General features: G+C 56.0%; 85 protein-coding genes and 1 pseudogene. 30 read left to right on the forward strand and 56 right to left on the reverse strand.

Annotated elements, in window-relative coordinates; all coding sequences use genetic code 11:
• Positions 1-104 precede the first annotated feature (104 nt).
• From ABLV75_RS26730 to ABLV75_RS26745, 4 genes are all read right to left on the reverse strand, one after another.
• The gene (locus ABLV75_RS26730; protein WP_004104318.1) at positions 105-989 is read right to left on the reverse strand and encodes a LysR family transcriptional regulator; all 885 of its coding nucleotides are present in this window, start codon (positions 987-989) and stop codon (positions 105-107) included.
• Between the two features lie 98 nt (positions 990-1,087).
• Positions 1,088-2,344 carry a nucleoside permease gene (locus ABLV75_RS26735; RefSeq protein ID WP_004104319.1) on the reverse strand — a complete coding sequence of 419 codons (1,257 nt, stop codon included), beginning with the start codon at positions 2,342-2,344 and terminating at the stop codon, positions 1,088-1,090.
• A gap of 59 nt (positions 2,345-2,403) precedes the next feature.
• The gene (xapA, locus tag ABLV75_RS26740; protein ID WP_004104320.1) at positions 2,404-3,237 is read right to left on the reverse strand and encodes a xanthosine phosphorylase; all 834 of its coding nucleotides are present in this window, start codon (positions 3,235-3,237) and stop codon (positions 2,404-2,406) included.
• Between the two features lie 122 nt (positions 3,238-3,359).
• Positions 3,360-4,286 (reverse strand): LysR family transcriptional regulator, encoded by a 927-nt coding sequence (locus ABLV75_RS26745; protein WP_004104329.1) that lies wholly within the window; start codon positions 4,284-4,286, stop codon positions 3,360-3,362.
• A gap of 89 nt (positions 4,287-4,375) precedes the next feature.
• Between ABLV75_RS26745 and ABLV75_RS26750 the strand changes: the two genes are divergently transcribed.
• The gene (locus ABLV75_RS26750; protein ID WP_004104330.1) at positions 4,376-5,374 is read left to right on the forward strand and encodes a bile acid:sodium symporter family protein; all 999 of its coding nucleotides are present in this window, start codon (positions 4,376-4,378) and stop codon (positions 5,372-5,374) included.
• Here the strand turns inward: ABLV75_RS26750 and ABLV75_RS26755 are convergent.
• The 3 genes from ABLV75_RS26755 to zipA form a co-directional block, all read right to left on the reverse strand.
• Entirely contained in the window at positions 5,371-5,589 is a 219-nt protein-coding gene (locus ABLV75_RS26755) for a DUF3820 family protein (RefSeq protein ID WP_004104331.1), read from the reverse strand. The two genes, ABLV75_RS26750 and ABLV75_RS26755, sit on opposite strands and share 4 nt — an antisense overlap.
• Entirely contained in the window at positions 5,582-7,606 is a 2,025-nt protein-coding gene (gene ligA / locus ABLV75_RS26760; protein ID WP_004104332.1) for an NAD-dependent DNA ligase LigA, read from the reverse strand. The genes ABLV75_RS26755 and ligA overlap by 8 nt, the downstream gene beginning before the upstream one ends.
• A 75-nt stretch (positions 7,607-7,681) precedes the next feature.
• A complete protein-coding gene (gene zipA, locus ABLV75_RS26765) occupies positions 7,682-8,755 on the reverse strand; it encodes a cell division protein ZipA (protein ID WP_004104333.1) in 1,074 nt (357 codons plus the stop codon).
• Positions 8,756-8,985: 230 nt separating this feature from the next.
• Here zipA and cysZ point away from each other — a divergent pair, with 230 nt between their 5' ends.
• The 5 genes from cysZ (at position 8,986) to crr (ending at position 13,841) form a co-directional block, all read left to right on the forward strand.
• A complete protein-coding gene (cysZ, locus tag ABLV75_RS26770) occupies positions 8,986-9,747 on the forward strand; it encodes a sulfate transporter CysZ (RefSeq protein WP_004104334.1) in 762 nt (253 codons plus the stop codon).
• 159 nt (positions 9,748-9,906) lie between these two features.
• Complete coding sequence (cysK, locus tag ABLV75_RS26775) at positions 9,907-10,878, forward strand: cysteine synthase A (protein ID WP_004104335.1); 972 nt, start codon at positions 9,907-9,909, stop codon at positions 10,876-10,878.
• A gap of 381 nt (positions 10,879-11,259) precedes the next feature.
• Complete coding sequence (ptsH, locus tag ABLV75_RS26780; RefSeq protein ID WP_002913505.1) at positions 11,260-11,517, forward strand: phosphocarrier protein Hpr; 258 nt, start codon at positions 11,260-11,262, stop codon at positions 11,515-11,517.
• Between the two features lie 44 nt (positions 11,518-11,561).
• Positions 11,562-13,289 (forward strand): phosphoenolpyruvate-protein phosphotransferase PtsI, encoded by a 1,728-nt coding sequence (ptsI, locus tag ABLV75_RS26785; RefSeq protein ID WP_004104336.1) that lies wholly within the window; start codon positions 11,562-11,564, stop codon positions 13,287-13,289.
• Positions 13,290-13,331: 42 nt separating this feature from the next.
• Complete coding sequence (gene crr, locus ABLV75_RS26790; RefSeq protein WP_000522253.1) at positions 13,332-13,841, forward strand: PTS glucose transporter subunit IIA; 510 nt, start codon at positions 13,332-13,334, stop codon at positions 13,839-13,841.
• A 42-nt stretch (positions 13,842-13,883) separates the two neighbouring features.
• Here the strand turns inward: crr and ABLV75_RS26795 are convergent, their stop codons facing one another.
• Complete coding sequence (locus tag ABLV75_RS26795) at positions 13,884-14,123, reverse strand: hypothetical protein (protein WP_004104337.1); 240 nt, start codon at positions 14,121-14,123, stop codon at positions 13,884-13,886.
• Positions 14,120-14,986 (reverse strand): pyridoxine/pyridoxal/pyridoxamine kinase, encoded by an 867-nt coding sequence (gene pdxK / locus ABLV75_RS26800; RefSeq protein WP_023329892.1) that lies wholly within the window; start codon positions 14,984-14,986, stop codon positions 14,120-14,122. The genes ABLV75_RS26795 and pdxK overlap by 4 nt, the downstream gene beginning before the upstream one ends.
• An 82-nt stretch (positions 14,987-15,068) precedes the next feature.
• On the opposite strand from pdxK, the gene ptsJ reads away from it, so the two are divergent.
• From ptsJ to ABLV75_RS26815, 3 genes are read left to right on the forward strand one after another with little or no spacing between them, the layout of a single operon-like run.
• Positions 15,069-16,367 carry a transcriptional regulator PtsJ gene (gene ptsJ / locus ABLV75_RS26805; RefSeq protein WP_004114331.1) on the forward strand — a complete coding sequence of 433 codons (1,299 nt, stop codon included), beginning with the start codon at positions 15,069-15,071 and terminating at the stop codon, positions 16,365-16,367.
• A 14-nt stretch (positions 16,368-16,381) separates the two neighbouring features.
• Entirely contained in the window at positions 16,382-17,089 is a 708-nt protein-coding gene (locus tag ABLV75_RS26810) for a type 1 glutamine amidotransferase (RefSeq protein WP_004104342.1), read from the forward strand.
• 45 nt (positions 17,090-17,134) lie between these two features.
• Positions 17,135-17,542, forward strand: coding sequence for a nuclear transport factor 2 family protein (locus tag ABLV75_RS26815; RefSeq protein WP_070585075.1), 408 nt, complete (start codon positions 17,135-17,137; stop codon positions 17,540-17,542).
• On the opposite strand, the gene cysM is transcribed toward ABLV75_RS26815, so the two are convergent.
• The 9 genes from cysM to ABLV75_RS26860 form a co-directional block, all read right to left on the reverse strand.
• Positions 17,539-18,450 carry a cysteine synthase CysM gene (gene cysM / locus ABLV75_RS26820; RefSeq protein WP_348855221.1) on the reverse strand — a complete coding sequence of 304 codons (912 nt, stop codon included), beginning with the start codon at positions 18,448-18,450 and terminating at the stop codon, positions 17,539-17,541. The genes ABLV75_RS26815 and cysM overlap by 4 nt on opposite strands.
• A gap of 133 nt (positions 18,451-18,583) precedes the next feature.
• Positions 18,584-19,678, reverse strand: coding sequence for a sulfate/thiosulfate ABC transporter ATP-binding protein CysA (gene cysA / locus ABLV75_RS26825; protein WP_163530710.1), 1,095 nt, complete (start codon positions 19,676-19,678; stop codon positions 18,584-18,586).
• Positions 19,668-20,543: a sulfate/thiosulfate ABC transporter permease CysW gene (gene cysW / locus ABLV75_RS26830; RefSeq protein ID WP_004104348.1), complete on the reverse strand. Its 876-nt coding sequence runs from the start codon at positions 20,541-20,543 to the stop codon at positions 19,668-19,670. The genes cysA and cysW overlap by 11 nt, the downstream gene beginning before the upstream one ends.
• Positions 20,543-21,376 (reverse strand): sulfate/thiosulfate ABC transporter permease CysT, encoded by an 834-nt coding sequence (gene cysT, locus ABLV75_RS26835; protein WP_004104350.1) that lies wholly within the window; start codon positions 21,374-21,376, stop codon positions 20,543-20,545. The genes cysW and cysT overlap by 1 nt, the downstream gene beginning before the upstream one ends.
• Positions 21,376-22,392: a thiosulfate/sulfate ABC transporter substrate-binding protein CysP gene (cysP, locus tag ABLV75_RS26840; RefSeq protein WP_004104352.1), complete on the reverse strand. Its 1,017-nt coding sequence runs from the start codon at positions 22,390-22,392 to the stop codon at positions 21,376-21,378. The genes cysT and cysP overlap by 1 nt, the downstream gene beginning before the upstream one ends.
• Positions 22,393-22,618: 226 nt before the next feature.
• The gene (locus ABLV75_RS26845; RefSeq protein ID WP_070555679.1) at positions 22,619-23,518 is read right to left on the reverse strand and encodes a Dyp-type peroxidase; all 900 of its coding nucleotides are present in this window, start codon (positions 23,516-23,518) and stop codon (positions 22,619-22,621) included.
• Between the two features lie 92 nt (positions 23,519-23,610).
• Positions 23,611-24,186 (reverse strand): RpoE-regulated lipoprotein, encoded by a 576-nt coding sequence (locus tag ABLV75_RS26850; protein WP_032728609.1) that lies wholly within the window; start codon positions 24,184-24,186, stop codon positions 23,611-23,613.
• Positions 24,187-24,247: 61 nt separating this feature from the next.
• Positions 24,248-24,697 carry a DUF2919 domain-containing protein gene (locus tag ABLV75_RS26855; protein WP_016809551.1) on the reverse strand — a complete coding sequence of 150 codons (450 nt, stop codon included), beginning with the start codon at positions 24,695-24,697 and terminating at the stop codon, positions 24,248-24,250.
• Positions 24,684-25,109, reverse strand: coding sequence for a GNAT family acetyltransferase (locus ABLV75_RS26860; protein ID WP_348855223.1), 426 nt, complete (start codon positions 25,107-25,109; stop codon positions 24,684-24,686). Before ABLV75_RS26860 ends, ABLV75_RS26855 begins: the two co-directional genes overlap by 14 nt.
• A gap of 211 nt (positions 25,110-25,320) precedes the next feature.
• Here ABLV75_RS26860 and amiA point away from each other — a divergent pair, with 211 nt between their 5' ends.
• Positions 25,321-26,196, forward strand: a complete 876-nt coding sequence (gene amiA, locus ABLV75_RS26865) for an N-acetylmuramoyl-L-alanine amidase AmiA (RefSeq protein ID WP_004104362.1) — start codon at positions 25,321-25,323, stop codon at positions 26,194-26,196.
• On the forward strand, positions 26,196-27,095 hold the full coding sequence (gene hemF / locus ABLV75_RS26870; RefSeq protein WP_348855224.1) for an oxygen-dependent coproporphyrinogen oxidase: 900 nt from the start codon (positions 26,196-26,198) through the stop codon (positions 27,093-27,095). The genes amiA and hemF overlap by 1 nt, the downstream gene beginning before the upstream one ends.
• A gap of 114 nt (positions 27,096-27,209) precedes the next feature.
• Here the strand turns inward: hemF and eutR are convergent, their stop codons facing one another.
• From eutR to maeB, 18 genes are all read right to left on the reverse strand, one after another.
• Positions 27,210-28,262, reverse strand: coding sequence for an HTH-type transcriptional regulator EutR (gene eutR / locus ABLV75_RS26875; RefSeq protein WP_004104364.1), 1,053 nt, complete (start codon positions 28,260-28,262; stop codon positions 27,210-27,212).
• A 48-nt stretch (positions 28,263-28,310) separates the two neighbouring features.
• Positions 28,311-28,793, reverse strand: coding sequence for an ethanolamine utilization microcompartment protein EutK (gene eutK, locus ABLV75_RS26880; protein ID WP_016809547.1), 483 nt, complete (start codon positions 28,791-28,793; stop codon positions 28,311-28,313).
• A gap of 10 nt (positions 28,794-28,803) precedes the next feature.
• Complete coding sequence (gene eutL, locus ABLV75_RS26885) at positions 28,804-29,463, reverse strand: ethanolamine utilization microcompartment protein EutL (RefSeq protein ID WP_348855225.1); 660 nt, start codon at positions 29,461-29,463, stop codon at positions 28,804-28,806.
• A 9-nt stretch (positions 29,464-29,472) separates the two neighbouring features.
• Entirely contained in the window at positions 29,473-30,366 is an 894-nt protein-coding gene (gene eutC / locus ABLV75_RS26890) for an ethanolamine ammonia-lyase subunit EutC (RefSeq protein WP_026056014.1), read from the reverse strand.
• A gap of 20 nt (positions 30,367-30,386) precedes the next feature.
• The gene (gene eutB / locus ABLV75_RS26895) at positions 30,387-31,748 is read right to left on the reverse strand and encodes an ethanolamine ammonia-lyase subunit alpha (RefSeq protein ID WP_348855226.1); all 1,362 of its coding nucleotides are present in this window, start codon (positions 31,746-31,748) and stop codon (positions 30,387-30,389) included.
• Positions 31,749-31,759: 11 nt separating this feature from the next.
• A complete protein-coding gene (eutA, locus tag ABLV75_RS26900) occupies positions 31,760-33,163 on the reverse strand; it encodes an ethanolamine ammonia-lyase reactivating factor EutA (protein WP_004104375.1) in 1,404 nt (467 codons plus the stop codon).
• On the reverse strand, positions 33,160-34,392 hold the full coding sequence (eutH, locus tag ABLV75_RS26905; RefSeq protein WP_004104378.1) for an ethanolamine utilization protein EutH: 1,233 nt from the start codon (positions 34,390-34,392) through the stop codon (positions 33,160-33,162). The genes eutA and eutH overlap by 4 nt, the downstream gene beginning before the upstream one ends.
• A gap of 215 nt (positions 34,393-34,607) precedes the next feature.
• Positions 34,608-35,795 carry an ethanolamine utilization ethanol dehydrogenase EutG gene (gene eutG / locus ABLV75_RS26910; protein WP_049591730.1) on the reverse strand — a complete coding sequence of 396 codons (1,188 nt, stop codon included), beginning with the start codon at positions 35,793-35,795 and terminating at the stop codon, positions 34,608-34,610.
• A complete protein-coding gene (gene eutJ, locus ABLV75_RS26915; RefSeq protein ID WP_004104382.1) occupies positions 35,785-36,624 on the reverse strand; it encodes an ethanolamine utilization protein EutJ in 840 nt (279 codons plus the stop codon). The genes eutG and eutJ overlap by 11 nt, the downstream gene beginning before the upstream one ends.
• Positions 36,625-36,636: 12 nt before the next feature.
• Positions 36,637-38,040: an aldehyde dehydrogenase family protein gene (locus ABLV75_RS26920; protein ID WP_016809543.1), complete on the reverse strand. Its 1,404-nt coding sequence runs from the start codon at positions 38,038-38,040 to the stop codon at positions 36,637-36,639.
• Positions 38,041-38,051: 11 nt separating this feature from the next.
• On the reverse strand, positions 38,052-38,339 hold the full coding sequence (eutN, locus tag ABLV75_RS26925; protein WP_004104386.1) for an ethanolamine utilization microcompartment protein EutN: 288 nt from the start codon (positions 38,337-38,339) through the stop codon (positions 38,052-38,054).
• Between the two features lie 114 nt (positions 38,340-38,453).
• Complete coding sequence (eutM, locus tag ABLV75_RS26930; RefSeq protein WP_000387720.1) at positions 38,454-38,744, reverse strand: ethanolamine utilization microcompartment protein EutM; 291 nt, start codon at positions 38,742-38,744, stop codon at positions 38,454-38,456.
• A gap of 41 nt (positions 38,745-38,785) precedes the next feature.
• Positions 38,786-39,802 (reverse strand): phosphate acetyltransferase, encoded by a 1,017-nt coding sequence (pta, locus tag ABLV75_RS26935; protein WP_004104391.1) that lies wholly within the window; start codon positions 39,800-39,802, stop codon positions 38,786-38,788.
• Positions 39,799-40,602 (reverse strand): ethanolamine utilization cob(I)yrinic acid a,c-diamide adenosyltransferase EutT, encoded by an 804-nt coding sequence (eutT, locus tag ABLV75_RS26940; RefSeq protein ID WP_016809541.1) that lies wholly within the window; start codon positions 40,600-40,602, stop codon positions 39,799-39,801. The genes pta and eutT overlap by 4 nt, the downstream gene beginning before the upstream one ends.
• Positions 40,599-41,291, reverse strand: a complete 693-nt coding sequence (gene eutQ, locus ABLV75_RS26945) for an ethanolamine utilization acetate kinase EutQ (RefSeq protein ID WP_023321405.1) — start codon at positions 41,289-41,291, stop codon at positions 40,599-40,601. Before eutQ ends, eutT begins: the two co-directional genes overlap by 4 nt.
• Entirely contained in the window at positions 41,269-41,748 is a 480-nt protein-coding gene (eutP, locus tag ABLV75_RS26950; protein ID WP_004114369.1) for an ethanolamine utilization acetate kinase EutP, read from the reverse strand. The genes eutQ and eutP overlap by 23 nt, the downstream gene beginning before the upstream one ends.
• Before the next feature lie 12 nt (positions 41,749-41,760).
• The gene (gene eutS, locus ABLV75_RS26955; RefSeq protein ID WP_004104395.1) at positions 41,761-42,096 is read right to left on the reverse strand and encodes an ethanolamine utilization microcompartment protein EutS; all 336 of its coding nucleotides are present in this window, start codon (positions 42,094-42,096) and stop codon (positions 41,761-41,763) included.
• A gap of 159 nt (positions 42,097-42,255) precedes the next feature.
• The gene (gene maeB / locus ABLV75_RS26960) at positions 42,256-44,535 is read right to left on the reverse strand and encodes an NADP-dependent oxaloacetate-decarboxylating malate dehydrogenase (RefSeq protein ID WP_004104396.1); all 2,280 of its coding nucleotides are present in this window, start codon (positions 44,533-44,535) and stop codon (positions 42,256-42,258) included.
• Positions 44,536-44,824: 289 nt separating this feature from the next.
• On the opposite strand from maeB, the gene tkt reads away from it, so the two are divergent.
• Positions 44,825-46,819, forward strand: coding sequence for a transketolase (gene tkt, locus ABLV75_RS26965; protein WP_004104397.1), 1,995 nt, complete (start codon positions 44,825-44,827; stop codon positions 46,817-46,819).
• On the opposite strand, the gene ABLV75_RS26970 is transcribed toward tkt, so the two are convergent.
• The 3 genes and pseudogenes from ABLV75_RS26970 to aegA form a co-directional block, all read right to left on the reverse strand.
• Positions 46,788-47,855, reverse strand: a complete 1,068-nt coding sequence (locus ABLV75_RS26970; RefSeq protein WP_004104398.1) for a DUF1176 domain-containing protein — start codon at positions 47,853-47,855, stop codon at positions 46,788-46,790. The two genes, tkt and ABLV75_RS26970, sit on opposite strands and share 32 nt — an antisense overlap.
• A gap of 65 nt (positions 47,856-47,920) precedes the next feature.
• Positions 47,921-48,518, reverse strand: a pseudogene (gene nudK, locus ABLV75_RS26975) (GDP-mannose pyrophosphatase NudK).
• A gap of 58 nt (positions 48,519-48,576) precedes the next feature.
• On the reverse strand, positions 48,577-50,541 hold the full coding sequence (aegA, locus tag ABLV75_RS26980) for a formate-dependent uric acid utilization protein AegA (protein ID WP_049591726.1): 1,965 nt from the start codon (positions 50,539-50,541) through the stop codon (positions 48,577-48,579).
• A gap of 373 nt (positions 50,542-50,914) precedes the next feature.
• On the opposite strand from aegA, the gene acrD reads away from it, so the two are divergent.
• A complete protein-coding gene (acrD, locus tag ABLV75_RS26985; protein ID WP_004104401.1) occupies positions 50,915-54,028 on the forward strand; it encodes a multidrug efflux RND transporter permease AcrD in 3,114 nt (1,037 codons plus the stop codon).
• Between the two features lie 136 nt (positions 54,029-54,164).
• Here acrD and ypfM read toward each other — a convergent pair whose 3' ends face one another.
• Positions 54,165-54,224: a protein YpfM gene (gene ypfM / locus ABLV75_RS26990; protein WP_100181659.1), complete on the reverse strand. Its 60-nt coding sequence runs from the start codon at positions 54,222-54,224 to the stop codon at positions 54,165-54,167.
• A 384-nt stretch (positions 54,225-54,608) separates the two neighbouring features.
• On the opposite strand from ypfM, the gene ABLV75_RS26995 reads away from it, so the two are divergent.
• The 3 genes from ABLV75_RS26995 to ABLV75_RS27005 are packed head-to-tail and all read left to right on the forward strand — an operon-like array spanning position 54,609 to position 56,324.
• Positions 54,609-54,962: an ArsC family reductase gene (locus tag ABLV75_RS26995; protein ID WP_004104403.1), complete on the forward strand. Its 354-nt coding sequence runs from the start codon at positions 54,609-54,611 to the stop codon at positions 54,960-54,962.
• Positions 54,963-54,965: 3 nt separating this feature from the next.
• A complete protein-coding gene (dapE, locus tag ABLV75_RS27000; protein WP_004104405.1) occupies positions 54,966-56,093 on the forward strand; it encodes a succinyl-diaminopimelate desuccinylase in 1,128 nt (375 codons plus the stop codon).
• A gap of 27 nt (positions 56,094-56,120) precedes the next feature.
• The gene (locus ABLV75_RS27005) at positions 56,121-56,324 is read left to right on the forward strand and encodes a YpfN family protein (protein WP_004104407.1); all 204 of its coding nucleotides are present in this window, start codon (positions 56,121-56,123) and stop codon (positions 56,322-56,324) included.
• 239 nt (positions 56,325-56,563) lie between these two features.
• Here the strand turns inward: ABLV75_RS27005 and ypfH are convergent, their stop codons facing one another.
• The 6 genes from ypfH to dapA form a co-directional block, all read right to left on the reverse strand.
• The gene (ypfH, locus tag ABLV75_RS27010) at positions 56,564-57,262 is read right to left on the reverse strand and encodes an esterase (RefSeq protein WP_348855228.1); all 699 of its coding nucleotides are present in this window, start codon (positions 57,260-57,262) and stop codon (positions 56,564-56,566) included.
• Positions 57,263-57,335: 73 nt separating this feature from the next.
• Positions 57,336-59,339: a GNAT family N-acetyltransferase gene (locus ABLV75_RS27015; RefSeq protein WP_004104415.1), complete on the reverse strand. Its 2,004-nt coding sequence runs from the start codon at positions 59,337-59,339 to the stop codon at positions 57,336-57,338.
• Between the two features lie 12 nt (positions 59,340-59,351).
• A complete protein-coding gene (locus tag ABLV75_RS27020; RefSeq protein ID WP_004104416.1) occupies positions 59,352-60,221 on the reverse strand; it encodes a neutral zinc metallopeptidase in 870 nt (289 codons plus the stop codon).
• A gap of 119 nt (positions 60,222-60,340) precedes the next feature.
• Positions 60,341-61,054, reverse strand: a complete 714-nt coding sequence (gene purC, locus ABLV75_RS27025; protein WP_004104417.1) for a phosphoribosylaminoimidazolesuccinocarboxamide synthase — start codon at positions 61,052-61,054, stop codon at positions 60,341-60,343.
• Positions 61,055-61,162: 108 nt separating this feature from the next.
• Complete coding sequence (gene bamC, locus ABLV75_RS27030; protein WP_004104418.1) at positions 61,163-62,197, reverse strand: outer membrane protein assembly factor BamC; 1,035 nt, start codon at positions 62,195-62,197, stop codon at positions 61,163-61,165.
• A gap of 16 nt (positions 62,198-62,213) precedes the next feature.
• Entirely contained in the window at positions 62,214-63,092 is an 879-nt protein-coding gene (gene dapA, locus ABLV75_RS27035; protein WP_004104419.1) for a 4-hydroxy-tetrahydrodipicolinate synthase, read from the reverse strand.
• Between the two features lie 153 nt (positions 63,093-63,245).
• Here dapA and ABLV75_RS27040 point away from each other — a divergent pair, with 153 nt between their 5' ends.
• Both ABLV75_RS27040 and bcp read left to right on the forward strand, forming a co-directional pair.
• A complete protein-coding gene (locus tag ABLV75_RS27040) occupies positions 63,246-63,815 on the forward strand; it encodes a glycine cleavage system transcriptional repressor (protein WP_004104421.1) in 570 nt (189 codons plus the stop codon).
• 3 nt (positions 63,816-63,818) lie between these two features.
• Complete coding sequence (bcp, locus tag ABLV75_RS27045; protein WP_004104423.1) at positions 63,819-64,289, forward strand: thioredoxin-dependent thiol peroxidase; 471 nt, start codon at positions 63,819-63,821, stop codon at positions 64,287-64,289.
• Between the two features lie 71 nt (positions 64,290-64,360).
• Here bcp and ABLV75_RS27050 read toward each other — a convergent pair whose 3' ends face one another.
• Positions 64,361-65,428 carry an AI-2E family transporter gene (locus ABLV75_RS27050; protein WP_004104424.1) on the reverse strand — a complete coding sequence of 356 codons (1,068 nt, stop codon included), beginning with the start codon at positions 65,426-65,428 and terminating at the stop codon, positions 64,361-64,363.
• Between the two features lie 229 nt (positions 65,429-65,657).
• Here ABLV75_RS27050 and bepA point away from each other — a divergent pair, with 229 nt between their 5' ends.
• Positions 65,658-67,121, forward strand: coding sequence for a beta-barrel assembly-enhancing protease (gene bepA / locus ABLV75_RS27055; protein WP_004104425.1), 1,464 nt, complete (start codon positions 65,658-65,660; stop codon positions 67,119-67,121).
• Positions 67,122-67,130: 9 nt separating this feature from the next.
• Positions 67,131-67,490, forward strand: a complete 360-nt coding sequence (gene arsC, locus ABLV75_RS27060; RefSeq protein WP_004104426.1) for an arsenate reductase (glutaredoxin) — start codon at positions 67,131-67,133, stop codon at positions 67,488-67,490.
• A gap of 39 nt (positions 67,491-67,529) precedes the next feature.
• Here the strand turns inward: arsC and ABLV75_RS27065 are convergent, their stop codons facing one another.
• The 3 genes from ABLV75_RS27065 to upp all read right to left on the reverse strand — a co-directional run bounded on the left by ABLV75_RS27065 (position 67,530) and on the right by upp (position 70,338).
• Complete coding sequence (locus tag ABLV75_RS27065) at positions 67,530-68,231, reverse strand: DnaA inactivator Hda (RefSeq protein WP_213799324.1); 702 nt, start codon at positions 68,229-68,231, stop codon at positions 67,530-67,532.
• 95 nt (positions 68,232-68,326) lie between these two features.
• Positions 68,327-69,616 carry a uracil permease gene (gene uraA, locus ABLV75_RS27070; protein ID WP_004104428.1) on the reverse strand — a complete coding sequence of 430 codons (1,290 nt, stop codon included), beginning with the start codon at positions 69,614-69,616 and terminating at the stop codon, positions 68,327-68,329.
• A gap of 95 nt (positions 69,617-69,711) precedes the next feature.
• On the reverse strand, positions 69,712-70,338 hold the full coding sequence (gene upp / locus ABLV75_RS27075; protein WP_004104429.1) for a uracil phosphoribosyltransferase: 627 nt from the start codon (positions 70,336-70,338) through the stop codon (positions 69,712-69,714).
• 139 nt (positions 70,339-70,477) lie between these two features.
• Here upp and ABLV75_RS27080 point away from each other — a divergent pair, with 139 nt between their 5' ends.
• Positions 70,478-71,146 (forward strand): hypothetical protein, encoded by a 669-nt coding sequence (locus ABLV75_RS27080; RefSeq protein WP_004104430.1) that lies wholly within the window; start codon positions 70,478-70,480, stop codon positions 71,144-71,146.
• Here ABLV75_RS27080 and ABLV75_RS27085 read toward each other — a convergent pair.
• Positions 71,127-72,557 carry a 6-phospho-beta-glucosidase gene (locus ABLV75_RS27085; RefSeq protein WP_004104431.1) on the reverse strand — a complete coding sequence of 477 codons (1,431 nt, stop codon included), beginning with the start codon at positions 72,555-72,557 and terminating at the stop codon, positions 71,127-71,129. The genes ABLV75_RS27080 and ABLV75_RS27085 overlap by 20 nt on opposite strands.
• Positions 72,558-72,566: 9 nt before the next feature.
• Complete coding sequence (bglK, locus tag ABLV75_RS27090; protein ID WP_004104432.1) at positions 72,567-73,460, reverse strand: beta-glucoside kinase BglK; 894 nt, start codon at positions 73,458-73,460, stop codon at positions 72,567-72,569.
• 265 nt (positions 73,461-73,725) lie between these two features.
• Here bglK and purM point away from each other — a divergent pair, with 265 nt between their 5' ends.
• From purM to ppx, 4 genes are all read left to right on the forward strand, one after another.
• Complete coding sequence (gene purM, locus ABLV75_RS27095; protein WP_004104433.1) at positions 73,726-74,763, forward strand: phosphoribosylformylglycinamidine cyclo-ligase; 1,038 nt, start codon at positions 73,726-73,728, stop codon at positions 74,761-74,763.
• Positions 74,760-75,401, forward strand: coding sequence for a phosphoribosylglycinamide formyltransferase (gene purN / locus ABLV75_RS27100; protein ID WP_004114390.1), 642 nt, complete (start codon positions 74,760-74,762; stop codon positions 75,399-75,401). The genes purM and purN overlap by 4 nt, the downstream gene beginning before the upstream one ends.
• 178 nt (positions 75,402-75,579) lie before the next feature.
• Entirely contained in the window at positions 75,580-77,640 is a 2,061-nt protein-coding gene (ppk1, locus tag ABLV75_RS27105; protein WP_004104435.1) for a polyphosphate kinase 1, read from the forward strand.
• A gap of 3 nt (positions 77,641-77,643) precedes the next feature.
• The gene (ppx, locus tag ABLV75_RS27110; RefSeq protein ID WP_004104437.1) at positions 77,644-79,185 is read left to right on the forward strand and encodes an exopolyphosphatase; all 1,542 of its coding nucleotides are present in this window, start codon (positions 77,644-77,646) and stop codon (positions 79,183-79,185) included.
• Positions 79,186-79,224: 39 nt separating this feature from the next.
• Here ppx and ABLV75_RS27115 read toward each other — a convergent pair whose 3' ends face one another.
• On the reverse strand, positions 79,225-81,444 hold the full coding sequence (locus ABLV75_RS27115) for an EAL domain-containing protein (protein WP_004104439.1): 2,220 nt from the start codon (positions 81,442-81,444) through the stop codon (positions 79,225-79,227).
• Between the two features lie 370 nt (positions 81,445-81,814).
• Between ABLV75_RS27115 and ABLV75_RS27120 the strand changes: the two genes are divergently transcribed.
• Entirely contained in the window at positions 81,815-82,006 is a 192-nt protein-coding gene (locus ABLV75_RS27120) for a YfgG family protein (RefSeq protein WP_004104447.1), read from the forward strand.
• A 13-nt stretch (positions 82,007-82,019) separates the two neighbouring features.
• Here the strand turns inward: ABLV75_RS27120 and ABLV75_RS27125 are convergent, their stop codons facing one another.
• Positions 82,020-82,916, reverse strand: a complete 897-nt coding sequence (locus ABLV75_RS27125; RefSeq protein ID WP_004104448.1) for a DMT family transporter — start codon at positions 82,914-82,916, stop codon at positions 82,020-82,022.
• Positions 82,913-83,728, reverse strand: a complete 816-nt coding sequence (locus tag ABLV75_RS27130; RefSeq protein ID WP_224226339.1) for an alpha/beta hydrolase — start codon at positions 83,726-83,728, stop codon at positions 82,913-82,915. The genes ABLV75_RS27125 and ABLV75_RS27130 overlap by 4 nt, the downstream gene beginning before the upstream one ends.
• A gap of 108 nt (positions 83,729-83,836) precedes the next feature.
• Between ABLV75_RS27130 and ABLV75_RS27135 the strand changes: the two genes are divergently transcribed.
• Positions 83,837-84,739, forward strand: a complete 903-nt coding sequence (locus ABLV75_RS27135; RefSeq protein ID WP_004104450.1) for a LysR substrate-binding domain-containing protein — start codon at positions 83,837-83,839, stop codon at positions 84,737-84,739.
• On the opposite strand, the gene ABLV75_RS27140 is transcribed toward ABLV75_RS27135, so the two are convergent.
• On the reverse strand, positions 84,730-85,626 hold the full coding sequence (locus ABLV75_RS27140) for a LysR family transcriptional regulator (RefSeq protein WP_016809528.1): 897 nt from the start codon (positions 85,624-85,626) through the stop codon (positions 84,730-84,732). The genes ABLV75_RS27135 and ABLV75_RS27140 overlap by 10 nt on opposite strands.
• Positions 85,627-85,724: 98 nt before the next feature.
• On the opposite strand from ABLV75_RS27140, the gene ABLV75_RS27145 reads away from it, so the two are divergent.
• The 3 genes from ABLV75_RS27145 to ABLV75_RS27155 all read left to right on the forward strand — a co-directional run.
• Positions 85,725-86,909, forward strand: a complete 1,185-nt coding sequence (locus ABLV75_RS27145) for an MFS transporter (protein WP_004104452.1) — start codon at positions 85,725-85,727, stop codon at positions 86,907-86,909.
• A 471-nt stretch (positions 86,910-87,380) separates the two neighbouring features.
• On the forward strand, positions 87,381-87,758 hold the full coding sequence (locus ABLV75_RS27150; RefSeq protein WP_049094944.1) for a hypothetical protein: 378 nt from the start codon (positions 87,381-87,383) through the stop codon (positions 87,756-87,758).
• A gap of 22 nt (positions 87,759-87,780) precedes the next feature.
• Positions 87,781-88,320, forward strand: a 540-nt coding sequence (locus tag ABLV75_RS27155; RefSeq protein WP_348855231.1) for a hypothetical protein, incomplete at its 3' end; no start/stop codon positions are given.

An 88,320-nucleotide genomic window follows, 5' to 3' on the forward strand; every position in this document is an offset into this window, starting at 1 on the left:
CTGCACGACCCACCAATGTAAAAAAGCGCCCTAAAGGCGCTTTTTTGCTATCTGCAATATACGAAACCGGCACAGGCCTTCATCTTGCTATCCGGCACTGACCATCAATTCACCAGCGCCGCTACCAGCTTCTCCAGCGCGGGCGTCGCCTGTTGTTGGTCATAGACAATATACAAGTCAGCGGGTATGCGCTCTTCCAGCGGACGAAACACAACGCCCGGCCAGGTCATTTGCGCATAGCTATCGGCGATGAGCGTAATACCAATTCCCATGCTGACCATAGCCAGTACCGTTTGCGGCTCCATCACTTCACGGATAATCATCGGCAAGAATCCGGCACTCTGACAGACGCGCTGCAAAAACGTCCAGTCGGTATGTATTGAAGGCATCGTAACAAAATATTCGTTACGCAGCGCCGCAAGCGGGATCGCCTCAAGCATCGCCAGCGGATGCTCCTCCGGCATGGCCACCAGAAAAGAGGACTCGTGCAAACGCAGGCTGGTAAATCCTGGCGTAGGCGCTGTCGCCATCCGCCACACGCCGGCATCCAGCTCCCGTCGCTCCAGCATCGCCATCTGCATGGCGGGCATGTTCTCGCGGAAAAGCACCTCTACGTTAGGGTTCTCTTTCAAAAAACGCCGCATTACCGGGCGCATTTTCCCCCACATCGCCGTACCTATCACGCCCAGTTCTACCCTCCCCGCCTCACCCCGGCCAATCTGCTCAACTCGCGCCAGCGCCTGATTGGCGCTGGAAAGTAGGCGGCGGGACTCCTCCATCAGAATTTTTCCAGCATGGGTCAACGCCACGCTACGAGAGTGGCGAACAAACAGCAGCGTACCGAGCTGCTGCTCCAGCTCCTTGATGTGGATACTAAGCGGCGGTTGCGACATGTTCAGACGGGCAGCCGCACGACCAAAATGCAGCTCTTCTGCGACAGCCAGAAAATAGCGCAATAATTTCAGATCGATACGATGCGTGCGTTCCATGGGACATGCGCTCCTGAGGCGAAGGATAATGCGCAAAGTTACCACACTGCATCCTGGAAAATGAAACGGCAGAGTATAAACTCCGCCGCTGAAGAAGATTAATGCGTCAGCGCTTTGTTGATAAGTTTCTCAGGCTCATGTTGATAGCGGAAGAACAGGGCAAAAATAACCGCCAGCAGTAATGAATAGGCGGCGAACACCAGCCAGATAGTCTGCCAGTCTTTTACGCCATCAATAGAGAAGTAATCGACGGCCATACCGCTCAGAACTGAACCAACCCATGCTCCAATGCCGTTCACCATGGTCATAAACAGGCCCTGGGCGCTGGCGCGAATATTGGCACTGACCTCCTGCTCAACAAATACCGATCCAGAAATATTAAAGAAGTCGAATGCGCAGCCGTAAACAATCATCGACATCAACAGCAACACAAAACCGAACGGAGAGGGATCGCCAAAAGCGAAAAGGCCAAAGCGCAGCGTCCATGCCAGCATACTCATCAGCATGACTGTTTTGATGCCAAAGCGTTTAAGAAAGAACGGTATGGTGAGGATGAAAGCGACCTCCGCCATCTGCGACACCGAAAGCAAAATTGAGGGATAACGTACGACAAAGCTGTCGGCAAACTCCGGATTGCGGGCAAAATCATGCAGGAAAGGATTACCGAAGACGTTAGTTATTTGCAGTACCGCTCCCAGCATCATCGCAAAAAAGAAGAAAATGGCCATCCGCGGATTTTTAAATAACACAAAGGCATCCAGCCCCAGCCGGCTGGCCAGGGTGGTTCCGGCTTTCTTCTCGACGACAGGAATTTTCGGTAACGTAAATGCATAAATCGCCAGTAATAGCGACGCGGCAGAGGCGATATATAGCTGTGCGCTGCTTAACTCCAGCCCCATCAGGCTCACCGTCCACATTGCGGCAATAAAACCGAGAGTGCCAAAAACGCGAATGGGAGGAAACGCGGTCGCCGGATCCTGGCCGGACTGCGACAGACATGAATAGCAGACGCTGTTAGACAAGGAGATAGTGGGCATGTAGACCATCGCGTTAATGAGCATCACCCAGAACATCGTATCCGGATCGGTCACGGTCGTCGCATAAAGAAGCACTCCCGCGCCAACCAAATGGCAGAACATATAGGCCCGTTCTGCACGAAGCCATTTATCAGCAATGATCCCCATGATGCCGGGCATGATAATGGCCGCCAGCCCCTTAGAGCTATACACCATGCCGACGTTTGCGCCGGTGAAATGCAGCGTATTGATCATGTAAGAACCCAGGGTGACCAGCCAGCTTCCCCAGATAAAATATTGCAAAAACGACATGAGCTTTAAGCGAGAAGCGATACCCATTTTTTCCGTTCCTTGCCATTAAAGTAAGACCCCGCAAGCGGGGTCAATATTTATTATTTTCAGGCCAGTTTGCGTAAGAAGCCGCAGATCAGGTTGATAAAGTTCTGCCGGGAAAGTTCGGCCGCTGCCAGGGTTTGCGCGTGGGATAACTTCACATCGCCCAGACCTTCAGCCAGATTAGTAATCGCTGCAACAGCCACCACTTTCAACCCGCAATGGCGGGCGCTTATCACCTCCGGCACCACGGACATCCCCACCACATCGCCGCCGATAATTTGCATCATGCGGATCTCAGCCGCCGTTTCAAAATTCGGCCCGGGATAGGAGACAAATACGCCTTCAGTCAGCGGAAAACCCTCCTCTGCCGCAACGCGCTGCAGAACGGCGCGATAATCCGCATCATAGGCATTTGCCAGCGAGAAAAAGCGCTCGCCGAAGCGTTCATCATTCAGGCCCACCATCGGCGTACCCGGCATAGTATTAATATGATCGCTCAGCGCCACCAGACTTCCCGGCCCCACTTCCGGACGAAGAGAACCGGCTGCGTTAGTACAAAACAGCAGTTCACATCCCAGAAGCTTTAGCGTACGGATGGCATCGGTCATGACCGTCATGCCGCGCCCTTCGTAGAAGTGCCCGCGCCCCTTCATGCAGGCAACCGGTACGCCAGCCAGGTTTCCCAACACCAGCTCGCCGGCATGGCCGTGAACGGTACTCACCGGGAATCCAGGCAGCTTCTCGTATGAAATTGCCACTGCATCTTCAATTTGCTCCGCTAGCGCCCCAAGACCCGAACCAAGAATAAAAGCCACCCGCGGCATAAAGTCCGGCTTATGTCCGCGAATGATGTCTGCGCTATACCATGGGTTCTGTGAAAAAAGCGTGTCGCTCATAAGCTGTCCTTAGAAACTGAAGAATCGATAAGTTAATTGGCTACCATGATGTTATAACGAGGGTACGCAATCGATTACCAATACAGTTTTCCCGGACGTTCGATATCAAAAAGCTATTGATTTCATTTCTGATACAAGGGGTCATTCTCGCGCAAAGCGGTCAGCTGGCCAGCCTGATGCCGCACCACCTCCCACAGCGCTTCTGCGGCAGTTGAAAGCGAGCGATTTTTACGCCGCGCCAGCATCAGCTGACGCTCCACCACCGGAGTGAGTCGTTTCACCTGCAAATGGCTGCCCTGAGGAAGCGGCAGCGCTAATGCGGGTAAAATACTGATACCTATCCCCGACTCAACCATCGGAAATAGCGTGGCCGGATGACCGATTTCCTGCACAATATTCGCTTTAACGGCAAATCCCGAGAGCGCGGCGTCAATCAGCGGACGACTACCAGAAGCATAATCCTGCAGAACCAGCCGCTGCTGCTGGAGGTCTGGCCAGTTCACCGCGCTCCGTCCGGCAAAAGGGTGATCGCTACGGCAAAGCAACAGAAAAGGTTCGGCGAGCACCGTCTCACACTGTAAATCGGTAGCAGCGCCAGGATCGATCACAATGCCAAAATCCACTTCCCCCTGGCGGATACTCTCCAGCACCCACTGCTGGGGGCGGTCGTGTAGTACGAAATCGATTTCCGGATAACGGCGGTTGCTGTCGGCAATGCACTGCGGGATAAGATGGGCGGAAATAGTCTGGCTGGCCGCCACCCGGACGGTTCCCATCAGCTGCTGCCCGACGCGTCCGGCCTCTCGCAGCGTGCCGTTTAGTTCATCCAACAGACGCTCAAGCCGGGCCGCGAGCTGCTGACCAGCCTCCGTAAGCACCACTTCGCGCGTCGTTCGGTCAAGCAAGCGTACCCCGGTCTGATGCTCCAGCTCTTTCACGCTATGGCTTACCGCTGACTGGCTAAGGCCAATACTCTCCCCTGCCCGGCTAAAGCTTTTGACGCGAGCAACGGTCACAAAAACCTTCAACTGTCGTAGCGAGTAATTCATCTCTTTTTTTCATGAATAGATGCAATAAATCGATTTTATTTCTCAAACTAAAGAAAGCACAATAGCGACATCGATTTTCAGGAGCGTTTATGAAATTTTTCCGCATTCTTGATCCATTCACCCTAACGTTAGTCACCGTCGTCCTGCTGGCCTCTTTTTTTCCTGCTCGCGGCGGATTTGTCCCCTTCTTTGAGCATTTAACTACCGCCGCCATCGCGCTGCTGTTTTTTATGCACGGCGCCAAACTCTCGCGTGAGGCGATCGTTGCCGGAGGAAGCCACTGGCGTTTACATCTCTGGGTCATGTGCAGCACGTTTATCGTTTTTCCCGTGCTTGGCGTGCTGTTTGCCTGGTGGGCGCCTGTCAACGTCGATCCGGCGCTATACACCGGGTTTATTTATCTCTGCATTCTGCCAGCCACCGTCCAGTCGGCCATCGCGTTTACTTCCCTGGCGGGCGGTAACGTGGCGGCAGCGGTATGCTCGGCCTCGGCCTCAAGCCTGCTGGGGATCTTCATTTCGCCTTTGCTGGTCGGCCTGCTGATGAATCTGCACGGCGCGGGCGGGAGTCTGGAGCAGGTCGGTAAAATCATGCTGCAGCTGCTGCTGCCGTTTGTGCTGGGGCATCTTTCTCGCCCATGGATTGGCAACTGGGTGACAAAACATAAAAAGTGGATCTCAAAAACCGATCAGACCTCTATCCTGCTGGTCGTTTATTCGGCATTCAGCGAGGCAGTCGTGAACGGTATCTGGCACAAAGTGGGTATCGGATCGCTGCTGTTCATCGTTATTGTCAGCATCGTGCTGCTGGCAATTGTGATAGCTATTAACGTGTTTGTAGCGCGCAGGTGTGGGTTTAATAAAGCGGATGAAATTACGATTGTCTTCTGCGGGTCGAAAAAGAGCCTGGCGAACGGCATTCCAATGGCCAATATTCTCTTCCCGACCTCAATCCTGGGGATCATGGTGCTGCCGCTGATGATCTTCCATCAGATTCAGCTCATGGTGTGCGCAGTGCTGGCGAGGCGCTATAAGCGCCAGGCCGAAGCATTGCAGGCGCAGGAAAAAAACCGCGCCTCCGAAGCTTAACGCGGACGCTTAAGGGGCTGGACCAGACCGGTCAGCCCCTCTGTTTTAATCAACAGGGTTAATGCCATCAGTTCGCCGAGATGCCCGGCAGGAAATTGATCCTTACGGGCAAACCACAGCAGATACTCTTCCGGCACATCAATTAATCGACGGCCTTTGTACTTGCCAAACGGCATTTCCGTATTGGCAATTTCAATAAGCTGCTCTTTATCCACGCGACTCTCCGAGCAGGCGCAGCATTTCGTCTTCATCGATTACCGCAATTCCCAGCTCCTGCGCTTTAGCGAGCTTAGAACCCGCGGCCTCCCCGGCGATAACCAGGTCGGTTTTCTTCGACACGCTGCCCGCAACCTTCGCGCCCAGCGCAACCAGCTGCGCTTTCGCATCGTCACGAGAGAGCTGGCTCAGGCTACCGGTCAGAACAATCGTTTTTCCGGCGAACGGGCTATCAATCTCTTCAGCATTGACCACCACCGGCGCAGGCCAGCGGACGCCCTCTTTACGCAGCTGAGCGATAACTTCGCGGTTGCTCTCTTCGGCAAAGAAATTACGCACGTGCGTGGCGACGACAATCCCGACATCCGGCACTTTTTGCAGATCGTCAATCGAGGCCTGCTCAAGCGCCTCAATAGTGCCAAAGTGGGCCGCTAAACCGGCTGCCGTCGCCTCACCCACTTCACGGATCCCCAGCGCATAAAGAAAACGAGCGAAGGTGGTCTCTTTTGACTTATCCAGGGCATCCACGATGTTCTGCGCTGATTTTGGCCCCATGCGATCGAGCCCGGTGAGTTTACCCGGCGTCAGCTGAAAGAGATCGGCTGGCGTGTGCACATACTCTTTTTCTACCAGCTGATCGATGATTTTATCGCCCATACCATCGACGTCCAGAGCGCGACGGGAGACAAAATGCTTGAGCGACTCTTTGCGCTGCGCGCCGCAGATCAATCCGCCGGTACAGCGCGTTACCACTTCGCCTTCAACGCGTTCGACGTCGGAGTGGCATACCGGACAATGGGTTGGGAACACGATTTCCCGCGTCTCTTCCGGGCGTTCTGAGAGCACAACGTTCACGACCTGGGGAATCACATCTCCGGCACGACGAATAACTACCTTATCGCCGATGCGCAGTCCCAGGCGCTCGATTTCATCGGCATTATGGAGGGTCGCGTTGCTGACCAGTACTCCGGCGACGTGTACCGGCTCAAGACGCGCAACCGGCGTGATGGCGCCGGTTCGCCCGACCTGAAACTCAACGTCGCGCACGAAAGTCATCTGCTCCTGCGCCGGAAACTTAAACGCCACCGCCCAGCGCGGCGCGCGGGCTACGAAGCCAAGCTGTTCCTGTAACGCAAGCGAATCGACTTTGATCACCACTCCGTCGATATCAAATCCCAGATTCGGTCGATCTTCTTCCACCTTGCGATAGTAAGTAAGCACTTCCTCTGGCGTATGGCAGAGTTTTACGCGCTCGCTGACCGGCAGCCCCCAGAACTTAAACTGCTGCAAGCGTGCCGAGTGGCTGGCCGGCAGCTCGCCGCCTTCCAGCACGCCCACGCCATAGCAAAAGAAAGTGAGCGGACGCTTCGCGGTAATCCGCGGATCGAGCTGACGTAAAGAACCTGCTGCGGCGTTACGCGGGTTAGCAAAGACTTTCCCCCCGGTTCGCCGGGCCTCTTCATTAATTTTTTCGAACCCTGCCTGCGGCAGAAACACCTCTCCGCGAACCTCAAGCCGCTGCGGAATATTGTCGCCGCGTAGCTTCAGGGGGATCGCGCGGATGGTACGCACGTTGGAGGTAATATCTTCACCGGTCGTTCCATCTCCGCGGGTCGCCGCCTGTACCAGCAAGCCGTTCTCATAGAGGATACTGACCGCCAGGCCATCCAGCTTGAGCTCGCAGCAGTAGGTAAGATCATCACTATTTTTCAGACGGTCCTGCACCCGCTTGTTAAACGCGAGGAAACTCTCCTCATCAAAGACGTTATCGAGCGACAGCATCGGAACTTCATGGCGGATCTGGCTAAAGGAGGCTAGCGGTGCGGCGCCGACGCGCTGGGTGGGCGAGTCTGGGGTGATCAGCTCCGGGTGCTGAGCTTCCAGCTCGCGCAGTTCACGCATTAACCGGTCGTATTCCGCATCAGGAATTTCCGGCGTATCCATGACGTGGTAGAGATATTCATGATGGCGAAGCGTGGTTCGCAGTTCAGTCAGTTTTTGTTCGTTCGATTCCATATCACACCATCAATGATAAAAAACCCCCGACGGGGCGGGGGTTCAGGATAAGTAGATTAAACGCAAAAAGCGGGATCAGGCGTTCGCCTCTTTTACTTCACGAATGCGATCCTGATATTCACGCAGTTTTTGCGGCGTCATCATACGACGCTGGTCGTCCAGCACCACGCCACCGACTTCATCGGCAATGTACTGCGCGGACTGCAGCATCAGCTTAAAGTTTTGCAGTTCATCGCCAAAGGACGGAACCTGCATAAAGATAGTCACCCCAGGGGTCATCATATCCGCCATGCTGTCCGGATTAAAGGTGCCAGGTTTGACCATATTCGCCAGACTGAAAAGCACCTGGCCGCTACCGTCCGGGCTCAGGTGACGATGGAAAATATTCATATCGCCAAATTTGAAGCCCGCCTGCTGGATACTGTTGATGAGCAGCTCGCCGTTAAGCTGCGCGCCATGATGCGCGGCGACGTTCATCACGATGACCGTCTCCTTGCGCTCTTTAGGCTGCGGCGCTGCCGGCTGCGGCTCAGGGGCCGGAGGTTCAGGCGTCGGCTGCGGCTGCGGAGCGGCAACAGGCTGCTGTTGAACCGGCTGCTGCACATGCTGAACGGGTTGCTGCACATGCTGCTGTGGCTGCGGCGATTGCTGTGGCTGCGTTTGCGGCGGCTGCTGGGGCTGCACGGGCTGTGTCACCGGCTGCTGGGGCTGCACGGGCTGTGTCACCGGCTGCTGCGTCGGCGCGGCATAATGCGGTTGCTGAACCGGAGCCTGAGAGTGAACTGGCTGCTGATGCGGCTGCTGCGCTGCACGGGCAGGCTCTTCCGGGCGCACAGGCTGCTGCGCCTGACGCTCATAAGGAGGCTGATACTGGTGCTGCGGCGGCTGACGAGGTGCTTCATGCTCCCCATGAACGCCGTTCGGCGCATGACTCGCCCGATGAACCCGGACTTCACCAACGCCTTCAACATCGTCATCAAAGTCGTCGCCTTCCGACTCTTCATCGTCGCGAGACTTCATACGTTTCAGTGGGCGATCGCGAAACATCGAGGAACGTTCTTTACGGCTGGTCCAAAAACCGTGCACCAGTAAAGCGATTATGGCGATCGCGCCAACAATGATTAATATCAGACGCAAATCCTGCATCATTATATTCTCTGTTGTTCTAACACCTTGCCACCACGGCAAACATTTACTCACTAAGAGTATTTGCCGATTACATCAAGTGCAAGTGCGTCTGGGGCTTTCACTACATAAAGATGAACTAAATCGTGCTTTTTGCTGTTTTTTCGAACATTTCCTAACTGGTTATTGTCGGCTAACCCGATAAAATAGCCCGACATTCAGCCTGGATGTTAAAAAAGGAGTATCACCTGACTATGGTTTCATCATCCGTAACGACCCCGCGCAGTGGCGTCTACTATTTTTCGCAGGGTTGGAAGCTGATCGGGCTGCCGGGGATCCGTCGATACGTCTTCCTCCCTCTACTCGTCAACATCGTGCTGATGGGTGGCGCATTCTGGTGGTTGTTCACGCGACTGGATAGCTGGATCCCTTCTTTGATGAGCCATGTTCCTGAATGGCTGCAATGGCTTAACTATCTGCTGTGGCCCATCGTCGTCATTTCTATTCTGCTGGTGTTCGGCTACTTCTTCTCGACTATCGCCAACTGGATTGCCGCGCCCTTTAGCGGCCTGCTGGCCGAGCAGCTTGAGGCGCGTCTGACTGGCGCGACGCCGCCGGACGTCGGAATTTTCGGTATCCTGAAAGATGTGCCGCGCATCATGAAGCGCGAGTGGCAGAAGTTTGCCTGGTATCTGCCGCGGGCGATCGTCCTTTTGCTTCTCTATTTTATTCCCGGTTTCGGCCAGACCGTCGCCCCGGTGCTGTGGTTCCTGTTCAGCGCCTGGATGCTGGCGATTCAATACTGCGATTATCCTTTTGATAACCATAAAGTGCCGTTTAAAACCATGCGCCAGGCGCTACGCACCCGCAAAGTCACCAACATGCAGTTTGGCGCTCTGACCAGCCTGTTTACCATGATCCCGGTGCTCAACCTCGTGATCCTGCCCGTCGCAATTTGCGGCGCGACGGCGATGTGGGTTGATTGCTACCGTGACAAACACGCGATGTGGAAATAGCGCTATCTTGTTCGGAGCGGCTTATGCCGCTCCTTATTACTTCTGGCTTGCCATTATTTCCCTTCCGAATATAGATATGCTAAATCCTTACTTCCGCATATTCTTTAAGCGGGTATGCTGAAGCCGTACTCCCAAATTTCATACAGTTAAGGACAGGCCATGAGTAAGATTTTTGAAGACAACTCCCTGACTATCGGCCATACGCCGCTGGTACGACTGAACCGCATCGGTAACGGGCGCATCCTGGCAAAGGTAGAATCACGTAACCCGAGCTTTAGCGTAAAATGCCGTATCGGTGCCAATATGATTTGGGATGCCGAAAAACGCGGCGTGCTGAAACCCGGCGTTGAGCTGGTAGAACCTACCAGCGGTAATACTGGTATCGCGCTGGCCTACGTGGCGGCGGCGCGCGGTTACAAATTGACGCTGACGATGCCCGAGACGATGAGCATCGAACGTCGTAAACTGCTGAAGGCGCTGGGCGCCAATCTGGTCCTGACCGAAGGCGCAAAAGGCATGAAGGGCGCCATCCAGAAGGCCGAAGAGATCGTCGCCAGCAATCCGGAGAAATTCCTGCTGCTGCAGCAGTTTAGCAACCCGGCCAACCCGGAAATTCACGAAAAAACCACCGGCCCGGAAATCTGGGAAGATACTGATGGTCAGGTCGACGTCTTCATCTCCGGCGTCGGTACCGGCGGTACGCTGACCGGCGTGAGCCGCTATATCAAAGGCACCAAAGGTAAAAAAGATCTGATTACCGTTGCCGTAGAACCTACCGATTCCCCGGTTATCGCCCAGGCGCTGGCAGGCGAAGAGCTTAAGCCCGGCCCGCATAAAATTCAGGGTATTGGCGCAGGATTCATTCCCGGCAACCTGGATTTGAAACTGGTTGATAAAGTGGTAGCGATCACCAACGAGGAGGCGATTTCCACCGCACGCCGTCTGATGGAAGAGGAAGGCATTCTGGCTGGTATCTCTTCCGGCGCCGCCGTTGCCGCTGCGCTGAAGCTGCAGGAGGATGAATCCTTTACCAACAAGAATATTGTGGTTATCCTACCCTCTTCAGGTGAGCGCTATTTAAGCACTGCATTGTTTGCGGATCTGTTCACAGAGAAAGAACTGCAACAGTAATGCCAGCTTGTTAATATCGTGTAAAAAAGCACCTTTTCAGGTGCTTTTTTGTGGCGCACATCAAACTTTTACCCCTCCTGGCATTGATTCACTTCGTTGGGTCTGGTATTTAACCAGCACATTTATTTCGATGCGCGAAATTATTCCGATTGGGATTTCCATAAGCTGAATCGATTTTATGATTTGGTTCAAGTCTTCCTTTAGCGGCATAATGTTTAATGACGTGGTAGACGTTAACGGCCTGAAGGTTTCCACAGCGATTCTCAGCTGCTGGTGCCGAAGCCGGACACGTAATGCCGGCGCTAACGATACAGGCTAAAGTTTGGCCGTTAGGCTAAACTTTAGGTCCACAACACTAAACCTATAAGTTGGGGAAATATAATGTTCCAGCAAGAAGTTACTATTACCGCTCCGAACGGTCTGCACACCCGCCCTGCTGCTCAGTTTGTTAAAGAAGCAAAAGGCTTCACTTCTGAGATCACTGTAACCTCCAACGGCAAAAGCGCCAGCGCCAAAAGCCTGTTCAAACTGCAGACTCTGGGCCTGACCCAGGGTACCGTTGTAACTCTCTCTGCCGAAGGCGAAGATGAGCAAAAAGCAGTTGAGCATCTGGTTAAACTGATGGCTGAACTCGAGTAAGTTCACGGGTTCTTTTTAATATCAGTCACAAGTAAGGTAGGGTTATGATTTCAGGCATTTTAGCATCCCCGGGTATCGCTTTCGGCAAGGCTCTTCTGCTGAAAGAAGATGAAATTGTCATCGACCGGAAGAAAATTTCTGCCGATAAGGTTGATCAGGAAGTTGAACGTTTTCTGAACGGCCGCACCAAGGCCTCCGCCCAGCTGGAGGTCATCAAAACCAAAGCTGGTGAAACTTTCGGTGAAGAAAAAGAAGCCATCTTCGAAGGGCACATCATGCTGCTGGAAGATGAGGAGCTTGAGCAGGAAATCATAGCCCTGATTAAAGATAAGCACATGACTGCCGATGCGGCAGCCAATGAAGTTATCGAAGGTCAGGCTACTGCCCTGGAAGAACTGGACGATGAATACCTGAAAGAGCGTGCTGCTGACGTACGCGACATCGGTAAGCGCCTGCTGCGCAACATTCTCGGCCTGGCCATCATCGATCTTAGCGCAATTCAGGATGAAGTTATCCTGGTTGCCGCAGACCTCACCCCGTCTGAAACCGCACAGCTGAACCTGAACAAGGTGCTGGGCTTTATCACCGACGCGGGCGGCCGTACTTCCCACACCTCCATCATGGCGCGTTCTCTGGAACTGCCGGCCATCGTGGGCACCGGTAGCGTCACAAGCCAGGTGAAAAACGGCGATTATCTGATTCTCGACGCTGTAAATAACCAGGTTCTGGTTAACCCGAGCGACCAGCAGATCGAAGAGCTGCGTAACCTGCAGGCTCAGGTCGCTGAAGAGAAAGCGGAATTGGCTAAGCTGAAAGACCTGCCGGCAATTACGCTGGACGGCCATCAGGTTGAAGTTTGCGCCAATATCGGTACCGTACGCGACGTTGAAGGTGCCGAGCGTAACGGCGCAGAAGGCGTTGGTTTATATCGTACTGAATTCCTGTTCATGGACCGTGATTCGCTGCCAACTGAAGAAGAACAGTTCGCGGCTTATAAAGCGGTTGCCGAAGCATGCGGCTCTCAGGCCGTTATTGTTCGTACCATGGACATCGGCGGCGACAAAGAGCTGCCGTACATGAACTTCCCGAAAGAAGAGAACCCGTTCCTCGGCTGGCGCGCAGTGCGTATCGCCATGGATCGCAAAGAAATTCTGCGCGACCAGGTACGTGCCATCCTGCGCGCTTCCGCTTTCGGTAAACTGCGCATCATGTTCCCGATGATCATCTCTGTTGAAGAAGTGCGTGCACTGAAAAAAGAGATCGAAATCTACAAGCAGGAACTGCGCGACGAAGGTAAAGCATTTGACGAAGCAATCGAGATTGGCGTAATGGTGGAAACCCCTGCCGCTGCGACTATTGCACGTCACTTAGCCAAAGAAGTTGATTTCTTTAGTATCGGTACCAATGATTTAACGCAGTATACTCTGGCAGTTGACCGTGGTAATGATATGATTTCACATCTTTACCAGCCAATGTCCCCGTCTGTGCTGACGCTGATTAAGCAAGTTATTGATGCTTCTCATGCTGAAGGCAAATGGACCGGCATGTGCGGTGAGCTTGCGGGCGATGAACGTGCTACACTTCTGTTGCTGGGTATGGGTCTGGACGAGTTCTCTATGAGCGCCATTTCCATCCCGCGCATTAAGAAGATTATTCGTAACACGAACTTCGAAGATGCGAAGGTATTAGCAGAGCAGGCTCTTGCTCAACCGACAACGGACGAGTTAATGACGCTGGTTAACAAGTTCATTGAAGAAAAAACAATCTGCTAATTCACGAGATGCGCGGCCCAAATTACTGCTTAGGAGAAGATCATGGGTTTGTTCGATAAATTGAAATCTCTGGTTTCTGATGACAAAAAAGACACCGGAACTATTGAGATTGTTGCCCCGCTCTCTGGCGAGATCGTCAACATCGAAGACGTGCCGGATGTAGTGTTTGCGGAAAAAATTGTGGGTGATGGCATTGCTATCAAACCTACTGGCAACAAAATGGTTGCGCCGGTAGATGGTACCATCGGTAAAATTTTTGAAACCAACCATGCGTTTTCAATCGAATCTGATAGCGGCATCGAGCTGTTCGTTCACTTCGGTATTGATACCGTTGAACTGAAAGGCGAAGGCTTCAAACGTATCGCTGAAGAAGGCCAGCGTGTGAAAGTCGGCGACCCGGTTATCGAATTCGATCTGCCGCTGCTGGAAGAGAAAGCCAAGTCTACCCTGACTCCGGTTGTTATCTCTAACATGGACGAGATCAAAGAGCTGATCAAACTGTCCGGTAGCGTAACCGTGGGTGAAACTCCGGTTATCCGCATCAAGAAGTAATTCTTGCCGCAGAAGAATGGCGCCTCTCAGGGCGCCATTTTTTTATCTCGCCGCTTTGAATGGCCGATAGCACTTCTCCCGTGAAAGTATTTTCATCCCCTCAGGGCCGCTTTCCAGAATCCGCTTCTCGCTATCAGAAACCTGTAAATCACACTGATATCCGCCAACGGCGCCAAATAGCGACCCCACTTCGCAAACATCTTCCAGCGCTTCGCTGCCGGTCGTCTCAAAATGGCCGACGACTCTTCCCTGCTGACGAACCACTAAACGATAGCTCTTCATATCCCCTCTCCTGACGGCGGAAGAATAAGCTCGTCGCAGCCCTGTTCATCGGTCCAGGTCATTACCGCCAGCACCCGCTGCGCGGCGGCATGAGCGGCATCACCCAGCGGTATTCCGCACACCAGGCCGCTCGCCAGCTCGGCGCAAAAAAGATCGCCCGTTCCCTTAAGGTCGGTTTCTACGCGCGGATGTTCGATCACCTCGACCGACTCTGCGCTAACCACCAGCACGTTGATCGTGGCGCTATCCGCTCCCGGCGCGCTGGTAATAACGACCCATTTCAACGAATCCGAGAGCAGGCTGCGGGCGGCGACAATCGCCTCCTGCTGATTATGGCAAGGCAGTCCGCTTAGCGTCTCCAGCTCAAACAGATTGGGCGTGATTCCCTGTGCCAGCGGGAGCAAATGAGTACGATAGGCTTCCGGAATCTCGGCCTTAACATAAATACCGCTATCCACATCGCCAATGACGGGATCAACGAGAATACACAGCTCGGGATGATGCTCGCGAATGCGCTGCAGCCATTGCGCAAGGCGCTTAATCTGCACCGCGCTTCCCATATAGCCGGTCGTGACCGCCCGCAACTCGCGCAGGGCGTCACGCTCCTCCAGCGCCTTTAAATAACCGGCAAACCACTCTTCCGGGATGACGCCGCCATAGTAGGTGTCATAGTGCGGAGTATTGCTGAACAGCACCGTCGGCACCGCGATAACCCGCAGGCCGTGCTGCTTTATCGCCGGTATCGCAATACTGTTTCCTACGCTGCCGTAGACCACCTGCGACTGCACGGCCACGATATCGACCTGTAGTGCCCGACTTTTATCGTTGAAGAGCACCGATTGTATTTCATCCTGCTGGCCCATCCTTTCTCCCCCCGCTGGACAGCGAGTCATACTCTGATTATCATTCGTCCTATGCTAAATTTCATTTTGTCATAGGTCAATAATGATCGTTGGAAAAACTGCCAGTGAGATCTTCGATAATATCCGCCATTTGGTGCAAAGCGGCGTACTCAAACCTGGCGATGTTTTGCCGCCGGTACGCGAACTGGCTGGCAAGCTGTCGGTTAACCGCAATACGGTCGCCGCCGCCTATAAGCGACTGGTAACCTCCGGTCTGGCCATTAGCCAGGGGCGTAACGGTACGGCCATTAAGACGCATAATACGCTTCCCGCCCTTGAAGGTGGCGATCCCTCTTCGCCGCTAAAAGATATCTCCAGCGGCAACCCCGATCCCACGCGTCTGGCGAACGTCAAAAACTACCTCAGCGCTATCGCCGCCGCTCCACGCCTGTACGGCGATGCGGCGGTTGACCCACGGCTGGCCGCGTGGGCCCATGCCTGGATGAGCAAAGATTCAGGCGTGGACGCGGAGATTAACCTCGCCAGCGGCGCTATCGATGCGCTCGAACGTCTGCTGTGCGCCCTGCTGCTGCCGGGCGATAGCGTGGCTATCGAAGATCCCTGCTTTCTCAGCAGCATTAATATGCTGCGCTATGCCGGCTTCACCCCCTCGCCGGTACCGGTCGACGCTGAAGGCATGCAGCCTGATGCCCTTGAGGAGGCGCTGCGCAACGGCGCCCGGGCGGTGATCATCACCCCGCGAGCACATAATCCGACGGGCTGTAGCCTTAGCGAGCCCCGCGCCCGGGCGATACGCGATATCCTGGCCCGCTATCCGCAGGTTCTGGTGATTATTGATGACCATTTCGCCCTGCTCTCCTCAACGCCCTGGCACTCTCCGCTGGCCGCCGAAAGCCGGCGCTGGGCGCTGGTACGCTCGCTGTCGAAAACCCTTGGGCCGGACATGCGTCTGGCTATCGTTGCCAGCGATTGCGAAACGTCGGCGGCGCTGCGCCTGAGGCTTAATTCCGGTAGCCAGTGGGTCAGCCATCTGCTGCAGGATCTGGTCATCGCTTGTCTTAATGATGACGCATTTATGGCATCGCTGACGGAGAGTCGCCGCCACTATCGTCGACAACATGAAAAGCTGATCGCCGCGCTCGCTCGCTGCGGGATAACCCACCTGACGCCAGGAGACGGCCTGAACTTTTGGTTTCCGCTGGAGGAACCAAGCCAGCCGGTAGCGCTTCGCCTGGCGCATGCTGGCTGGCTGGTCCGCGAAGGCGAAACGTTCGGAATTCGCGCCCCTTCACACGGGCTGCGGCTGTCACTTGCTACGCTCAGCGATGAAGAAATTAATAAGCTCGCCAGTGACTTATGTCAGATATTACAACAACAGTGACGGGAGTTAACGCTATGCAGATCCACTTTATCGTCCATGAAGTCTTTGAAGCGCCGGGAGCTTATCTGCACTGGGCGCAGGCGCGCGGTTACGATACCAGCTGGTCGCGGGTTTATGCCGGGGATGCGCTACCGGAAAATGCTAACGCCTTTGATATGCTGGTAGTGCTGGGCGGCCCGCAATCGCCGCGTACCACCCTAGCCGAATGCCCATATTTTGATACCCACGCCGAGCAGCGTTTGATTGCGCAGGCCATTGCCGCCGGGCGGATCGTGGTGGGGATTTGTCTCGGTTCGCAGCTTATCGGCGAAGCGCTGGGCGCGCCGGTCATGCAAAGTCCGGAAAAAGAGATTGGCCACTTTCCGATAACGCTCACCACCGCCGGCCTGCAGGACGGCAAACTGGCCCATTTTGGCCCGTCGCTGGTCGTGGGCCACTGGCATAACGATATGCCTGGCCTGACGCCGGAAGCGGAGGTGCTGGCCTCCAGCGAAGGCTGCCCGCGGCAAATTGTGAAATATCGCGATCGGGTTTATGGCTTCCAGTGCCATATGGAATTTGACGCTGAGGTCATCGAACTGCTGATCGCCCATTCACAGCAGGAGCTCAGCGCCGCCAGAGGCAGACGCTTCATCCGCAGCGAACAGGAGATGCGCGCCTGGGATTACCGCGAAATGAATCAGAAGCTGTGGACATTTCTTGATAAGCTGACGGAAAAGTAAGCAAAATGCTTTTATTAAAGCCCGATAATTTAAGGATCGCCTGAAATGCACAATCCCAATCCGCAGCTTAAAGCCGCCATTGAAGCCTGCGATCGCGCTATCTCGCAGGAAGATTACGCGACGTTGATGGAGTATTACGCCGACGACGCCGCGCTGGTGGTCAAACCGGGCATGGTCGTCAAGGGCAAAGAAAATATCCGTAAAGCGTTTATCGCCATTGCCGACTATTTCCAGCACCGGCTGGTGGTAACGCAGGGGAAAATGGAGATTATTGAAGGCGGCGGCAATGCGCTGGTGATCATGGAAACCCGGCTGGATATACCGACAGCGGAAGCCGGGATAACTCAGGTTACGCGCCGCGCAACCTACGTCTTTCAGCAGCAGGGCGAGCGCTGGCTGTGTACCGTTGATAACTCTTACGGTACGGATCTGCTTGACGCGCCCGAAGTTTAAATTCCCGCGCCCTGGGTAAAGTGCTCTTCGCCAAATACGCCGGTCGAAAGGTAGCGATCGCCGCGATCGCAAACGATCGCTACCACTACCGCGCCAGGATTTTCACGGGCAATGCGTAGCGCGCCCGCCACCGCGCCGCCTGAACTCACGCCGCAGAAAATCCCTTCCTGCACCGCCAGCATCCGCATGGTGTTTTCCGCGTCCTGTTGATGAATATCCAGCACCGCATCCACCAGCTGCGCGTTAAAAATCCCCGGCATATATTCGGCAGGCCAGCGGCGAATGCCGGGAATACTGCTGCCCTCTTCCGGCTGCAGCCCCACGATGCTCACCGCTTTAGCCTGTTCGCGCAGAAAGCGGGAAACGCCGGTAATGGTGCCGGTGGTGCCCATGCTGGAGACAAAATGGGTAATCCGCCCTTCTGTCTGCCGCCAGATTTCCGGCCCGGTACTGGTGTAGTGGGCATAGGGATTATCCGGATTGTTGAACTGGTCCAGCAGCTTGCCTTCACCACGCTGGGCCATCGCCAGCGCCAGATCGCGAGCCCCTTCCATCCCCTGCTCTTTGGTGACCAGAATCAGTTCCGCCCCGTAGGCGCGCATGGCCGCACGACGCTCCTGGCTCATATTATCTGGCATCAGCAGCTTCATCTGATAGCCTTTAAGCGCGGCGATCATCGCCAGCGCAATGCCGGTATTGCCGCTGGTTGCTTCAATCAATACATCGCCGGGCTTAATTTCGCCGCGCTTTTCCGCTTCGACAATCATCGAAAGCGCGGCGCGATCTTTTACCGAACCGGCCGGGTTATTCCCTTCCAGTTTGACCCAGATTTCGCTGCCGTTATCTGGTCCCAGACGCTGTAGCTTCACCAGAGGCGTGTTGCCGATTGTTTGTTCTAATGTATTCACGGTTTTGCCCAATAAAAAGGCCGGGAAGCGTTTACCCGGCCTGCAAACATCCCCGGATGGCGACGCAGGCGTCTTATCCGGGCTACCCAATCCTGCCGTTGCGAAAACGGCGATAAACATGCGGATTAAGCTATCAGGCCGATTCAGCCAGAGCAAGCTCCTCGCGCGGCTCAATACGCTCACTACCGTTGTACAGGCGGGCATTCTGCAAGCCAACAAACAGGCGTTCCCCGCGATACGGCGCCTCTTCGCCCTGATACACCACGGTGAGCGATTCGTCATACCACCCGAGAGGCTGCACAACTAATTGGGTGTAGTGGCCTTTCGGGCTCGCTTCCAGCACCTGTACCGGCAGCGGTGAATCCAGGCTGGTGCGCCGGCTGATATCCACTTCCCACGGCCGCAGGAACAGATCCACCGGCCCCTGATACGCCGGGGTATAGCCTAACGGCCAGCGATGCGCGCCCACGTGAAACTGGCCGCCGCGAATGGTGCCTTTCAGGCGGTTCACTTCGCCCATAAATTCCAGTACAAAGCGGGTTGCCGGCTCGCGCCATACCCGATCGGGCGCATCCGCCTGTTCAATATTGCCCTGGCTCATCACCACCACGCGATCCGCGACTTCGGTCGCCTCTTCCTGATCGTGGGTAACGAATACGCTGGTAAACTTTAGCTCTTCATGCAGCTGACGCAGCCAGCGTCTCAGTTCTTTACGTACCTGGGCATCCAGCGCGCCGAAAGGCTCATCCAGCAGCAGAATTTGCGGTTCGACCGCCAGCGCGCGCGCTAACGCGACGCGCTGCTTCTGTCCGCCGGAAAGCTGGGCCGGATAGCGATCGGCCAGATGCGCCAGCTGAACCATCTCCAGCAGTTTGGTAACTTTCGCTTTGATCCCGGCGGCATTTGGCCGTTCACGCTTAGGCAGCACCGTCAGACCGAAGGCAATGTTGTCGAACACCGTCATATGACGAAACAGCGCGTAGTGCTGAAACACAAAGCCAACTTTACGGTCGCGAGCGTGCACCCGGCTGACGTCGGTACCGTGAAAACGAATGTGCCCGCTGGACTGATTCTCCAGCCCGGCAATGATGCGCAGCAGCGTGGTTTTCCCGGAGCCTGACGGCCCCAACAGCGCGACCATCTGTCCGGAAGGGATATCCAGCGAGATATCATTCAGCACCTGGGTGCGACCAAAAGACTTCTTAATATTGGCAATCTCAATGCTCATGATTTCCCTCCAGTTGCGCGCGTTTTTCCTGATTGGCCAAACGCCATTGCACCATACTCTTCAAAAACAGGGTCAAAATAGCCATTAACGTCAGCAGAGCCGCGGCGGTAAACGAACCAACGGTATTGTAGTCCTGCTCCAGTAGTTCTATTTGCAGCGGTAGCGACAAGGTTTCGCCGCGGATAGAGCCGGAAACAACCGATACGGCGCCGAATTCGCCGATCGCGCGGGCGTTAGTCAGCACCACGCCATACAGCAGCGCCCAGCGGATGTTTGGCAGCGTCACCCGACGGAACATCTGCCAGCCCGAAGCGCCGAGCAGAATCGCCGCTTCATCCTCATTACTGCCCTGGCTCATCATCACCGGCACCAGCTCGCGAACCACAAACGGACAGGTCACAAAAATGGTCGCCAGCACCATACCGGGCCAGGCAAACATAATCTGTAGGTTATGCTCATCCAGCCAGCCGCCAAGCGGGCCATTAGAGCCATAAAACAGCAGATAAACCAGCCCCGCCACCACCGGCGAGACGGCAAACGGAATATCCAGCAACGTCAGCAGCAGCTGGCGGCCGGGAAAGTTAAAACGCGTCACCAGCCATGCCAGCAGCGTGCCAAACACCAGATTCACCGGCACGGTAATTAAGGCGATCATCACCGTCAGCCAGATGGCGTGCAGCATGTCCGGATCGGCCAGGTTATGCAGCACCGGCATCAGACCTTTGCTGAAAGCCTGCACGAAGATATAGACCATCGGTACAATCAGGATAAAGGCGGAAACCAGCATCCCGATACCGATCAAAAACCATTTCCCCCAGTTAATGCGGGGGGCGTCATAACGCTTTAATTGAGCAACGATCGCCATTAATGACCTACCACGCGTCGACCAAAGCGACTTTGCAGGGTGTTGATTGAGAACAGCAGCAGTAACGATGCCGCGAGGATCACCGAAGCAATCGCGCTGGCGGCAGGGTAATCAAACTCCTGCAAACGAATAAAAATCATCAGCGAGGTCACTTCCGTTTTCCACGCGATGTTACCGGCGATAAAAATAACCGCGCCGAACTCTCCCAGGCTGCGGGTAAACGACAGCGCGACGCCGGCCATCAGCGCAGGTGAAAGCTCCGGCAGCACCACTTTGCGAAAGCTCTGCCAGCGCGTCGCGCCCAGGGTTTCCGCCGCCTCTTCATATTCCGGCCCCAGCTCTTCCAGTACCGGCTGCACCGTACGAACCACAAACGGAATACTGGTAAAGGCCATCGCCACGGCGATACCCAGCCAGGTATAGGTCACTTTAATATCAAGCTTCGCCAGCCATTCACCGTAAAAGCCGTTGACGGAGAACAGCGAGGCCAGCGTCAGGCCCGCCACCGCCGTCGGTAGCGCAAACGGCAGATCCATCAGCGCGTCCAGCAACGTGCGCCCCGGAAAGCGGTAGCGCGTGAGGATCCACGCCATCAGCAGGCCAAATACGCCGTTAAAGATCGACGCCACAAAGGCCGACAGCAGGGTGACTTTATAAGCGGCTACCACCTGCGGGTTACTGATCACATCCCAGTATTGACTCCAGGTCATTTCCGCGAGCTGCATTACCAGCGCGCTCAGCGGCAGCAGCAGAATTAAGCACACGAACAGCAGGCTGGTGCCGAGGCTCAGGGTAAAGCCCGGCAGCACGCGCTTTGAGGCAACAGCAAACATTACTTACGCCCCGCCGCCAGCAGTTTGTCCAGCTCACCGCCGCTGGCAAAGTGGGTTTTCATCACTTCCGGCCAGGAGCCAAACTGGTCCTCCACGCGGAACAGCTCGGTCTGCGGGAATTTATCTTTCAGGGAATCCATCACCTTCGGGTTGTTCACGCGATAGTAATAGTCGGTGATGATCGTCTGCGCCTGCGGGCTGTAGAGCCAGTTCAGATAGGCTTTCGCCGCTTTCTCCGTTCCGTTGGCCTGAACGTTTTTATCTACCCAGGCCACCGGGAATTCGGCCAGGATATTGGTCTTCGGGATAACCACTTCAAATCCCTGATCTTCGTACTGTTTACGGATGTTGTTCACTTCCGATTCGAAGCTGATCAGCACATCGCCCAGGCCGCGCTCGGCGAAGGTCGTGGTAGCCCCGCGACCGCCGGTATCAAATACTTCGACGTTTTTCAGGAACTGGGTCATGAACTGCTCGGTTTTCGCTTTATCGCCACCGTCAGCCTTGTCCGCCGCGCCCCACGCCGCTAAATAAGTGTAACGCGCGTTGCCGGAGGTTTTTGGGTTCGGGAAAATCAGCTTCACGTCGGAACGCACGAGGTCATTCCAGTCGTGGATATTCTTCGGGTTGCCTTTACGCACCAGGAAGCCCATGGTGGAGTAAAACGGCGAGCTGTTATTCGGCAGACGGCTTTGCCAGTCGGCGGGAATCAGTTTGCCTTTGTCGTGCAGAATCTGTACGTCGGTCACCTGATTGTAGGTCACCACGTCGGCCTTAAGCCCCTGCAGAATCGCCAGCGCCTGTTTTGATGACCCGGCATGAGATTGTTTAATCGTCAGCTTATCGCCGCCGTTATCTTTCGCCCACTGCTGTTCAAACTGCGGGTTAAGGGCGGCAAACAGCTCGCGGGAAACATCGTAGGAGCTGTTCAGCAGTTCCGTCGCCTGCGCCTGCGCAACCAGCAGCACAGAAGCAGCCAGCGCCAGATATCCTTTTTTCAGTGATTTAACGGCCATTGCGCACCCTTATCAATATGATGATTTTCTGCTGATCATCATATTTATAACGGCTATGAAAGGAGTAACGGTTTTATATACCGTTTGGCGATTTGGAAGTCGAAAAGAGAATAAGAGAATGGCAAAGCTTATCTGAATCACGCATCCATAACCGGAAAACGGGCGACGCTTGCCGACCGCGCCGAACGGTTCCCTCTCCCTGCGGGGAGAGGGTGAGGAGGAGATCTTACAGCGCCAGCAGCCTATCCAGGGACGGCGCGAAGTAGTATCCGCCGGTCACCGGTTTGGTAAAACGCAGCATCGCGTCGCGCTTACCGTCGGTATCACCGAACATACTCAGCAGCTGCTGTTCAATATTGTGCAGACGCGCGCAGTAGGCGCAAAAGTAGAGGCCGTGAGTACCGCTGGCGGTACCGTAAGGCAGGCTCTGACGCACAATCTTCAACCCTTTCCCTTCTTCTTTTAAATCCACGCGGCTCAGGTGAGAGGTTTCCGGTCGAGCATCGCCGTCAATCTCTTCGTTGGCCTCTTTGGTACGGCCGATCATCATCTCCTGCTCGGGAACGCTCATGCGGTTAAGCTGCTTGAGGTTGTGCTCCCAGCGTTGCACGAATACGTAGCTGCCGCCCGCATCCACGCCATCCTGAATCACCGCCACTTCACGACGGGTCTCTTCCCCCGCCGGATTTTCGGTACCGTCAACAAAACCGCTGAGGTCGCGCTCTTCAATCCAGCGGAAGCCGTGAATCTCCTCTTTGACCTCAATCGCGGCGCCAAAAGCGGACATGGCCGCCTGAGCGACAGAGAAGTTCAGCTCATGCTGCGCGGACAGGATATGAATCAGCACATCATATTGGGTCGACGGAGCCAGACCTTTACCGTAGCCCGGGAACGCTTTTAACTCTTCGGCCCCTACGCCGCCGCTCAGATGGCGCCAGACGTGATGACCGAAAGCGACGACAGCTCCCAGCTTAGCTTCCGGATATTTTGTCTGAAAGGTGGCTAACTTATCGGCAAACACTCTGCTGGCTTCGCGCAGTGCGTCCACATCGCCTTTGACATTCGCTTCAATCCAAATCGCCGCACGGCAATGTTCCGGCAAAATGCCGCTCTGAACCTGAGACATCGCTCCTCCTGAAATAGTACAGCCACAACGCTGTGGCTTTTAAGGCGCTATTGTACCCGCTTTTTCAGGACGTCGAATCACTTCAGATCAAATTAGCGACGCCAGATAATTTTGCTCACCTTCCAGTTTTTCAGCGTGTCATCGGAAGGCATTAACTCCTCAGGGCCGCTCCAGTTACCGGTAAAGGCATAGCTAATATGCTGGCTGCCCTCGGCCTTACACTCCACCACCGCACCGTTATCGTTGCTGCCTTTCTGACAGTTGCCAAACGCTTTGCTGTAAATATCGCTAAACGGGGTCCCGATTTTCACGCCGCTGGCGGCTTTGATGTTGCTATCCCGCACGTCGATACGGCTAATAGTCCCGCTCTCGCCGTTAATGGTCAGCGCAATCTTGTCATCTTTTAACGCTTCGAAGTAGCGCACAATATTGCCGTTAGCCGTTTTCATGCCGCTGCGCAGGCGGTAGCTGCTGCCGAGCGCATCGCCGATCGCCTGCTCGTTCAGCGGCGTTGTCGCCGTCAGGTTGCCTACGCCCTGTTCGGTCACTTGCGTAGAGGAACCAAACCAGTTCCACGGATAAGCCGACGACCAGTTAACCGAGCTCATCGTCGAGCAGCCGGTTAACGCCAGCGGTAATGCGCAGAGAAGTAAACGTCGCGATTTCATGACTCAGTCCTTTCTGATTAATTCAACGCAAGTTGGAGTACGCGATCGGCAAAAAGTGCCGTTAAACCTGCTCTTCGCGAAAACAGGCTTTCAACCGACGGTTGCTTAACAGCCACCAGAGCGCATAAAGATCCGCCGCCAGCAGGGAGATGGTCACCGCCGAGGGCGATTCTCCGCTCAGCCACAGCAGCGGCTGCCAGACCAGCAGCAGGCTCTGAGAAAGCACCAGCAGCCAGCGCATCATCGGCCAGAGGCGAGGAAAACGCTGACGATGTCCGCTGATGAGAAACGCCAGTACCGCCGGGATGCCGGGCAGCAATCCCAGCCAAAAATTATCGTGATCCGGATAAAACAGATTCAGCAGCGCGTCACCCTGCTGCCGCGACGCGCCGGCCATCAGAAACAGCACCCACGTCCGCGCCTGAAGCAGCAGCACGCACCAAAAAAGGAACGGCAATCGCAGGCGACCGTGGGCATCAAAATCGGCGGGGATAAACTCAGTATTCTTCATCTTCAATTAAGCGTTTGCCGAGGCACAGCACGTCCGAATGCTCATAGCTCAGGCGTTCGTACATCCCCTGAACCACATCATTATCTTCGCGGATCATAATGTTTATTTTCGGGCAGCCGCGGGCAATCAGCTTTTTCTCCAGTCGATTAAGCAGCGCGTTAGCAATACCGCGACCGCGATATTCCGGATGCACGCCGAGATAATAAGCAGAGCCGCGGTGACCGTCGTAACCGCCCATCACCGTACCAACCACTTCACCGTTAACTTCGGCCACCAGAAACAGGCTGGCGTCGTGGTTCAGTTTACGCTCAATATCCATTTCCGGATCGTTCCATGGCCGCAGGAGATCGCAGCGCTCCCACAGGGTAATAACCTCTTCGAAATCTTGTTGGCGAAAAACGCGTATCTCCATGGTATTGCCCACCATTAACGGTTAAAAACAGAGATTATGGCGCGATTGTGCCCGCTAGCCAATATCAGGCGCAATGAGCCGCAAAAAATGGCATAATATGACTTTGTCATGTATTGAAATGAAAAGTAAAACAATTCTTATTTTGAATGGTCGTATCAAAAAACACGATACGATATAACATTAGTCACCACTTGTTTGCAATTCAGGCCGAATGAGCACTTTTAAACCATTAAAAATACTTGCTTCGCGCCGCCAGGTGCTGAAAGCCGGGCTGGCAGCAATGACGCTTTCAGGGATCGCCTCTCAGGCCAGCGCGAAAGAACAACAGCCATTGAAAACATCCAATGGGCACAGCAAACCCGTAGCGAAGAAAAAAGGCGCCAGGCGCGTCGTGATGCTCGACCCGGGCCATGGCGGTATTGATACCGGCGCTATCGGCCATAACGGTTCAAAAGAGAAGCACGTCGTGCTGGCTATCGCCAAAAACGTGCGCAGCATCCTGCGCAATAACGGTATCGATGCGCGTCTTACGCGCAGCGGCGATACCTTTATTCCACTCTATGACCGCGTGGAGATCGCCCATAAGCACGGCGCCGATCTCTTTATGTCGATTCACGCCGATGGCTTCACCAACCCGAGCGCCGCCGGCGCCTCCGTTTTCGCCCTCTCCAACCGCGGCGCCAGTAGCGCCATGGCGAAGTATCTCTCGGATCGCGAAAACCGGGCGGATGAAGTGGCCGGCAAGAAAACGACCGATAAAGACCATCTGTTGCAGCAAGTGCTGTTCGATCTGGTGCAAACGGACACCATCAAGAACAGCCTGACGCTCGGCTCGCACATCCTGAAAAAGATTAAGCCGGTGCATAAGCTGCACAGCCGCAATACCGAACAGGCTGCGTTCGTCGTGCTGAAGTCGCCATCAATTCCGTCGGTGCTGGTGGAGACGTCGTTTATTACCAACCCGAACGAAGAAAAACTGCTGGGCACCACCGCGTTCCGGCAGAAAATCGCCACGGCAATAGCCAACGGCATTATCAGCTATTTCCACTGGTTCGATAACCAGAAAGCCCACTCGAAGAGACGTTAATGAAACCCGACGCGCACCAGGTAAAAGCTTTCCTTCTTCAGCTCCAGGATGACATCTGCCAAAAGCTTAGCGCCGTTGACGGTAGCGAATTTATCGAGGATAGCTGGCAGCGGGAAGGCGGCGGCGGCGGACGCAGCCGGGTGCTGCGCAATGGCGGTATCTTTGAGCAGGCTGGCGTGAATTTTTCCCACGTGCACGGTGATGCAATGCCGACTTCCGCAACCGCGCATCGTCCTGAACTGGCAGGCCGCAGCTTCGAAGCGATGGGCGTCTCGCTGGTCGTACACCCACGCAGCCCGTACATCCCTACCAGCCACGCCAACGTGCGTTTTTTTATCGCGGAAAAAGCGGGTGCCGATCCGGTATGGTGGTTCGGCGGAGGCTTTGATTTAACCCCCTACTACGGTTTTGAAGAAGATGCCGTTCACTGGCATCGTACCGCCCGCGATCTGTGCCAGCCCTTCGGTGAAGAGGTTTATCCGCGCTATAAAAAGTGGTGTGACGACTACTTTTTCCTCAAGCATCGTAACGAGCAGCGCGGCATCGGCGGTCTGTTTTTCGATGATTTGAATACCCCGAACTTTGACCATTGTTTCGACTTTATGCAGGCGGTGGGCAACGGCTTCACCGAGGCGTATCTGCCGATTGTCGAGCGGCGTAAAGAGAGAGTCTGGGGCGAGCGCGAGCGCGATTTCCAGCTCTACCGTCGCGGGCGCTACGTGGAGTTCAACCTGGTGTGGGATCGCGGTACCCTGTTTGGTCTGCAAACCGGCGGCCGTACCGAGTCCATTCTGATGTCGATGCCGCCGCTGGTGCGCTGGGAATACGACTACCAGCCGGAAGCGGGCAGCCCGGAGGCCGCGCTAAGCGAGTTTATTCAGGTACGTGATTGGGTTTAAAGTTGCCAGATGGTGCGATCCGTAGGCCAGATACGGCGCTGTTTTGCCTGATGGCGCTACGCTTATCAGGCCTACGATGACGGCACGATTCGCCAGCCGGTAAATAACGCGTAATCAAACCCACTGCCGCATCCGCTGATGCAGCGTCAACGACGGTTTCTCGGCGAACAGCTGTTGATAATCGGTGGCGAACTGGCCCAGATGCCAAAAGCCCCACTGCATCGCGGCATCTTTCACCGTTGCGCTCTGCGACCACGGGCTAATCAGCTCCCGGCGCACCGCGTTCAAACGAATGCGCTTCAGCCAGGCGTTCGGCCCGATCCCCAGAATCGCGTGAAAGGCATTTTGCAGCGTGCGGCGGCTAACGTGCAGCTGCTGACACAGATCGAGAACCGTCAGCGGCTCCGACATATTCTCCAGCACGAACTCCCGCGCCCGGGAAAGCAGCCGCCGGTAGCTCTGATGGCTGATGCTCTCGGCGGTGACCATCGGCTGCGCCTCCTCCAGCATCGCCCCCATCGCCAGCAGGAGATTATCGCCCAATACCTTGCGCACAGCGGGCTGATGAAGGTTTTCCGGATTCTCGCTAAACGTCGCCAGCGCCTGCTGCACAAAGCCCCATAGCGCTGCCTTGTGCTCCTCTTTGACCTCCAGCGCCGACTGGTTACGCAGCATATGCAGCACCCGCTCCGGGTGATGCAGGAAGCTGGCCTGACGGGAAATGACATCCTCTGAGATAACCACTCCCAGAATGGTGTAATCATCCGGCGTGCTGAGTTCGAACTCGGTGCCGCCGGGTCGGGTGGCGATCTCGGCGCTGCCGAGACACTGCGATCCTATAAACCCCTGCTCGCCGCGGGTTGTCGGGATACCGAACCAAAAAGAGTTCGGCCACACCAGGCAGGATTGACGCAGCGCCAGACCGGTATACTCGCGAAAAACCTGAATATCATCGAGCAGGATTTCGGTAAATTCACCGTGAAATTTCCCCGGATGCAGCTGATCGTAAATCTGCTGCCAGGCGGTAATCGTCAGGGCATGTTCATAGACATCGGTGGTCCGTCGCTGGTGGACGTTATCCACCTCGACCATCGGCGTCAATTTAACGTCTTCGGGTAATGCTTCATGATAAAGATGGTGCAGGCTGGCCGGTGTTTTCTTTTTCATGATCTTATCAACCGGGAGCGCTCTCGCGTTCCCGGCACCTCCGACTGGTTAATTTTTTAGACGATAGCGACTACTGCGTTTACGCAACGATCCGGTAGAAAACAGCTGTTCCAGCGCCTTTCTGGCTTCGTCAAGCGACCAGCCAAAATGGGCGGCCACCTCCCCTGCCGTCATTCCCTGACGCGTCGATGCCAGCAGCGCCAGTAAAGGCTCAGAGGACTCCGCTATCACCGGTGGCTGCGGGGCTTCCGGCTGCGGCTGAAAGCCGCCGATCAGCCGCTGGGTGTCCTCTTCCGGGCGCCCTATCTCCCGACGGCTAACAACGCGCCCCGTACGCTGCGCCGCAGCGCTTCCGGCATCCAGCGCCGCCCGGCACGCCGCCAGGTCGCCTTCCACCACGAGGGTTAACCTGCCGGGATCGAGAACCTCATGGCTGAGCAGCCGCACGTTGGCCGCCTTCAGCATCGCATCCGCCGCATCAACGGCGGCGACCATGCCGTCAACTTCCAGTAATCCCAGGGCGTTGATCATCGCTTCCCCCTTACGCGCGCTGGATTGGATGACGGGCAATATCCAGAACGGCATCGGTAAAGGCATTGCAGGCTGCCTTACAGGCGGCCTGGCTCCCCGTCAAGAAGGCGGCCGAATAGTTGGTTTCCGACGGCGGCGGCACGTAGGTGACCAGCTGCACGTCGGCCGATTTCATCGCCGCGTCAATGCCGAAAGTGGCCTCCAGCGGCGGTGCCACCAGATAGGCGATCGGATCGCCCAGCGCGATGCCTGAGGAAGACGAGAGATAAGAGCCGGTACGCGAAATCACGTGCGCCAGGAACGCCGTATCTTCGGCATCGTTGGCCCACTGAAACGCCGCTCCGCTTTCGATATGCGCCATCATCGCGTCCAGGCCAGCGCGAACTTCCGCCGGGTTCGGGCCGCCCAGCATAATCAGCACTTCCCCTGCGGTTGGCGACGGGCCGTGAGCTGCGCCAGCGTAGAGGGAGCGCCCGTAAACCACTTCAACCATCGCCTGTTTTGTCGCTTCGTCAGCGGCAATATAGGTCACATCATCCGAATCCGCCGTGATGAGTCCGAGGCTACGTATATGCGGCGGTAATTTAAGCTCGCGGGCAAAGCCGTCATTTACCGAAGCAATCACGCGCATGGCCGTCACCGAAGGGCGAATTAAATCTAATGCAGGCATGATGCCTCCTTAACGAGTCATATTGATGCCGGAAGCTTTCTGCTCCAGCATGCGTTTGGCCAAATCGACGATCACCGCAGCGGCTTCTACCGGCGGCGTGCCGCCTTGGTGAATATTGGAAATACAGGTCCGGTCCGCTTCAACGGTGGTTGCCACGCGCGGCGAATACACGGCGTAACAGGAGAGGCTTTCCGACTGCCCCAGCCCGGGACGCTCGCCTACCAGCAGGATGACCACCTTCGCGCCGAGGATTTCGCCAATCTGATCTTCAATTTTGACCCGTCCGTAGCGGACGAAGAACGGCGTACCGACCTTCAGCCCGGCCTGCTTCAGCCCCGACAGCAGCGGCGGCAGGATCTCTTCATAGTTGACGGTAATCGCGTCCGTAGAGAGGCCATCGGATACCACCACCTGAACGTCAGGATTCGCCACGCACTGCGCCTTCAGCGCGTCAATCGCTTCCGGACTCAGGCGACGGCCCATATCCGGGCGCGTCAGGTAGAGGTTCTTGTCGCTAATCTCGGAACGCACCTCGAGCAATCCCTGGTTTTTCACCCACTCTTCCGGAACCTCTTTCAGCACCGTATCCTTGGAGCGCGAATGGTCGGCGAGGAAGCGCAGCAGCGCGAGGGTGCGCGGACGCGGGCCGGCGCGGCCGGTGCAAACGCGCGCCGCCGTGCTGCGTTTCAGTTCGGCCAGCACTTCCGCGCGATGCGGCTGCTGCACGCCAATCCAGCCTTTAGCCTCTGGCGATCCTAAATCCAGCGCGCAGCTCTCCGCCGCGACCTCACACTGGCTCGCGCACTTCGTCGCCGCAGCCTGAGGCGCCGCTGCGGCCGTCTGCGGTTGTCCCATTGACGCCATCACGCTACGTACAATTTCTTCAATCTGCTTTTGATCCATCATGTGTCATCCCCGCGTCATCAAAAGAACAGTGACGGATCGCCCGCCCGTTGGGTCAGACGACCGTTTGCCATAATGCCCATGGTTTCCAGCCAGCGTTCGAACTCCGGCGACGGCCGTAGATTCAGCAGCTGACGGACGGTGGCGGTATCGTGAAACGCGGTGGTCTGATAGTTGAGCATGATGTCGTCGCCGAGCGGCATGCCCATGATGTAGTTGCAACCGGCGGTGGCGAGCAGAATCATCAGGTTTTCATTGAGATTCTGATCGGCGTCAGCATGGTTGGTGTAGCAGCAGTCGCAGCCCATCGAGATGCCGCTCAGCTTGCCCATAAAGTGATCTTCGAGACCGGCGCGAATAATCTGCCGGTCGTTATAGAGGTACTCCGGCCCGATAAAGCCCACCACCGTATTGACGAGGAACGGATCGTAGTGCCGCGCCAGGCCATAGTTGCGCGCCTCCATCGTCACCTGATCGGCGCCGAAGTTCGCGCCAGCCGACAGCGCCGAGCCCTGCCCGGTTTCAAAGTAGAGGCAGTTTTCTCCGGCGATACGGTTGAACTCGGCGCCGACCGCCCGCGCTTCATCGAGCATCGCCAGCTCCACGCCGAACTCTTTTAACCCCTTTTCGCTGCCGCAGATGCTCTGGAAAATAAGCCCTCCCGGCGCGCCGCGGCGGATCGCTTCAATCTGGGTAGTAACGTGCGCCAGCACGCAGCCCTGAGTCGGGATATTAAACTTGTCGATAACGCCGTAGACGGTATCGAGGACGCGGGTCAGGTTCTCCACGTCATCGGTCACCGGGTTAACGCCGATCACCGCATCGCCCGCGCCGAACGAGAGCCCTTCGTAGATTTGCGCCGCAATGCTCTGCACGTCATCGCGGGTATCGTTCGGCTGCAGGCGACAGCTAAAGGTGCCCGGCAGGCCGATGGTGGTGTTGGCTTTTTTAATCACCGGCATTTTCTTTGCGCCGTAGATCAGGTCGGCGTTGGAACAGACCTTCGCCACCGCCGCCACCACTTCTGAGGTTAGCCCTTTGCGCACAAACGCAATATCGTCGCTGGTGACTTCATCGTTGAGCACGTATTCGCGCAGGTCGCTGATGGTCCAGTTTTTAATCCGCTGATAAGCGGTTTCGTTGACATCGTCCTGAATCAGGCGCGTCACGCAGTCCTCTTCATAAGGGATCACCGGGTTATTACGAATATTGGCGACCGTCATATCGGAGAGCACCTGCTTCGCCGCTACGCGCTGCTGCGAACTTTCTGCCGCCACGCCCGCCAGCACATCCCCCGAACGCAGTTCGTTGGCTTTAGCCAGCACCTCTTTTACATCCTTAAACTGATAAACATTGCCGAACAATGTGGTCTTTAATTTCATAAGTCGTTCCCTCAGGAAGGAAATGCGAGTGATTTCACCGTCACCGGCACAACCGATCCGCCAAAAAGAGGCGTACCAATGTCGATATAGTCCCCCGCCCGTACGCTCACCTCATCGATGACCGCCAGCGGGAGTTGTTGCAGCTGCGGGCGCAGCAGCATGCCCAGCGCTTTGCCAAAGTCCTGCTCGGCCACCACCAGCAGGGGATGCGGATTGGGAAAGCGCGCGACAAAAGCCAGTAGCGCGTCAATCACCACCAGTAGGGCGGCGTAGCGCACCGGCAACGAAGCAGGAAGCGCCAGCACGTAAGCATCCGATCCCGGATCCAGATCGAGCTGCAGCAGCGCCTGCTGCCAGGCGCTCAGCAGATCGGATTCGTCAAGCGGGATCGCCACCGGCAGATTGCGCAGCGGGAGCTGAACCCCTTCCAGCCAGATAGTGCTGCCGGAAAGCGAGAGCGTATGCGCGCCGGCGCCAATCACCGTGGCGCGCACGGTTTGCGCCGGAAACTGCACGTTCATCTCCCGCAGCCGCGGATGCTCGTGCAGCGCCGTGGCCAGCAGCGGTCCGATATCCGCAAAACAGAACGGGTCGGCAGGCTGGTTGCGGTAGCACTCGCCCACTCCGCCGGAAAGGGTAATCACCTCGGGTACCGCGCCTGCGGGCAGCAGGCCGGTTTGCATCAGCCGTTGCGCCAGCGGAGAGAGCGTGCCGTCGATAACTTCGACGATCAGATCCGCCATCCGACGCGCTACCTGCGCTAACTGCGAAGCACTCAACGCGCGCGCATCGACGCCTGCGCCAAAAACCTCATCGACGATCATTTGCCCCGGCTGATGGGCATAAACCACCCGTCCCTGGCCGTCGGTCTCCAGCAGGCGTCCGCCAACGTTCAGGCAGGCGGTGGCGCTGACTTTTCCCGCTTCAAATAGCGCGTAATTTGAGGTACCGCCGCCGATATCAATGTTCAGCACCCGGCACATCCGCTGTTCAGAAAGGGTTTGCGCCCCGGCGCCGTGACCGGCAATCACCGATTCCAGATGCGGCCCGGCGCTGGCTACCACAAAGTCACCCAGCGACTGCGAGAGCGCCATCACCGCCGCCCTTGCGTTGCGGGTTTTTGCGCTTTCGCCGGTGATAATGATCGCCCCGGAGTCCACCGATTCTGGGGCAACCTCTGCGGCCTGATACTGCGCCAGAATCAGCGCCTTGAGTTCGTCCTCCTTCAGACCGCCCTGTTTATCAACCGGGGTAAAGAAGACCGGGCTTTGCCAGCTAATTTCGCGTTTGATGAATTCGTAGCGCGGCACCTGCGACACCGCCGCACGGTTAACCAGCTCAAGGCGGGAGAAGATCACCTGAGTGGTGGTGGTGCCGATATCGATGCCGACGCTCAGCAGCTGGCGAGTTTTCACGATTGCGTCTCCGCTTCGGTTGTCGCCGCCGCCGGTGCGTTTTCATCTTTCGGCACCAGCAGCATCGCCACGCCAATGGCGGTAACGCCGCCGATCAGCTTGCCGACGATCATCGGGAAGATCATGGCGTTCATGTTGGCGGCGGCGAAGCCTAAATGGTCGCCCAGCGCGAAAGCGGCGGAGACGGAGAACGCGCAGTTAATGACTTTGCCGCGAGTATCCATCTGTTTCATCATGCCGAACATCGGGATGTTGTTGGCCAGCGTCGCCACCATGCCTCCGGCGGCCATATTATTGATTTTCAGCAGATTACCGACGCGCATCAGCGGCTTTTCAAACCAGCGGGTCAGCAGCAGCACCATCGGATAAGCGCCGAGCAGCACGCAGGATATCGATCCAATGACTTCAATGGCGCGCATCACCTCGCCGGGCTGGTCGCCGGGAGCCATAAAGATCGGATCAAGTCCCGGGATCAGATCCCAGCCCAGCAGGAACTTGATGACCGCTGCCGCCAGGCCGATGGTGATCAGCGCCACCAGAAATTTGGCGAAGATCTGGAAGCCGTTGATCATTTTTTCCGGAATAAACTTCAGCCCCAGCGCGACCAGCACCGCGACGATAAGCACCGGGATCATATTCATCAGGATCAGCGCGAAGGTAAACTCTACCGGCTGACCGTTAATCTCCACGCCGGAGTACATGGCCACCAGACCGCCGGCGATACAGCCGATCGGAATCGTAACGATCCCGGCCAGCACGCCCAGCGCCAGGTAGCGGCGGTCAGAGGGTTCGATGATGCCGAGCGCGACCGGAATGGAGAACACCAGCGTCGGCCCCATCATCGCCCCGAGGATCAGGCCGGAATAGAGCCACGCCGCCACGTCGCCGCCCGCCAGCTCTTTGGCGAGGAAGAAACCGCCCATATCGCAGGCCAGCAGCGTGCCGGCAAACATCGACGGGTTGGCACCGAGCATTTCATACAGCGGAATAATCACCGGCCCGAGCAGGTGCGCCAGTACCGGCGCCAGCGCGGTCATCCCGACCATCGCCAGGCCCAGCGCCCCCATCGCCATAAACCCCTCTTCGAACTGGCCGCCGGAGCCCTCAATGCTTTTACCAAACTTGCCGAGAAAGCGCGCCGAGCCGCCAAACTGCGACAGGATCCTGTCCACGGCGGCAATCAGCATAAAGAACATCATGATGTACATGATGATTTCGTTAATTCCCATAGCCCTTACTCCCTGTCATTCGTTATGTGTAAAGACGTCCCATGGGCATACAACCAACGCCAGGACGGTAGCCCGGCATCGCCTCCGGGAAATTCTGTAACGTTTTGCGCACTTCTCCCGGGGGCGGCGCTTTGCGCTTTGCCGGGCTACGGGCTGGTAGCCCGGACAGACGCGCAGCGTCGCCTCCGGGATAATCAGCCGGGGTTAACGCCGCATCAGTGCGCCGCCGCGTACAGATCGATAATCTGCTCCCGGCTGGCGGTGCGTGGATTAGTGCGCAGACAAATGTCCTCCTGCGCCGCCTGCGCCCATGCGCTGAAATGTTCGGCCATCGCGCCGGCATCCGAGAGTCGTTTGCTCAGGCCCACTTCAGCAATCAGCTCGCGTACGGCGGCGATAGCCTCCCGATCGTCGGTTTTCTTACCGGTTAACGCCCGGCCGATTTGGCTGAAACGCTCGCGGCGCACCATGCGGTTAAACTCCATCACCGTCGGCAGCAGCATGGCGTTGGCCTGGCCGTGCGGAATATGCAGCGCTGCGCCAGGCTGATGCGCCATCGCATGACATAAGCCCAGACCCGCGCTGGAAAAGGCCATCCCCGCCATACAGGAAGCCAGCAGCATACTTTCGCGCGCGGCAAGATCCTGGCCGTAGCCAACTGCCTTCGGCAACGACTGGCCGATCATCGCTATCGCGCCAATCGCCAGGCTGTCGGTGAAGGGCGTCGCGTTGAGCGCGCTGTATGCCTCAACGGCGTGGGTCAGCGCGTCAATCCCGGTCATTGCCGTCACCTGTGGCGGAACGCCTTCGGTCAGGGCGGCGTCGAGAATCGCCACGTCCGGCATGAGCGAGGCATGGGCCAGCACTTGCTTACGCCCGCTGACTGCATCGATAATCACCGTCACGTTGGTGGTTTCCGAGCCGGTTCCGGCGGTGGTCGGCACCGCAATCAGCGGCAGACGCGGGCGCAGTACGCTGCTTTCCGTCATCGCGCTTAACGTCTGCTCCGGGTTGGTGACTAACAGCGCGACCGCTTTCGCCGCGTCCAGCACCGAACCGCCGCCAAAGGCCACCACGCCGTCGCACTTCGACTCGCGCAGCTGCGCCACCGCCGCGCAGACGTCGGTAATGCACGGTTCTCCCGGCGGACAGGGCCAGACGGTCATCGTCACCCCTTTCATTGCCAGGCTGCGAGCAAGCCCGGCGGTCATTCCCGCCTGATGCAGGAAACTATCAACCATCACCAGCAGATGGCTTAGGCCCCGCGCTTGCGCCTCCTGTCCGCAGGCGCTCAGCGCGCCGAGGCCGCACAGCGTTACCGGCGGCACGCTGAAGGTTTTCACCCGCTGCAGATTCAGGGTATCGAACGCCTGAAAGAGCGCCGTCTGCAGTTCAGCTTGCATAGATTCCCTCCGCTTTCTCTCTCCCGCTGCTGGCTATCGCCAGCGGGGTCATAAACAGGCTGTGCTGCGGTAAATGCACCCGTAATTCCGGGAAGCGTTTGCGAAACAACGCGTCCACGCCCGGCTGCATACAGGAGCCGCCCGCCAGCCATAAATCGGCAATGCCATGTCCTTCAATATGGTGAGCAACGATCTCCGCCATTTTTTCGTACACCGGCTTCACCACCGGCCAGATCTCCTGCGCGTTGCTGCGCTTGTACTGCTCCGCCTCTTCCAGCGGGATGCGACGATTTCCGGCGAGGGTCAGGGAGATATGGTGGCCGCCGGTCGCTTCATCGGCGGAGTAGGTCACCAGCCCCTGCTTAACGATGGCGATGCCGGTGGTACCGCCGCCAATATCCACCACGCCGGCGTTATCAAGCTGCAGCAGATCCGCCACCGCGGTCGGTTCATCCAGCACGTGGCTAACTTCCAGGCCGGCAGATTCGAGTACGTTGATCGAAATACGCGGGTCGGTACCCGGCGGAAAAGAGGTCGCCGCATGGGTGAAGCGGCAGCCGAGCTGCTGTTCAAGAACGTCGAGATGGCGGCGCACGAGGGTGACGGCGCCGAAAAAATCCCAGACGATGCCGTCGCGCACCACGTCAGCCCAGTCCAGGCACACTGCAACCGGCTGGCCATCGCCATCGACCACCATCGACACGACATCGCAGGTGCCTAAATCCACGCCCAGCCACAGCGGCGAACCGCTGTTCGCAGGCGTCTGGTTACACAGGGCCGCGGCTTTTTGTAGCCTGGGAGTGAGCCAACGTTGTTCGTCGTGCGCCATCTCTTTCACTCCTTATACGATGCGGAACGCATCCACCAGCACGCAGCGACGCAGACGGACAAAGGTACGTGCGCTGGTTACCCCCTCCCCGGTCGGCGTAGTGATGGTCATGGTGGTCCAGCCCTCTCCGCCCAGCCCGAGCCCGGCAATGCACGGCCCGTTTTTGACGAAAATGCTGGTATCAATGGCGTTGGCCATCTGATTCATGTTGTCGATATTGCGCGAGTGCATCGCCGCCGTATGGTGGCAGCCGCCTTCCAGCTGTACCGCCAGCGCGATAGCGTCATTGACGCTGGCCACCCGTACGACAGGGAGTACCGGCATCATCAGTTCAGTCACGGCAAACGGATGGCTGGCCGGCGTTTCAACAAACAGCAGGCGCGTCTGCGGCGGAACGCTCAGGCCAATAGCGGCGGCAATCTTGCTCGCGTCACGTCCCACCCAGTCACGGCTGACCGTACCTTTGCCGCGCTCATCGATATTCTTCAGCAGCACCGGCTGAAGCTGCTCGGCCTGGGCCGCGCTGAGCTTCACCGCCTGCTGGCCTTCCATCAGGCGCATCAGCTCGTCGGCGACGCTATCGACGACAATCAGCACCTTTTCGTCAGCGCAGATAATGTTGTTATCAAACGAGGCGCCTTTGACGATGGACTGCGCGGCGCGCGCCAGATCGGCCGTTTCGTCGACCACTACCGGCGGGTTACCGGCCCCGGCGGCAATCAGACGTTTATTGGTATGCTTGCGTGCGGACTCCACCACCGCTTCGCCGCCGGTGACCACCAGCAGACCAATGCCGGGGTACTTAAACAGCCGCTGGGCCGTTTCGATATCCGGGTTCGCCACGGTGACCAGCAGATTGGCCGGACCGCCCGCGGCAATTACCGCCTGGTTGAGCAGCATAATCGCCCGTTGAGAGACTCTTTTCGCCGCCGGATGCGGGGCGAACACCACGCTGTTGCCCGCGGCAATCAGGCTGATAGCGTTATTAATCACCGTCGCCGCCGGGTTGGTGGAGGGGGTGACCGAGGCCACCACGCCCCACGGCGCGTTTTCAATCAGCGTCAGGCCGTTATCGCCGGTCAGCACCTGCGGGGAGAGACATTCGACGCCCGGCGTGCCGCGCGCCTGGGCCACGTTTTTGGCAAATTTATCTTCAACGCGTCCCATGCCGGTTTCGCTGACGGCAAGCTCCGCTAATTCTCTGGCATGTTTTTCGCCTGCCTCACGAATGGCGTGAATCGCCAGCTGGCGCATCGCCACGCTTTTCAGCCCCTGCTGAGCCACCTTTGCCGCCGCGACGGCGTCATCAAGGGAGGCAAAGACGCCCATCTCATGAACGGCGCTGTCCGGCTGGCTGCTGTCCTTCATTTTCAGCAGTACGGCTTTCACCACCTGTTCAATATCCTGTTGGTTCATGATGTTCAGTCCTATTTATGGAAAATCACCTGGCCGCCGGCCACCGCTTCATCGACGATACCGATGACGCACAAATCCACAGGAGACGCGTCGCTGCGGTGTGCCTGTCGCGCCGAGCTGCCGCTGACCAGCAGCACCCATTCGCCGGGCCCTGCGCCGATGCTGTCGATGGCGACGGCGCACTGTCCGTCGGGCTTGCCCGCAGCATCAATCATCTCCACCATCAGCAGCTTGTCGTGCGCCAGCCCCTGATGGCGCACGGTGCAGACAATTTGTCCCGTGACGACTGCCAGTTTCATACCCGCCTCCCTGGATTGCGTGGTGAGTCATGGGCCGGATAAGCGCAGCGCCATCAGGCAATGGCGCGCGTTAATGCCGAAGGACAACCCCGGCGCGCCTTATCCGGCTAACCATCAGATGTTGCTGTCGCCTTTGAAACTGATGGGGAACACCTCCTCCAGATCGCCGTGCGGACGCGGAATCACGTGCACTGAGACCAGCTCGCCGATACGCTGCGCCGCAGCGGCGCCGGCATCGGTAGCGGCCTTGCACGCCGCCACGTCGCCGCGCACCATCGCGGTGACCAGTCCGCCGCCAATCTGCTTCACGCCAACCAGCTTCACGCGCGCGGCTTTTACCATCGCATCAGAGGCCTCAATCAGCGCAACCAGGCCCCGGGTTTCAATCATTCCTAATGCTTCCATTGTGTTTTCCTCTTGCGTAAGGGGGTCCAGAACGGGACCGTTCATTCAACCTGCATGGGTAAGCGGCAATCGCTGCTTACGTCACTCCGGCGCGGCACGGCTGCCACTAACGCCAGTTCGATAATTTCCTGCACGCTACAGCCTCGGGAGAGGTCATGGAGCGGTGCGGCCAGCCCCTGAATCAGCGGCCCGATCGCACGATAGCCGCCCAGACGCTGGGCGATTTTGTAGCCGATGTTGCCCGCCTCCAGCGATGGAAAAACCATCACATTGGCCCGTCCCTGCAGCGGACTGTCGGGCGCTTTTTGCGCGGCGACCTCCGGCACGAAGGCGGCGTCAAACTGCAGTTCGCCATCCACCATCAGCTGCGGAGCGCGCTGACGCACGATCTCTGTGGCCTGCTGTACGTTGGCGACGTTGGGGTGGCGGGCGCTGCCGTTGCTGGAAAACGACAGCATCGCCACCCGCGGCTCCTCGCCGGTAATCGCCTGCCATGTCTCAGCGCTGGCGATAGCGATATCCGCCAGTTGCGCCGCCGTCGGCTGCGGCACCACGCTGCAGTCGGCAAATCCCAGCGCCGGTCCGACGTACTGCGGCAGCATCAGAAAGATCGACGACAGCGTTTTGCAGCCAGGCTGAAGGCCAATAATGCGCAATCCGGCGCGCAGTACGTTCGCCGTCGAGGAGAGATTGCCGGCAATACACACGTCGGCCTTTCCGGCGCTGACCATGGCGGCGGCGAACATCAGCGGGTCGTTGAGTTTTTCCTCCGCGTCCGGCGGCGTTTTTTCCCCGGCCCGATCCAGCCAGCGCCGGGCAAAGGCGGCGCGCATTTGCCGGTTGCTGTACGGATCGACAATCTGCATTCCGTCCATCGGCAACCGGTGGCTGAGGGCGAACTGGCGCAGAGCAAAAGGGCTGGCGATCAAAATCGGCTTTGCCAGCCCCTGCTGCTGCAGGTAGTGCGCCGCTTTAAGAACGCGAATGTCCAGGGCATCCGGAAACACCACCCGGGCGGGCGACCGCAAAGCCAGTTGACGCGCGCGTTGAATAATCATTGCTCCCCTCCCAGGCGTTGTTGGATCTGGCTGACGGTTAGCGGATGGTTTGCCACGCATAAAATCATCATCACGTAGACGGTGCTGGAGAGGCGGTTGAGCGCCTGCAGAATGTCCGGACGTAAGACCTCAAAGCTGCGGGTAATAAAGACCTGGGCGGCGATCGTTTCCGTCTCCCGAACCCGGGTGCGCAGCAGATTGAGCAAGGCGGCATCGCGGCCGTGAGAGGCTTCAGGCACCAGATGATCGTGGCCGAGATAGCGCAGCGGCTGGTGGGAAAGGCGATGCAGTTCATCCTCGTTCAGGCCGACGATGGACTGTGCCGCCAGCGGTTCATCCATAGCGTCGGCGCGCATAATATTGCCCAGACGCGAGCGGATATCCGCCAGCCAGGGCTGCCATGGCTCCGCCAGTTCAATTTGCAGCCATACCGCCAGGGCGATGGTGGCGTCGAGCGCGGCGCGAAAGCCCAGGCGCGGATCGCTTTTAGCGACCATTTTGTCCGCCGTCAGATGGGTCAGGGTGTCCGGTTTTTTTTCGACCGGCTGGCGGCACAGTTCGCAGCAGGCCTGCGGATGTGTGTCGCTGCTGGTTAAACCGTGTACCGGCTGCGGCTGCTGCGCGTCGTCATCGACAAACAGGCTTCCCTGCTCATCAAGAAACTTAATGCGCAGACGGCGGCTCTCCAGTAGTTCCCGGGCCGAAGGCGTCAGACGAGCGTCGGCGGGCAGATGAATTTCTGCCCCTTCGCTGAGCGTATGGTTCGCTCTGAGCCAGGCTTCGGTAATAAAATCTTTCATAGCGATTGCCAGTTCGCAGGCCAGGCGACGTACAGGAAGCGCACGGTCGATGGCGTGCCGAATTCAATGCTGGAGCCTTTCGGGATAAACATCACATCGCCGGCTTTGGCCACCATGGTTTCACCTTCATGGCGTACGTGGAGTTCTCCCTCCAGCACCATGTCGACTTCGTCATAGTTCAGCGTCCATGGGAAAAAGGCGTTTTCCCACTGCATAAATCCGGCGGCCATACTGCTACCGTCCTGCTCGGTGACTAAATCCGTTAAGCCGACGCAGTGCGGTTCCGCGCCGTCGAAGCGGCCAAATTTCACGCTGCTGCCGTCAATGACTTTGACGCCGCCTTTACCGGTGACAGCCTTAAAGCTGGGCTGCATATCGCCCAGCGCCAGCGACTGTTTTTCTTGCATCACCTTGTCCATCAGTTGCGCGACCAGGCTTTCGGTAAACTGCCCTTCCGGCAGCTGGGCAATAATGGTTTCGCGAATGCGCTGGCTTTCGGTTTTGCCCTCCTCCACCGGTACCGCCGCTTCTGGCGCGGACTCATCGCACTCTTTGATGGCGACGCCCAGCAGCTCCGCGACTTCGCGAGCTTCCGGGGTGATGATGCTGGCGCGCAGCACAACCGATATTTCCTCTTCACCTCGCGCGTGGGCCGCACGAATATCGTTAGCTGTGATTAGTTTCTTCACCTGCCCCTTCCTCCTTTTGGCTGAGCTCACTCAAGTAATTCACCAGCTGCTCTACGCTTTGCGGGTCGTGAGCGTTGAGCGCGAAAATTGGCTCCTGAAACCCCATCTCGTACAGCAGTTGCCGCACCGCGGCGACGTTAGCGTCCGGCATGTCCGTTTTGCTAATCGCGGCGATATGGCGTTTATTCGCCCCAATATCCAGTAACCCGGCGGGTAGACGACTTTCGGTATCATTTGCCGCGTGGACATAAATCAGCGTATCGACATCCTGCAGCGTGGTAATTAATGCGTGATACCAGCGAGGATGACTAAAATATTCTCCTGGGGTGTCGATATCGCCTTTTTCATTAAATTCCACGGCCTGCGTTTTTCTCGCGAGGGAATAATTCCCGTGCAGCGCATTAAATAGCGTTGTTTTTCCCGCGCCCACCGTACCGACAAATGCAATACGCTTCATCGCAGCCTCTAATTAGCTTTTAGTTAACTCGCAGAGGGTGTAATTTAATAATCGACCAAGCCCGCTAACCGTCTGAATCAGCGCCTCTTCAACCGCTCCCACTGAGCCGTAAATCACCAGCGCGCCGCTAAACCTGTCGAGAAAACCGATATGCACATCGGCGGCTTTCATCGCTAAATCACCGGCGATCATGGCGGTTTCGCCAGGGGTTAAGGTCATAATGCCGATAGCGCCGGATTCGGGAACGCCGATCTTTTTCGCCAGTTCTGCCCCAGGGTGCGCAATCAGGTGCGCCAGCGTCACCTGCTTGCCGGGGACAAACTCCTGAATGATGCGTTCTTTATCCATAACTCACCGCTCCGCTAAAACTTGCGCTTATCGTGACAAGTTTCCGCTGGAGTAAATAACAAAATTCGGCAAGTTGATTTGAAAGGTGAGATAGATCACTTATAAAAAGAAATAAAAAAGCGCGGGAGAATTCCCGCGCCTGAATTAATTAAATGATAATTACAGCGGCTGAGTTTGCGCTTCAACAACCGCCAGCGCGACCATATTCACGATACGCCGTACCGACGCAATTGGCGTCAGGATATGTACCGGCTTTGCGACACCCATTAGCACAGGCCCCACGGTCACGCCTTCCGAGCTGGAAACGCGAAGTAAGTTGTAACTAATACGGGCCGCTTCCATATTCGGCATCACCAGGATATTGGCTGAACCTTTCAGCGGACTGTCCGGCATCCGCTCATTGCGAATGCTTTCCACCAGCGCGGCATCGCCGTGCATTTCGCCATCGATCATCAAATCCGGCGCCTGCGTCTTCACCAGCTCCAGCGCCTGGCGCATTTTGCTGGCGGACGGGCAGTCCGAAGAACCAAAGTTCGAGTGCGAAAGCAGCGCTACCCTCGGCTCAATCCCGAATCGACGAACGGTTTCTGCCGCCATCAGGGTGATTTCGGCAATTTGCTCCGGCGACGGATCGTGGTTAACGTAGGTGTCAGCGATAAAGGTGTTGCCGCTCGGCAGCAGCAGCGCATTCATCGCCCCTGCCGCATGAACCCCTTCGCGGTAGCCAAACAGCGGCTGTATTACGCTGTAGTGCTCGTGATAGTCGCCAATGGTGCCGCAGATCAACGCATCGGCTTCGCCGCGCTGCACCATGATCGCGCCGATGACCGTGGTATTGCTGATCACCGCCCGCTGCGCCTGCTCCTGGGTGATCCCGCGGCGCTTCATCAGGTTGTAATATTCGTTCCAGTACTCTTTAAAGCGCGGATCGGATTCGTTATTCACGATCTCAAAATCAACTCCGGCTTTGATCTGCAGCCCCAGCTTCTGAATACGCATCTCAATGACGCCGGGCCGGCCGATAAGGATCGGTTTCGCCAGCCCCAGGGAGACCAGTTCCTGAGTCGCGTGCAGCACGCGGGTATCTTCGCCTTCCGCCAGCACCACCCGCTTCGGCTCTTTGCGCGCCTGCGAGAAAATCGGCTTCATGAACAGATTCGTTTTGTAGACAAACTCGCTGAGCTTCTCGATATAGGCATCAAAATCGGCGATTGGTCGCGTCGCGACGCCGGAGTCCATCGCCGCTTTCGCCACCGCCGGAGCAATCTTGACGATCAGCCGCGGGTCGAACGGCTTCGGAATGATATATTCCGCGCCGAAGCTCAGGTCCTGATCGCCGTAGGCGGAGGCCACCACTTCGCTCTGTTCTGCGTGAGCCAGTTCGGCAATCGCATGCACCGCCGCCAGTTTCATCTCTTCGTTAATCGCCGTTGCGCCGACGTCCAGCGCGCCGCGGAAGATGAACGGGAAGCACAGCACGTTGTTCACCTGGTTCGGATAGTCGGAGCGGCCGGTGCAGATAATGGCGTCGGAGCGCACCTCTTTCGCCAGCGGCGGCAGAATTTCCGGCTCAGGGTTAGCCAGCGCCAGAATCATCGGCGCGCGGGCCATCTTTTTAACCATTTCCTGGGTCAGCACTTTCGGGCCCGAGCAGCCGAGGAAAATATCCGCCCCGTCAATCACATCATCCAGCGTACGTTTGCCGCTGTCTTCTACCGCATAGGCCGCTTTCGTCTCCGCCATATTCGGCTCACGGCCCTTATAGATAACCCCTTTCGAGTCGCAGACCACAATGTTGTGTTTCTGCATTCCCAGCGCCACCAGAAGGTTCATACAGGCAATCGCCGCCGCGCCCGCGCCTGATACGACCATCCGCACGTCGGAGATATTTTTCTCCACCACCCGCAGACCGTTCAGAATCGCCGCGGTACTGATAATCGCCGTCCCGTGCTGATCGTCATGGAAGACCGGAATATTCATGCGCTCGCGCAGCTTCTGCTCAATGTAGAAGCACTCCGGCGCTTTGATATCTTCGAGGTTGATACCGCCGAAGGTCGGCTCCAGCGCTGCAACGACGTTGATAAATTTGTCCGGGTCAAGCTCATCGACTTCAATATCGAATACATCGATACCGGCGAATTTTTTAAACAGAACGCCTTTACCTTCCATTACCGGCTTACCGGCCAGCGCGCCGATATTGCCCAGTCCCAGCACCGCCGTGCCGTTGGACACCACCGCCACAAGGTTGCCGCGGGCGGTATATTTATAGGCTGCCAGCGGATCCTTCTCGATTTCCAGACAGGGGGCGGCGACACCCGGCGAGTAGGCCAGAGCCAGATCGCGTTGGGTAGCAAGCGGTTTTGTCGGGGAGACCTGGATTTTTCCGGGGACCGGGAATTCGTGGAAATCAAGGGCGCTTTGTTTTAACTGCTCATCCATTTTATCGTTCCTTTCACGTATCGATCGTAGGGGGTGAAACGTAATGGCGTACCTGGTGTTCACCCTAAAGGGCTACCTAGTATCTCGCCTGACGGCTTCGTAAACTTTGAACACCGCCATACTCTCGCCATAACAAAGTTATGTTTGTTATCGATTTATAATGTTTATGTAACTTAGATTCGGAGGCAATGATAGCCCCGTCTGCTATGCTTTTTAGTTATGCAACTCATCACCCTCTCTATCCTAAACCAATAAAAACTCATGCAACTCATTGTTTCAGGAGCACATTATGTCCCGTAGAGAACTAGCCAACGCCATCCGCGCCCTGAGTATGGATGCAGTACAGAAAGCCAACTCCGGCCACCCTGGCGCGCCAATGGGTATGGCCGATATCGCCGAGGTGCTGTGGAACGATTTCCTTAAGCACAATCCTGAAGACCCAAAATGGTACGACCGCGACCGTTTTATTCTCTCCAACGGTCACGCATCAATGCTGCTCTACAGCCTGCTGCATCTGACGGGTTACGATCTGCCCATCGAAGAGATAAAAAACTTCCGTCAGCTGCATTCAAAAACCCCGGGTCACCCGGAGATTGGCTATACGCCGGGGGTGGAAACCACCACCGGTCCGCTGGGGCAAGGACTGGCAAATGCCGTGGGTCTGGCTATCGCCGAGCGCACGCTGGCGGCGCAGTTTAACCAGCCGGAACACGAAATTGTCGATCACTTCACCTACGTGTTTATGGGCGATGGCTGCCTGATGGAGGGGATTTCTCATGAAGTGTGTTCCCTGGCGGGGACGTTAGGACTGGGCAAGCTGATCGGTTTCTACGACCACAACGGCATTTCCATCGATGGTGAAACGAAGGGTTGGTTTACCGATGACACGGCAAAACGCTTTGAGGCCTATCACTGGCATGTGGTGCATGAAATTGACGGCCACGACCCCGAAGCCGTGAAGAAAGCGATTCTGGAAGCCCAGAGCGTGAAGGACAAACCCTCGCTGATTATCTGCCGTACGGTGATAGGCTTCGGTTCGCCGAATAAAGCCGGGAAAGAAGAGGCCCACGGCGCCGCGCTGGGGGAACAGGAAGTGGCGCTGGCGCGTCAGAAACTCGGCTGGCATCACCCGGCGTTTGAGATCCCGAAAGAGATTTACCGTGCCTGGGATGCGCGTGAAAAAGGGCAAAAGGCGCAGAAAAGCTGGCAGGAGAAGTTTGCTGCGTATCAGCAGGCCCATCCGCAGCTGGCGGCGGAGTTTACGCGGCGCATGAGCGGCGGACTGCCTGAGTCGTGGGATGAAACGACGCAGAAGTATATCGCCGATCTGCAGGCTAACCCTGCGAAAATCGCCACCCGTAAGGCTTCGCAAAATGCCCTCGATGCCTACGGCCCGCACCTGCCGGAACTGCTGGGCGGCTCCGCCGACCTCGCGCCCAGCAACCTGACCATCTGGAAAGGGTCAACTTCGCTGAAAGAGGATCCGGCGGGTAACTATATCCACTACGGCGTTCGTGAATTCGGGATGACGGCCATCGCCAACGGCATCGCGCATCACGGCGGGTTTGTGCCCTATACCGCCACTTTCCTCATGTTCGTCGAATATGCCCGCAACGCGGCGCGTATGGCGGCGTTGATGAAAGCGCGGCAAATCATGGTCTATACCCACGACTCCATAGGTCTCGGCGAAGATGGCCCGACGCACCAGGCGGTCGAACAGCTGGCCAGCCTGCGCCTGACGCCAAATTTCAGCACCTGGCGACCGTGCGATCAGGTAGAAGCCGCGGTGGCGTGGAAGCTGGCGGTAGAGCGCCATAGCGGACCGACGGCGCTGATCCTCTCCAGGCAAAATCTGGCGCAAATGGCGCGCACGCCGGAGCAGGTACAGAATATCGCCCGCGGCGGCTACGTGCTGAAGGACGCAGGCGGCAAGCCGGACCTGATCCTGATAGCCACCGGTTCGGAAGTCGAGATAACCGTGCTGGCGGCGGAGAAGCTGCTGGCCAAAGGGGTGAACGTGCGCGTGGTTTCCCTGCCATCGACCGATGTCTTTGATGCGCAGGATGAGGCGTATCGGGAATCCGTCCTGCCCTCGGACGTCAGCGCCCGCGTCGCCGTCGAAGCCGGTATCGCCGACTACTGGTATAAATACGTGGGGCTAAAAGGAAAAATCGTCGGTATGACCGGCTATGGCGAATCCGCGCCGGCCGATAAGCTCTTCCCTTACTTCGGCTTTACCGTTGAGCATATCGTCAGCGTAGCGGATGAGCTACAGAACGGGTAACCCATAGCGTGGGCCAGGCGTCTGGCCCCTGCCAGTTATCGCACTGCGGCTGCTGCGCGTAGCGTACCAGGCTAAACCGCTGGCCGTCATAGCGCCAGCGCGTTTGGATACCGCAATCGCCGGGTGCGCGCCCTTTATCGAGGGTCACCAGTTCCTGATGCCGATCGTCGTAGCTGGCGTTCACCAGCTCGACGTCACGCGGCGCATCGCCGGGTGGCTGGAAGGGCAGCGTGAGTCGTACCGGGTGAGCAATATATGGCCGCTGGCGCGAAACCAGCCAGGCCAGCCAAATGGTATTGTAGGCTCCCGCTTCGCAGCTGGTCATCAGCAGGACCTTCTCGTCGGTCAGCGCGGACACCCGTACCTCGCGGCGAAACGGATCCAGCGAACAGGCGCTGCTGTTCATGCGCTCATTGCCATAATCCATCAGATCGTTAAGTTCATCGCGGCTCAGGGGCGACTGCGCCCCCTCCATTTTCACCACCGATCGCAGCGCCGGCGCAGGCGGTACGCTGAGCGGCGGCTCTTCCCCCTTGCCGACCCATGCGGTCTCGCTCCCCACCCGCTTTTGCCGGCTATCAATAAACAGCAGGGCGGCTTTGAGCCCCTGCAGAGAAATAGTCTGGAGACCCTTTTCAAGCGTGATGGTCTGCGCGTTTTGCACTTGCTGCAGGAATGCGTCAATGGTGACGTTATCGTCAGTTTTCAGCAGTTTGTCGGCAATCTGCCAGTGTGTATCGCTCAAGGCCAGGGGTTTGCCATCGAGCTGAAGCCGGGGCGCTATCGGCGCCAGCGCCGCCACCGGGTTACCCACGCCTCCCAGCTCAATACGCAGGCTGGCGCTGGTTGCCGCTCCGGCGCTGCGGGTAAGGGTCATCACCAGGCCGTGGTGTAGCCCGACGTTGCGGGCTACGCAGAAGTTCTGATTGTTGCAGGTCACCTGCCAGTCGCTGAAGAGCTGTTGCGCCGGCGCCGCCCGCACCAGCGATGCCGGCAGCAAACCGCAAAGCAGAAACAAAATAACCCGATACCACATGAGCGGCACAACCCCGATGAACACGCCATAAACAGCGGCTATGTTCGCCAGCGGCGAGGTTTTACTCAATCGGATTTATCAGAGATCCCCGTTCATCAGCCCGGAGTTTTGCAAATATTGCAGCAGGATCACCGCTTTGCCGTCGCGGATTTCCCCGTTGGCCATCATCTCCAGCGCCCGATGATAAGGGAGCTCCAGCACCTCGATCTCTTCATCATCAACGCCGCCACCGTCGTTGGCCCGCTGGGTATCGTTATATTCGGCAATAAAGAAATGGATAAGCTCGGTGACGCCGCCGGGCGACATAAACAGTTCAAACAGTTTGCGCACTTCGCCGACTTCGAAGCCGGTCTCTTCAATGGCTTCTTTACGCACGCACGCCTCCGGCTCGTCGCTGTCCAGCAGCCCGGCGCAGGTTTCGATCAACATCCCGTCTTCGTTGCCGTTTACCCAGGTCGCGATGCGGAACTGGCGAACCAGCACGACGGTCTGCTTATGGCGGTTATACAGCAAGATGGTCGCACCGTTGCCGCGATCGTAGACTTCGCGTTTATGGCGAACCACGTTGCCGTCGCTGCGCGTCAGCTCATAGGTCATGTTGCGCAAAACGAACCAGTTTTCGGAGAGGATTTTATCTTTGATAATGTTGATATTGAGTGACATACGGGCCCCACAGCGTGAAATAACGATGTCATACTACGCTGCGGAACCCGCTTTGTCGTTAGTGAAGCGAAATCGGTTTAACCTCGAGGAAGTCCATGATCCCCTGCGCCGCGTGGCGGCCTTCCGCCATTGCAGTTACCACCAGATCGGCGCCGCGCACCGCATCGCCGCCGGCAAACACCTTACGATGAGTGGTCTGGTAACGATAGCGACTTTCCACATTGGCCTTAATTCGGCCGCGGCTGTCGAGCTTCACGCCCACCGATTCCAGCCACGGCATACCGTGCGGATGGAAACCGAAGGCCATAATCACCGCATCGGCGGGCATCACGAACTCGCTTCCGGGGATTGGCGAAGGGCTGCGGCGTCCCTGTGCATCCGGCGCGCCAAGCTGGGTTCGCAGGAAGCGCACGCCGTTGACGTGCCCCTCTTCGTTCAGCTCCAGGGTGACCGGCTGGACGTTAAATTCAAATAATGCCCCCTCTTCGCGCGCGTTTTTCACCTCTTTCTTCGAACCGGGCATGTTGGCTTCATCGCGACGATAGGCGCAGGTGACCTGCTTTGCGCCGTGGCGCAGCGCGGTGCGCACGCAGTCCATCGCCGTATCGCCGCCGCCGAGTACCACGACGTTCAGCCCCTCGGTATTGACGTAAGGCTCTTCCGGCAGCTCCAGCAGCCCCATAACCTGTTTAGTATTCGCGATCAGAAACGGCAGCGCATCGTAAACGCCGGGCGCGTCTTCATTCGGCAGATCCGCTTTCATGGAGCGATAGGTACCTGCGCCAATAAATACCGCATCATATTCATCAAGCAGCGTCGTCAGCGGAATATCCTTGCCTATTTCGCAGTTCAGCTCAAAGCGCACGCCCATCCGGGTGAAGATTTCACGCCGCCGGGCAAGCAGGGATTTATCCAGCTTGAAGGCCGGAATGCCAAAGGTCAGCAGGCCGCCGATTTCCGGATGGCGGTCAAACACCACCGGGCTTACGCCGTTGCGCACCAGCCGGTCGGCGCAGGCGAGACCGGCTGGACCGGCGCCGATAATCGCCACCCGCTTACCGCTGTTCACGACCTGCGAAAGATCCGGCCGCCAGCCGTTGGCCAGCGCCTGGTCGGAGATATAGCGTTCAATGTTGCCGATAGTCACCGAACCGTGCTCATCGCGCAGCGTGCAGGCCCCTTCGCACAGGCGGTCCTGCGGGCAGACGCGACCGGTTATTTCCGGCAGGCAGTTGGTCTGATGAGAAAGCTCAACGGCGGCGGCGATATCCCCCTCTTTCACCCGCTCAATCCACTGCGGAATATGGTTGTGCAGCGGGCAGGTCCATTCACAAATGCTGTTTTCGCCGCATTTCAGGCAGCGTTCCGCCTCGCGATTGGCCTGTCCGGCGCTGAACGGAAGATAAATTTCGGCAAAATTGGCCTTACGCGCTGCGGCGGATAGCTTGTCGGGCTCGCCGCGCGGCGGCGTCGCGGCCATCTGTGCGACTTTCCCGGCGGAGCAAGATGCCATCGGGGCGCCGGGGTGACCCAGACGCGCCGCGCGCTGACGCCGCTGTTTCGCCAGATTCATCAGCGTGCTGTCCGTCGCCAGCTCCAGCGCCCCGGCCGGGCAGTTTTGCACGCAGGCAGGCCCCTCTTCGCGACCGTTACACAAATCGCACTTATGCGCCGTCGCTTTGACTCTGCCTTCCTGTACCGGCGTCAGGACGATTTGCATCACGCCAAACGGGCAGGCAACCATACAGGATTTACAGCCGATGCATTTTTCCTGATTCACCTGGACGCTGCCGTTAAGCTGGCTGATGGCGTCATTTGGACAACTGCGGGCGCACGGCGCGCCTTCACAGTGGTGACAGGTTACTGCGTTACGCTTTTGCTCATTTTTGATAACCGTAATGCGCGGCAAAAAACGCTGCGGGGTCAATACATGCTGCTCATCGTTATGCGCCATGACGCAGGCAACTTCACAAGCCTTGCATCCGATGCACTTATGACTATCGCTTAAAATAAAGTGGTTCATGACATCCTTCAGTCTTATTGGTGAATAACCCCTCAATTCGCATGACTATCTATTACCCGACAAGGCGGGGCTGGAACAATGTGCAATTGCACAGGTCGCCGATTTTTTGGTAATAACCCGAGTTGGATCAATTTTTTTGACTTAAATGAAATTACGTTTTATTTAGCTAAGTGATAATAGGCCGCGTCTGCGGCGACGGGCAGAAAGGATGACGTCGGTAGAGGGAGAAGGACGGTTCTTTACGCTGCCATAAAAGGCACACGATAAATTACACTATCTCCTTATTTTCTCCACGATTGCCTGCGCCCTTGCCGCTAGAGTGTCACAGGCTCTGCAATAACAAAAAAATGTGCAAAATGAGGTCCTAATTCTGATGGCGAATTTTTTTATCGATCGCCCCATTTTTGCGTGGGTTCTGGCAATCCTGTTATGCCTGACCGGTACGCTCGCAATTTTGTCGCTTCCCGTTGAGCAATATCCCGAACTTGCCCCTCCTAACGTCAGGATCGCAGCAAACTATCCCGGGGCCTCGGCACAAACGCTGGAAAATACCGTTACCCAGGTTATCGAGCAGAATATGACCGGCCTCGACAACCTGATGTACATGTCATCCCAGAGCAGCGGCACCGGGCAAGCCACCGTGACGCTAAGCTTTACCGCCGGTACCGATCCGGACGAAGCCGTCCAGCAGGTGCAGAACCAGCTGCAGTCGGCGATGCGTAAACTCCCGCAGGCCGTCCAGAACCAGGGCGTGACGGTGCGTAAAACCGGGGACACCAACATCCTGACGATTGCGTTCGTCTCTACCGATGGCAGCATGGATAAACAGGATATCGCCGACTACGTCGCCAGTAACATTCAGGACCCGCTCAGCCGGGTAAACGGCGTCGGCGACATTGACGCCTATGGTTCCCAGTATTCGATGCGTATCTGGCTCGATCCGGCCAAACTCAACAGTTTTCAGATGACGGCAAAAGACGTCACCGATGCCATCTCTTCACAGAACGCGCAGATTGCCGTCGGCCAGCTGGGCGGTACGCCTTCGGTAGATAAACAGGCGCTCAACGCGACAATTAATTCGCAATCGCTGTTACAAACCCCGGAACAGTTCCGCAATATCACCCTTCGGGTTAATCAGGACGGCTCGGAAGTTACCCTTGGCGACGTCGCGACCGTGGAAATGGGAGCGGAGAAATACGATTACCTCAGCCGCTACAACCGCCAGGCGGCTTCCGGGCTGGGGGTTAAGCTGGCCTCTGGCGCAAACGAAATGGCGACCGCCGAACGCGTCATCAGCCGTCTGAACGAGCTGTCGCAATACTTCCCGCATGGTCTGGAATATAAAGTCGCTTACGAAACCACCTCATTCGTTAAGGCGTCGATTACCGACGTGGTGAAAACGCTGCTCGAAGCCATCGCGCTGGTGTTCCTCGTCATGTATCTGTTCTTGCAGAACTTCCGCGCGACATTGATCCCAACCATCGCCGTTCCGGTGGTGCTAATGGGGACTTTCGCCGTCCTCTACGCCTGCGGCTACAGCATCAACACCTTGACCATGTTTGCGGTGGTGCTGGCGATAGGCCTGCTGGTGGACGACGCCATCGTGGTGGTGGAAAACGTCGAGCGTATCATGAGCGAGGAGGGCCTCTCGCCGCGTGAAGCGACGCGAAAATCGATGGGGCAAATTCAGGGTGCGCTGGTCGGTATCGCCATGGTCCTATCGGCAGTATTCGTGCCAATGGCCTTCTTCGGCGGCACCACCGGCGCGATCTATCGTCAGTTCTCGATCACCATCGTCTCGGCAATGGTGCTGTCGGTTCTGGTGGCGATGATCCTTACCCCGGCGCTGTGCGCCACGCTGCTCAAACCGGTGCATAAAGGCGAAACCCACGGGCAACGGGGTTTCTTTGGCTGGTTTAACCGCACGTTTAACCGCAACGCCAGCCGCTATGAAACCGCCGTCGGCAAAATTCTTCACCGTTCGCTGCGCTGGATAATGATCTACGTCCTGCTGCTGGGGGGGATGGTGTTTCTGTTCCTGCATCTGCCAACGTCATTCCTGCCGCTGGAAGACCGCGGCATGTTTACCACGTCGGTGCAATTGCCCAGCGGTTCGACCCAGCAGCAAACCCTGAAGGTGGTCCAGCAGGCGGAAGACTATTTCCTGAAAAACGAAAAACAAAACGTCGAATCGGTGTTCGCCACCATCGGCTCCGGCCCCGGCGGCAACGGACAGAACGTAGCGCGTATGTTCGTTCGCCTGAAGGACTGGGACCAACGCGATCCGACAACCGGTTCCTCTTTCGCTATCATCGAACGCGCGACCAAAGCGTTTAACAAAATAAAAGAAGCTCGCGTCTTTGCCAGCAGCCCGCCGGCCATCAGCGGCCTGGGCAGTTCCGCCGGTTTCGATATGGAACTGGAAGACCATGCGGGCAACGGACACGAAGCGCTGATGGCCGCTCGCGATACCCTACTGGAGCTGGCCGCTAAAAATAACCAGCTGACCCGCGTTCGCCACAACGGCCTTGACGATAGCCCGCAGCTACAGGTGGATATCGATCAGCGCAAAGCCCAGGCGCTGGGCGTCTCCATCGATGATATCAACGACACCCTCCAGACCGCGTGGGGGTCAAGCTACGTCAACGACTTTATGGACCGCGGCCGCGTGAAGAAGGTCTATGTTCAGGCGGCCGCGCCGTATCGCATGCTGCCGGACGACATTAATCTATGGTACGTACGCAACAGCAGCGGCACGATGGTGCCCTTCTCCGCTTTCGCCACCTCCCGCTGGGAGACCGGTTCGCCGCGTCTGGAGCGCTACAACGGCTATTCAGCGGTAGAAATCGTCGGTGAAGCCGCGCCGGGCGTCAGTACCGGTACCGCGATGACAATTATGGAAGAGCTGGCCCGCCAGCTGCCAAACGGCTTTGGCCTTGAATGGACGGCGATGTCGTATCAGGAGCGCCTCTCCGGCGCGCAGGCTCCGGCGCTGTACGCCATTTCGCTGCTGGTCGTGTTCCTGTGCCTGGCGGCGCTGTACGAAAGCTGGTCGGTGCCGTTCTCGGTGATGCTGGTGGTGCCGCTGGGGGTCATCGGCGCCCTGCTGGCGACCTGGATGCGCGGTCTGGAAAACGATGTCTACTTCCAGGTGGGACTGCTGACGGTGATCGGTCTGTCGGCGAAGAACGCCATTCTCATCGTCGAGTTTGCCAATGAGCTGAATCAGAAAGGCGAGGACCTGCTTACCGCCACGCTCTCCGCCTGTCGCCAGCGTCTGCGGCCGATCCTGATGACCTCGCTGGCGTTTATCTTCGGCGTGCTGCCGATGGCCACCAGTACCGGTGCGGGTTCCGGCAGTCAGCATGCCGTTGGCACCGGGGTCATGGGCGGGATGATTTCAGCCACGGTGCTGGCAATCTTCTTCGTACCGCTGTTTTTCGTGCTGGTGCGTCGTCGCTTCCCGCTCAAGGAACGGCCGCAATAATCAGGATGCGCCCTGGCGATATGTCGCCGGGGCCAAATAACAGAAAAGGCGACCGGATGTGTCGCCTTTTTGATGTGGTCGCTTCAACTGCATTATTATTCTGCCTGTGAAATCGCCATGCTTTTATTGCGGAAATCTATTTACGAAGCATGCCTTCGATAAAGTCTTTCCAGTTCCCCAGTTCATGTTCAATCATAATAGCCTCTCTTATTATTATGGATGATTTTATGCAAATTCATTGATGGTTAAAAGCGCGTTTGCGCTATCGTTCTGATAACTCTAATTACCCCCTGCGGAATGATTTCTTTCGTTCGTAAGTACTATGAACCGATTCCGGGCATTTTAATGTGACCAACAGCAACAATTAGCAACATTTGTTCATCAGCCAGAAGCGCCTGGCGCCGCCTTATGGCCAACACTGGTCGCGCCCGTCGCTCAAAAAACAGCCAGAATGTAACGTTAAATATCTCTGGCGGGGAAAAACGATATTTATTAATGTAATTCACGTATTATTTATTCAGGGTTTATATATTCGGAAGATTCTTAGCTAATCATTTAATTCAACGGAAAAGGTTTAATCATGCTCACCATGTACGGGATAAAAAACTGCGACACCATTAAAAAGGCCCGCCGCTGGCTGGAAGCCCATCAGATAGAATATCGCTTTCATGATTATCGTGTCGATGGCCTGGATCGCAATTTATTAGACACCTTTATTGCCGAGCTCGGCTGGGAAGCGCTGCTCAACACTCGCGGTACGACCTGGCGCAAGCTGGACGAAACGGTTCGCACCGGTATCAATAACGCCGACGCCGCGGCGAAACTGATGCTGGAAATGCCGGCAATCATCAAACGCCCATTGCTCTGCGCGCCCGGTCAGCCTATGCTGCTGGGTTTCAGTGAATCAAGTTATCAGCAGTTTAACGAGGTGTAGTCTATGTCTTGCCCGGTCATTGAGCTGGCTCAGCAGCTTATTCGCCGCCCTTCCCTCAGCCCCGATGATGCGGGATGCCAGGCGTTAATGATTGAACGTCTGCGTGCGATTGGCTTTACCGTTGAACCGATGGATTTCGGAGATACCCAAAACTTCTGGGCCTGGCGCGGGCGCGGGGAAACGCTGGCGTTTGCCGGCCATACCGATGTCGTACCGTCGGGCGACGCCGATCGCTGGATTAATCCCCCCTTTGAACCCACCATTCGCGACGGCATGCTGTTTGGCCGCGGCGCCGCAGATATGAAAGGCTCGCTCGCGGCGATGGTGGTCGCGGCAGAACGCTTTGTGGCTCAGTATCCGAATCATAAAGGTCGTCTGGCCTTCCTGATTACTTCAGATGAAGAGGCCAGCGCCAAAAACGGTACCGTAAAGGTTGTTGAAGCGCTGATGGCGCGCAATGAGCGCCTGGATTATTGCCTGGTCGGCGAACCGTCCAGCACCGAAGTCGTCGGCGATGTCGTCAAAAACGGCCGTCGCGGCTCGCTGACCTGCAACCTGACCATTCACGGCGTACAGGGGCACGTGGCCTATCCGCATCTCGCCGATAACCCGGTTCACCGCGCCGCCCCGATGCTGGCGGAACTGGTGAACATCGAATGGGATAAGGGCAACGAATTCTTTCCGCCGACCAGTATGCAAATCGCTAACGTGCAGTCCGGGACCGGCAGCAACAACGTCATTCCCGGCGACATGTTCGTCCAGTTCAACTTCCGCTTTAGCACCGAGCTGACCGATGAAATGATTAAAGCGCGCGTCGTGGCGCTGCTGGAGAAATACGAACTGCGCTACAGCGTGGACTGGTGGCTCTCGGGGCAGCCGTTCCTGACCAGCCGCGGTAAGCTGGTTGATGCGGTGGTTAACGCTATTGAGCACTATAATGAAATAAAACCGCAGCTGCTGACTAACGGCGGCACGTCCGACGGGCGCTTTATCGCGCGTATGGGCGCGCAGGTGGTTGAACTGGGGCCAGTGAATGCCACCATTCATAAAATAAACGAGTGTGTGAATGCCGCCGACCTCCAGCTACTGGCGCGGATGTATCAACGCATTATGGAGCAGCTGGTCGCCTGACGGCATCAATAGAGAAGAGGTAAGCGCATGGATTGGCTATCGAAGTACTGGTGGGTCCTGGTGTTGGTATTTTTGGTGGGCGTGATGATCAACGTGATTAAAGATCTTACCCGCGTTGATCATAAAAAGTTTCTCAACAATAAACCGGATCTGCCGCCGCACCGCGACTTCAATGATAAGTGGGATGACGATGACGACTGGCCGAAGAACGACCCGTCAAAGAAGAAGTAACATCTTTTTTTGTTAGGTTTTCCCGGTAGCGCATCGCTGAGGAGGCAACGGGCTTACAGTCAGTCTGTGGGTCAAGTAGCCCGGACAGATACGCAGCATCGCCTCCGGCGAAATGATTCCACTCTGCTCCCTTTCCCCGGGGGCGGCGCTTAACGCGCCTTGCCCGGGCTACGGGTTTACAGCCCGTCTGCGGGCCGGTAGCCCGGACAGGCGCATCGCGCCGCCTCCGGATTTATTATTTATAGCGGTTCAATAATATCGCTGTCTTTCGGCGTGCTGCCGCTGAGCGCTTCGTCGAAATAGTGCTTCGGTACGGTAAAGCGCAGATGATCGAGAGCAAACTGCATGCTGCGATCGTCAATCGCGTGCCCCAGATCCTCAACGATATCCAGCGTCACATCCCCGCCGGCCTGCTGCAACGCCTCCTGCCCCGCAACCGCCCACGCCAGATCGATAACCCGATCTTCACCGCCGTGGATCAGGTGAATCGTGGTCGCGGTCGTCGCCGTCTCGGGCAGAGTCGCATAGCGGCCGTTGAAGGCAATCACCCGCGATGCCAGACCCGGTTCGGCTTTAATGCTTTCCAGCGACATAATCGCCCCCTGCGAGAAGCCGATCAGCGCCGTCGCCTGCGGGCTGACGCCGCTCTGTTGTTGCCAGTAGCGCACCGTTTCAATAAAGGTCGGCATAATCGCATCTACGCGCTGCTGGCGATTTTCTTCGCTGACGCCCTGGAGAGAAAACCACTGGCGTCCCGGAGCCGGGCCGCACGGCTCCGCGCCGCCGATGCTGACGATAAGCGCATCGGGAAAGAGCGGCGCAAACCAGCTACCGATTTGCCCCATGGCCACCGGGTTATCGCCGACGCCATGAAACAGCAGCAGCAGTTGCTGTGCAGGTGTTGCGGGGCTTTGAACAATAAAATGATCGTGTTTCATGGCTTTCTCCTTAATGTCTGCAAGGAAGTTTACGCCGCGGAGGGAATATGACCATGCCATTTAACTGATGAAGTTAGTTAAAAAATTGCAACATCTGAACCTGCCGGCGCAGGTCGTTGGCGCGGTTTTCATCCAGGCTAAGCAGCGCCTGCGCCGCCTCTTCGCGCAGCCTGGCCAGCAGCGCTTTCCGTCCGGATAAACCTAACGTTCGGCAAAGCGCGGTCTCATCCTGCTGCTGCAGGCGGGCCCGCAGCGCCGGAAGCGGCAGCGCCACCAGCATAAGCAGGCGATTGAGGCTACCCGCCGAGGTCAGCAGCGGACGATGGGCAAAAGCAAAACCCGCTACCTCCAGCCAGTCTTCTTCAGTAAGAATAGTCGCTTTCAGCGCCGTCAGCGGCACAGGTTCATCTCGCCACTCGCGCAGCCAGAATTCGTCGCGCTGCAGCCGTTGGGCTTCTTCGCTTGCCAGGAAATGTCCCGCTTCGCTGAGAGGATAGAGCGCCATCGCGGTGTAACAGCCGCTGCTGGCTTCCCGATGCGTGCCCAGCCGCACCAGCGTAAAACCGCAGCTTTGCCAGAAACGCCAAAGTTCGGGAGTATAGCCAAAACTGACTGAGAGATAATCCCGGTCCGCAGCCTGAGCCGCCGCCCGGGCCACCAGCCGCTGCCCCAGCCCCTCGCGCTGGCGAGCCGGATGCACGGCAATACGGCTGATGCGCAGGCCCGTCAACGTGGCCGCCAATGGGCTACCGCCATGCGCCGCCAGCGACTGCGCCACCAGATTTCCGCGCGGACGCCGATAGCCGGCCCATACCGCCCGGCTAAGCGACGGCTCAAGACCGCCCTCCTCCACCAGCCACAACGCCCCGGCGATGCGCTCGCCGCTATGGGCGCAGGTAAAATGCTGTCCTGGCGCATCCAGCATGCGCCGGAGATCCAGCGGCGACGTGCGATAGTGGGCCCCGGAGAGCAGCTGATACATCGCTTCCGGTAACGCAGGCTGCCGCCGCCAGCACTGCTGGCTGACGTTCTCCAGCGTGATATCGCCGCCTGGCGCATGCTGGAAGGTCTCATCATTGAACAGCAGCAGCTGTGCAATTGCCGCTTCCAGCGGACAGCCGCTAGCCCAGCGGATGGGCGTCGTGAGGCTAAACTGCCGTAGGTGCGCGAAGCTGGCGCAAAATTTAAGTAAAAAACCGCGTCCGGTCCCTTCATATCCCTGAACGGTGGTGATCAGCAGCGTTCTCGGGAAACGGGAAACAAGCTGGCGCAGCAGCGGCCCGGGGATGGCGGCAGCCTCGTCGACTATCAGCCATCCCGCTCGACGTCCGGACGCCAGTAATGCATCGGGCGCCATAAAGTTAACGCTCTCCCCGGCGAAAGCCGCCATCACCTCCGTCGCTCCGCGCGCCGGCGCGGTAACGATGGCGTCACCTTTTAACTGGCGGAGAAGCATTCCCGCGAGAGCGGACTTCCCTCGCCCGCGTTCGGCGGTCAACGCGGCAATACCGGGGGGGAAATCGGCCAGTTCGGCAAGAACGGCGGCCTGCTCCGCCTGCGGATGACCATCGGCGAAATGCCATCGCGGGCGCTCGGGAAATACGGGTACGACCCGTTCATGGCCCTGCCGCCAGAGAATGGACGCTTTATCCGCAACAATCTGTTGGCAAAAACGATAAACAAAGTTCGGCGTGGGAATGGGATCGGGAGCGTCGCTCCAGCGCCGGGAATCCGCATCAGGACGGGCCGGCCATTGGGCGAAGTCGGGGGTGAGCAATACCAGCCAGCTACCGGCGCGTAGCGTACCGGCTAACGCGGCGAAAGCGGCAACATCAAAGCCCGCGCGGGCATCGAAAAAGGCGTGCTGGTATTCGCGGCCAAGCAGCGATCTCAGATCTGCAGGCGGGACGTACGGCGCAGGCATCGGCTGTGGGCCAACCCACAGTCCGTCTCCGGCCAGCGCTGTGCGTATTTGTTGCGCCTGAAGCTGAGTCCAGGCATCGTCGCCGCTGAGAACCAGCAGACGACGAATGCCTTCGCGCGCCATCTGCGCCGTCAGACGACGCAGTTCATCCATGACAAAAGAGCATTACAGCGCATTGCCGAAGGTGTTGCACTGCGCCGGGTCGCCGCTATCGAAGCCGCGTTTAAACCAGGTATAGCGCTGCTGCGACGTTCCGTGGGTAAAGCTGTCCGGCACCACCCGCCCCTGGCTCTGCTGCTGCAGGCGATCGTCGCCAATCGCCTCTGCGGCATTCAGCGCTTCCTGGAGGTCGCCGGTCTCCATGTAGTCCTGCTTCTGCATGTTGTAGCCCCAGACGCCAGCGAAGCAGTCCGCCTGTAGTTCCATTTTCACCGACAGGCGATTCGCTTCCGCCTGCGAAGCGTTTTGCTGTAGCTGACGCACTTTCGATTCAATACCCAGCAGCTTTTGTACGTGGTGGCCAACCTCGTGGGCGATAACGTAGCCCTGTGCGAAATCGCCGCCGGCGCCAAGCTTGTTTCTCATCTCATCGTAAAATGACAGGTCGATATACACCGTGCTGTCCGCCGGGCAGTAAAAAGGCCCCATAACGGATTGACCGGTACCGCAGGCGGTCCGCGTCGCGCCGCGGTACATCACCAGTTTGGGCTGCGGATACTGGCGGCCCATATCTTTAAATATTGCTCCCCAGGTATCTTCCGTGTCCGCCAGAATCACCTTAGTGAATTTTGCGGCTTCTTCATCCTGCGGGCTGATGGAGCGTTGGGTGGTGGTTTGCTGCGGAGATACCGGCTCGCCGGTCAGCATGCCGGTTAAATCGACGCCGTAATAGCCCGCCACCAGAACAATAATCAGCAGCACAATGCCGCCTTTGCCGCTGGGGAGACGAAAACCGCCCCCGCCGCCCATTGGCGAACCAGATTGACTACGACGATCTTCAACATTGTCGCTCTCGCGACGTCCTTGCCAGCGCATAAGCACCTCAATTCATCATATTAACCAATGAATAAGATCGTAGGCGGTTCAGCGAAGGATTACCACAGGAAACAGCAAGAAGAGCGCCAGAAGAAGAAAACTTCTCCTGGCGTAGGGGATTAGTCGAGCTTCACGCCCAGGCGATGAGCGACTTCTTCGTAGGCTTCAATCAGGCCGCCGAGGCTCTGGCGGAAACGGTCTTTGTCCATTTTATCCATGGTCTTTTTATCCCACAGACGGCTGCCGTCCGGAGAAAATTCATCCCCCAGCACCACTTCGCCTTTGAACAGACCAAATTCCAGCTTGAAGTCCACCAGGATCAGGCCCGCATCGTCAAACAGCTTTTTCAGCACATCGTTAGCTTTGTAGGTCAGCTCCTGCATACGCGCCAGGTTCTCTTTGCTCACCCAGCCAAAGGTTTCGCAGTAGGATTCGTTGACCATCGGATCGTGCATGGCGTCGTTCTTCAGGAACAGGTCGAACAGCGGCGGGTTCAGCTCGATGCCCTCTTCAATCCCTAAGCGTTTCACCAGCGAACCGGCAGCGCGGTTACGCACCACGCACTCCACCGGCACCATATCCAGCTTTTTAACCAGACACTCGGTATCGGACAACAGCGCTTCCATCTGGGTCGGGATACCCGCTTCCGCCAGCTTGCTCATAATGAAATGGTTGAACTTGTTGTTCACCATGCCTTTACGATCGAACTGCTCAATGCGAGCGCCGTCCCCTGCTGACGTATCGTTACGGAATTCGAGTATCAACAGATCCGGGTTTTCGGTGCTGTATACCGTCTTCGCCTTACCACGATACAACTCAGCTTGCTTTTGCATCTTTGTCACTCCAGTGATGATTAACGATAAAAATTTGTGCTTTTCTGCCGACGCACACGTTTGCGTCACTATACATTAAAAAGGGCCGGATTGCTCCAGCCCTGTTAATTACTTACTTAATGCGGCCTGGAATACGGCAACCAGGGCATCATTTTGCGACTGCGTCAGAGTATGGCCTTTCGGGTCGATGAACTGCAGACTGCTGCGGTTATCGAGGTCCCCGACCTGCAATTTATAATCGCCGGACACCAGCTGTGGGTCGCGAGCACCCAGATCGGTCCAGCCGCTGTCGGAAAGCGGTTTATAGGTCACGGACAAGTTACCCTGAGAGCGAGAACTATCAGTTACCTTCATACCCACTTTTTCCAGCGCGCCCGGCAGGCGTTGCCATACCAGATTAAACGGTGCGCGAACGATCAGCATCGGCAGGCCGGTATCATCAGCCCCGCTCTGCACGTCGAAGGTTGCCCCGGCATTTTTCTGCGCGGCGTTCTGCGCGCTGGTCGCGTTCAGATCCAGACCTTCGGAAATGACGTTCAGCATGGCGGTACTGTAGCGCTGCAGCGAAGCCGGATCGGCAACAGGTTTACCTGCCTGCTCCAGATTCACCAGCTTCACGATCACCGCCTGCTGGTAGCCCTGCTGTTTAACTGAGATTTGATAGCGACCACGATACTGCTGGTCTTCATCGAGGCGATTCCATTCGACCCAGTCGGTATTCAGCGTCTGGCTGGCATCGTCGCGTTTAGCGATAGTGTAGTTTTTCGACTGCACGATGCTTGCCACCTGCGCCCACAGCGAACCGCTGCGCCCGTTTTCCACCATCAGCGTTGCGGTATCACCGTTAAACTGCGTGCGTGCGCCGCTGACCAGCGCCAGAGGCTGGGCTGGCGGACGAATATCCAGCGCTTTGCCTGTGTTACCGGTGCTGGTCGCAACCGGAATATTATAATCACCCACCTGAACCGGCAGAATCATACCTGCTGGCGCGTGAAGTTCACTAAGCGGCGTAGCCTGCAAATAGGCCTCGTCGCCGCTCACCTGACGCTTATAGCGCGAGTCAGAACTACAGGCCGCGAGGAGTAGAACCAGCGAAACACCCGCAACCTTCGCCAGGCGCGACTTCTGTACTGAGTAAGCCATCAAATCTCCCTAAACTTTACAGCAAACCGGCATGCTTCAGCGCTGCGGTAACAACCTTCGTACCGTTTTCGGTAATCGGGGTCATCGGCAGGCGTAGCGTATCGGTCGCCACAAGACCCAACGCCTTACAGGCCCACTTGACCGGGATAGGGTTGGGTTCGACAAATAATTTGGTATGCAATGGCATCAGACGCTGGTTAATCGCACGAGCTTCGGCAAATTGACCTGCTAGCGCCAGTCGGCACATCTCGGCCATTTCACGCGCCGCAACGTTTGTCGTTACGGAAATCACGCCATGGCCGCCTAGCTGCATAAAGTCCATTCCGGTCGCGTCATCGCCGCTCAGCAGAATAAAGTCATCTGAAACCAGCTCTTTGATCTGATGAACCCGGCTTAAGTTCCCCGTCGCTTCCTTAATACCGATAATATTTTTGATTTCCGCCAGACGACCAACGGTTTCAGGCAGCATATCGCAACCGGTACGGGAGGGCACATTATACAGAATTTGCGGCAGGTCAGTATGTTCTGCGATAGCTTTAAAGTGTTGGAAGAGTCCTTCCTGAGTCGGACGGTTGTAATAAGGCGTTACCGTCAGGCAGCCAACCACGCCGCTATCGTTAAATCTTTTAGTCAGGCTAATCGCCTCTGCGGTTGCATTGGCACCGGTACCGGCAATGACCGGGATACGCCCGTCGGCCAGTTCCAGCGTCTGCATGACCACGTCACCATGCTCTTCATGGCTCAATGTTGCGGACTCTCCGGTAGTGCCTACCGAAACAATCGCCGAGGTTCCGTTGGCGACATGGTAATCAATCAGTTTTTTCAGGCTTGACCGGCAAACGTTGCCGTTTTCATCCATCGGCGTGACAAGCGCTACAATACTTCCCGTAAACATGGGCCATCCTCAGAGCATAAGTGGGACAAGATTCTCAATGTTACGTTTGGTGCCGCAATAAAAGCAAGAGAGCCGATGCCATCAGGGATGTTGTATGCCGGTTTTTTTTATGCTTTCCTAACGTTACCTCACCTTTTTAAAGGAAGAACAGGTTTGACAGCCTCATTACAACACTATCTGGTTATTACCGCGTTGGGTGCTGACCGCCCAGGCATCGTGAATACGATCACTCGTCACGTCAGCAGCTGCGGCTGTAATATCGAAGACAGTCGGCTGGCCATGCTTGGCGATGAGTTTACGTTTATCATGCTGCTTTCCGGTTCGTGGAATGCGATTAACCTGATTGAATCAACTCTGCCGCTGAAAGGCGCCGAGCTGGATCTGCTTATCGTGATGAAGCGTACAACCGCAAGGCCGCCGCAGGCGATGCAGAATAGCGTCTGGGTTCAGGTTGAGGTGCCGGATTCACCGCACATCATTGAGCGATTCACGGCTCTGTGCGATACGTGGAAAATGAACATTGCCGAACTGGTTTCCCGTACTCAGCCGGGAGCGAACGATGATTCAGCACAGCTTTTTATTCAAATCACCGCCCACAGCCCGACTACGCAAAATGCATCAAATATCGAACAAGCGTTCAAAGCCCTATGTACAGAACTGAATGCACAAGGCAGTATTAACATCGTTAATTATTCACAGCATGATGAACAGGATGGAGTTTGAGTGATGAACCCACTGAAAGCCGGTGATATTGCACCGAAATTTAGCTTACCGGACCAGGACGGCGAGGAAGTAAATTTGACCGACTTCCAGGGACAGCGTGTTCTGGTTTATTTTTATCCCAAAGCCATGACCCCGGGCTGCACCGTACAGGCGTGCGGTTTACGCGATAATATGGACGACCTGAAAAAAGCAGGCGTTGAAGTTCTGGGAATCAGTACGGATAAACCAGAAAAACTCTCCCGTTTCGCCGAAAAAGAGCTGCTGAACTTCACTCTGCTGTCTGATGAAGATCATCAGGTGTGCGAGCAGTTCGGTATCTGGGGTGAAAAAACCTTTATGGGGAAAACCTACGACGGTATTCATCGTATTAGCTTCCTCATCGATGCCAATGGCAAAATCGAACATGTTTTTGATGACTTCAAAACCAGCAATCACCACGACGTGGTGCTGAACTGGCTGAAAGAAAACGCCTGACGCACGAGTAAACGCAAGACGCCGGGTCATCGCCCGGCGTCTTTTTTTAGGCCATTCTTTGCGGCTTCGCGCTAATGCTCGTCTTCCACTATCAGGCCATCCGGCCAGGCATGCACCACCGCTTTGATGAGCGTCGCCAGCGGGATCGCGAAGAACACTCCCCAGAATCCCCACAGACCACCGAAAATCACCACCGACAGAATAATGACCAGCGGATGCAGGTTAACGGCTTCCGAGAACAGTACCGGCACCAGCAGGTTGCCGTCCAGCCCCTGAATAATCAGGTAAACCGCAAACAGGCTCCAGAACTCGGTGCCCGCGCCAAACTGGAACAACGCCACGCCCACCACCGGAATAGTGACCACAAAGGCGCCGATATAGGGAATTAATACCGAGAATCCGACCAGTACCGCCAGCAGCAGCGAATAGTTAAGGCCAAAAAGGATAAAGCCAATCCACGTCGCCACGCCGACGACGATCATCTCCAGCACCTTACCGCGGATATAGTTGGTAATTTGCTGGTTCATCTCTTTCCACACCTGCCCGGCCAGGCCGCGGTTGCGCGGCAGCACCCGGCGCACGGCGTTAAGCATCTGCTCTTTATCTTTCAGCAGAAAGAAAACCATCAGCGGAACCAACACCAGGTAGACCGCCAGCGTCAGCAGCCCGACCAGGGAGGCCAGCGAATATTTCACCACCGAATCGCCGACGGTTAACATCCGGCTGCGCATGTTCTCCGCCATCGCGTCGATAATCCCGGCATCCATTAAGGCCGGATAACGGCGCGGCACCGTGGCGGCGAAATCGGAAAGCTTATTCAGCATTCCCGGCATATCGCGAATCAGATAAATACCCTGCTGCCAGGCAACAGGCATCACCACGAACGCCATCAGGAGCAGAATACCGACGAACAGAATCAGCACAACCGACGTGGCCCAGGTACGTGAAAAACCGATACGCTCCAGTCTGACGGTAGGCCACTCCAGCAAATAGGCCAGAACAATCGACACTAACAAAGGCGCCAGCAGGCCGCTGAAGAAAAACATAATGCCGAACCCGGCCAGCAAAATGACCAGCAGCGCTATCGCCTCCGGATCGCTGAACCGTCGACGGTACCACTGCATTAACATCTGAAGCATAAAACCCTTCCCTGAAGAGCAAAGCTGTAACAATCTCAGGAATTGTATCGAAATGTCACAAAAAAGACTTCGCTTTTTATGGGTAAAACCACAAACATTAATGACCGGGTGAATATCATATTTGCAACGCCGCGAACGACGGCTAAACTCGCTGAACCTGCTTGCGGTCAGGGAACATTACGCCGCACAATCGGTCAAACTGGCACACCTACATTACAGGACAGAGGTTATGTTCAGGCAGTTGAAGAAAACGCTGGTGGCGACCGTCATAGCGTCGCTGACGCTGGGTTCAATATTACCTGCTTTTGCCGACACCGCAGACACCCTGCCGGACATGGGCACCTCCGCAGGAAGCACGCTCTCCATCGGCCAGGAAATGCAGATGGGAGACTACTATGTACGCCAGCTGCGCGGCAGTGCGCCGTTAATTAATGACCCGCTGCTGGTGCAATATATTAACGGTTTAGGCATGCGCCTGGTCTCGCACGCCAATTCCGTGCGCACCCCGTTCCACTTTTATTTAATCAATAACGATCAGATTAACGCCTTTGCTTTCTTCGGCGGCAACGTGGTGCTGCACTCGGCCCTGTTCCGCTACTCGGATAACGAAAGCGAGCTGGCATCGGTCATGGCGCACGAAATTTCTCACGTTACCCAGCGCCACCTTGCCCGCGCCATGGAAGACCAAAAGCGTAACGCTCCGCTCACCTGGGTCGGTGCGCTGGGTTCAATTCTTCTGGCGATGGCCAGCCCGCAGGCCGGTATGGCCGCGCTGACCGGTACCCTGGCGGGTAGCCAGCAGGGAATGATCAGCTTTACCCGTCAAAACGAAGAAGAGGCCGACCGCATTGGTATTCAGGTCCTTCAGCGCTCTGGGTTCGACCCGCAGGCGATGCCGGCGTTTATGGGAAAACTGCTCGACGAGTCGCGCTACTCCACCCGTCCGCCGGAAATGCTGCTGACGCACCCGCTGCCGGAAAGCCGGCTTGCCGACGCCCGCAACCGCGCGAATCAAATGCGCCCGGTTGTCGCACAGTCCTCAGCTGACTTCTATCTGGCGAAAGCCAGAACGCTCGGTATGTACACTTCCGGCGATAATAAGCTGGGCAATGACCTGCTGAGCAGCTGGGAAAAAGGCAATATTCGCGAACAGCACGCCGCCCAGTACGGTCGCGCTCTGTTGGCAATGGGCAACAACAACTACGATCTGGCGCGCAAAACGCTACAGCCGTTGCTGACCGCAGAACCGCAGAACGCCTGGTATCTCGACCTGGCCACCGATATCGACCTCGGGCAAAAAAGAGCGACAGACGCGATTAACCGCCTGAAAAGCGCTCGCGAACTGCGCACCAACCCGGTGCTGCAGCTCAACCTCGCCAACGCCCTGCTGGAAGGAGGACAACCGGCGGAAGCCGCGAATATCCTTAACCGCTACACCTTTAATAATAAAGACGACATCAACGGTTGGGAGCTGCTGGCGCAGGCGGAAGCCAAACTGGGCAATCGCGATCAGGAGCTGGCTGCCAGAGCAGAAGGGATGGCGCTGGTAGGCCGCCTCGATCAGGCGATTACCCTGCTCAGCAGCGCCAGCTCGCAGGTGAAATTAGGCAGCTTACAGCAGGCCCGCTACGATGCGCGTATCGATCAGCTGCGCCAGCTGCAGCAACGCTTTAAACCGTACCAGAAAATGTAAGGAGATCTCATGTCCGATACGGTCAAAATCTATCACAACCCGCGCTGCTCCAAGAGCCGCGACACGTTGAGCCTGCTGAAGGCTAACGGTATCGACCCTGAAGTGGTGCTCTATCTGGAGACGCCGCCGGATGCCGCCACGCTGCGCCAGCTGCTGAAGATGTTAGGGATGGCCAGCGCGCGCGAGTTAATGCGCCAGAAAGAAGATCTCTATAAATCGCTGGATCTCGCTAATCCGCAGCTCAGCGAAGATGCGCTGATCCAGGCAATGATCGATAATCCAAAACTGATTGAGCGCCCTATTGTCGTCAGCCACGGCGAGGCCCGTATCGGCCGCCCGCCGGAGCAGGTACTGGAGATCGTTAACTAGCATCATTCTGCCGCGGTTGGCTTCGGAAACCGCGGCCCGCTACAGCTTGAGGATCTCTTTGACGAAAGGAATGGTCAGCTTGCGCTGGGCGGTTATAGAAGCGCGATCGAGCTGATCGAGCGTCATAAACAGCGAGCGCATTTCACGATCCAGGCGCTTGAGGAGGAACCGGCAGACGTCTTCCGGCATTTCAAAGCCGCGCAGCCTCGCCCGCAGCTGAAGCGCCTGGAGCTTATCTTCATCCGATAGCGGCTGCAGCTTGTAGATTTGTCCCCAGTCGAGGCGCGAGGCAAGATCCGGCAGGCCCAGCTTGAGCTGGCGCGGCGGTCGATCGCCGGTGATCAGCAGCCGGGTTTTACCGGATTCGAGGATGCGGTTGTAGAGGTCGAAAATCGCCATTTCCCACAGCTCATCGCCCGCCACGCATTCAATATTGTCGATGCAAACCAGCGATAGCTGCTCCATTCCGTCCAGCACTTCAGGAACAAACCACGTCCGTTTATCCAGCGGCACATAGCCCACCGCATCCCCGCGCTGGGAAAGTTCCGCGCATGCTGCGTGCAGGAGATGGCTGCGCCCCGCCCCTTCGCGTGACCAGATATAGATGTATCCGCTATGCTCCTGCCGCAGCACATTTTGCAGGGCGGCAAGAAGAGAAGGGTTATCACCCGGCCAGAAACTTGCGAAAGTTTCATCATCGGGAAGATACAGTGGCAAAGAGAGCTGTGCCGGTGCGTTCAGATGGACCTCAACATAGGCTTTCAGAAAAACGCGGAGAGTTTAGCACAGAAATACGCAAGGAGAGAACCGGGCAGGATTGCCGCCCGGTATAAGGATCAATGTTTTGCTTCTTCGCTATCGGCAGCGTCGAGAACGACCTCTTCCGGACGCAAGACGCCGATCAGTTTAAAGATCAGACTCAGGCCGACGCCAACAATCGTCGCCAGCGCCATGCCTTTCAGTTCGGCGGCGCCGATATGCACTTTTGCACCGCTCACGCCGATAATCAGGATGACGGAGGTCAGAATCAGGTTCTGCGCCTTGTTGTAATCGACTTTTGATTCGATCAGCACGCGAATACCCGATGCGCCAATCACTCCGTACAGCAGCAGAGAGACGCCGCCCATTACCGGCAGCGGGATAATCTGGATCGCCGCCGCCAGCTTGCCGACGCAGGAGAGCAGAATCGCGATGATCGCCGCGCCGCCGATAACCCAGGTACTGTAAACGCGGGTAATCGCCATCACGCCAATGTTCTCGCCGTAGGTGGTGTTCGGCGTGGAGCCAAAGAAGCCGGAGATCACCGTGGAGAGACCGTTGGCAAACATTGAACGATGCAGGCCCGGATCGCGGATCAGATCTTTTTTGACGATATTGGCCGTTACCACCAGATGCCCAACGTGCTCGGCGATCACCACCAGCGCGGCTGGAAGAATGGTGAAAATCGCAAACCATTCAAAGCGCGGGGTGTAGAAGGTCGGCAGCGCGAACCAGTGAGCCTCGGCGATGGGCGTCGTATCGACAACGCCCATTACGAAGGAGAGCGCGTAGCCAACCAGGACGCCGATTAAAATCGGGATAATCGCCAGGAAACCGCGGAACAGCACCGAACCGAAGACCGTCACCGCCAGCGTCACCATCGAAATGATGATGGTTTTGCTGTCCGGCGATTGTCCCTCTGCGGGCAGCAGACCGGCCATATTCGCCGCGACGCCCGCCAGCTCCAGCCCGATAACCGCAACAATCGCGCCCATCGCCGCCGGGGGGAACATCACATCAAGCCAGCCGGTGCCGGCTTTTTTGACAATAAAGGAGACGATGCAAAACAGCACGCCGCACATGATAAAGCCGCCGAGAGCGACTTCGTAGCCCAACGGTAGCAAAAGCAGTACCGGAGAAATAAACGCAAAGCTCGATCCCAGATAAGCCGGGATTTTGCCTTTGCAGATGAAAAGGTATAACAGCGTTCCGATGCCGTTAAACAGCAGTACCGTGGCCGGATTGATGTGAAACAGAACGGGCACCAGTACCGTTGCGCCAAACATGGCGAACAGATGTTGCAAACTAAGCGGGATTGTCTGTAAAAGCGGCGGTCTTTCACTCACCCCGATAGCACGGCGCGTCATGGCATTTTCCTCTGAGAGTCGTTTGTTGATTGCTGTTGGTGTGTTTTATTCAAAAAAAAGCCGACTCTTAAAGTCGGCTTTTTCTACTTCATCGTTTATTTCGTACCAAAAATCTTATCGCCGGCATCGCCGAGCCCCGGAATAATGTATCCGTGCTCGTTCAGGCCCTGGTCGATGGACGCGGTATACAGCTCAACGTCCGGATGCGCTTTCTCCAGCGCGGCGATACCTTCCGGCGCGGCCACCAGAACCAGCACCTTAATGCTGGAGCAGCCGGCTTTTTTCAGCAGGTCGATGGTGGCGATCATCGAGCCGCCGGTTGCCAGCATCGGGTCAACCACCAGCGCCATGCGTTCGTCGATATTGGATACCAGCTTCTGGAAGTAAGGAACCGGCTCAAGGGTCTCTTCGTTACGATAGATGCCTACCACGCTGATGCGCGCGCTTGGCACGTGCTCAAGCACGCCTTCCATCATCCCCAGACCCGCGCGCAGAATCGGCACAACGGTAATTTTTTTACCCTTGATCTGCTCAACTTCTACCGGGCCGTTCCAGCCTTCGATGGTCACTTTTTCAGTCGCCAGATCGGCGGTGGCTTCATAAGTCAGTAAGCTGCCAACTTCTGAGGCGAGTTCACGGAAGCGTTTGGTGCTGATGTCGTGCTCACGCATCAGGCCCAGCTTGTGTTTGACGAGTGGGTGTTTCACTTCCACGATCTTCATTCTCTTTCTCCTCTGAGGGGCAGCCACAAAAAAAATCGACGGATTATACCGCTATTCGTTTAACGGACAATATTTTTTTGTTTGATATTGATCAAGCTATCCTCTCTCAATTAACAGGATACTTCAAATTCAAGTGGTTATGGATAACGACTCATCAATACCGAATATGAAACTCTCCTTCGAAGATGTCCTGGTCGGCGGCTATAAGATATGCCTGATGATTTTTACGCTGTGGCTGGGTTGGGTAATTTTTGATGAAGTCAAAATGCAGCGGGATGCAGTAACAACTTTAGCACAAGTGGCCAAAGCATCCAGCGCCAGCGCCTATGAAAGCGCGTTTGAAGGCGAGTGTTATTTGCACGGTCGTTCGGCGAATTGCCGGGATAGAAATTCTCTGGTCATTAACTACCAGGCAGGCGGTAACAATTACCAGGCAGAATTGAGCAATATTCTCTCTCCCCCCGGTGAGCATCCATCAATATGTATTAATTATGTAAAAAACAGTCCTGACATTGTAAAATGCTGCGAGAGTCGTTGGTTCAACCAGCATAAAGATTATGTCATTGCGCCGCTTATTTTCTGGTCGTTTAACCTTATTGGCGCATTTTTCATCGCCGTATTCTACGCCGGGGAAAAAATTAAACGGCAGTTTGCTGATAATAAAAGCGGAAACATGGAACTGGTCGCGCCTGAGCACAATACAGATATCGTCCCCAGTCAGCCCGCCGTGGCTAAAAATAAGAACAAAAAAAGAAGCGGTCGGCGCAAACCGACCGCCAAAAGCGGATTTAAAGCTCGCGTCCGTTAGATGCAATCACCTTTTGATACCAGGCAAAAGATTTCTTGCGGCTACGCGCCAGGGTGCCCTTACCTTCATTGTCTTTATCTACATAGATAAACCCGTAGCGTTTTTTCATCTCGCCGGTACCTGCGGAGACCAGATCGATACAGCCCCACGGGGTGTAGCCCATCAGGTCGACGCCATCCTCAACAACCGCTTTTTTCATCTCGGCGATATGGGCGGAGAGATAGTCGATACGATACTGGTCATCTACCGAACCGTCCGCTTCGCGCACGTCAATGGCGCCAAAGCCGTTCTCCACAATAAACAGCGGCAACTGATAATGGTCCCAGAACCAGTTCAGGGAGTAGCGCAGCCCGACCGGATCAATCTGCCAGCCCCAGTCTGACTTCTGCACGTACGGATTGGAAACCAGGCTGGTGGTTTCGTCATAATCCAGCAGCGGATTGTCATCCGTTGCTTTCGTGGCAAACGACATATAGTAGCTAAAGCCAATATAATCGACGCAGCCCTGAGTCAGCGCCGCGCGGTCTTCTTCGGTGATATCCAGTTTAAAACCGCGGCGCTCGAAGTAGTTCAGCAGGTGCTGCGGATATTTGCCGCGCACGTGAACGTCGGTAAACCAGTAGCGGCGATGCATGGCGTTCATCGCCATCATCATATCGTTGGGCGCGCAGCTCAGCGGGTAAATAGGACACATGGCGATCATGCAGCCCACCTGCAACGACGGGTTAATTTCGCGGGCGGCCTTAACCGCCAGCGCGCTGGCGACCAGCTCATAGTGCGCTGCCTGATACATCACCGGCTCACGGTCTTCACCCGGCAGATACTTCAGTCCGGAGTTAGTAAACGGGGCAAAATCTTCGTGGAAATTGGCCTGGTTATTGATCTCATTAAAGGTCATCCAGTACTTCACTTTATGCTGGTAGCGGGTAAACACCACCCGGGCAAAGCGGACGAAGAAATCAATCAGCTTACGGTTACGCCAGCCGCCGTACTCCGTCACCAGATGGTACGGCATTTCGAAGTGGGAGAGCGTAATCACCGGCTCAATGCCGTGCTTCAGGCACTCGTCGAACAGGTCATCGTAAAACTGCAGGCCGGCTTCGTTAGGTTCTTGCTCATCGCCCTGCGGGAAGATCCTCGTCCAGGCAATGGAGGTGCGGAAACACTTGAAGCCCATTTCGGCAAACAGCTGAACGTCGTCTTTATAACGATGGTAGAAATCAATCGCCTCGTGGTTGGGATAGTTTTTCCCTGGCAGGACGCCATCAGTGATTTCGCGCGGTACGCCGTGCGCGCCTGCGGTCATCACATCGGCGACGCTCACCCCTTTACCGCCCTCTTTCCAGCCGCCTTCCAGCTGATGCGCCGCTACCGCACCGCCCCACAGAAAACCTTCTTTAAATCCAGACATGTTCTCTCCCTATGCGCAGTCGCCGCTCTGCGACCGGTGTTGCTGATTGAAATGGTAAACCGCGCCTACCAGCCCGGCATCGTTGCCGTGGCTGACGGTGTCGAGATACTCCGCAATGCCAAACCAGGCCAGATGCTCGCGCAGCAGCGCCAGAAATCCCGGTCGTTCCACAATTCCACCGCCGATCAAAATCGTTTGCGGATCGAATAAGTTAACGAGGTTGTAAAGCCCGGTACCCAGGCCGTTAAAGAACTCAGCGACCAGCCGTCGACAGGTCGCGTCGCCCGCATCGTAGCGGTCAAAAATCTCTTCGCCGGTGACGTCATCCAGCGCTTTGCCGAGATGCTCAGCGTAGCGATGGCGCAGCACGCGCAGCGTGCAGTTTTCGTTCATCGAATAGCGCCGCACATCGCGGGTGCCCGGACGCGCGGTTTGCATATAACCGAATTCGCCGGCGCGGAAACGTGCGCCGTGGACCAACTGGTTATTACAGAAAATCGCCCCGCCGATGCCGGTGCCGATGGTCAGGACCAGGAAGTTGCTCATGTCGGCGGCTTTACCCCGCCAGCGCTCGGCCAGCAGCACGCAGTTAGCATCATTTTCAATGGCGACGGGCAATCGCACCTGCTGCTCAAGCCAGGCCTTGATAGCGAAGTTATCGAACTTACGGATGGCGCCGCCCATTTCGATAAAGCCGGTGTGCGGATTAACGTAGCCGGGAGCGCTGATCGCCACTCCTTTACATTCCGGGTGAGCGGCGATCCACGCCAGCATCGCCTGCAGGATCTGGTCGCCATCGCTGTCGATAAGGGTCTGCTTTCCTTTATCCAGCAGCTCGCCTTCGCGCGTCATTACCCCCATTTTTAACGCCGTGCCACCGATATCGAATGCGGCAATTTTCATCCTCAGCTTTCCTCCAGAATCCATCAAATTCTCGGTTTATCTCGCGTAGCAGCAGGAAAGAAACCGGTTTCAGTGGCATGATGATTATTCCTGAGAACGCTGGCAAGCAGAAGAATGTACCCGGTTTCATTTTCGTGAACGGTATCAAATTTGCGCACTTATCGGCCGTTTTACATCGACTGCAAAGCAGGCTCGCAAACGTTTGCTTTCCCTGTTAGAATTGCGCCGTTTTTTATTGCTACCGCAAACGCGTGGAGACTTCGCAGTGACCGATAAAACCTCTCTCAGCTATAAAGATGCCGGCGTGGATATTGATGCAGGCAACGCTCTCGTCGACCGTATTAAGGGCGTGGTGAAGAAAACTCGCCGCCCGGAAGTGATGGGTGGACTGGGCGGATTCGGCGCGCTGTGCGCGCTGCCGCAGAAGTATCGCGAGCCGGTTCTGGTCTCCGGCACCGACGGCGTCGGCACCAAGCTGCGTCTGGCGATGGACCTGAAGCGCCACGACACTATCGGTATCGACCTGGTCGCCATGTGCGTAAACGACCTCGTGGTTCAGGGCGCCGAGCCGCTGTTCTTCCTTGATTACTACGCGACCGGCAAACTGGATGTTGATACTGCGGCGAGCGTAATCAGCGGCATTGCCGAAGGTTGTCTGCAGTCAGGCTGCGCGCTGGTGGGCGGCGAGACGGCGGAAATGCCGGGCATGTATCACGGAGAAGATTATGACGTGGCTGGTTTCTGCGTCGGCGTGGTAGAAAAGTCAGAAATTATCGACGGCAGCAAAGTAGCCGATGGCGATGTGCTGGTGGCGCTGGCCTCCAGCGGACCGCACTCTAACGGCTACTCTCTGGTACGCAAAATTATCGAAGTCAGCGGCGTTGACCCGCAAACCACCGATCTCAACGGCAAACCGCTGGCTGACCACCTGCTGGCCCCGACCCGCATTTATGTGAAGTCCGTGCTCGACCTGATTGCCAACGTAGACGTGCACGCTATCGCCCACCTGACCGGCGGCGGCTTCTGGGAAAATATCCCGCGCGTCCTGCCGGACAACACCCAGGCGGTCATTGATGAATCTTCCTGGCAGTGGCCGGAAGTGTTCAACTGGCTGCAAACCGCGGGTAACGTCAGCAGCCACGAAATGTATCGCACCTTTAACTGCGGCGTCGGCATGGTAATCGCGCTGCCGGCAGACGCGGCGGATAAGGCGATTGCCTTCCTGAACGACAAAGGTGAAAACGCGTGGAAAATAGGGTATATCAAAGCCTCTGATTCCGAACAGCGTGTGGTCATTGAATGAAAAACATCGTGGTGCTGATTTCCGGCAACGGTAGCAACCTGCAGGCGATTATCGACGCCTGCGCCCGGAAAAAAATCAACGGCACCCTGCGTGCAGTCTTCAGCAACAAGGCCGACGCGTTCGGCCTTGAGCGCGCGCGCGCGGCGAATATTCCGGCTCACGCTCTCGCCGCCAGCCAGTTTGCCAACCGGGAAGCCTTCGATCGCGAGCTGATGCACGAGATCGACGCCTATGCGCCGGATCTGGTGGTACTGGCCGGCTATATGCGTATTCTTAGTCCGGCTTTTGTCGCCCACTATCAGGGGCGGATGCTGAATATCCACCCTTCCCTGCTGCCAAAATATCCGGGGCTGCATACCCATCGCCAGGCTCTGGAAAATGGCGATGAGGAGCACGGGACGTCGGTGCATTTCGTGACCGATGAGCTGGACGGCGGTCCGGTGGTATTGCAGGCAAAGGTGCCGGTTTTCGCTGAAGATACCGAAGACGACATTACCGCCCGCGTACAGGCGCAGGAACACGATATCTATCCCCTGGCTATTAGCTGGTTTGTCGACGGCCGCCTGCGCGCGGAGGGCAACGAAGCCTGGCTTGATGAAGTGAAGCTACCGCCGCAAGGCTACGCTGCCGAAGAGTAACCTCCCGCCCTGCGTTTATCCACGCGGGGCTTTTTTTTGATTAAAATCGTTTAACAATCAAATATATTGGAGAAATAATTCTTCTTACTGTCATATTGTTGTGACAGAGTGAATCGCTATGCGGAAAATTTCGTCATAATAGTCTATGTCCTGTGAGTAAAACGGAGTGTGAGCTGTAATGGGCCAGGAAAAGCTATACATCGAAAAAGAACTCAGCTGGTTATCCTTCAACGAGCGCGTACTTCAGGAAGCGGCGGACAAAAGCAATCCGCTGATCGAGCGCATGCGTTTTTTGGGGATTTACTCCAACAACCTCGATGAATTTTACAAGGTGCGCTTTGCCGAACTGAAGCGCCGCATCATCATTAGCGAAGAACAAGGCAGTACCGCACACTCTCGCCATCTGCTGGGAAAAATCCAGGCTCGCGTGCTCAAGGCCGATCAGGAGTTTGACGGTTTATACAATGAGCTGCTGCTGGAGATGGCGCGTAACCAGATTTTCCTGATTAACGAACGCCAGCTCTCCGTCAACCAGCAGTCCTGGCTGCGCAACTACTTCAAGCTGTATCTTCGTCAGCACATTACGCCGATCCTGATTAACCGCGAAACGGATCTGGTGCAGTTTCTGAAGGATGATTACACCTATCTGGCCGTCGAGATTATTCGCGGGGATAGCATCAATTACGCGCTTCTCGAGATTCCATCAGACAAGGTGCCGCGTTTTGTGAATCTGCCGCCGGAAGCGCCGCGCCGTCGCAAGCCAATGATTCTGTTAGACAACATTCTGCGCTATTGTCTGGATGATATCTTCAAGGGCTTTTTCGATTACGATGCGCTGAATGCCTACTCGATGAAAATGACGCGTGATGCCGAATACGATCTGGTGCATGAGATGGAATCGAGCCTGATGGAACTGATGTCCTCCAGCCTGAAGCAGCGTCTGACCGCCGAGCCGGTGCGCTTCGTTTATCAGCGCGATATGCCGGACGCGATGGTCGAAATGCTGCGCGACAAGCTCTCCATCTCTAACTACGACTCTATGCTGCCGGGCGGTCGTTACCACAATTTTAAAGACTTTATCGGCTTCCCCAACGTCGGCAAAGCCAATCTGGTGAATAAACCGATGCCGCGTCTGCGCCATCTGTGGTTCGATAAATTCCGTAACGGCTTTGATGCAATTCGCGAACGCGACGTGCTGCTTTATTATCCGTACCACACTTTCGAACACGTGCTTGAGCTGCTGCGCCAGGCCTCTTTCGACCCGAGCGTGCTGGCCATCAAAATCAACATCTACCGCGTAGCGAAAGATTCACGAATCATCGACTCGATGATTCACGCCGCCCACAACGGTAAGAAAGTAACCGTGGTCGTGGAGCTACAGGCGCGTTTCGATGAAGAAGCCAATATTCACTGGGCTAAACGCCTGACCGAAGCTGGCGTGCACGTCATTTTCTCCGCCCCGGGTCTCAAAATTCACGCCAAGCTGTTCCTGGTTTCGCGTAAAGAGGGTGATGAAGTCGTGCGCTATGCGCACATCGGTACCGGCAACTTCAACGAAAAAACCGCGCGTCTGTACACCGACTATTCGCTGCTGACCGCCGATGCGCGCATCACCAATGAAGTCCGCCGGGTATTTAACTTTATCGAAAACCCCTATCGTCCGGTCAGCTTCGATTACCTGCTGGTATCGCCGCAAAACTCGCGCCGACTGCTTTATGAGATGATCGATCGCGAGATCGCCAACGCGCAAAATAGTCAGCCATCAGGAATCACCCTGAAGCTGAACAATCTGGTCGATAAAGGCCTGGTAGACCGCCTTTACGCCGCCTCCAGCTCAGGCGTTCCGGTTAATTTGCTTATTCGCGGCATGTGCTCGCTGATCCCTGGCCTCGAAGGAATCAGCGAAAATATACGCGTCATCAGCATTGTTGACCGTTTCCTTGAGCATGACCGCGTTTATTGCTTTGAAAACGGCGGCGATAAGCAGGTTTGGCTATCGTCCGCGGACTGGATGACGCGCAATATTGACTATCGTATCGAAGTGGCCGCGCCGCTGCTGGATCCGCGTCTGAAACAGCGCGTACTCGATATTTTCGATCTCCTCTTCAACGATACGGTCAAAGCACGCTATCTTGATAAAGAACTGAGTAATCGCTACGTGCCGCGCGGCAATCGCCGCAAAGTGCGCGCACAGATGGCGATATACGACTACCTCAAATCACTTGAACAGCCCGATTAACCTATGCCAATAAACGAAAATGCCCCTCGGCCGCAGGAGTTCGCTGCGGTCGACCTCGGTTCGAACAGTTTTCATATGGTGATCGCCCGTGTCGTTGACGGAGCAATGCAGATCATCGGTCGTCTGAAACAGCGCGTACATCTGGCCGACGGCCTGGATGAAAACTCTGTACTGAGCGAAGAGGCTATTGCGCGCGGGCTGAACTGCCTGTCGCTATTCGCCGAGCGCCTGCAGGGTTTTGACCCATCCAGCGTCTGCATCGTCGGCACGCACACGCTGCGCCAGGCGACAAACGCCGCAGAATTCCTCAAGCGCGCGGAGCAGGTCATCCCCTACCCGATTGAAATCATCCCCGGCAATGAAGAAGCGCGTCTGATTTTTATGGGCGTTGAGCATACGCAGCCGGAACGAGGCCGTAAGCTGGTCATCGATATCGGCGGCGGCTCTACCGAGCTGGTTATCGGCGAGGATTTCGAACCTCGCCTGGTGGAAAGCCGCCGTATGGGCTGCGTGAGCTTCTCTCAGGCCTATTTTGCTGGCGGCGTCATCAATAAAGAGAATTTCCAGCGCGCGAGACTTTCAGCCGTGCAGAAGCTGGAAACGCTGGCCTGGCAGTTCCGCATCCAGGGGTGGAACGTAGCCCTGGGCGCGTCCGGCACCATTAAAGCCGCTCACGAAGTGCTGGTGGCGATGGGCGAGAAAGACGGGTTCATCACTCCCGAGCGCCTCGAGATGCTGGTCGAAGAGCTGTTGAAGTATAAAAACTTCGACTCGCTGAGCCTGCCCGGGCTGTCTGAAGATCGAAAAGCCGTTTTTGCGCCCGGTCTGGCTATCCTGTGCGGGGTATTTGACGCGCTGGCGATTAAAGAGCTGCGCTTGTCCGACGGCGCGCTGCGCGAGGGCGTCCTGTACGAGATGGAAGGACGTTTCCGTCATCAGGATATCCGTAGCCGCACCGCGCAAAGCCTGGCGAACCAGTACAACATCGACCGTGAGCAGGCGCGACGCGTCCTGGAGACCACCACGCATATTTATGAGCAATGGCAGGAGCAGAATCCCAAGCTTGCCAATCCGCATCTGGCGGCGCTGCTGAAATGGGCAACCATGCTCCATGAAGTTGGCTTAAACATTAACCACAGCGGCATGCACCGTCATTCGGCTTATATTCTGCAACATAGCGATCTGCCGGGCTTTAATCAGGAACAGCAAATGCTGATGGCCACCCTGGTTCGCTATCACCGTAAAGCGATTAAGCTGGATGATTTGCCGCGTTTTACGCTGTTTAAGAAAAAGCAGTTTCTGCCGTTGATTCAGCTGCTGCGCCTTGGCGTGCTGTTGAATAACCAGCGCCAGGCGACGACCACGCCGCCGACCCTCACGCTGAAAACCGAGGCCAACCACTGGACGCTGACCTTCCCGCACGACTGGTTTAGCCAGAATGCGCTGGTACTGCTCGATCTGGAAAAAGAGCAGGAGTACTGGGAAGGCGTACCTGACTGGTGGCTAAAAATCAGCGAGGAAGAGAAGCCTGGCGCGGCCAGCTAGTTTATCTCACGCGGGCCGGACTTCCGGCCCGTTGTTCTATCAAGCCATAACCAGCGCCTCAAGCGGCGCTGGTCTGCCAATCTCGTAGCCCTGCATATAGTCAATCCCCAGCGAAATCACCGCCTGGCGAATCTCCGGCGTTTCGACATATTCGGCCACTACCTGCATGTTTCTCATCCGGGCCAGCAGGCAAATGGAAGCAACGGCTTGATAGTCCAGACTGCTGGAGACCAGATTACGAATAAAACTGCCGTCAATTTTCAGCAAATCCGCATTCATCGTTTTCAGCCGCGCGTAGCTGGCATAACCGGTGCCAAAATCATCAATTGCCACCCGGCATCCCAGCTCCTGAAGCTGCGCCAGGGTTTTACGCGCCTGTTCCGGATTTGTCAGTGAATGGTTTTCAGTCAGCTCAAAAATAATCTGCCAGGGCTCAATGTCGTAATGCTCCAGCAGCGCTTGCACCTGTTGATGAAAATGGCTGTTGCTCACTGAAAAAGGTGAGATATTTATCGCCAGACGCATTCCCGGCAGCTTCTTGCGCTGCTTGTCCATAAACATAAGCGTATGTTCGAGTACCCAGCTATCAATACGCGCCGAGAAGCCAAACTCGTGTGCTACCGGTAAAAAGATATCCGGCATGACGATTTCATCATTGTCGTTCAACATCCTGAGCAGGACTTCGTGGTAGCTATCCCCGCGGATGCCGACAATCGGCTGCGCCATCAGGAGGAACCGATCCTGATCAAGCGCCTTCACCAGCTGATTCATTATCGCGACTTTGTCTTTCAGCTCTTGCTGCAGATTGATGGCGCCGCGGCGCTGTAAGTTTTCAGGGCTTCCGGTCGCCAGAGAAAGGTCGGCCGCGCTGTTGAGTTCGCCAAGCAGCAAATGCAGATGCATCACCGGCGAGCGAACGTTGCAATAGCTGAATCCCACGGGCGGCTGCAGCGGCATACCATTCCAGACAAAACGAAATTTTTTGAGGTGCTCATAGAGCTGGGGAATGCGCTGCTGATGGCCTTCACTGTTCAGATGAACCACCAGCTCATGCCCTGCCATCTGGTAGATATCCTCCCCAGGGCGCAGTAACTCGCTGAGCGACTCGGCCAGCAGCTGCTTGTACTGAATACGCAACAGAACACCGTAGTGGCGGCCCAATATTTCCAGTTCAGGAATGCGCAGGAAACACAGCACGGACCAGGAGGATTTATTTAACGCCCGACTCAGCGCCCGGATATTAGGCAAGCGAACGACCGGATCGATGAAGGCCATCCGACGCATGCGCGAGTAAAAAACTCGCTGCTGCGTCGCCAGCATTGCCATATAGGCGATAATAAATGAAAACACCAGATAGCTGGAGGAGGTGATCGCCAGCTGATTGTTATAAATCGGGGAATGCGGGAGATATTGATAGTGAAAGTGAATAATAATAATTAAAACAAGTGACCAGACTAATGAAATAAAGCGATAGCCAAAGCGCATCGCCCCCCATAACATCACCGGCATCAGCAAGGATAACGTATAATTTGTACTGAATATGGTGCTCGTACTATTCAGCGGCATCAATAGAAGGAATAATAGAATTATCAGCACCACTGCCCATATAACAAATTCAAAGCGCTTTATTTTTGGGTCGATCTGTAAGCGAATTTGCGATATAAACCCGCGGATATAAAGCGGATTGCGGATAGTTCGAATAACGAAGTAGCACAACGGCACGCCGGTTAAACATCCCGCCATCAGGGCCTGAAAGGTGATAAGCGAACGCAAACTTAAGGGATTGACCCCTATCAACCCGGTAGCGCGTGGATGAATGCCCAGATACTCGGCCAGCTGCGACAGGATAAGAAAGATCAGGGACGGCAACAGCATCTGCCAGAACAATCGCTGAGGCATCAGACTTACGTTGCCATGCGAGATTTGCTGCCTTCGCGGGACAAAAACGCGATAACCGCCCCAGCATAAAACGGTCGGAATAAGAAAATGGAAAATGACGCCGATAGTATCTTCCAGCGACATGCCGCGCGTAATGGAAAGCAACAACCCGAGAACGATCCCCGGTAATGCGGCCCAGCCGAAAAACAGCATCAGGCTCAGTACTAGCGCCAGGGGTAAATAGTAAAGAGAGACTTCATTACCATCCAGCAACGCAACGGTATTAGCCCATCGTGACACGGGAAGCAAACATACAGGTAAGATAAGCGGTAGCGCCCACCATTTATCCCGATATTGCCTGTAAAGTTTAATTAAGTTCATAGATGCTCTACGGATAACCCTAAATCCTGCAGGGTGTATTCAGGCAGGCATCCAACCAACCGTCATAATCGCGCCAGGAATAACAACGCGGAACTGGCTGGTGATTTTAGTTATCGCTGCGAACAGACGATTGATATAAATCAAGAAATCACGTAGCTGATATTAATAATACCGTTTTTTTAACATTCATCCGCCATAAGCAGAAAGCATGTAAATACGAGGATTATCTTATATAACATTAATTAATGTTTTGCCTGCGGGATTTTTACATCCTCATCAATTGACCCTTCCGCTTTCCTGTGCCTTAATACGCACATCGCCCAGCCTTTGGGTATACTTTAAGGAACCTTTTGTGAGTCAGGCACCCAGTATGCGTAAACGACATCGATTTAACCGTCGCATGACCCGTATCGTACTGCTTATCAGCTTTATCTTCTTCTTTGGACGCTTTGTCTACTCCTCCATTGGTGCCTGGTACCATCATCAGGACAAAAAGCAATCGCAGCAATCCACTATCACCGTTGAGCCTTCGGATTCAGCAAAAGCGCCTGAGCAAAAATAAACGCTCAAAAAGACTAATGCCGAAGCACAACCAGCACACCAGCCATCACTAACAATGTGCCCGCTATTTGTGCCAGCGAAATGGGTTCTCCCAGTAACCACCAGCTAAAGAATACGGTTAGCATTGGTCCCAGAAGGCCGATCAGCACGGCGCGTTCCGCACCAATGCGCTGCACGGCCGCCGACTGCCAGAAGATCGGTAATACGGTTGAGAAGAGCGCCATCGCGCCACACCATAGATATACCTGCCACGGCAGGTTAAGCGCGGATAACGGTTGAGCAAGATAAAAATGGGTTTGCGTGGCAAGAGATGAAACCAGCAGGGCAAGAACCGAGAACTTCATCGACCCCATACGCCGGATTGCCACCTCTGACCCGGCATTATAAATGGCATACAGTAAGGCCGCAGCGGCGATCAGACCACCACCGAGCACCAGGCTGTGCATATCACCGCTAATCTGCAGATCGTGGACAAACGCCAGCAGAATTCCCGACCAGGAGAGCGCTAAGGCCAGGAGTACCTTTTTTTCGAAACGCTTACCCAAAAACAAGACGCCAATCAGAATAGTGAGCGCCGGGTAGGTAAATAAGATCAGCCGCTCAAGCCCGGCGGTAATATAGCGCAGGCCCATAAAATCCAGGATCGCCGAACCGTAATACCCCACTATTCCCAGCAGCAGTAGCAGCAGATAATCACGACGCTGCAGTGGTACACCGCTACGCAGCACCCGTAGAGCAACCAGGATAACGAAAGGTAACGACAGGGTCATCCGCAGCATGAGTAAAGTAATGGCATCTACCGTTGCCTGCTCGTAGGCAAGCTTGACGAATATTGCCTTAAACGAGAAACCAAAAGCCGCGCAGACGGAAAATAGCACGCCGATCAGCTGTGAAGATGACGCTTTATTCATCGTGAGGCCTGCTGCAATAAAGCTATCTGTCGCCACATCTCCGGCGAGTTTGAATACATAGGGAAATGCCCGCAATGCGGAATTTCCGCCAACTTTACACCACGGCGGGCAATAGAAGATAAATAGCTTAGCCCGGCATTCTGGTCGCCGTACATAAACATTTTTGGACACGGTAAATTAAGGAATTTCGCCATTAACTCACCGTGGTCAGAATAATCCACCATCGAAGAGAAAATCCCCGGCACCGCTTCAGCGCGAACCTTTTGCGGCAGGCTGCTGGCATAGAGCGCGCTGGCCCAGGCTGGCGATTGGCGAGTGCGTTCAATAAAGCGCGCGAAGAAACGTTCCGCGTCCGGCTCAGCATATTGCACAATTTGCCGGCTCAAAAAGCAGTCTTCCGGCGCGATATTGCCCTCAATATTCACAAAACTTAGCACTCGCTCGGGGAAAGCGTGCGCCAGCAGAAGCGATGTTAATCCTCCCATTGAATGCCCGACCAGGTGAAAGCGCGTAAACCCCGCGTGGGAAATCACCTTCAGCGCCGTCTCAAGCAGAAAGGGTAACCCCATCTTGCTGTAATCAGCGCATTGGCTCTCACCACAACCCGGTGCATCCCAGGCAATAAACGGCTGCCCCTCAAAGGCTCGATGGCGCACGAAATCAGCGTAATCCTCTTTGCTGGAGCCAAAACCGTGAAGAAAGACGACCGGCTCCCCCGTTCCTTCACGGCTAATGGACGCGATATCAAGCCCGATGCCCTGCACCGTCATTGGCAAGCGCTGCCATGTCAACTCCGGCTGTATTTTCATCATATCCTCATTGCTTATCATTCCTGGGCTGGAATCATAACCAGCTATGTTGATATGTAAATTCTTATAAAATAAACTCTGTGATACTAAATAAGTAACAGAATATCTCTCATGAGCAATATTGATTTTCGTCGTATTAAGCAGCTGTGGATGTTTCTCGCAGTAGCGGAAGAGGAACACTTTGGCCGCGCGGCGCTGCGCCTCGGGATGTCACAACCGCCGCTAACGGAACAAATCAAGCTCCTGGAGCACGGGCTGAAACTCCAGCTGTTCGAGCGTTCGCGGCGCGGGACCCGCCTGAGTCCGGCCGGAGCCGCACTCCTGCCCGCGGTACGCCAGTTCGCCGACCAGCTCAGCCAGTTGGGCAGAACCGTCGATGAAATCGCCGCAGGCCACTCGGCGGTATTGAATATCGGGGCGATAACCTCGGCCATGCTGGAGACCTTACCCCCACTGCTTGAGGAGCTTAAGCGCGCTACGCCCGGGCTAACAATATTTATCCGGGAAATCGATAGTGTCGATGCGATCCCCGCACTGGAGAACGGTGAACTGGATCTGGCTTTTGTGCGCCTGGAAGGTGAGACCGAAGGCCACATCACGACTTTGCCGCTGGAAGAGTCACGCCTGGCTGTCGCGCTACCGGTCGATCATCCGCTGGCCTTACAGCATCGCGTCAGCCTGCGCGCGCTGGCAAAGGAGCCGATGGTAATGTCTGCTCGCCAGGTCAGCCCGGCCTGGTTTGATCTCCTCACCTCGCTGTGTCGCACCCACGGTTTTACTCCCCGCATTCTGCATGAGGTCCGCTCGGTAAGTTCACAAATTGCGTTCGTCAGCTGCGGCCAGGGCATCGCGCTGGTTCCCGCCTCCACCCGCAAACTGGCGCCGGCTAATGTGGTGATAAAGGCCCTGGAAGAGAAGCAGATGGTTGTTACCGCGGCGGCGGCGTGGAACAGCGAGCGTCACCACCCGCTGGTTGATTCAGCCATTGCTTTATTGAAAACACGCTACGCCTGACCATTCTCCAACTTCTGCAGTAAACGCAGGATCTCAGCAATACCTTTGCTGATAATTTTATCCTGCCGCATGATTATGCCTAACTGACGATGCAGCAGCGGAGTCAGTGATTGAACATTTAAGCCAATACGATCCTGCGGATGCTCTACCGCCATTCTCGGCACAATGCTGAACCCCAACCCCGCACGTACCATGCGCTTAATCGCCTCAATGCTGCCTAACTGCATGACTGGCGCTATCGCCCGCCCATCGGCAAGAAACCAGCCATCGATCAGATCCCGGGTTCCGCTTCCCGATTCAAAAGCGATTAGCGGTAATGATTGCAGAATCTCTGGCGTCAGCGACCACGGTAACTCATCCTGCCCATCGCTGAAAATACACACAAACTCCTCCTCTAACACCGGCATAACCGCCAGACTGCGTCCATTCGCCGGTAGCGTACAAAGCCCAAGGTCGAGCCGATTCTCTTCAATAGCCCGAACCACCTCAAGCGTATTGCCAACCGTGACCCTCACCGTCAATAAAGGATGCTCATGATGTAGCTTCTGCAGTAACGGAGGTAGCAGATGAATACAGGCGGTTGCTCCGGATCCCAGCGTTACCGAGCCGCTGATTTCACGATTGAATTCACTCACCGATTGCACCGCCGCGCCCACCGCCTGTTCAATCCGATCGCTGTGGGCCAGCAGGGCGATACCGGCCGCCGTCGCTTTAATTCCCCGCCCGGTGCGCTCAAGCAGCCTGGTTTGTAGAAACTGTTCCAGCTGACGTACCTGCAGGCTGACCGCAGGCTGCGACAATCCCAGTACGTCTGCCGCAGCGGAGAAGCTCCCGCGCTGTACGACCAGGCGGAACGTCGCCAGATTTCCCAGATTGAGCGTCATCATCACAAAGTTTCTCTTATAAGGGTCATAAACGGACCGGCCTGCCTGCACAATAGCGCGCAAGGTATGCTGCCGACAACAGCGTAACTGAATGGAAAATCATGAATACACCTGCGAACTCGCACTCCGCGCCGGGCTTTATCACGCTGGCCGCCGGGTGCAATCAGCTGATTAACTGGGGAATCTCGTTTTATATGCCCGGCACTTTTGCCAGGGCTATCGCTCAGGAGACCGGCTGGACCGCCACGGAAATCTATTTCGGACTGACCCTCGCCATGCTCATGATGGCGACGCTTTCTCCATTTATCGCCCGGCTTCTGGCCCGCTTTGGCGGCCAGCGAATAGTCATTACCGGTACGCTGGCGATTTCAGCGGGGTGTCTGCTGATGGCTTACGTCCATAGCCTGACGGGCTGGTTCGCCGCCTGGCTTCTGACCGGCATCGGTATGCGGCTGGCGCTGTATGACGCGCTGTTCGCGGCGCTGGTGAATCTTTACGGGCAGCGGGCCAGGTTGACCATATCGCGCGTGACGCTGGCCGGAGGATTAGCCTCGGCCCTGTTCTGGCCGCTTGGCGCCTGGCTGCTGACGCGGATGGACTGGCGGCACGCGCTGCTGATCTACGCCCTGTTTGGCCTGCTTAGCGCGCTGCTGTTGTGGAAAATGCCGAATACCAAATTACCGTTGCCGGTAAGGGTGAAAAAAAACCAGCAGCAGTCAAAGCATGATAGACGTCCGGCCCTGCTGTACGCGTCGTTGATTGCGCTGGTTACCTTTATATCCAACGGCACGTCAACGCATCTTCCCGAGTTCATCGCCAGCGTTGGGCTTCCTGTCGCGGTGGGAATGCTATGGGGAATTGGACAAACCGGCGCGCGCTTTCTCGAAGTGGCATCCGGCTCCGCGCTCACACCGCTGCGGCTAACGATATTGACGACCTCGCTGATGCCGCTCTGCTTTGCGCTTGGACTGAGCGGCGCTTTTCTGTCGTGGGCGGCCGGCGGATTTGTACTGGGTTACGGCGCGATCAACGGCCTGACCACCGTGTTTAAGGCCACTTTACCGCTGCAGCTCTTTGCCGCCGAGGATTATGCCCGGCTAACCGGCATTCTGTTGATTCCCGCGCAACTGCTGGCCGCCATATCGCCGTTTGCCTACGCATGGATTAATCATTATCTTGGGATGTCAGGCTGCTTAGCGGTCTCTGCCGCTTTGTCCCTGGTGGTAGCAGGGTTAGCAATAATGATTGCTATCAATCAATACAGACTAACAGCGACCATTCGGTAAGCTGAATTGACGGGAAATGGCGCCAATAAACCAGAGACTCTTACTTAACCACAGGATTAAATTTGTCTATAACGTCCCCTCTGCCATCTCTATTAAAAAAGGTCAACGTGGAATCGCCAATAGAGATTAAAAAATCAGCAGAATAAAACTATATAAGATTACAAGGAAGATATTATATATTTATTCTGCTAAAAAACTTCTAAAATCCGCCGCCCAGAAGATAGCCCCCTCAGACTAATGCGAAAAAATAAAAAACCAATGTTACATATAGTAATTAAATCTGATTTTATTGCAGCCACTTACTCCACAAACCATCAAGGTAAAATAAAAACAATTTAGTATCAATAAGTTACAGTGAATCAAAAAAACAACCACTCCGGTAATTCAATATCCCTGTCTCTAAACCTGTAGTACATATATTTCTTTTTTGATACCTTACGCCTATTAGTAATTTGGTCCATGGAGGACACTTTGAAAAAGCTTCCAGTAATTATAATCACGCTATCTGTACTCTTTTTACAGGGGTGCGCTAAACCAATTAAAAAAAGCCCCGAAAAGCTGAGAGAGCAACCGCCAAAAATGTTGAAATTTCAACGTTGCATTACTGATGCTAAAACCTTATCCCAGTTAGATAGTAAATATGAGAAAAGCACCAAAGAGCTGTATACCTTAGTTAATAATGCAAAATTTTATGCGTCTATAGCCGATGAGTCATCGACAAACGTAAGTTCAACAATAACGCCATTTTTTGATTATAAATTAAATGAAATATGTAACAACATATCTCTTATGTTAATTGAAGAATTTCAAAAAAATACTATTAATTCGATCAACAAAGCCAAGAGCTAGAAACAAGGATGTTTGATTTCATATGACAAAATTAAACAAACTAACAATTGCTTCATTATTAGTGTTCATTGCCCTAAATAAAACAGCATCAGCTGAACAAAGCGAGTTTCTTAACGCCATAAAAAATATAAACTTACAGAGTATTGGTGCAAATGAAACAGTAGAACCATCGGATAACAGATCGCAGAATATTAATAGTGAAGCCAGCATCAATGATAAGTTAGAACAAAAAAATAAAAAACTCCAGATGAAGTATGAAAAACTATTGGGATCGTACAATGAAATAAAATTGAACGGTGGCTCTGGTAATGCGGAATCCCAAAAAACAACTATCTCCGTTCTCACTAATGAAAAGGATAAACTTAACGCTGAGAATACCGCGCTACGTAAGCAGCTAGCTGATGCCACTTCAACTCTTTCCGCCATGCGCAAGCAAGAAGAGCTGTCCTTCGCCAGTCAGAAAAAAGAACTGAGCTCTCTGGGCCAGGAAAACGCCCGCCTGCTCAGCGAATCTGAGGCTACACGTAAACAGCTTGCCGAGGCCGCTTCGCAGCTGGCAGCG

The sequence above is a fragment of the Klebsiella sp. CN_Kp066 genome, from assembly GCF_040065135.1.
Classification (GTDB): Bacteria; Pseudomonadota; Gammaproteobacteria; order Enterobacterales; family Enterobacteriaceae; genus Klebsiella; species Klebsiella oxytoca.

Excerpts from the sequence above, each read along its gene's own strand:
- ABLV75_RS26730 (WP_004104318.1), bottom strand. The coding sequence starts at position 989 with ATGGAACGCACGCATCGTATCGATCTGAAATTATTGCGCTATTTTCTG.
- ABLV75_RS26735 (WP_004104319.1), bottom strand. The coding sequence starts at position 2,344 with ATGGGTATCGCTTCTCGCTTAAAGCTCATGTCGTTTTTGCAATATTTT.
- xapA (WP_004104320.1), bottom strand. The coding sequence starts at position 3,237 with ATGAGCGACACGCTTTTTTCACAGAACCCATGGTATAGCGCAGACATC.
- ABLV75_RS26745 (WP_004104329.1), bottom strand. The coding sequence starts at position 4,286 with ATGAATTACTCGCTACGACAGTTGAAGGTTTTTGTGACCGTTGCTCGC.
- ABLV75_RS26750 (WP_004104330.1), top strand. The coding sequence starts at position 4,376 with ATGAAATTTTTCCGCATTCTTGATCCATTCACCCTAACGTTAGTCACC.
- ligA (WP_004104332.1), bottom strand. The coding sequence starts at position 7,606 with ATGGAATCGAACGAACAAAAACTGACTGAACTGCGAACCACGCTTCGC.
- zipA (WP_004104333.1), bottom strand. The coding sequence starts at position 8,755 with ATGATGCAGGATTTGCGTCTGATATTAATCATTGTTGGCGCGATCGCC.
- cysZ (WP_004104334.1), top strand. The coding sequence starts at position 8,986 with ATGGTTTCATCATCCGTAACGACCCCGCGCAGTGGCGTCTACTATTTT.
- cysK (WP_004104335.1), top strand. The coding sequence starts at position 9,907 with ATGAGTAAGATTTTTGAAGACAACTCCCTGACTATCGGCCATACGCCG.
- ptsH (WP_002913505.1), top strand. The coding sequence starts at position 11,260 with ATGTTCCAGCAAGAAGTTACTATTACCGCTCCGAACGGTCTGCACACC.
- ptsI (WP_004104336.1), top strand. The coding sequence starts at position 11,562 with ATGATTTCAGGCATTTTAGCATCCCCGGGTATCGCTTTCGGCAAGGCT.
- crr (WP_000522253.1), top strand. The coding sequence starts at position 13,332 with ATGGGTTTGTTCGATAAATTGAAATCTCTGGTTTCTGATGACAAAAAA.
- ABLV75_RS26795 (WP_004104337.1), bottom strand. The coding sequence starts at position 14,123 with ATGAAGAGCTATCGTTTAGTGGTTCGTCAGCAGGGAAGAGTCGTCGGC.
- pdxK (WP_023329892.1), bottom strand. The coding sequence starts at position 14,986 with ATGGGCCAGCAGGATGAAATACAATCGGTGCTCTTCAACGATAAAAGT.
- ptsJ (WP_004114331.1), top strand. The coding sequence starts at position 15,069 with ATGATCGTTGGAAAAACTGCCAGTGAGATCTTCGATAATATCCGCCAT.
- ABLV75_RS26810 (WP_004104342.1), top strand. The coding sequence starts at position 16,382 with ATGCAGATCCACTTTATCGTCCATGAAGTCTTTGAAGCGCCGGGAGCT.
- ABLV75_RS26815 (WP_070585075.1), top strand. The coding sequence starts at position 17,135 with ATGCACAATCCCAATCCGCAGCTTAAAGCCGCCATTGAAGCCTGCGAT.
- cysA (WP_163530710.1), bottom strand. The coding sequence starts at position 19,678 with ATGAGCATTGAGATTGCCAATATTAAGAAGTCTTTTGGTCGCACCCAG.
- cysW (WP_004104348.1), bottom strand. The coding sequence starts at position 20,543 with ATGGCGATCGTTGCTCAATTAAAGCGTTATGACGCCCCCCGCATTAAC.
- cysT (WP_004104350.1), bottom strand. The coding sequence starts at position 21,376 with ATGTTTGCTGTTGCCTCAAAGCGCGTGCTGCCGGGCTTTACCCTGAGC.
- cysP (WP_004104352.1), bottom strand. The coding sequence starts at position 22,392 with ATGGCCGTTAAATCACTGAAAAAAGGATATCTGGCGCTGGCTGCTTCT.
- ABLV75_RS26845 (WP_070555679.1), bottom strand. The coding sequence starts at position 23,518 with ATGTCTCAGGTTCAGAGCGGCATTTTGCCGGAACATTGCCGTGCGGCG.
- ABLV75_RS26850 (WP_032728609.1), bottom strand. The coding sequence starts at position 24,186 with ATGAAATCGCGACGTTTACTTCTCTGCGCATTACCGCTGGCGTTAACC.
- ABLV75_RS26855 (WP_016809551.1), bottom strand. The coding sequence starts at position 24,697 with ATGAAGAATACTGAGTTTATCCCCGCCGATTTTGATGCCCACGGTCGC.
- ABLV75_RS26860 (WP_348855223.1), bottom strand. The coding sequence starts at position 25,109 with ATGGAGATACGCGTTTTTCGCCAACAAGATTTCGAAGAGGTTATTACC.
- amiA (WP_004104362.1), top strand. The coding sequence starts at position 25,321 with ATGAGCACTTTTAAACCATTAAAAATACTTGCTTCGCGCCGCCAGGTG.
- hemF (WP_348855224.1), top strand. The coding sequence starts at position 26,196 with ATGAAACCCGACGCGCACCAGGTAAAAGCTTTCCTTCTTCAGCTCCAG.
- eutR (WP_004104364.1), bottom strand. The coding sequence starts at position 28,262 with ATGAAAAAGAAAACACCGGCCAGCCTGCACCATCTTTATCATGAAGCA.
- eutK (WP_016809547.1), bottom strand. The coding sequence starts at position 28,793 with ATGATCAACGCCCTGGGATTACTGGAAGTTGACGGCATGGTCGCCGCC.
- eutL (WP_348855225.1), bottom strand. The coding sequence starts at position 29,463 with ATGCCTGCATTAGATTTAATTCGCCCTTCGGTGACGGCCATGCGCGTG.
- eutC (WP_026056014.1), bottom strand. The coding sequence starts at position 30,366 with ATGGATCAAAAGCAGATTGAAGAAATTGTACGTAGCGTGATGGCGTCA.
- eutB (WP_348855226.1), bottom strand. The coding sequence starts at position 31,748 with ATGAAATTAAAGACCACATTGTTCGGCAATGTTTATCAGTTTAAGGAT.
- eutH (WP_004104378.1), bottom strand. The coding sequence starts at position 34,392 with ATGGGAATTAACGAAATCATCATGTACATCATGATGTTCTTTATGCTG.
- eutG (WP_049591730.1), bottom strand. The coding sequence starts at position 35,795 with ATGCAAGCTGAACTGCAGACGGCGCTCTTTCAGGCGTTCGATACCCTG.
- eutJ (WP_004104382.1), bottom strand. The coding sequence starts at position 36,624 with ATGGCGCACGACGAACAACGTTGGCTCACTCCCAGGCTACAAAAAGCC.
- ABLV75_RS26920 (WP_016809543.1), bottom strand. The coding sequence starts at position 38,040 with ATGAACCAACAGGATATTGAACAGGTGGTGAAAGCCGTACTGCTGAAA.
- eutN (WP_004104386.1), bottom strand. The coding sequence starts at position 38,339 with ATGAAACTGGCAGTCGTCACGGGACAAATTGTCTGCACCGTGCGCCAT.
- eutM (WP_000387720.1), bottom strand. The coding sequence starts at position 38,744 with ATGGAAGCATTAGGAATGATTGAAACCCGGGGCCTGGTTGCGCTGATT.
- pta (WP_004104391.1), bottom strand. The coding sequence starts at position 39,802 with ATGATTATTCAACGCGCGCGTCAACTGGCTTTGCGGTCGCCCGCCCGG.
- eutT (WP_016809541.1), bottom strand. The coding sequence starts at position 40,602 with ATGAAAGATTTTATTACCGAAGCCTGGCTCAGAGCGAACCATACGCTC.
- eutP (WP_004114369.1), bottom strand. The coding sequence starts at position 41,748 with ATGAAGCGTATTGCATTTGTCGGTACGGTGGGCGCGGGAAAAACAACG.
- eutS (WP_004104395.1), bottom strand. The coding sequence starts at position 42,096 with ATGGATAAAGAACGCATCATTCAGGAGTTTGTCCCCGGCAAGCAGGTG.
- maeB (WP_004104396.1), bottom strand. The coding sequence starts at position 44,535 with ATGGATGAGCAGTTAAAACAAAGCGCCCTTGATTTCCACGAATTCCCG.
- tkt (WP_004104397.1), top strand. The coding sequence starts at position 44,825 with ATGTCCCGTAGAGAACTAGCCAACGCCATCCGCGCCCTGAGTATGGAT.
- ABLV75_RS26970 (WP_004104398.1), bottom strand. The coding sequence starts at position 47,855 with ATGTGGTATCGGGTTATTTTGTTTCTGCTTTGCGGTTTGCTGCCGGCA.
- aegA (WP_049591726.1), bottom strand. The coding sequence starts at position 50,541 with ATGAACCACTTTATTTTAAGCGATAGTCATAAGTGCATCGGATGCAAG.
- acrD (WP_004104401.1), top strand. The coding sequence starts at position 50,915 with ATGGCGAATTTTTTTATCGATCGCCCCATTTTTGCGTGGGTTCTGGCA.
- ABLV75_RS26995 (WP_004104403.1), top strand. The coding sequence starts at position 54,609 with ATGCTCACCATGTACGGGATAAAAAACTGCGACACCATTAAAAAGGCC.
- dapE (WP_004104405.1), top strand. The coding sequence starts at position 54,966 with ATGTCTTGCCCGGTCATTGAGCTGGCTCAGCAGCTTATTCGCCGCCCT.
- ABLV75_RS27005 (WP_004104407.1), top strand. The coding sequence starts at position 56,121 with ATGGATTGGCTATCGAAGTACTGGTGGGTCCTGGTGTTGGTATTTTTG.
- ypfH (WP_348855228.1), bottom strand. The coding sequence starts at position 57,262 with ATGAAACACGATCATTTTATTGTTCAAAGCCCCGCAACACCTGCACAG.
- ABLV75_RS27015 (WP_004104415.1), bottom strand. The coding sequence starts at position 59,339 with ATGGATGAACTGCGTCGTCTGACGGCGCAGATGGCGCGCGAAGGCATT.
- ABLV75_RS27020 (WP_004104416.1), bottom strand. The coding sequence starts at position 60,221 with ATGCGCTGGCAAGGACGTCGCGAGAGCGACAATGTTGAAGATCGTCGT.
- purC (WP_004104417.1), bottom strand. The coding sequence starts at position 61,054 with ATGCAAAAGCAAGCTGAGTTGTATCGTGGTAAGGCGAAGACGGTATAC.
- bamC (WP_004104418.1), bottom strand. The coding sequence starts at position 62,197 with ATGGCTTACTCAGTACAGAAGTCGCGCCTGGCGAAGGTTGCGGGTGTT.
- dapA (WP_004104419.1), bottom strand. The coding sequence starts at position 63,092 with ATGTTTACGGGAAGTATTGTAGCGCTTGTCACGCCGATGGATGAAAAC.
- bcp (WP_004104423.1), top strand. The coding sequence starts at position 63,819 with ATGAACCCACTGAAAGCCGGTGATATTGCACCGAAATTTAGCTTACCG.
- ABLV75_RS27050 (WP_004104424.1), bottom strand. The coding sequence starts at position 65,428 with ATGCTTCAGATGTTAATGCAGTGGTACCGTCGACGGTTCAGCGATCCG.
- bepA (WP_004104425.1), top strand. The coding sequence starts at position 65,658 with ATGTTCAGGCAGTTGAAGAAAACGCTGGTGGCGACCGTCATAGCGTCG.
- arsC (WP_004104426.1), top strand. The coding sequence starts at position 67,131 with ATGTCCGATACGGTCAAAATCTATCACAACCCGCGCTGCTCCAAGAGC.
- uraA (WP_004104428.1), bottom strand. The coding sequence starts at position 69,616 with ATGACGCGCCGTGCTATCGGGGTGAGTGAAAGACCGCCGCTTTTACAG.
- upp (WP_004104429.1), bottom strand. The coding sequence starts at position 70,338 with ATGAAGATCGTGGAAGTGAAACACCCACTCGTCAAACACAAGCTGGGC.
- ABLV75_RS27080 (WP_004104430.1), top strand. The coding sequence starts at position 70,478 with ATGGATAACGACTCATCAATACCGAATATGAAACTCTCCTTCGAAGAT.
- ABLV75_RS27085 (WP_004104431.1), bottom strand. The coding sequence starts at position 72,557 with ATGTCTGGATTTAAAGAAGGTTTTCTGTGGGGCGGTGCGGTAGCGGCG.
- bglK (WP_004104432.1), bottom strand. The coding sequence starts at position 73,460 with ATGAAAATTGCCGCATTCGATATCGGTGGCACGGCGTTAAAAATGGGG.
- purN (WP_004114390.1), top strand. The coding sequence starts at position 74,760 with ATGAAAAACATCGTGGTGCTGATTTCCGGCAACGGTAGCAACCTGCAG.
- ppk1 (WP_004104435.1), top strand. The coding sequence starts at position 75,580 with ATGGGCCAGGAAAAGCTATACATCGAAAAAGAACTCAGCTGGTTATCC.
- ppx (WP_004104437.1), top strand. The coding sequence starts at position 77,644 with ATGCCAATAAACGAAAATGCCCCTCGGCCGCAGGAGTTCGCTGCGGTC.
- ABLV75_RS27115 (WP_004104439.1), bottom strand. The coding sequence starts at position 81,444 with ATGAACTTAATTAAACTTTACAGGCAATATCGGGATAAATGGTGGGCG.
- ABLV75_RS27120 (WP_004104447.1), top strand. The coding sequence starts at position 81,815 with ATGCGTAAACGACATCGATTTAACCGTCGCATGACCCGTATCGTACTG.
- ABLV75_RS27125 (WP_004104448.1), bottom strand. The coding sequence starts at position 82,916 with ATGAATAAAGCGTCATCTTCACAGCTGATCGGCGTGCTATTTTCCGTC.
- ABLV75_RS27130 (WP_224226339.1), bottom strand. The coding sequence starts at position 83,728 with ATGATGAAAATACAGCCGGAGTTGACATGGCAGCGCTTGCCAATGACG.
- ABLV75_RS27135 (WP_004104450.1), top strand. The coding sequence starts at position 83,837 with ATGAGCAATATTGATTTTCGTCGTATTAAGCAGCTGTGGATGTTTCTC.
- ABLV75_RS27140 (WP_016809528.1), bottom strand. The coding sequence starts at position 85,626 with ATGATGACGCTCAATCTGGGAAATCTGGCGACGTTCCGCCTGGTCGTA.
- ABLV75_RS27145 (WP_004104452.1), top strand. The coding sequence starts at position 85,725 with ATGAATACACCTGCGAACTCGCACTCCGCGCCGGGCTTTATCACGCTG.